General features: G+C 73.2%; 107 protein-coding genes, 1 rRNA gene, 2 pseudogenes and 1 riboswitch (1 of these 111 cut by a window edge). Of the genes and pseudogenes, 56 read left to right on the forward strand and 54 right to left on the reverse strand.

The genetic code is table 11. The features are described 5' to 3' along the window. Positions 1-159 precede the first annotated feature (159 nt). From rrf to ACFYU0_RS00055, 11 genes and pseudogenes are all read left to right on the forward strand, one after another. A 5S ribosomal RNA gene (gene rrf / locus ACFYU0_RS00005) occupies positions 160-276 on the forward strand. A 109-nt stretch (positions 277-385) separates the two neighbouring features. Continuing rightward, entirely contained in the window at positions 386-994 is a 609-nt protein-coding gene (locus ACFYU0_RS00010; protein WP_143629363.1) for a CDP-alcohol phosphatidyltransferase family protein, read from the forward strand. A 114-nt stretch (positions 995-1,108) separates the two neighbouring features. Continuing rightward, on the forward strand, positions 1,109-3,604 hold the full coding sequence (locus ACFYU0_RS00015) for a sugar phosphate nucleotidyltransferase (RefSeq protein WP_389296665.1): 2,496 nt from the start codon (positions 1,109-1,111) through the stop codon (positions 3,602-3,604). A 120-nt stretch (positions 3,605-3,724) separates the two neighbouring features. Continuing rightward, positions 3,725-4,645 (forward strand): DUF881 domain-containing protein, encoded by a 921-nt coding sequence (locus tag ACFYU0_RS00020; protein ID WP_351668860.1) that lies wholly within the window; start codon positions 3,725-3,727, stop codon positions 4,643-4,645. Further along, positions 4,642-4,974 carry a small basic family protein gene (locus ACFYU0_RS00025; protein ID WP_006134295.1) on the forward strand — a complete coding sequence of 111 codons (333 nt, stop codon included), beginning with the start codon at positions 4,642-4,644 and terminating at the stop codon, positions 4,972-4,974. Before ACFYU0_RS00020 ends, ACFYU0_RS00025 begins: the two co-directional genes overlap by 4 nt. Positions 4,975-4,979: 5 nt before the next feature. Further along, positions 4,980-5,885, forward strand: coding sequence for a DUF881 domain-containing protein (locus tag ACFYU0_RS00030; RefSeq protein WP_351668857.1), 906 nt, complete (start codon positions 4,980-4,982; stop codon positions 5,883-5,885). Between the two features lie 190 nt (positions 5,886-6,075). Further along, positions 6,076-6,906 carry an FHA domain-containing protein gene (locus ACFYU0_RS00035; protein WP_351668855.1) on the forward strand — a complete coding sequence of 277 codons (831 nt, stop codon included), beginning with the start codon at positions 6,076-6,078 and terminating at the stop codon, positions 6,904-6,906. Between the two features lie 38 nt (positions 6,907-6,944). After that, positions 6,945-7,679, forward strand: coding sequence for a MerR family transcriptional regulator (locus ACFYU0_RS00040; protein ID WP_389296668.1), 735 nt, complete (start codon positions 6,945-6,947; stop codon positions 7,677-7,679). Positions 7,680-7,765: 86 nt separating this feature from the next. Beyond that, entirely contained in the window at positions 7,766-8,239 is a 474-nt protein-coding gene (locus ACFYU0_RS00045; RefSeq protein ID WP_026253112.1) for a bifunctional nuclease family protein, read from the forward strand. Positions 8,240-8,507: 268 nt separating this feature from the next. Then, entirely contained in the window at positions 8,508-9,191 is a 684-nt protein-coding gene (locus ACFYU0_RS00050) for a MerR family transcriptional regulator (RefSeq protein ID WP_351668851.1), read from the forward strand. 77 nt (positions 9,192-9,268) lie between these two features. After that, positions 9,269-10,644: pseudogene (locus ACFYU0_RS00055) on the forward strand (DNA polymerase IV); the annotation flags it as partial. 110 nt (positions 10,645-10,754) lie between these two features. Here ACFYU0_RS00055 and ACFYU0_RS00060 read toward each other — a convergent pair. Beyond that, positions 10,755-11,126, reverse strand: coding sequence for a PRC-barrel domain-containing protein (locus tag ACFYU0_RS00060; protein ID WP_389296670.1), 372 nt, complete (start codon positions 11,124-11,126; stop codon positions 10,755-10,757). Positions 11,127-11,245: 119 nt separating this feature from the next. Beyond that, positions 11,246-11,340, forward strand: a riboswitch (glycine riboswitch). A 174-nt stretch (positions 11,341-11,514) separates the two neighbouring features. Here ACFYU0_RS00060 and gcvP point away from each other — a divergent pair. Further along, entirely contained in the window at positions 11,515-14,400 is a 2,886-nt protein-coding gene (gene gcvP / locus ACFYU0_RS00065) for an aminomethyl-transferring glycine dehydrogenase (RefSeq protein ID WP_389296672.1), read from the forward strand. A gap of 62 nt (positions 14,401-14,462) precedes the next feature. Here gcvP and ACFYU0_RS00070 read toward each other — a convergent pair whose 3' ends face one another. Genes ACFYU0_RS00070 through modA form a run of 4 tightly spaced genes read right to left on the reverse strand, consistent with a single transcriptional unit; the run spans position 14,463 to position 17,760 of the window. After that, positions 14,463-14,882 (reverse strand): TOBE domain-containing protein, encoded by a 420-nt coding sequence (locus ACFYU0_RS00070; protein WP_351668843.1) that lies wholly within the window; start codon positions 14,880-14,882, stop codon positions 14,463-14,465. 28 nt (positions 14,883-14,910) lie between these two features. Beyond that, complete coding sequence (locus ACFYU0_RS00075; protein WP_389297931.1) at positions 14,911-16,056, reverse strand: ABC transporter ATP-binding protein; 1,146 nt, start codon at positions 16,054-16,056, stop codon at positions 14,911-14,913. Positions 16,057-16,099: 43 nt separating this feature from the next. Further along, entirely contained in the window at positions 16,100-16,945 is an 846-nt protein-coding gene (locus ACFYU0_RS00080; protein ID WP_389296674.1) for an ABC transporter permease, read from the reverse strand. Beyond that, positions 16,942-17,760 carry a molybdate ABC transporter substrate-binding protein gene (gene modA, locus ACFYU0_RS00085; RefSeq protein ID WP_389296676.1) on the reverse strand — a complete coding sequence of 273 codons (819 nt, stop codon included), beginning with the start codon at positions 17,758-17,760 and terminating at the stop codon, positions 16,942-16,944. The genes ACFYU0_RS00080 and modA overlap by 4 nt, the downstream gene beginning before the upstream one ends. Before the next feature lie 147 nt (positions 17,761-17,907). Between modA and ACFYU0_RS00090 the strand changes: the two genes are divergently transcribed. Next, positions 17,908-18,447 (forward strand): molybdopterin-dependent oxidoreductase, encoded by a 540-nt coding sequence (locus tag ACFYU0_RS00090; RefSeq protein ID WP_389296678.1) that lies wholly within the window; start codon positions 17,908-17,910, stop codon positions 18,445-18,447. A 32-nt stretch (positions 18,448-18,479) separates the two neighbouring features. Here ACFYU0_RS00090 and ACFYU0_RS00095 read toward each other — a convergent pair whose 3' ends face one another. From ACFYU0_RS00095 to ACFYU0_RS00105, 3 genes are all read right to left on the reverse strand, one after another. Beyond that, positions 18,480-18,875: a helix-turn-helix transcriptional regulator gene (locus ACFYU0_RS00095; protein ID WP_351668833.1), complete on the reverse strand. Its 396-nt coding sequence runs from the start codon at positions 18,873-18,875 to the stop codon at positions 18,480-18,482. 110 nt (positions 18,876-18,985) lie between these two features. Continuing rightward, positions 18,986-20,941, reverse strand: coding sequence for an amino acid transporter (locus ACFYU0_RS00100; RefSeq protein ID WP_389296680.1), 1,956 nt, complete (start codon positions 20,939-20,941; stop codon positions 18,986-18,988). Positions 20,942-21,280: 339 nt separating this feature from the next. Further along, complete coding sequence (locus ACFYU0_RS00105; protein ID WP_351668829.1) at positions 21,281-21,808, reverse strand: universal stress protein; 528 nt, start codon at positions 21,806-21,808, stop codon at positions 21,281-21,283. Between the two features lie 213 nt (positions 21,809-22,021). Between ACFYU0_RS00105 and ACFYU0_RS00110 the strand changes: the two genes are divergently transcribed. From ACFYU0_RS00110 to ACFYU0_RS00130, 5 genes are all read left to right on the forward strand, one after another. After that, positions 22,022-23,497 (forward strand): glycoside hydrolase family 43 protein, encoded by a 1,476-nt coding sequence (locus ACFYU0_RS00110; protein WP_389296682.1) that lies wholly within the window; start codon positions 22,022-22,024, stop codon positions 23,495-23,497. 182 nt (positions 23,498-23,679) lie between these two features. Continuing rightward, positions 23,680-24,975 (forward strand): extracellular solute-binding protein, encoded by a 1,296-nt coding sequence (locus ACFYU0_RS00115; protein ID WP_351668825.1) that lies wholly within the window; start codon positions 23,680-23,682, stop codon positions 24,973-24,975. 6 nt (positions 24,976-24,981) lie between these two features. Continuing rightward, positions 24,982-25,980: a sugar ABC transporter permease gene (locus ACFYU0_RS00120; protein ID WP_351668823.1), complete on the forward strand. Its 999-nt coding sequence runs from the start codon at positions 24,982-24,984 to the stop codon at positions 25,978-25,980. 56 nt (positions 25,981-26,036) lie between these two features. Continuing rightward, entirely contained in the window at positions 26,037-26,804 is a 768-nt protein-coding gene (locus ACFYU0_RS00125; protein WP_351668869.1) for a carbohydrate ABC transporter permease, read from the forward strand. Between the two features lie 32 nt (positions 26,805-26,836). Continuing rightward, positions 26,837-27,895: an endo-1,4-beta-xylanase gene (locus ACFYU0_RS00130; RefSeq protein WP_389296685.1), complete on the forward strand. Its 1,059-nt coding sequence runs from the start codon at positions 26,837-26,839 to the stop codon at positions 27,893-27,895. 105 nt (positions 27,896-28,000) lie between these two features. On the opposite strand, the gene ACFYU0_RS00135 is transcribed toward ACFYU0_RS00130, so the two are convergent. Beyond that, positions 28,001-28,207, reverse strand: a complete 207-nt coding sequence (locus ACFYU0_RS00135) for a DUF5999 family protein (protein WP_094214367.1) — start codon at positions 28,205-28,207, stop codon at positions 28,001-28,003. Positions 28,208-28,536: 329 nt separating this feature from the next. Next, the gene (locus tag ACFYU0_RS00140) at positions 28,537-29,124 is read right to left on the reverse strand and encodes a hypothetical protein (protein WP_351668819.1); all 588 of its coding nucleotides are present in this window, start codon (positions 29,122-29,124) and stop codon (positions 28,537-28,539) included. Positions 29,125-29,684: 560 nt separating this feature from the next. Here ACFYU0_RS00140 and ACFYU0_RS00145 point away from each other — a divergent pair. Further along, positions 29,685-31,202: a glutamate--cysteine ligase gene (locus ACFYU0_RS00145; RefSeq protein ID WP_351668817.1), complete on the forward strand. Its 1,518-nt coding sequence runs from the start codon at positions 29,685-29,687 to the stop codon at positions 31,200-31,202. A 103-nt stretch (positions 31,203-31,305) separates the two neighbouring features. Beyond that, on the forward strand, positions 31,306-32,106 hold the full coding sequence (locus ACFYU0_RS00150) for a CPBP family intramembrane glutamic endopeptidase (RefSeq protein ID WP_389296687.1): 801 nt from the start codon (positions 31,306-31,308) through the stop codon (positions 32,104-32,106). Positions 32,107-32,127: 21 nt separating this feature from the next. Here ACFYU0_RS00150 and ACFYU0_RS00155 read toward each other — a convergent pair whose 3' ends face one another. Then, positions 32,128-32,940 carry a PhzF family phenazine biosynthesis protein gene (locus ACFYU0_RS00155; RefSeq protein WP_389296689.1) on the reverse strand — a complete coding sequence of 271 codons (813 nt, stop codon included), beginning with the start codon at positions 32,938-32,940 and terminating at the stop codon, positions 32,128-32,130. Between the two features lie 253 nt (positions 32,941-33,193). Between ACFYU0_RS00155 and ACFYU0_RS00160 the strand changes: the two genes are divergently transcribed. The 4 genes from ACFYU0_RS00160 (at position 33,194) to ACFYU0_RS00175 (ending at position 36,794) form a co-directional block, all read left to right on the forward strand. Then, positions 33,194-33,829, forward strand: coding sequence for a PadR family transcriptional regulator (locus ACFYU0_RS00160; RefSeq protein ID WP_389296691.1), 636 nt, complete (start codon positions 33,194-33,196; stop codon positions 33,827-33,829). 170 nt (positions 33,830-33,999) lie between these two features. After that, positions 34,000-34,581, forward strand: a complete 582-nt coding sequence (locus tag ACFYU0_RS00165) for a Clp protease N-terminal domain-containing protein (protein WP_389296693.1) — start codon at positions 34,000-34,002, stop codon at positions 34,579-34,581. Between the two features lie 63 nt (positions 34,582-34,644). Continuing rightward, positions 34,645-35,652: an EamA family transporter gene (locus tag ACFYU0_RS00170; RefSeq protein ID WP_351668808.1), complete on the forward strand. Its 1,008-nt coding sequence runs from the start codon at positions 34,645-34,647 to the stop codon at positions 35,650-35,652. A gap of 191 nt (positions 35,653-35,843) precedes the next feature. Beyond that, complete coding sequence (locus ACFYU0_RS00175; protein WP_389296695.1) at positions 35,844-36,794, forward strand: DMT family transporter; 951 nt, start codon at positions 35,844-35,846, stop codon at positions 36,792-36,794. A gap of 1 nt (position 36,795) precedes the next feature. On the opposite strand, the gene ACFYU0_RS00180 is transcribed toward ACFYU0_RS00175, so the two are convergent. Further along, entirely contained in the window at positions 36,796-37,476 is a 681-nt protein-coding gene (locus tag ACFYU0_RS00180) for a pyridoxamine 5'-phosphate oxidase family protein (protein ID WP_389297934.1), read from the reverse strand. A 35-nt stretch (positions 37,477-37,511) separates the two neighbouring features. Here ACFYU0_RS00180 and ACFYU0_RS00185 point away from each other — a divergent pair, with 35 nt between their 5' ends. After that, positions 37,512-38,843, forward strand: a complete 1,332-nt coding sequence (locus tag ACFYU0_RS00185; protein ID WP_389296697.1) for an aminotransferase class I/II-fold pyridoxal phosphate-dependent enzyme — start codon at positions 37,512-37,514, stop codon at positions 38,841-38,843. A 27-nt stretch (positions 38,844-38,870) separates the two neighbouring features. Here ACFYU0_RS00185 and ACFYU0_RS00190 read toward each other — a convergent pair whose 3' ends face one another. Beyond that, entirely contained in the window at positions 38,871-39,800 is a 930-nt protein-coding gene (locus ACFYU0_RS00190) for a DMT family transporter (protein ID WP_351668800.1), read from the reverse strand. Between the two features lie 74 nt (positions 39,801-39,874). Here ACFYU0_RS00190 and ACFYU0_RS00195 point away from each other — a divergent pair, with 74 nt between their 5' ends. Then, positions 39,875-40,783 carry a LysR family transcriptional regulator gene (locus tag ACFYU0_RS00195; RefSeq protein WP_351668798.1) on the forward strand — a complete coding sequence of 303 codons (909 nt, stop codon included), beginning with the start codon at positions 39,875-39,877 and terminating at the stop codon, positions 40,781-40,783. Between the two features lie 60 nt (positions 40,784-40,843). Here the strand turns inward: ACFYU0_RS00195 and ACFYU0_RS00200 are convergent, their stop codons facing one another. Then, complete coding sequence (locus ACFYU0_RS00200) at positions 40,844-41,317, reverse strand: pyridoxamine 5'-phosphate oxidase family protein (RefSeq protein ID WP_351668796.1); 474 nt, start codon at positions 41,315-41,317, stop codon at positions 40,844-40,846. 113 nt (positions 41,318-41,430) lie between these two features. Beyond that, a complete protein-coding gene (locus ACFYU0_RS00205; RefSeq protein WP_351668794.1) occupies positions 41,431-41,934 on the reverse strand; it encodes a Rieske (2Fe-2S) protein in 504 nt (167 codons plus the stop codon). Positions 41,935-42,138: 204 nt separating this feature from the next. On the opposite strand from ACFYU0_RS00205, the gene ACFYU0_RS00210 reads away from it, so the two are divergent. The 7 genes and pseudogenes from ACFYU0_RS00210 (at position 42,139) to ACFYU0_RS00240 (ending at position 48,221) form a co-directional block, all read left to right on the forward strand. Beyond that, entirely contained in the window at positions 42,139-42,903 is a 765-nt protein-coding gene (locus ACFYU0_RS00210) for a HipA family kinase (protein ID WP_389296701.1), read from the forward strand. Continuing rightward, positions 42,900-43,349: a DUF3037 domain-containing protein gene (locus ACFYU0_RS00215; protein ID WP_351668790.1), complete on the forward strand. Its 450-nt coding sequence runs from the start codon at positions 42,900-42,902 to the stop codon at positions 43,347-43,349. The genes ACFYU0_RS00210 and ACFYU0_RS00215 overlap by 4 nt, the downstream gene beginning before the upstream one ends. A gap of 147 nt (positions 43,350-43,496) precedes the next feature. Continuing rightward, a complete protein-coding gene (fabG, locus tag ACFYU0_RS00220; protein WP_351668788.1) occupies positions 43,497-44,258 on the forward strand; it encodes a 3-oxoacyl-ACP reductase FabG in 762 nt (253 codons plus the stop codon). Positions 44,259-44,279: 21 nt separating this feature from the next. Next, a complete protein-coding gene (locus ACFYU0_RS00225) occupies positions 44,280-45,041 on the forward strand; it encodes an SDR family oxidoreductase (protein ID WP_351668786.1) in 762 nt (253 codons plus the stop codon). A 259-nt stretch (positions 45,042-45,300) separates the two neighbouring features. Continuing rightward, positions 45,301-46,503, forward strand: a pseudogene (locus ACFYU0_RS00230) (ABC transporter substrate-binding protein); the annotation flags it as partial. A 397-nt stretch (positions 46,504-46,900) separates the two neighbouring features. After that, positions 46,901-47,584, forward strand: a complete 684-nt coding sequence (ung, locus tag ACFYU0_RS00235) for a uracil-DNA glycosylase (protein ID WP_351668782.1) — start codon at positions 46,901-46,903, stop codon at positions 47,582-47,584. A gap of 118 nt (positions 47,585-47,702) precedes the next feature. Then, positions 47,703-48,221: a hypothetical protein gene (locus ACFYU0_RS00240; RefSeq protein WP_351668780.1), complete on the forward strand. Its 519-nt coding sequence runs from the start codon at positions 47,703-47,705 to the stop codon at positions 48,219-48,221. A gap of 20 nt (positions 48,222-48,241) precedes the next feature. Here the strand turns inward: ACFYU0_RS00240 and ACFYU0_RS00245 are convergent, their stop codons facing one another. Continuing rightward, positions 48,242-48,706 (reverse strand): hypothetical protein, encoded by a 465-nt coding sequence (locus tag ACFYU0_RS00245; RefSeq protein WP_389296705.1) that lies wholly within the window; start codon positions 48,704-48,706, stop codon positions 48,242-48,244. 114 nt (positions 48,707-48,820) lie between these two features. Further along, the gene (locus ACFYU0_RS00250; RefSeq protein WP_351668776.1) at positions 48,821-49,333 is read right to left on the reverse strand and encodes a DinB family protein; all 513 of its coding nucleotides are present in this window, start codon (positions 49,331-49,333) and stop codon (positions 48,821-48,823) included. Positions 49,334-49,465: 132 nt separating this feature from the next. On the opposite strand from ACFYU0_RS00250, the gene ACFYU0_RS00255 reads away from it, so the two are divergent. Continuing rightward, on the forward strand, positions 49,466-50,377 hold the full coding sequence (locus ACFYU0_RS00255; protein ID WP_351668774.1) for a Gfo/Idh/MocA family oxidoreductase: 912 nt from the start codon (positions 49,466-49,468) through the stop codon (positions 50,375-50,377). Here the strand turns inward: ACFYU0_RS00255 and lnt are convergent. From lnt to ACFYU0_RS00285, 6 genes are all read right to left on the reverse strand, one after another. Further along, the gene (gene lnt, locus ACFYU0_RS00260) at positions 50,295-51,869 is read right to left on the reverse strand and encodes an apolipoprotein N-acyltransferase (protein WP_389296707.1); all 1,575 of its coding nucleotides are present in this window, start codon (positions 51,867-51,869) and stop codon (positions 50,295-50,297) included. The two genes, ACFYU0_RS00255 and lnt, sit on opposite strands and share 83 nt — an antisense overlap. Positions 51,870-51,951: 82 nt before the next feature. Continuing rightward, complete coding sequence (locus ACFYU0_RS00265) at positions 51,952-52,434, reverse strand: nuclear transport factor 2 family protein (RefSeq protein ID WP_351668770.1); 483 nt, start codon at positions 52,432-52,434, stop codon at positions 51,952-51,954. Positions 52,435-52,542: 108 nt separating this feature from the next. Next, a complete protein-coding gene (locus tag ACFYU0_RS00270; protein ID WP_389296708.1) occupies positions 52,543-53,529 on the reverse strand; it encodes a phosphotransferase in 987 nt (328 codons plus the stop codon). Positions 53,530-53,583: 54 nt separating this feature from the next. After that, complete coding sequence (locus ACFYU0_RS00275) at positions 53,584-53,763, reverse strand: hypothetical protein (protein ID WP_351668765.1); 180 nt, start codon at positions 53,761-53,763, stop codon at positions 53,584-53,586. A gap of 83 nt (positions 53,764-53,846) precedes the next feature. Next, on the reverse strand, positions 53,847-54,722 hold the full coding sequence (locus ACFYU0_RS00280; protein WP_351668763.1) for an undecaprenyl-diphosphate phosphatase: 876 nt from the start codon (positions 54,720-54,722) through the stop codon (positions 53,847-53,849). 125 nt (positions 54,723-54,847) lie between these two features. Next, complete coding sequence (locus tag ACFYU0_RS00285) at positions 54,848-55,312, reverse strand: helix-turn-helix domain-containing protein (protein WP_351668761.1); 465 nt, start codon at positions 55,310-55,312, stop codon at positions 54,848-54,850. A 118-nt stretch (positions 55,313-55,430) separates the two neighbouring features. On the opposite strand from ACFYU0_RS00285, the gene ACFYU0_RS00290 reads away from it, so the two are divergent. After that, complete coding sequence (locus ACFYU0_RS00290) at positions 55,431-56,600, forward strand: thiolase family protein (protein WP_389296711.1); 1,170 nt, start codon at positions 55,431-55,433, stop codon at positions 56,598-56,600. Positions 56,601-56,621: 21 nt separating this feature from the next. Here ACFYU0_RS00290 and ACFYU0_RS00295 read toward each other — a convergent pair whose 3' ends face one another. After that, positions 56,622-57,407 carry a TVP38/TMEM64 family protein gene (locus ACFYU0_RS00295; protein ID WP_389296713.1) on the reverse strand — a complete coding sequence of 262 codons (786 nt, stop codon included), beginning with the start codon at positions 57,405-57,407 and terminating at the stop codon, positions 56,622-56,624. Positions 57,408-57,569: 162 nt separating this feature from the next. Between ACFYU0_RS00295 and ACFYU0_RS00300 the strand changes: the two genes are divergently transcribed. From ACFYU0_RS00300 to ACFYU0_RS00310, 3 genes are all read left to right on the forward strand, one after another. Then, complete coding sequence (locus ACFYU0_RS00300; RefSeq protein WP_389296715.1) at positions 57,570-58,292, forward strand: DNA alkylation repair protein; 723 nt, start codon at positions 57,570-57,572, stop codon at positions 58,290-58,292. 358 nt (positions 58,293-58,650) lie between these two features. Further along, the gene (tuf, locus tag ACFYU0_RS00305) at positions 58,651-59,823 is read left to right on the forward strand and encodes an elongation factor Tu (protein WP_351668750.1); all 1,173 of its coding nucleotides are present in this window, start codon (positions 58,651-58,653) and stop codon (positions 59,821-59,823) included. A gap of 98 nt (positions 59,824-59,921) precedes the next feature. After that, complete coding sequence (locus ACFYU0_RS00310) at positions 59,922-60,767, forward strand: spermidine synthase (protein WP_389296717.1); 846 nt, start codon at positions 59,922-59,924, stop codon at positions 60,765-60,767. Here ACFYU0_RS00310 and ACFYU0_RS00315 read toward each other — a convergent pair. The 3 genes from ACFYU0_RS00315 to ACFYU0_RS00325 all read right to left on the reverse strand — a co-directional run bounded on the left by ACFYU0_RS00315 (position 60,729) and on the right by ACFYU0_RS00325 (position 64,181). Then, positions 60,729-62,027 carry an MFS transporter gene (locus ACFYU0_RS00315; protein ID WP_389296719.1) on the reverse strand — a complete coding sequence of 433 codons (1,299 nt, stop codon included), beginning with the start codon at positions 62,025-62,027 and terminating at the stop codon, positions 60,729-60,731. The two genes, ACFYU0_RS00310 and ACFYU0_RS00315, sit on opposite strands and share 39 nt — an antisense overlap. A gap of 111 nt (positions 62,028-62,138) precedes the next feature. Next, positions 62,139-63,146, reverse strand: a complete 1,008-nt coding sequence (locus ACFYU0_RS00320) for a hypothetical protein (RefSeq protein ID WP_389296721.1) — start codon at positions 63,144-63,146, stop codon at positions 62,139-62,141. A gap of 78 nt (positions 63,147-63,224) precedes the next feature. Further along, on the reverse strand, positions 63,225-64,181 hold the full coding sequence (locus tag ACFYU0_RS00325; protein ID WP_389296723.1) for a hypothetical protein: 957 nt from the start codon (positions 64,179-64,181) through the stop codon (positions 63,225-63,227). A gap of 85 nt (positions 64,182-64,266) precedes the next feature. On the opposite strand from ACFYU0_RS00325, the gene ACFYU0_RS00330 reads away from it, so the two are divergent. Continuing rightward, positions 64,267-64,710 (forward strand): DUF4442 domain-containing protein, encoded by a 444-nt coding sequence (locus ACFYU0_RS00330; protein ID WP_351668867.1) that lies wholly within the window; start codon positions 64,267-64,269, stop codon positions 64,708-64,710. A 100-nt stretch (positions 64,711-64,810) separates the two neighbouring features. Here ACFYU0_RS00330 and ACFYU0_RS00335 read toward each other — a convergent pair whose 3' ends face one another. Further along, positions 64,811-65,140 carry a hypothetical protein gene (locus tag ACFYU0_RS00335; protein ID WP_389296725.1) on the reverse strand — a complete coding sequence of 110 codons (330 nt, stop codon included), beginning with the start codon at positions 65,138-65,140 and terminating at the stop codon, positions 64,811-64,813. A gap of 494 nt (positions 65,141-65,634) precedes the next feature. Here ACFYU0_RS00335 and ACFYU0_RS00340 point away from each other — a divergent pair, with 494 nt between their 5' ends. Then, positions 65,635-67,014, forward strand: coding sequence for a hydrolase (locus ACFYU0_RS00340; RefSeq protein WP_389296726.1), 1,380 nt, complete (start codon positions 65,635-65,637; stop codon positions 67,012-67,014). Here the strand turns inward: ACFYU0_RS00340 and ACFYU0_RS00345 are convergent. After that, positions 66,933-67,958: a YbhN family protein gene (locus ACFYU0_RS00345; protein ID WP_389296728.1), complete on the reverse strand. Its 1,026-nt coding sequence runs from the start codon at positions 67,956-67,958 to the stop codon at positions 66,933-66,935. The genes ACFYU0_RS00340 and ACFYU0_RS00345 overlap by 82 nt on opposite strands. 242 nt (positions 67,959-68,200) lie before the next feature. Here ACFYU0_RS00345 and ACFYU0_RS00350 point away from each other — a divergent pair, with 242 nt between their 5' ends. Next, complete coding sequence (locus ACFYU0_RS00350; RefSeq protein WP_389296730.1) at positions 68,201-68,845, forward strand: DedA family protein; 645 nt, start codon at positions 68,201-68,203, stop codon at positions 68,843-68,845. A 12-nt stretch (positions 68,846-68,857) separates the two neighbouring features. Here ACFYU0_RS00350 and ACFYU0_RS00355 read toward each other — a convergent pair whose 3' ends face one another. Then, positions 68,858-69,385 carry a gamma carbonic anhydrase family protein gene (locus tag ACFYU0_RS00355; protein WP_351668734.1) on the reverse strand — a complete coding sequence of 176 codons (528 nt, stop codon included), beginning with the start codon at positions 69,383-69,385 and terminating at the stop codon, positions 68,858-68,860. Positions 69,386-69,493: 108 nt separating this feature from the next. Here ACFYU0_RS00355 and ACFYU0_RS00360 point away from each other — a divergent pair, with 108 nt between their 5' ends. The 3 genes from ACFYU0_RS00360 (at position 69,494) to ACFYU0_RS00370 (ending at position 71,496) form a co-directional block, all read left to right on the forward strand. Next, positions 69,494-70,258: an acyltransferase gene (locus ACFYU0_RS00360; RefSeq protein ID WP_389296732.1), complete on the forward strand. Its 765-nt coding sequence runs from the start codon at positions 69,494-69,496 to the stop codon at positions 70,256-70,258. A 64-nt stretch (positions 70,259-70,322) separates the two neighbouring features. Next, positions 70,323-70,895, forward strand: coding sequence for an XRE family transcriptional regulator (locus tag ACFYU0_RS00365; RefSeq protein ID WP_351668730.1), 573 nt, complete (start codon positions 70,323-70,325; stop codon positions 70,893-70,895). Positions 70,896-70,938: 43 nt separating this feature from the next. Further along, a complete protein-coding gene (locus tag ACFYU0_RS00370) occupies positions 70,939-71,496 on the forward strand; it encodes a YbaK/EbsC family protein (protein WP_389296733.1) in 558 nt (185 codons plus the stop codon). Positions 71,497-71,551: 55 nt separating this feature from the next. Here ACFYU0_RS00370 and ACFYU0_RS00375 read toward each other — a convergent pair whose 3' ends face one another. The 3 genes from ACFYU0_RS00375 to ACFYU0_RS00385 all read right to left on the reverse strand — a co-directional run bounded on the left by ACFYU0_RS00375 (position 71,552) and on the right by ACFYU0_RS00385 (position 75,110). Beyond that, positions 71,552-72,787 (reverse strand): 4-hydroxybenzoate 3-monooxygenase, encoded by a 1,236-nt coding sequence (locus tag ACFYU0_RS00375; protein ID WP_389296735.1) that lies wholly within the window; start codon positions 72,785-72,787, stop codon positions 71,552-71,554. Positions 72,788-72,863: 76 nt separating this feature from the next. Next, on the reverse strand, positions 72,864-74,501 hold the full coding sequence (locus ACFYU0_RS00380) for an APC family permease (protein WP_351668724.1): 1,638 nt from the start codon (positions 74,499-74,501) through the stop codon (positions 72,864-72,866). A gap of 201 nt (positions 74,502-74,702) precedes the next feature. Beyond that, entirely contained in the window at positions 74,703-75,110 is a 408-nt protein-coding gene (locus ACFYU0_RS00385) for a CoA-binding protein (protein ID WP_351668722.1), read from the reverse strand. Positions 75,111-75,253: 143 nt separating this feature from the next. Here ACFYU0_RS00385 and ACFYU0_RS00390 point away from each other — a divergent pair, with 143 nt between their 5' ends. From ACFYU0_RS00390 to ACFYU0_RS00410, 5 genes are all read left to right on the forward strand, one after another. Beyond that, positions 75,254-76,045 (forward strand): hypothetical protein, encoded by a 792-nt coding sequence (locus ACFYU0_RS00390; RefSeq protein WP_389296737.1) that lies wholly within the window; start codon positions 75,254-75,256, stop codon positions 76,043-76,045. Continuing rightward, entirely contained in the window at positions 76,042-76,593 is a 552-nt protein-coding gene (locus ACFYU0_RS00395) for a histidine phosphatase family protein (RefSeq protein ID WP_351668718.1), read from the forward strand. The genes ACFYU0_RS00390 and ACFYU0_RS00395 overlap by 4 nt, the downstream gene beginning before the upstream one ends. 52 nt (positions 76,594-76,645) lie before the next feature. After that, entirely contained in the window at positions 76,646-77,272 is a 627-nt protein-coding gene (locus ACFYU0_RS00400) for a YigZ family protein (protein WP_351668716.1), read from the forward strand. A 129-nt stretch (positions 77,273-77,401) separates the two neighbouring features. Continuing rightward, positions 77,402-78,565 (forward strand): exonuclease SbcCD subunit D, encoded by a 1,164-nt coding sequence (locus ACFYU0_RS00405; protein ID WP_389296739.1) that lies wholly within the window; start codon positions 77,402-77,404, stop codon positions 78,563-78,565. Beyond that, positions 78,562-81,552 (forward strand): SMC family ATPase, encoded by a 2,991-nt coding sequence (locus ACFYU0_RS00410; RefSeq protein WP_351668712.1) that lies wholly within the window; start codon positions 78,562-78,564, stop codon positions 81,550-81,552. Before ACFYU0_RS00405 ends, ACFYU0_RS00410 begins: the two co-directional genes overlap by 4 nt. Before the next feature lie 4 nt (positions 81,553-81,556). On the opposite strand, the gene ACFYU0_RS00415 is transcribed toward ACFYU0_RS00410, so the two are convergent. Then, a complete protein-coding gene (locus ACFYU0_RS00415) occupies positions 81,557-82,003 on the reverse strand; it encodes an Lrp/AsnC family transcriptional regulator (RefSeq protein WP_351668710.1) in 447 nt (148 codons plus the stop codon). A 94-nt stretch (positions 82,004-82,097) separates the two neighbouring features. On the opposite strand from ACFYU0_RS00415, the gene ACFYU0_RS00420 reads away from it, so the two are divergent. After that, positions 82,098-82,571: a rhodanese-like domain-containing protein gene (locus ACFYU0_RS00420; RefSeq protein WP_389296740.1), complete on the forward strand. Its 474-nt coding sequence runs from the start codon at positions 82,098-82,100 to the stop codon at positions 82,569-82,571. Positions 82,572-82,608: 37 nt separating this feature from the next. Further along, positions 82,609-83,124 (forward strand): immunity 21 family protein, encoded by a 516-nt coding sequence (locus ACFYU0_RS00425; protein WP_351668706.1) that lies wholly within the window; start codon positions 82,609-82,611, stop codon positions 83,122-83,124. Between the two features lie 17 nt (positions 83,125-83,141). Here ACFYU0_RS00425 and ACFYU0_RS00430 read toward each other — a convergent pair whose 3' ends face one another. The 6 genes from ACFYU0_RS00430 to ACFYU0_RS00455 form a co-directional block, all read right to left on the reverse strand. Next, the gene (locus ACFYU0_RS00430; protein WP_351668704.1) at positions 83,142-84,374 is read right to left on the reverse strand and encodes a cytochrome P450; all 1,233 of its coding nucleotides are present in this window, start codon (positions 84,372-84,374) and stop codon (positions 83,142-83,144) included. Positions 84,375-84,409: 35 nt separating this feature from the next. Beyond that, positions 84,410-85,798, reverse strand: a complete 1,389-nt coding sequence (locus ACFYU0_RS00435) for an FAD/NAD(P)-binding oxidoreductase (protein WP_351668702.1) — start codon at positions 85,796-85,798, stop codon at positions 84,410-84,412. Further along, on the reverse strand, positions 85,788-86,033 hold the full coding sequence (locus tag ACFYU0_RS00440; RefSeq protein WP_389296743.1) for a ferredoxin: 246 nt from the start codon (positions 86,031-86,033) through the stop codon (positions 85,788-85,790). The genes ACFYU0_RS00435 and ACFYU0_RS00440 overlap by 11 nt, the downstream gene beginning before the upstream one ends. Before the next feature lie 167 nt (positions 86,034-86,200). Further along, entirely contained in the window at positions 86,201-86,872 is a 672-nt protein-coding gene (locus ACFYU0_RS00445) for a hypothetical protein (protein WP_351668698.1), read from the reverse strand. A gap of 552 nt (positions 86,873-87,424) precedes the next feature. Continuing rightward, complete coding sequence (locus tag ACFYU0_RS00450) at positions 87,425-89,116, reverse strand: DUF885 domain-containing protein (protein ID WP_389296746.1); 1,692 nt, start codon at positions 89,114-89,116, stop codon at positions 87,425-87,427. Positions 89,117-89,149: 33 nt separating this feature from the next. Continuing rightward, positions 89,150-89,641 carry an Lrp/AsnC family transcriptional regulator gene (locus ACFYU0_RS00455; RefSeq protein ID WP_389296748.1) on the reverse strand — a complete coding sequence of 164 codons (492 nt, stop codon included), beginning with the start codon at positions 89,639-89,641 and terminating at the stop codon, positions 89,150-89,152. 60 nt (positions 89,642-89,701) lie between these two features. Here ACFYU0_RS00455 and ACFYU0_RS00460 point away from each other — a divergent pair, with 60 nt between their 5' ends. Then, entirely contained in the window at positions 89,702-90,919 is a 1,218-nt protein-coding gene (locus ACFYU0_RS00460; protein ID WP_389296750.1) for a trans-sulfuration enzyme family protein, read from the forward strand. Between the two features lie 63 nt (positions 90,920-90,982). Here ACFYU0_RS00460 and ACFYU0_RS00465 read toward each other — a convergent pair whose 3' ends face one another. The 3 genes from ACFYU0_RS00465 to ACFYU0_RS00475 form a co-directional block, all read right to left on the reverse strand. After that, a complete protein-coding gene (locus ACFYU0_RS00465) occupies positions 90,983-92,419 on the reverse strand; it encodes a GNAT family N-acetyltransferase (RefSeq protein ID WP_389296752.1) in 1,437 nt (478 codons plus the stop codon). A 273-nt stretch (positions 92,420-92,692) separates the two neighbouring features. After that, entirely contained in the window at positions 92,693-94,279 is a 1,587-nt protein-coding gene (locus tag ACFYU0_RS00470) for an alkaline phosphatase D family protein (RefSeq protein WP_389296753.1), read from the reverse strand. 116 nt (positions 94,280-94,395) lie between these two features. After that, a complete protein-coding gene (locus tag ACFYU0_RS00475; RefSeq protein ID WP_351668684.1) occupies positions 94,396-95,226 on the reverse strand; it encodes an alpha/beta fold hydrolase in 831 nt (276 codons plus the stop codon). Positions 95,227-95,559: 333 nt separating this feature from the next. On the opposite strand from ACFYU0_RS00475, the gene ACFYU0_RS00480 reads away from it, so the two are divergent. After that, a complete protein-coding gene (locus ACFYU0_RS00480; protein ID WP_351668682.1) occupies positions 95,560-96,321 on the forward strand; it encodes a GntR family transcriptional regulator in 762 nt (253 codons plus the stop codon). Between the two features lie 102 nt (positions 96,322-96,423). Here the strand turns inward: ACFYU0_RS00480 and ACFYU0_RS00485 are convergent, their stop codons facing one another. The 3 genes from ACFYU0_RS00485 to ACFYU0_RS00495 form a co-directional block, all read right to left on the reverse strand. Next, complete coding sequence (locus tag ACFYU0_RS00485) at positions 96,424-97,581, reverse strand: ROK family transcriptional regulator (RefSeq protein WP_351668680.1); 1,158 nt, start codon at positions 97,579-97,581, stop codon at positions 96,424-96,426. Positions 97,582-97,681: 100 nt separating this feature from the next. Continuing rightward, positions 97,682-98,335 carry a response regulator transcription factor gene (locus ACFYU0_RS00490; RefSeq protein ID WP_351668678.1) on the reverse strand — a complete coding sequence of 218 codons (654 nt, stop codon included), beginning with the start codon at positions 98,333-98,335 and terminating at the stop codon, positions 97,682-97,684. Positions 98,336-98,349: 14 nt separating this feature from the next. Then, entirely contained in the window at positions 98,350-99,504 is a 1,155-nt protein-coding gene (locus ACFYU0_RS00495) for a sensor histidine kinase (protein ID WP_389296756.1), read from the reverse strand. A 107-nt stretch (positions 99,505-99,611) separates the two neighbouring features. On the opposite strand from ACFYU0_RS00495, the gene ACFYU0_RS00500 reads away from it, so the two are divergent. From ACFYU0_RS00500 to ACFYU0_RS00510, 3 genes are read left to right on the forward strand one after another with little or no spacing between them, the layout of a single operon-like run. Further along, complete coding sequence (locus tag ACFYU0_RS00500) at positions 99,612-100,532, forward strand: ABC transporter ATP-binding protein (protein ID WP_389296758.1); 921 nt, start codon at positions 99,612-99,614, stop codon at positions 100,530-100,532. A 2-nt stretch (positions 100,533-100,534) separates the two neighbouring features. Beyond that, positions 100,535-101,245 (forward strand): ABC transporter permease, encoded by a 711-nt coding sequence (locus ACFYU0_RS00505; protein ID WP_389296760.1) that lies wholly within the window; start codon positions 100,535-100,537, stop codon positions 101,243-101,245. Positions 101,246-101,286: 41 nt separating this feature from the next. Further along, a complete protein-coding gene (locus tag ACFYU0_RS00510; protein ID WP_389296762.1) occupies positions 101,287-101,727 on the forward strand; it encodes a hypothetical protein in 441 nt (146 codons plus the stop codon). 4 nt (positions 101,728-101,731) lie between these two features. Here ACFYU0_RS00510 and mug read toward each other — a convergent pair whose 3' ends face one another. The 8 genes from mug to ACFYU0_RS00550 all read right to left on the reverse strand — a co-directional run. After that, positions 101,732-102,280, reverse strand: a complete 549-nt coding sequence (mug, locus tag ACFYU0_RS00515; RefSeq protein ID WP_389297936.1) for a G/U mismatch-specific DNA glycosylase — start codon at positions 102,278-102,280, stop codon at positions 101,732-101,734. After that, a complete protein-coding gene (purB, locus tag ACFYU0_RS00520) occupies positions 102,277-103,719 on the reverse strand; it encodes an adenylosuccinate lyase (RefSeq protein ID WP_351668670.1) in 1,443 nt (480 codons plus the stop codon). Before purB ends, mug begins: the two co-directional genes overlap by 4 nt. 130 nt (positions 103,720-103,849) lie before the next feature. Beyond that, positions 103,850-104,638, reverse strand: coding sequence for an SGNH/GDSL hydrolase family protein (locus ACFYU0_RS00525; RefSeq protein ID WP_351668668.1), 789 nt, complete (start codon positions 104,636-104,638; stop codon positions 103,850-103,852). A 92-nt stretch (positions 104,639-104,730) separates the two neighbouring features. After that, positions 104,731-105,744, reverse strand: a complete 1,014-nt coding sequence (locus tag ACFYU0_RS00530) for a hemolysin family protein (RefSeq protein WP_351668666.1) — start codon at positions 105,742-105,744, stop codon at positions 104,731-104,733. After that, positions 105,741-107,084: a hemolysin family protein gene (locus ACFYU0_RS00535; protein ID WP_351668664.1), complete on the reverse strand. Its 1,344-nt coding sequence runs from the start codon at positions 107,082-107,084 to the stop codon at positions 105,741-105,743. Before ACFYU0_RS00535 ends, ACFYU0_RS00530 begins: the two co-directional genes overlap by 4 nt. A gap of 289 nt (positions 107,085-107,373) precedes the next feature. Next, the gene (locus tag ACFYU0_RS00540) at positions 107,374-107,799 is read right to left on the reverse strand and encodes a GNAT family N-acetyltransferase (RefSeq protein ID WP_351668662.1); all 426 of its coding nucleotides are present in this window, start codon (positions 107,797-107,799) and stop codon (positions 107,374-107,376) included. A 44-nt stretch (positions 107,800-107,843) separates the two neighbouring features. Beyond that, complete coding sequence (locus ACFYU0_RS00545; RefSeq protein WP_389296765.1) at positions 107,844-108,731, reverse strand: LLM class F420-dependent oxidoreductase; 888 nt, start codon at positions 108,729-108,731, stop codon at positions 107,844-107,846. A 146-nt stretch (positions 108,732-108,877) separates the two neighbouring features. Then, positions 108,878-110,605 carry the 3' portion of an ABC transporter permease gene (locus ACFYU0_RS00550; RefSeq protein ID WP_389296767.1) on the reverse strand. 840 nt of this gene lie beyond the right edge of the window, so the window shows 1,728 of its 2,568 coding nt (coding positions 841-2,568); its start codon lies off the right edge, out of view — the gene reads right to left on this strand; the stop codon is at positions 108,878-108,880.

The raw sequence follows: 110,605 nt of genomic DNA on the forward strand, positions 1-110,605 counted from the left end.
GGTTGATAGGCCGGATCTGGAAGCCAGGTAACTGGTGGAGGTGACCGGTACTAATAGGCCGAGGGCTTGTCCTCAGTTGCTCGCGTCCACTGTGTTGGTTCTGAAACCACGAACAGCCCCACGTTGCCACACGTGGTTCGGTTGTCAGTTTCATAGTGTTTCGGTGGTCATAGCGTGAGGGAAACGCCCGGTTACATTCCGAACCCGGAAGCTAAGCCTCACAGCGCCGATGGTACTGCAGGGGGGACCCTGTGGGAGAGTAGGACGCCGCCGAACTCCTTTTACAGCTCCGGCTCTTGGGCACTGCCCAGGAGCCGGAGCTTTTTTGCGTTGGGGTAGGGTCGGGGAGCATCGTTTCGCTCCTTACAGCACAGGAGGCCCCCGGGTGGAGGTCCAGGAGACCCGTGTCCAGACGGACCGGGTGCTCACCATCCCCAACATCCTCAGCATGGCTCGGCTCGCCGGCGTACCGCTCTTCCTGTGGCTCATCCTCAGGCCCGAGTTCGGCGGCCCCAAGAGCGACGGCTGGGCCCTTCTTGTGCTGGCACTGAGCGGCATCAGCGACTACCTGGACGGAAAGCTCGCCAGGCGCTGGAACCAGATCAGCAACCTCGGCCGGCTGCTCGACCCCGCGGCCGACCGCCTGTACGTCCTCTCGACGCTTCTGGGCCTCACCTGGCGGGAGATCCTGCCGCTGTGGCTCACCGCCCTGCTGCTCGCACGAGAGCTCGTCCTGCTGGTGATGGTGGGCATCCTGCGGCGGCACGGCTATCCGCCGCCCCAGGTGAACTTCCTGGGGAAGGCCGCCACCTTCAACCTGATGTACGCGTTCCCGCTCCTGCTGCTCAGCGACGGAAACGGATGGATCGCGTCACTGGCCGCAGTTTTCGGATGGGCGTTCGCGGGTTGGGGTACAACCCTCTATTGGTGGGCAGGAGTGCTCTACGTGGTACAAGTCCGCCGCCTCGTCCGCGCGGACGCCACGGCCGATTGAGCCCCGTCTCTTGTCCGGACAAAGTGGTCCGATGGCCCGCCGCCCTGAAGTGCGGGACAATCTGGACGGGTGAAGTCGGCTAGACCGTCGTCTCTTTAGGAGGACGCTTCCGACATGAAGGCCGTCGTGATGGCCGGTGGCGAAGGCACTCGCCTTCGCCCTATGACCTCCAGCATGCCCAAGCCGCTCCTGCCTGTGGCCAACCGCCCGATCATGGAGCATGTGCTGAGGCTGCTCAAAAGGCATGGGCTCAACGAGACCGTTGTCACCGTGCAGTTCCTGGCGTCGCTCGTCAAGAACTACTTCGGCGACGGCGAAGAGCTCGGAATGGAGCTCACCTATGCCAACGAGGAGAAGCCGCTCGGTACCGCCGGAAGCGTCAAGAACGCGGAAGAGGCGTTGAAGGACGACGCCTTCCTCGTCATCTCCGGTGACGCCCTGACGGACTTCGACCTCACGGACCTGATCAATTTCCACAAGGAGAAGGGCGCACTGGTCACCGTTTGCCTGACCCGGGTGCCCAATCCACTGGAGTTCGGCATCACCATCGTCGACGAGGAAGGCAAGGTCGAGCGTTTCCTCGAGAAGCCGACCTGGGGCCAGGTCTTCTCCGACACGGTGAACACAGGCATCTACGTCATGGAGCCCGAGGTCTTCGACTACGTCGAGGCCGACGTCTCCGTCGACTGGTCCGGCGACGTCTTCCCGCAGCTCATGAAGGAAGGCAAGCCGATCTACGGCTATGTCGCCGAGGGCTACTGGGAGGACGTCGGCACCCACGAGAGCTACGTCAAGGCGCAGGCCGACGTCCTCGAGGGCAAGGTCAACGTCGACATCGACGGGTTCGAGATCTCCCCGGGCGTCTGGGTGGCCGAGGGCGCCGAGGTGCATCCCGACGCGGTGCTCCGCGGCCCGCTCTACATCGGCGACTACGCCAAGGTGGAGGCCGGCGCCGAGATCCGCGAGCACACGGTCGTCGGTTCCAACGTCGTCGTGAAGAGCGGCGCCTTCCTGCACCGGGCCGTCGTGCACGACAACGTGTACATCGGCCAGCACAGCAATCTGCGCGGTTGTGTCGTCGGCAAGAACACCGACATCATGCGAGCCGCCCGGATCGAGGACGGCGCGGTCATCGGCGACGAGTGCCTGATCGGTGAAGAATCGATCGTCCAGGGCAATGTGCGGGTCTACCCGTTCAAGACCGTCGAGGCCGGCGCCTTCGTCAACACCTCGGTGATCTGGGAGTCCAGGGGGCAGGCCAACCTGTTCGGGGCCCGCGGTGTCTCGGGCATTCTCAACGTCGAGATCACCCCCGAGCTGGCCGTACGGCTCGCCGGCGCCTACGCGACCACCCTGAAGAAGGGGGCCACGGTCACCACGGCCCGTGACCACTCCCGAGGCGCCCGCGCACTCAAGCGAGCGGTGATCTCCGCGCTCCAGGCCAGCGCCATCGACGTACGGGACCTGGAGAACGTCCCGCTGCCCGTGGCCCGGCAGCAGACCGCGCGCGGCAGCGCCGGCGGCATCATGATCCGGACCTCGCCGGGTGTGCCGGACTCCGTCGACATCATGTTCTTCGACGGACAGGGCGCGGACCTGTCGCAGGGCGGCCAGCGCAAGCTGGACCGCGTGTTCGCGAGGCAGGAGTACCGCCGGGCGTTCCCCGGCGAGATCGGCGACCTGTACTTCCCGGCCAGCGTCTTCGACTCGTACACCGGGTCGCTGCTGAGGAACGTCGACATCACCGGGATAGCGGAATCGGGCCTCAAGGTCGTCGTGGACGCGTCCAACGGCAGCGCCGGTCTCGTGCTGCCCAGCCTCCTCGGCAAGCTCGGCGTGGACTCGCTGACGATCAATCCCGGTCTCGACGAGTCCCGTCCGACGGAGACCGAGGAGATGCGGCGCAAGGGCCTGGTGCGTCTCGGTGAGATCGTGGCGTCCTCCGGGGCCGCGTTCGGTGTGCGGTTCGACCCCGTCGGCGAGCGGCTGTCGCTCGTGGACGAGAAGGGGCGGATCATCGAGGACGACCGGGCGCTGCTCGTCATGCTGGACCTGGTCGCCGCGGAACGCCGCAGCGGCCGGGTGGCGCTGCCGGTGACCACGACCAGGATCGCCGAGCAGGTGGCCGCCTACCACGGCACCCAGGTCGAGTGGACCACCACCTCTCCGGACGACCTCACGCGCGTGGGAGGCGAAGAGGGCACCATCTTCGGTGGTGACGGCAAGGGCGGGTTCATCGTCCCCGAGTTCAGCAGCGTCTACGACGGCACGGCCGCCTTCGTACGGCTGATCGGGCTGGTGGCCCGTACGCAGCTCACGCTGAGCCAGATCGACGCGCGGATCCCGCGGGCGCACGTCCTCAAGCGGGACCTGGCGACGCCGTGGGCCGTCAAGGGCCTCGTCATGCGGCGGGTCGTCGAGGCGGCCGGGGACCGGTCCGTCGACACGACCGACGGTGTGCGGGTCGTGGAGACCGACGGGCGCTGGGTGATGGTGCTGCCCGACCCGGCCGAGGCCGTCACCCACCTGTGGGCCGAGGGGCCGGACGACGCCTCGGCGCAGGCCCTGCTGGACGAGTGGGCGGCCGTGGTGGACAGCGCCGGGCGGTAGGACCGGCGGCTCCGGACGGCGAAAGCCACCGCACGCGCGCGTGCCGGACAGGTGTCCCCGAGGGGGCCTGTCCGGCACGCCGGTGGGGCCGTTCGGAGGTACTGCTCGCGACATGCGACGATGTGCGGCATGCCGCAGCAATCCCCCGTTCGGAGCAGCCCTCCGCGGCCGTCGCGCCCGGACGCGTCCATGTCGCTGATCACCAACGTCATGGACCACAGCCTCGACGACGGCTACGCGGAGGCGGCCGCCCGGCGGGAGGCGCAGGGTGAGGCCGGCGGGCTGCCGAAGACGCTCCGCGCGAAGCTGGGCCTGGCGGCGGGCCTGGTCCTCGCCGCGCTGGTGGTCACCGTCGGAGCGGCGCAGGCGAGGATCGCGGCCCCCGTGGTGGCCAAGGAGCGCCAGGAGCTCATCGACCGCATCGACAAGGAGACCGCGGACGCGGACCGGCTCGAGAGCGACGTCGACAAACTGCGCGACGACGTCGACACGCGCCGGCGGGCGGCATTGCGACGCAGCGGCGGGGGCTCCGAGGCCGATCTTATGGGTGTGCTGTCGGGCGCGACCGCGGTGCACGGCCCCGGCGTCAGGCTGGTGGTGAACGACGCCAAGGAGGCCAGCGCCGGCGGCGACGGCTCCAATCCGCGCGAGACCTCCGGCTTCTCCGACACCGGCCGGGTGCGCGACCGCGACATGCAGCGGGTGGTGAACGGGCTGTGGGCCTCCGGGGCCGAGGCCGTCTCCATCAACGGCCAGCGGCTGACGGCCCTGTCCGCGATCCGCGCCGCCGGTGACGCGATACTGGTCGACAACAGGCCGCTGGTGCCGCCGTACACGGTGCTGGCGGTGGGGGACGGGCAGAAGCTGAGCACCAGGTTCCAGGACAGCGCCGACGGGCTGTATCTGCACGCCCTGGAGGAGAACTTCGGCATCCGGGCCACCATCTCCACCGAGGGGGACGTCCGCCTGCCCGCCGCACCGAGTGTGACCGTACGCACAGCACAGCCGAACGCCGATAAGACTGAGAAGGGCACATCGTGATCGCCGTACTGGGCCTCATCGTGGGAGTCGTGGCCGGCCTGTTGGTCCGGCCGGAGGTTCCGGCGGTCGTCGAGCCTTATCTGCCGATCGCCGTCGTGGCCGCGCTCGACGCGGTGTTCGGCGGTCTGCGGGCCATGCTCGACGGCATCTTCGACGACAAGGTCTTCGTGGTGTCGTTCCTGTCCAACGTGGTGGTGGCCGCGCTGATCGTCTTCCTGGGCGACAAGCTGGGCGTCGGCGCGCAGTTGTCCACCGGTGTCGTGGTCGTCCTCGGCATCCGCATCTTCTCCAACGCCGCGGCGATCCGGCGACACGTCTTCCGGGCTTGAGAGCGATGAGCAACCAGGACGAGCAGCCGGAGAACAGGCTGCGCAAGGAACTGCCCGACGAGGTCCCTGCCCCGGCCGCCCGGCCGGAGCGCACGCCGACCGGTCCGGAGCGGGCCCCCGTGGGCCCGGAGCGGACGCCCGACGGGCCGAGGACGCCCGCCGAGGGAGCCGGGAGCGCCGAACCCCCGCTCACCGGCCGCCAGCGGCTGATCAAGGGGGTGTGGCCGCCGCGCCTCACCCGGGCCCAACTCATCGTCGCCGTGCTGCTGTTCGGCCTCGGCTTCGGTCTGGCCGTGCAGGTGGCGTCGAACAGCGACAGCGACAGCGCGCTGCGCGGGGCACGTCAGGAAGACCTCGTTCGCATCCTCGATGAACTGGACGACCGTACTCAGCGTCTTGAGGACGAGAAGCAGGGACTCGACAAGCAGCGTCAGGAGCTGCAGAGCAGTTCCGACCAGGCGGCCGAGGCGCGCCGGCAGACGGCCGAGAAGGAGAAGCAACTCGGCATTCTGGCGGGCACCGTGGCGGCGCAGGGTCCCGGCATCACCATGACGATCGAGGACCCGAAGGGGACGGTCAAGGCGGACATGCTGCTCGACGCGATCCAGGAGCTGCGCGCGGCCGGCGCGGAGGCGATCCAGGTGAACGGCGTGCGCGTGATCGCGAGCACCTACTTCACGGACTCCGGCAAGAGCGTGAGCGTCGATGGGAACAAGATCAACGCACCGTATCGTTTCCAGGTCATCGGCAAGTCGCAGGATCTCGAACCGGCTCTGAACATTCCGGGAGGCGTGGTGCAGACTCTGGAGAAGGAGCAGGCCACGGTGACCGTCGAGCGGTCGGACAAGATCGTCGTGGACGCCTTGCGACAGGTGAAGCAGCCTGACTACGCTCGGTCGTCCTCCCAGTGAACCGGTGGTGCATGGGGGGCGTCCGGCAGGGGCATGAGGTTGCGGGGGGTCGGCGCACCGAAGAAGTGGCGCGTGGTGGAAACTGTCTGGTGGATACGGACGTTGTGAGGATGTCCGGGTCGACCGGTGTAGGCAATCAGGGTTCGTCCTGCCCCACGGGCGGGTCTGTTTCGGTCAAGGGGAATCGCCCGTGAAGTTGTTTGCGAAGTTGTTCGGCAAGAGCGCGCGAGAGGGCGGCGACAACGCGACCGCTCGTCATCGTGCCCAGCCTGACGCAGAGGGCCAGCGCCCGCTGTTCCGCGACCAGGTCGCTGGTCCGGGCGGTGACATTTCCGGAGGCCAGGGCGCGGCGTCTGTTGACCCTGCCCAGTCCGGCGGCATAGGTTTCGGGCAACCGTCACCCTCAAGTGCGGGTGGAGGGTTTGCCTCCGACCCCTATGCGCCCAACGCCCCCGCGGGGCAACCGCGGCAGGAGGATCCGTCCATGTCCGTCCTGGTGTGTACGAGGTGCGGTAACCGCAACGCGGAGAACGCCCGCTTCTGCTCCAACTGCGGTGCGCCGCTGCGGCCCGGTGTGGCGCCGGAGCGTCCCTCGGAGACCACGTCCACGATCTCCATCTCCGGCATCGAGGCCTACGACGCCGAAGTGACCGGGCAGACGCAGGTGCCGATGCTCTCGCCCGAGGCGCAGGCCGCGGTCGACGCGCTGCCGCTGGGCTCGGCGCTGCTGGTGGTGCGCCGGGGGCCGAACTCGGGCAGCCGCTTCCTGCTGGACAGCGACCTGACCACGGCCGGCCGGCACCCGCAGAGCGACATCTTCCTGGACGACGTCACGGTCTCCCGCCGGCACGTGGAGTTCCGGCGCTCCCCGGACGGCTCGTTCACGGTCGCCGACGTGGGCAGCCTGAACGGCACGTACGTCAACCGTGAGCGGATCGACCAGGTGCCTCTGTCGAACGGCGACGAGGTGCAGATCGGCAAGTACCGGCTGGTCTTCTACGCGAGCCGGCAGGGCATCTGACCCCTGGACTTCCGTCCGGGGGAACCCAGGGAAGGTCCATGCTGCACACACCGAGCGGCGGTGCCCGAAGCGGTACCGCCGCCACGGACGGGCTGATGAGCATCGGCGCGGTGCTGAACGCGCTGCGTGGCGAGTTCCCCGACGTCACCATCTCCAAGATCCGCTTCCTGGAGGCCGAGGGGCTCGTCGAGCCGCGGCGGACGCCGTCGGGGTACCGCAAGTTCGGTCCCGGGGACGTCGAGCGCCTCGCGCACGTCCTGCGGATGCAGCGGGACCACTATCTGCCGCTCAGGGTGATCCGTGAGCACCTGGACGCCATGGAGCGCGGCGAGGCCGTGCAGCTGCCCGTGGTGGGGCGCCAGCGCACCGGGGACGACCCGCCGGAGCCGTCCGAGCGGCCCACGGTGGCCCGTGTCGGGCGGGCCGAGCTGCTCGCGGCGGCCGGCATCGGCGAGGACGACCTCGCGGAGTGGCAGTCCTACGGGCTGATCGCTCCACTGGAGGACGGGGTGTACGACGCGGCGGCCGTCACCGTGGCCTCGCTCGTGGCCGAGCTGGGGCGGTTCGGGATCGAGCCGCGCCATCTGCGGGTGATGAAGGCAGCGGCCGACCGGGAGGCGGGCCTGGTGGACCAGGTGGTGGCCCCGCTGAAACGCCACCGCAACCCGCAGACCAGGGCTCACGCCGAGGCCCGCGCGAAGGAGCTGGCGGCGCTCACGACACGGCTGCACGCGGCGCTGGTGCAGAGTGCTCTCGGAGTGCGGCTGCTTTGAACGGCGGGGCGTCCCGGGCGGCCGGATCGGGCACCTGTTCCCGGCCCGACTACCCAAAGGTCCCGAGCACGGCCTAGGGTTGCTGTGTGAACGAGCTCGATGTCGTAGGTGTCCGGGTCGAAATGCCCTCCAACCAACCGATCGTGCTCCTGCGCGAAGTGGGGGGCGACCGTTACCTCCCCATCTGGATCGGGCCGGGGGAGGCCACGGCGATCGCCTTCGCCCAGCAGGGCATGGCCCCCGCGCGGCCGCTGACCCACGACCTGTTCAAGGACGTGCTGGAGGCCGTCGGCCAGGAGCTGACCGAAGTGCGCATCACGGATCTGCGTGAGGGCGTCTTCTACGCGGAGCTGGTCTTCGCCAGCGGGGTCGAGGTGAGCGCCCGTCCCTCCGACGCCATAGCGCTGGCCCTGCGCACCGGGACGCCGATCTACGGCAGCGACACGGTGCTGGACGACGCCGGCATCGCGATCCCGGACGAGCAGGAGGACGAGGTGGAGAAGTTCCGCGAGTTCCTCGACCAGATCTCGCCCGAGGACTTCGGCACCAGCAGCCAGTGAGGCGCGAGCGGTTCCGGGCCCCGCTAGCGGCTCTGAGCCCCGGGGCGGTGGCCCGCGGGTGGGTCGTGCAGTGTCGTGGCAATTGCCACCGGCCATCCAGAGCGTCACGCGGTCTTCCGCGAGAGCATTCGGCTAGCCTTTCCCCGCGGTGGGGCACGAGAAACCACTCTTAGGGTGATTATCACCCGGCGTGGCGAGTGTGGCGATCGTTGACGCACCCCTGGTGACTGCCTACCGTCGAGAGGGCAGTTCAAGGACGGAGGTCGGCGTGAGAACGAGCGGCGACGGTACGGCTGGGGGTGCCCCCGGACGCGGTTTCGGGGAGAGCGGTCCGTACTCTCCCCCGAGTTCCCAGCCGCGTTCCAGTGGGCAGTACGCATATCCCGGCGGCGCGGTCGACCACGCCCCACAGCGGCCGACGGCGGTGCCGGACGGCGGAGGGGTGGCGTCCATGGCGTCCGAGGAGATCGGCTACCGGGGTCCCACGGCATGTGCGGCCGCCGGCATCACATACCGGCAACTGGACTACTGGGCCCGCACCGGACTGGTCGAGCCGAGCGTGCGGCCCGCGTACGGTTCGGGCACGCAGCGCCTCTACAGCTTCCGGGACGTGGTCGTCCTCAAGATCGTGAAGCGGTTCCTCGACACCGGGGTCTCGCTGCAGAACATCCGCACGGCCGTGCAGCACCTCCGGGAGCGCGGGTTCCAGGACCTGGAGCGCATGACCCTCATGAGCGACGGCGCCACCGTCTACGAGTGCACCTCGCCGGACGAGGTGCACGCCCTGCTCCAGGGCGGCCAGGGCGTGTTCGGGATCGCCGTCGGCGTGGTCTGGCGGGACGTGGAGAGCGCGCTCTCCCAGCTGCACGGTGAGCGTGTCGACACGGGGGAGACCCTGGTCGGTCACAACCCGGCCGACGAGCTGGCGCGGCGCCGCAACCGGGCCGTCTGACCGCGCCCCGCTGATCCGCGCCGCACCGCGCGGGCCGTGCGCCCGCGTTGTCAGTGGTGTGGTGCAGCATCGGAGGTGTGAGAAACGCGCCCACGATCCTGCATCTCGACATGGATGCCTTCTACGCCTCCGTGGAGCAGGCGTCCAAGCCGAGCCTGCGGGGCAAGGCCGTGGTCGTGGGCGGGCTGGGACCGCGCGGGGTGGTGGCCACCGCCTCGTACGAGGCGCGGGTGTTCGGGGTGCACTCGGCGATGCCGATGGCCCAGGCGCGCCGGCTGGCGCCGAACGCCGCGTACCTGGTGCCCCGCTTCAATCTGTACCGGTCCGTGAGCGAGCAGGTGATGGCGCTGCTGCGGGAGCTGTCGCCGCTGGTGGAGCCGCTGAGCCTGGACGAGGCGTTCGTCGACCTCGAGGCCCGGGAGGCGGCCTGGGACGCGGACTCGGCGCGCCGGGTGGGGACGAAGCTGCGCTGCGACATACGGGCGGTCACCGGGCTCACCGGTTCGGTGGGGCTGGCCGCCTCCAAGATGCTCGCGAAGATCGCCTCGGAGGAGGCCAAGCCCGACGGACTCGTCCTCGTCGAACCCGGCACCGAGCGGGCGCTGCTCGGGCCGATGTCGGTGCGGACCCTGCCCGGGGTGGGACCGGCGACGGGGGACCACCTGCGGCGGGCCGGGATCACCACGGTCGAGGAGCTGGCCGAGGCCGGCGAGGACGAACTCGTACGGCTCCTCGGCAAGGCGCACGGGCACGCGCTGTACGCGATGGCGCTGGCGCGCGACGACCGGCCCGTGGTCGCCGAGCGGGAGGCCAAGTCGGTGTCGGTCGAGGACACCTACGACGTGGACATCCACGACCGGATGAGGGTCGGTCTCGAGGTGCGGCGGCTCGCCGACCGGTGCGTGGGCCGGCTGCGCGGTGCCGGGCTGTCGGGGCGGACCATCGTGCTGAAGGTCCGCCGGTACGACTTCTCGACGCTGACCCGGTCGGAGACGCTCCGAGGGCCCACGGACGACCCCGCCGTGATCCGGGAGGCGGCCGAGCGGCTGCTGGACTCCGTGGACACCACGGGCGGCGTGCGGCTGCTGGGGGTCGGCGTCACCGGGCTCGCCGACTACACCCAGGAGGACCTGTTCGCCCAGGCGGCGCAGCCGTCCGGGGAGGCGCGGTCGCCGGAGGAGGCCGTGACCGAGCCCGTGCCGGAGCGGCCGGAGCCCGGCGAGCGGCAGTGGCGCGCCGGGCAGGACGTGCGGCACGCCGAGCTGGGCCACGGCTGGGTGCAGGGCAGTGGCCTCGGCCGGGTGACCGTGCGCTTCGAGACGCCCCAGTCGGGGCCGGGGCGGGTGCGGACGTTCGGCATCGGGGATCCCGCGCTGGAGCCGGCGGATCCGCTGCCGCTGGTGTCGGCCCCGGAGCCGTCGCCCGGGGTGCCGGACATGGGGCCGCCGAGCCTTTCGCGCGCTGTCGACGCCGATCCGTAGCGGGTTGCAGGGCCGACCGGGTGCCGGCGCCACCGTGGTGGGGTGCTCCGCCTTCCCCCGCGCGGTGGCCGACGGCGCGGGGTCAGGGCTCCTCCGTGCCCGCCAGCTTGCCGAAGTCGTGGTCCGCGAGCGGGGAGGGCGCAGCCACGTCCAGGCCGTAGTGGTGGTAGAGCTGGAGTTCCTGTTCGGGGGAGAGGTGGCGGCCCACGCCGAAGTCGGGTGCGTCCTTGATGAGCGCGCGGTCGAAGGGGACCCGCAGGGCGCCCTCGATGATCTCGCTGGGCTCCAGGGGGACGAAGGCGTCCCGGGAGAACAGACCGGTGCGTATGGCGGCCCACTCCGGCACGCCGGTGGCGTCGTCGAGGTACACCTCGTCGATGGTGCCGATCTTGGTGCCGGTGCGGTCGAACGCCTTGCGGCCGATCAGGTTGCGCGGATCGATGTCGGTCTGCACGGTCCCTCTCCCTCCACGTGGTCGCAACTCATCCGTAAGCACTACGAAAGAGCACAATCAGGGAGGCGGCCACTCGAAGGCCCGGGCGTTGACCTCGCTGGTAGGCTGACAGCGGCTGCTGACCCCGTGCGGGAGAGTCCTCCGACCACCTCGGAGGCGCCGAAGGAGCAAATCCTCCCCGGAATCTCTCAGGCCCACGTACCGCACGGACGAGGTCACTCTGGAAAGCAGGGCGGATGTCGACGGCGTCCGCCCTCACCGACGGTGAAAGCCGGCGCCTTCGGGCCGCCGGTGAAGCTCTCAGGTCGAGATGACAGAGGGGGAGGCCGTCGGGGTATCCGTACCGGGGTGCCCCTCGAAGGTCGTGTCAGACCAGGAGGCCTCCGCAATGACCGCCCATCGCACCCCGCTCTCCGAGCTCGAAGCGGGCATCCCCTTCGAGCAGCGCCACATCGGGCCCGACCAGGAGGCGCGGGCCAAGATGCTCGCGCACGTCGGCTACGGCTCGCTCGACGAGCTGACCGCCGCCGCGGTCCCGGACGTGATCAAGAACGCCGACGCCCTGGACCTGCCGGGCGCCCGCACCGAGGCCGAGGTCCTCGCCGAGCTGCGCTCGCTCGCCGACCGCAACCAGGTCCTCGGCTCGATGATCGGTCTCGGCTACTACGGCACCTTCACCCCGCCGGTCGTCCTGCGCAACGTCATGGAGAACCCCGCCTGGTACACGGCCTACACGCCGTACCAGCCGGAGATCTCCCAGGGCCGGCTCGAGGCTCTGCTGAACTTCCAGACCATGGTCGCCGAGCTCACCGGGCTGCCGACGTCCGGCGCGTCCCTGCTGGACGAGGGCACGGCCGCCGCCGAGGCCATGGCGCTCTCCCGGCGCATGGGCAGGAACAAGAAGGGCCTGTTCCTGATCGACGCGGACGTCCTGCCGCAGACCGTCGCCGTGATCGAGACGCGCGCCGAGCCGACCGGCGTCGAGGTCGTCGTCGCCGACCTCTCCGGCGGCATCCCGGCGGAGATCGCCGAGCGCGAGATCAACGGTGTGCTGCTCCAGTACCCGGGCGCCTCCGGCGCCGTCCGCGACATCAAGCCGGTCATCGACCAGGCGCACGGGCTGGGCGCCCTCGTCACCGTCGCGGCCGACCTGCTCGCGCTCACCCTGCTGACCTCGCCGGGCGAGCTGGGCGCCGACATCGCCATCGGCACCACCCAGCGCTTCGGCGTGCCGATGGGCTTCGGCGGGCCGCACGCCGGCTACATGGCGGTGCACGAGAAGTTCGCGCGCAGCCTGCCCGGCCGTCTCGTCGGCGTGTCCGTCGACGCCGACGGGCACAAGGCGTACCGCCTGGCGCTGCAGACCCGTGAGCAGCACATCCGCCGTGAGAAGGCCACCAGCAACATCTGCACCGCCCAGGTGCTGCTCGCCGTGATGGCCGGCATGTACGCCGTCTACCACGGCCCCGAGGGGCTGCGCACCATCGCCCGCCGCACCCACCGCTACGCCACGATCCTCGCCGAGGGCCTGAAGGCCGGCGGCGTCGAGATCGTGCACGGCGCCTACTTCGACACTCTCACCGCGCGCGTGCCCGGCAGGGCCGCCGAGGTCGTGGACGCGGCCCGGGCGGGCGGCGTCAACCTGCGTCTCGTCGACGCCGACCTGGTCTCCCTGGCCTGCGACGAGACCACCAACCGGGCCCAGGTGGAGGCCGTCTTCGCGGCCTTCGGCGTGGACGGAGACATCGAGGCGCTGGACGCGGCGGCCGGCGAGGCCCTGCCCGAGGCCCTGCTGCGCACCGACGACTACCTCACCCACCCGGTCTTCCACGAGCACCGCTCCGAGACCGCGATGCTGCGCTACCTGCGCCGGCTCGCCGACCGTGACTACGCGCTCGACCGCGGCATGATCCCGCTGGGCTCCTGCACCATGAAGCTCAACGCGACCACCGAGATGGAGCCGGTCACCTGGCCCGAGTTCGGGCAGCTGCACCCCTTCGCGCCCGCCGAGCAGGCCGAGGGCTACCTGACGCTCATCCGCGAGCTGGAGGACCGGCTCGCCGAGGTCACCGGCTACGACAAGGTCTCGCTGCAGCCGAACGCCGGATCGCAGGGCGAGCTGGCCGGTCTGCTGGCCGTGCGCGGCTACCACCGCGCCAACGGCGACGAGCAGCGCACCGTCTGCCTGATCCCCTCCTCCGCGCACGGCACCAACGCGGCCAGCGCCGTGATGGCCGGCATGAAGGTCGTCGTCGTCAAGACCGCCGAGGACGGCGAGATCGACGTCGCCGACCTGCGGGCGAAGATCGAGCAGCACCGCGACGAGCTGGCCGTGCTGATGATCACCTACCCGTCGACGCACGGTGTGTTCGAGGAGCACGTCGCCGACATCTGCGCCCAGGTCCACGACGCGGGCGGCCAGGTGTACGTCGACGGCGCCAACCTCAACGCGCTGGTCGGCCTCGCCAAGCCGGGGCACTTCGGCGGCGACGTCTCGCACCTGAACCTGCACAAGACGTTCTGCATCCCGCACGGCGGCGGCGGCCCCGGCGTCGGCCCGGTGGCGGTCCGCTCGCACCTGGCGCCGTACCTGCCGAACCACCCGCTGCAGCCGGCGGCCGGCCCCGAGACCGGTGTGGGCCCCGTCTCCGCCGCGCCGTGGGGCAGCGCGGGCATCCTGCCGATCTCGTGGGCGTACGTCCGCCTGATGGGCGGCGAGGGGCTCAAGCGCGCCACCCAGGTCGCCGTGCTCTCCGCCAACTACGTCGCCAAGCGCCTCGAGCCGCACTACCCGGTGCTCTACAACGGCCCTGGCGGCCTGGTCGCGCACGAGTGCATCATCGACCTGCGCCCGCTGACCAAGGCGACCGGCGTGAGCGTGGACGACGTCGCCAAGCGGCTCATCGACTACGGCTTCCACGCGCCGACCATGTCCTTCCCGGTGGCCGGCACGCTGATGATCGAGCCGACCGAGTCCGAGGACCTGGCGGAGCTGGACCGGTTCTGCGACGCGATGATCGCCATCCGCGCGGAGATCGAGAAGGTCGGCTCCGGAGCCTGGCCGGCGGAGGACAACCCGCTGCGCAACGCCCCGCACACCGCGCGGGCGCTCGGCGCGGACTGGGACCACGCCTACAGCCGCGAGGAGGCCGTCTTCCCGGGGGGTGTCTCGGTGGCGGACAAGTACTGGCCGCCGGTGCGCCGCATCGACCAGGCCTTCGGTGACCGCAACCTGGTGTGCTCCTGCCCGCCGCTGGACGCGTACGAGGACTGAGCGAGCCGTACGTGTGAGCCCCGCCCGTGGACCGGGCGGGGCTCCCGCGTTTCCACGCGCCCTCAGGCCGTGGCCAGCGACACCTCGGTCGCCTTGATCAGGGCGACCACGTCGGAGCCCACGAAGAGGCCGAGGTCCTCGGCCGCGTCCCTGGTGATCACCGCCGTCAGCTCGCCGCCCGCGACGGCGACCTTCGCGGAGGCCATGACCTCGCCCCTGGTGAGGCGGGTGAGCGCGCCGGGGAGCTGGTTGCGGATCGACAGGCCCTCGATCCTGCCGGTGGCCAGGGAGACCTCGGTCGACTTCACCAGGGCGCGGACGGCGGTGCCGGGGGCGAGGGCGAGTTGCTCGGCGGCGTCCCGGGTGATGGCGGCTGTCAGCTCCTGGCCGCCGTCGAGCCGCACCTTGACGATGGCCATGACCTCGCCAGGACGGACCTCGGTCACAGTGCCGGGGAGCTGGTTGCGGATGCTCAGAGTCATGAGCACCCACCGTAGAGCGCCCGCCCGGTCAGGCCGGGTATGCGTGGGTCTGCGTCGCCTTCACCGTCGCCCAGACCGACGCACCCGGGTGCAGGTCCAGCTCGGCGGCGGCGACGGTGGTGAGATCGGCGGCGAGGGGGAGCTCGCCGGTGAGGTCGGCGCGGATCTGGTCGCCGTGGGTCTCCAGGCCCGCGACCTCGCAGGCCCACAGGTTGCGGGCGCTGGCGCCCGAGGGCCGGTCCCTGAAGAGCGTGACGGCGGCCGGCGGGAAGGCCACGAAGACGGGGCCGGACAGGTCCTCCGTGGTGGTCACCGAGGGGCCCGCGTCCAGCCGTACCGCGTGCCCGCCGGCCTGCCCGCGGTAGAGGTTGAGGCCGACCAGCCGGGCGATGTAGTCGGTGCGCGGCCGGCGGGCGATCTCGCCGGGGGTGCCCTGCTGCACGACGTGTCCGTGCTCGACGACGACCAGCCGGTCCGCGAGCACCATGGCGTCCAGCGGGTCGTGCGTGACCAGCACGGCGACGGCCTCGAACTCGGCGAGGTGGCGACGGAGCTGGGCCCGGACGTCCAGGCGGGTGCGGGCGTCCAGCGCGGCGAGCGGTTCGTCCAGGAGCAGCAGCCTCGGCCGGGTGGCCAGGGCGCGGGCGAGCGCGACGCGCTGGGCCTGGCCGCCGGACAGGCGGCGGGGCTTGGCCCCGGCGTGCCCGGCGAGTCCCATGCGGTCCAGCCAGGCGGCCGCCTGCGCGCGTGCCTCGGCCTTGCCGACGCCCTGGCAGCGCGGCCCGAACGCCACGTTGTCCAGGGCGGACAGGTGCGGGAAGAGCAGGTAGTCCTGGAATACGACGCCGACCGGGCGGGACTCCGGCGGGGTGCGCTCCAGTGAGGTGCCGTCCAGCCGCAGGTGGCCGCCGGTGAGCGGGAGCAGTCCGGCGAGGGCGCGCAGGGCGGTGGTCTTGCCGGCGCCGTTCGGGCCGAGCAGGGCGATGACGTCGCCGGGGGCCGCGGTCAGCGCGACGTCGAGCCGGAAGCCCTCCCGGTCCACGACCAGCCGGGCGTCGAGCCCCTGCCCGCCGGGAGCCTCCGGGCCGGTTCCGGCAGCGGGCAGGGGGGCCCGCGCCCCGGTCGGCACCCGCGCGGGACCGGCTTCGGTCCACACCTCGCCGTCCGTGTCCATCTCGCCTTCCCTTCTCACCCTGGACTCCCTGCCCATCGTGCCCTCACGTCCCCGTCAGCCACCGGTCGCGCAGGCCCGCCAGCACCGCGATCGACACGGCCAGCAGGACCAGGCTCAGCGAGATCGCCGCCTCCGGGTCGTTCTCCAGGGCGAGGTAGACGGCCAGCGGCATGGTCTGCGTACGGCCGGGGAAGTTGCCGGCGAAGGTGATCGTCGCCCCGAACTCGCCGAGCGCGCGCGCCCACGCCAGCACCGCGCCCGCGGCGACACCGGGCGCGATCAGCGGCAGGGTGACCCGGCGGAAGGCGGTGAACCGCGAGGCGCCGAGCGTGGTCGCCGCCTCCTCGTAGCGCGGGTCGGCGGCGCGCAGGGTGCCCTCGACGCTGATGACCAGGAACGGCATCGCGACGAAGGCCTCCGCGATCACCACCCCGGCGGTGGTGAAGGGCAGGGTGATCCCGAACCACGCGTCCAGCCACTTGCCGACCACCCCGTTGCGGCCGAGGGCGAGCAGCAGGGCCACGCCGCCCACCACCGGGGGCAGGACCAGGGGCAGGGTGACCAGGGCCCGTACGAGACGGCGGCCGGGAAAGTCGGTGCGCGCCAGCAGCCAGGCCAGCGGCACCCCCAGCACGAGACTGACGCCGGTCGCCGCCGTGGCGGTGACCAGGGACAGCTGCAGGGCCTGCCACACTTCGGCGCTGGTCAGCTGATCGGGCAGGCTGCGCCAGGGGGCGCGGACGAGCAGCGCGAGAAGGGGCAGCAGCAGGAACGCCAGGGCCACGACACCGGGCACCAGCAGGGGAAGCGGCACGCCGCGCGCGCGTCGGCCCCGCGGCCCGCCCGTGCGGGGGCCGGCCGCGGTGCCGGGCTTTCCGGGTGACGTCACGGCTCGAGGAACCCGGCCTCGCCCAGGACCCGGCGGCCCTCGGCGGACCGCACCAGCGCGATGAACGCCTTGGCCGCCGGCGCGTTGCCCGCGTTCTTCAGCAGGGCGATCGGATAGTCGTTCACGGCCTTGGCCGACTCGGGGAACTCCACGCCCTCCACCTTGTCACCCGCCGCCTTCACATCGGTCTTGTAGACCACGGCGGCGTCGGCTTCCTTCAGCTCCACCTTGGTCAGGGCGCTCTTGACGTCCTGTTCGTAGGAGACGGGAGTGAGCTCGAGCCGGCTGGCGTCGAGGGCCTTCTGGGCGGCGGCGCCGCACGGCACCGTCTTGTCGCACAGCACGACCTTGAGGCCGGATTCGGTGAGGTCCTTCAGGGAGGACACCTTGCCGGGGTTACCGGGCAGTGTGGCGATCTCGAGCTGGTTGCGGACGAAGGTCGCGGGAGCGCCCACCGCGTCCTTCCTGTCCGTCACGATCGCCATGGTCTTGGGGCTGGCGGCGGCGAACACATCGGCCGGAGCTCCGCTGGTGATGCTCGCGGCGAGCGTGTCGCTGCCGCCGAAGTTGAAGCTGACCCTGGTGCCGGGGTGCTGCTTCTCGAACTGCTTGCCCAGGGTCGTGAAGCTCTCCTTCAGGGAGGCCGCGGCGAACACGGTGACCGAGCCGGACAGCTTCGGGGACGCGGAGCCCGAGGCGTCCGAAGCGCCGGCCGGTGAGTCGCCGGAGGAAGAGGAGCAGGCGCTGAGCGATATCAGGGCTCCCGCACCGGCCAGCTGCAGCATCCGCCGGGTCCGGCGCACGGAACGGGTCATCACGGATCTACTCCTCGAGTCCTCGGACGAGCTGTCGCGCCCTGCCACGACCGGGTGCCGGCCATGCGCCGATGATACTGCCGCATCTGCAAGGTGTAAGTCTGCTGTCTCATCGCATGAGCGAGACGGTTTCGCTGATGGGCTGGCATGTGCGTTTGTACGGGGGTGGCGGCCGGGTACGGTCCTGCCGGGAGGCGGTCGCAGGTGAAGCTCGCCGAACTCGCCCTGACCGGCGATCTGACGCGCCCCACCAGGCTGACCGTGCCGGATCTGCTCGGCCGGCCGCAGCACCGGGTGGCGGTCAGCTTCGAGTGCGCCACCAGCGGCGTCCAGCACCACAGGTTCAGCGGCCCGCGCCTCTACGACGTCCTGGCCGACGCCGGTCCGTCGTTCGACCCGGCCCGGCGCAAGGACCGGCTGCGCTTCCTGATCGCCGTCGCCGGCAAGGACGGGCACCACGCCGTGCTGTCCTGGGCGGAGATCGACCCCGACTTCGCGGGCGCCGCCGCGCTGCTGGCCGTCGCCGTCGACGGCGCACCGCTGGACGCGGCCGGCCCGCAGCTGGTGCTGCCGCAGGACCGCTGCGGGGCCCGGCACGTCAGCGGGATCACGGCGATCCGGGTCGACGGGGGATACGGCTTCGGCGTGCCGGGGCGGCCCCCGGCGGGTCGTGCGCACACCGGGTGAGGCGAGGGGCCGGTCTTTCGCGGGGGAACCGGTCAGACCCGGTCGATGTGCACGTTGGTGGACTTCACGCGCGCGGTGGCCTCCACGCCGACCTCCAGGCCCAGCTCTTCCACCGCCTCACGGGTCAGCAGCGACACCAGCCGGTGCGGGCCCGCCTGGATCTCCACCTGGGCGGCGACGTCGCCGAGCTTGATGGCGGTGACGATGCCGGGGAAGGCGTTGCGCACGGAGGTGTAGGGCGCGTCCTCCTCGCCGCCCTGGGACCCGGCCAGTTCGACCGAGAACGCGGCGAGGTCCTTGCCGTCGATGAGCCGCCGCCCGGCCTCGTCGCGATGGGTCGCCACCCGGCCGGCGTCCGCCCAGCGGCGGGCGGTGTCCGGGCTCACGCCGAGCAGCCGCGCCGCCTGGCCGATGGTGTAGGACTGCATGCCGGTCACGATAGGGCCATCGGCCGGGAACCCCGGACATCGGGTTGGTCGTTTCGCGGGTGAGGACTCCCCGGTGACGCCGCCGGGCGGACCGGCGTCGGACGGGCCGCTCAGCCGGTGTGCACGCGCGGGCGGCGGGTGCGGTCCGGTTCCGCCTCGCGCAGGACCTCACGGGTGACCGGGGCGACCTCGCCCTGTCCGAAGAGGAAGAACCGCAGGAAGTTCGCGAACGGGTTGCCCTCGGTCCACTCGAAGTAGATGTGCGGGGTGCAGCCGGTCACGTCGCGTATGTGCAGCAGGAGCGCGGCGAGGGCGTTGGGGATGGAGGAGGACTCCACGGTCAGCACGCGGTAGCGGTTGTGCAGGACCTCGCCGCGCACCGTCAGGCCCGCCTCGAACTCGGACGGGTCGGTGACGGTCACCTCGACGAAGACGAAGTCCTCCTGCTCCGGCATGTCGTTGTCGGCCCGGATCTGCTCGACCTTGTCCCGGTACTCGGCCTTGTCCCGCCCGTTGGGCTGGTTCGCGATGAACCGCATCTTGCGGCTGGCCATGTCCCGGACGAAGCGCTCCGCCATCGGGTCCATGACCACGCTGGTCACCCGCAGCTCGAAGGCGCGGGCCAGCCGGGACAGGAAGGACACGAGGATGATGCCGGCGATGAAGCAGGCGCCGATCTTCACGCCGTCCGGGCGCTCGATGACGTTCACGACGGTCGTGTAGAGGAACACCACCGAGATGACCGCGAAGGCGATGCTCCAGCGGTGCTGCCCGGCCCGGCGCGCGGCGATCGTCACCGCGATCGCCGCGGAGCTGATCAGCACCAGCACGCCCGTGGCGTAGGCGCCGCCCTGCTTGTCCACGTTGGCGTCGAAGATCCAGGTGACCAGGAAGGCGACCAGGGTGAAGACGATGACCATCGGGCGCACCGCCCTGGCCCAGTGCGGGGCCATGCCGTACCGGGGCAGGTAGCGCGGCATCAGGTTGAGCAGGCCGGCCATCGCCGACGCGCCCGCGAACCACAGGATCGCGATCGTCGAGATGTCGTAGATCGTGCCGAAGGCCCCGCCCAGGTACTCGTGCGCGAGGTAGGCCAGGGCGCGGCCGTTGGCCTGCCCGCCGGGCTTGAACTCGTTCTCCGGGATCAGCAGCGTGGTGATGAAGCTGGTGGCGATCAGGAAGCAGCTCATGATCAGGGCCGCGGTGGTCAGCAGCTTCTTGGTGTCCCGGATCCGGCCGGCCGGCCGTTTCTCGGTGTCGCCCGGCTCGCCCTGGACGTGCGGCATCACGGCCACACCGGTCTCGAAGCCGGACAGGCCGAGCGCGAGCTTGGGGAAGACGATCAGGGCGACGCCGATCATCACGAACACGTTGCCGTGCTCCGCGGTCAGGGCGCTGCTCCAGTCGGCCACCACGTGTTCGGCGGTGACGACGTGCCAGAGGCCGTCGAACACGACGACCAGGTTGAGCCCGAGGTAGATGCCGACCAGGGCGACCGCGACGCCGATGGCCTCCAGGAAGCCCTTCAGGAACACCGCGCCGAGCAGCGCGACCAGGAACAGCGTGATCACCATCTGGTGGCCCTGGAGCACGCTGTTCAGGTGCGGGTTCTCCACCAGGTGGGTGGAGGCGTCGGCCGCCGACAGGGTGATGGTGATCAGGAAGTCGGTGGCCGCGAAACCCAGCAGGGTCAGTACGAACAGCTTGCCCTTCCAGAACGACAGCAGCCGTTCCAGCATGGCGATGGAACCCTCGCCGTGCGGGCTCTCCTCGGCCACCCGGCGGTAGACCGGCAGGGCGCCGGCCAAGGTCACGATCACCAGGACGATCGTCGCGATCGGTGACAGCAGGCCGGCCGCGAGGGCGGCGATGCCCGGCTGGTAGCCGAGGGTGGAGAAGTAGTCGACACCGGTCAGGCACATCACCCGCCACCAGCGCTGGCCCCGGTGCGGAGCCTCCGGCACGGCGTGCGGCCCGGTATGGCCGCCGTGCTTGCCCATGTCGGACAGCCCCTCCAGCATCCAGGCGCGCAGGCGACCGGGAGGAGGGTGCTCGGTCGTGACCATCGGCGTGCTCCAGGTGTGTGGCTCAGTGGTTTCCGGCCATCACGCGGACGGCGGCACCAGCGTAAGCAGAGAGTGACGCCGTGGCCCCTGGATCGAGGGTCGGGGGGCGTCAATCTTGCGTTAAGACTGGCCCGGCAAAGGGGGCGAAGCATCAAGAAGCGGAGGCCGGAGGCCGATGGAGGGGCAGGAGGCGGTAGCGGGCGGGGCGGCCGCGCCCCTGAGGGGGCGGGCACCGAGCGTCATCTCGTACGACTCCTCCATGCTGCGCCCGCGCCACGGGATCCGCAGCCGCAGTGCGAGGCGGCCCGGGCCGGGCGGTCCGTGCGAGGTGACGCGCTCTCACAGGTCCCTGGTGTCCATGCGCCGGTGCCACGCGTTGCGCCGGTGGACGGCCACCAGGTCCGACTCGAGCGGCGACGGAGGCACGGCCAGCACCGGGCAGCAGGCGTGGGTGAGGCAGTACCGGCACACGTGCCCGGAGAAGGCCCGCTGCAGGCCCCGTCGGCCGGCGCCCACGACCAGCAGGTCGCTCTCGCGGTCGGCGGTCGCCACCAGTGCCCATCCCGGGGCGCCGCGCACGATGCCCGCGTGCATCACCACCCCCGGTCCCTCCTCGCCGTAGATCTCGCCGAGGACCGAGGCCAGCCGCTGCTTGGCCAGCCGCTGCCACTCCTCCACCAGTAGGGCCGCGGCGGGGGAGCGGCGCGCGGTGGCGTCGCCCCCGGGCGGTTCCCATGCGAGCACCGGCCATAGCTCGGCGCGGAGCCCGCGGGCCAGCGCGGTCGCCCGGCGCAGGGCCGTGACGCTGCCCAGGGAGCCGCTCACACCGACCACCACCCGGGCCGCCGAGGTGTCGTAACCGGACATGATTCCACCGCTCCTCACGGTTCGCCGCGGGCTCCGGCTTCCGGCCGTGTCCGCGTGCAGGGCCTACCTTCCATCCCACTCCCGAGTGCGAGACCGGACCAGCCGTACGGGCCCTGGGGAACGCGTCTCTCAGTAAGATTCGGCGGCGAGTTCGAAACTTTCGGCGTCGCTCACCCGGTGACGTCGGGCATCCCGTGACTCTGTGAGGCGGACATGCGGACGTACGGCAACCCGGTCATCCCCGGCTTCCACCCGGACCCGAGCGTCTGCCGGGTGGGAGACGACTACTACCTGGTGTGCTCGAGTTTCGAGTACTTCCCCGGGATACCGCTGTTCCACAGCCGGGATCTGGTGCACTGGCGTCAGATCGGCAACGTGCTCGACCGGCCCGGGCAGTTGGCGCTGCCCGACGACGTGCCCGCCTCCGGCGGCGTCTACGCGCCCACCGTCCGGCATCACGACGGGATCTTCCACGTCGTCACCACCGCCGTCGGCGCCGGGGGCACCTTCCTCGTCACCGCCGAGCGCCCGGAAGGGCCCTGGTCGGACCCCGTGTGGATCGATCTCCCCGGCATCGACCCCGACCTCGCGTGGGACGAGAACGGCGACTGCTGGTGCGCCATGGCCGGTGTGACGGCCGCGCGGATCGATCCCCGCACCGGAGAAGTGCTGGAGGGACCGCTGCCGACGTGGTCCGGCACCGGCCTGAGGGACCCGGAGGCGCCGCACCTGTACCGGGTCGGCGACTGGTGGTACCTGCTGATCGCCGAGGGCGGCACCGCGCTCGGCCACGGGATCTCGGCCGCCCGCGCCCGCTCCCCGCGCGGCCCCTGGGAGCCGGCCCCCGGCAATCCGCTGCTGTCCCATCGCGGCACCGGGCTGCCGGTCCAGTGCACCGGCCACGGAGACCTGGTCCGGGCGGCCGACGGCGGCTGGTGGATGGTGCTGCTGGGCACGCGGCCGCGCGGCTACTTCCCCGAGTTCCACGTGCTCGGCCGGGAGACCTTCCTCGTGCCCGTGGAGTGGGCGGACGGCTGGCCCCGGCTCGGACCGGTGCGGGAGCGGCACCCGGCGCCGGCCGCCTGGGCGCCCTTCCAACCGCCCCCGGCACGGGACGACTTCACCGGCACGGAGCTGGCGCCGCACTGGATCTCGCCGCGCCGCCGGCCGGCGGGCTGCTGGTCGCTGACCGAGCGGCCGGGGTGGCTGACGCTCGCGGCCACCGGTGACAGCACCGACCTGCCCGGGCACACGTTCGTCGGCCGCCGCCAGCAGCACCACGACTGCCGGGCCGCGGTCCGGCTGGACGCCGGGCCGTCGGCGCGGGCCGGGCTGTCCGTCCGGCTGGACGAGGCCCATCACTACGACCTCGAGGTGGCCGGGGGAGCGGCGTCCGTGATCGCGCGGATCGGCCCGGTGCGGCAGTGCGTCGCCTCGCACCCGGTGCCGGCGGGCCCGGTCACCCTGGCCGTCGACATCCGGGCGACCAGGAACCCGCCGCCCCTCAGCGGCCCCGACACCCTCGCCTTCTCCGTCGAAACTTCCGAAGGGGTCGTCCGGCCGGCCACGCTCGACGGCCGTTACCTGGCGACCGAAGTGGCCGGCGGGTTCACCGGCCGTGTCCTCGGGATGTACGTCACCGAGGGGCGGGCGGCCTTCGACTGGTTCTCGTACGAGTCCGTCGGCTGATGCGCAACACCTTGACGCTCTTCACGCGCCTTTCTAGAGTCGCGGATCGGAACGTTCGGGAATCTGATCGAATGTTTCGACCCGCCGGAGTGTGCCGAGCGTCATGAGCGCCTGCGGCGGGCCCTGCTTTTCGCGTCTGGAACCTCTCCGAAGCACTTCCGAAAGTTTCGAAGGAGCGCATGATGGGCGACCCCGCACTGTCCCGCCGCGGCTTCCTGGCGGCCTCCGTAGCCGCCGGCCTCGGGGTGACCGCACTCAGCGGCTGCGGCGGCGACTCGGACGGAGGGTCGTCCTCGGGGACGACCACGATCGAGTGGTGGAACATCTCGACCACCGAGCCGACCAAGACCGTCTGGGCCGGTCTCGCCAAGAAGTTCGAGGCCCAGAACCCGAAGGTCAAGGTGAAGATCGTCCAGCTCGAGAACGACGCCTACAAGTCGAAGATGACCGCGCTGACCGCCTCCGGGAAGCTGCCGGACATCTTCCACACCTGGGGCGGCGGTGTGCTGCGGCAGCAGGTCGACGCCGGGCTGGTCGAGGATCTCACCGACCGCACCAAGCCCTGGGCCGACGGGCTGCTTCCGGTCGCCAAGCAGCCGTACCTGCTGGACGACAAGGTGTACGGCGTCCCGTTCGACATCGGCATGATCGGGTTCTGGTACAACAAGGCGCTCTTCAAGAAGGCCGGGATCACCACGGCTCCCACCACCTGGAGCGGCTTCCTCGACGCGGTGCGGAGCCTGAAGTCCGCCGGCGTCACCCCGATCGCCCTCGCGGGCAAGGAGAAGTGGCCCGGGATGTACTACTGGGCCTACCTGTCGATGCGCACCGCCGGCGCCGGTGCGCTGCAGAAGGCGGGGGACGGCAAGGACTTCACCGGCGCCGACTTCGTCGACGCGGGACGGCACCTGAAGGAACTGGTGGCCCTGCAGCCGTTCCAGAAGGGTTTCCTCGGAGCCGCCTACTCCACCCCCACCGGCCAGGCGGCCACCGTCGGCAACGGCAAGGCCGCGATGGAACTCATGGGGCAGTGGGCCCCGGTCGTGGAGGCCGACGCGGGCAAGGGGCTCGGCGCCAATCTCGGATTCTTCCCGTTCCCCGAGGTCGAGGGCGGCAAGGGGAAGATCACCGAGGTGTTCGGCGGCGGCGGCGCGCACGCGCTGCGCAAGGGCGCCCCGCAGGCCGCCGTGGACTTCCTCAAGTTCTTCGCGAGCGAGACCACCGACCGCGAACTGGTCAAGAAGACCGGGGTGCTGCCGGTCGTCCCGGCCGCCGAGGACGTGCTCACCGACCCCAACCTCAAGGCCGTTCAGGCTCAGTTGAAGGCCGCCACCGGCTTCCAGCTCTACCTCGACCAGGCCTACGCGCCCGCCGTCGGGCAGGAGGTCAACGACAGCGTGGCCGCGCTCATAGCCGGGTCCAAGTCGCCCGAGCAGGTGGCCCAGTCCATCACCAAGACGGCCAAGGAAGAGCAGTAGCCGCCGATGACCTCCACCTACCTCCCCGACCGGCGCGGCGGCCCGGCCGTAGACCGCACGCCCCCGGCCGCGAGCGCGGTCCGCGGGCGGGCGCGGCGGCGCACGCTGAACTGGCTCACCGCGGTCGGCTTCCAGGTCCCCGCGCTGGTGCTGTTCATCGGACTGGTGCTGCTGCCGATGCTGTTCGCGCTCTACGCCGCGTTCTTCCGCTGGGGCGGCTTCGGCATGCCGTCCGACTACACCGGCGCGGACAACTTCAGCCGCCTCTTCCAGGACCCGGTCTTCCTCGGCGACCTGTGGCGCTGTCTGGTCCTCGTCGTGCTCTCGCTCGCCTTGCAACTGCCGTTCGCCCTCGCCATGGCGGTGCTGCTGAACCAGCGGCTGCGCGGCCGGGCGGTGTACCGCATGCTGTTCTTCGCGCCGTACGTCCTGTCCGAGGCCATCACCGGCGTGCTGTTCAGCATGATCTTCGCTCCCGACGACGGACTCGCCGACCACGTCCTCGGCGCCGTCGGCCTGGACGGTCTCGGCGGTGAGTGGTTCGCCGATCCGTCCTACGTCATGGCCACGCTGTTCCTCGTCATGACCTGGAAGTACTTCGGCTTCCACATGATGCTGTACCTCGCCGGACTCCAGTCGGTACCGGCCGAGTTGCACGAGGCGGCGCTGATCGACGGCGCCGGACCCTGGCAGCGCTTCCGCAACGTCACCCTGCCGCTGCTCGCGCCCACCCTGCGCATCAGCGTCTTCCTGTCCGTCATCGGGTCGATCCAGCTCTTCGACCTGGTGTGGGTCGTCACCCAGGGCGGCCCCGACCATCACTCCGAGACGATGGCCGTGACCATGTTCCAGTACGGCTTCAAGCGCTACCAGGTCGGCTACGCCAGCGCGATCAGCGTGGTCATGTTCGGCATCTGCCTCGTCTTCGCCCTCGCCTACCAGCGGTTCGTGCTCCGCCGCGACCTGCAGGGGGCCACCACGACGATGAGGGGGGCCGGCACGTGAGGCACCGGACCGTACGCTCGCTTCCGCTGCACGTCATCCTCGTCGCGGTCGGCGCGATGATGGTCGTACCCCTGCTGTACGCGATCCTCTCGGGCTTCAAGTCCACCGACGAGCTGTCCCGGAACCCGTTCGGCCTGCCCGACCGGTGGCTGACCGGCAACTACACCGGCATCCTGCGCTCCGGCGACTTCTGGCGGCTCCTCGGCAACAGCACGCTGATCGCCGTGGGAACGGCGGCGCTGGTGGTCGCGGTGTCCGCGCTCGCCGCCTTCTCCTTCGCCCGGTTCGCCTTCCGGGGAAGGGAGTTGCTGTTCACCCTCTTCACGATGGGGCTGATGTTCCCCTTCGCGGTCGCGGCCCTGCCGCTGTTCCTGCTGCTGCGCTCCCTCGGCCTGCTGGACAACCCGCTCGGCGTGATCCTCCCGCAGGCCGCCTTCGGGCTGCCGATGACGATCATCATCCTGCGCGGGTTCTTCCGGCAGATACCCGGCGAGCTGGAGGAGGCGGCCACGCTGGACGGCTGCAGCGCCTTCGGGTTCCTCTGGCGCGTGCTGCTGCCCATGGCCCGGCCCGCGCTCGGCACCGTCTCGGTCCTCGCCGTGGTCACGAGCTGGAACAACTTCCTCCTGCCGCTGCTGGTGTTCACCGACAGCACCTGGTGGACGCTGCCGGTCGGCGTCCAGCAGTTCCAGGGCCAGTACTCGGCGGAGTACGCCCGCGTCTTCGCGTACCTCGTGCTCGCCATGGTCCCCGCCCTCGCCTTCTACTCGGTCGCCGAACGCCAGCTCGTCGGCGGTCTGACCGCGGGCGCCACCAAGGGCTGAGCCGCATCCCCTCGACAGACAGGAGTCGCACCATGCGCAGGACGCGCCTCGGACTCGTCGGCGCCCTCGCCGCCGTCCTGGTGGCCGCCGGGCTCGCCGCCGGACCCGCCGCACAGGCCCACGAGCGGCAGCCCACCCTCGCCGGACTCGCGGAGCGGCACGGCCGCTACTTCGGGAGCGCCACCGACAACCCCGAACTCACCGACAGCGCCTACACGAAGATCCTCGGCAGCGAGTTCGACATGATCACCCCCGGCAACGGGATGAAGTGGTACGCCACGGAGCCGGAGCAGGGCGTCTTCGACTGGACCGCCGGTGACCAGATCGTGAACCTGGCGCGCCGGCACCACCAGCGGGTCCGGGCCCACACCCTCGTCTGGCACAGCCAGCTCCCCGACTGGCTGACTTCCAGGGAGTGGACGGCCGCCGAGCTGCGCGCCGTGCTGAAGAAGCACATCACCACGGAGGTGCGGCACTACCGGGGCAAGGTCTACTCCTGGGACGTCGTCAACGAGGCGTTCAACGAGGACGGCAGCTACCGCGAGACCATCTGGTACAAGACCCTCGGCCCCGGCTACATCGCCGACGCGCTGCGCTGGGCCCATGAGGCCGATCCGCACGCCCGGCTCTACCTCAACGACTACAACATCGAGGCCGTCGGCCCCAAGAGCGACGCCTATCACCGGCTGGCCGCCGACCTGAAGGCGCGGGGCGTGCCGCTCGACGGCATCGGCCTGCAGGCCCATCTCGCCCTGCAGTACGGCTATCCCGCCACGCTGGAGGACAACCTCCGCCGCTTCTCGCGGCTCGGGCTCGACACCGCGCTCACCGAGGTCGACGTACGCATGCAACTGCCCGTGACCGACGCGAAACTGGCCGAACAGGCGGCCTGGTACCGGGACCTCACCACGGCGTGCCTGGCCGTCCACCGCTGTGTGGGCGTGACGATCTGGGACTACACCGACAAGTACTCCTGGATCCCGGACTTCTTCCCCGGAGAGGGAGCGGCCCTGCCCTGGGACGAGCAGCTGGACCCCAAACCCGCCTACTCCGCGCTGCTGGACGCGCTGAGGCAGCGGGCGGTCACCTGAGGTAGCCGGCCCCGGACACGGGTCGGGGCCGGTGCGCACCGGGTGTGTGCGGCCGGCCCCTCGGATCGCCGGGCGGCGCGGCGGAGCCGCCCGGAACGCTCGCCCTCAGGCGGCGGTCATCACCTGGTCCGCGCCGAGCGGGCGGTGCGGGGCGATGACGCGGCCGTCGGGCAGGAGCTCACCGGTGTCCTCGAAGAGCAGGACGCCGTTGCACAGCAGACTCCACCCCTGCTCCGGGTGGTGCGCCACGAGGCGGGCGGACTCCCGGTCGGCGGACTCGGCTTGCGGACACGGTGGCTGGTGCTGGCACATGGATGGGATCTCTCGCTCTGTCGTGGTCATGTCCGTCCCCCGTGTGAATAAGTCGGTCGGAACCCAGTGTTGCCCCATGGGCGTCAATCCGCAGGGATTTCGCGGCACCGCTTCTCACAGGTTCATGACGCGTCACCCGTGCGGACGGTTCATTCCAACTGCACTGTCACTTCGGGTGGTTCTGGGGGGTCGTATAGGGCTAGTCCGGACGGCAGAGATCATTTTGCGGGGCTCGTAGGAGCGGTTAATTGCTCGTACGAGCGAGCGGCTGACCGGAAAGACAGGCGTACCCCGCTTCCCTTCCGGGGAGCGGGGTACGCGCGGATCGTTCAGGCGGGGATGGAACCGAGCAGCGGCAGAGGAGTCGCCCGATGGGTCAGCACCGGGAGCAACTCGGCGACGCGGTGCGGCCGGTGGGCCGGGATGCCGGGCGGCGCCGGGGCGAGGGGCACCAGCAGGTCGGTGGCGGCCGGATGCCCTTCGGAGGCGTCGGCCGTGACGTCGCCGTGCAGCCACAGGGTGAGCATGTACAGACCGGGCACGGACAGCAGGCGCGGCTGGTACGGCTGCGTCAGCGCCTCGGCCTGCTGCAGGGCGCGCTCGGTGGAGGCGATCCAGGGGCCCTCGAAGAAGTGCGAGAAGGCCCAGCCGTCCGGAGTCAGCATGGTGTCGGCGGCGGCCACCGCGCGATCGCCGCAGCGGATCACGAAGCGCCAGCCGGCCAGTCTCGTCGCGGACAGGCCCTGGGCGGTGATTCGGTCCAACACGTGCACCGGAAGCGGGAGTTCGGGCGTCGTGGGTCCCTGTGCGGCGCGCAGGGACGGAGTTCGGGCCTCACGGACCGCGGTGGGGGAACCGAGGGCCGTGAGGACGGAACGCAGTGCGGGCGCGGGTGCGGCGGGCGCGTGCAGGGGCATGGTGGGTCGCCTCTCGTTCGACAGGCGCGGCGGCGCGAGGAGGGTGGGGCGGACGGCGCTGTCAGCTCACGGGTGGCCTGAGAGGTGGGGCCCGGTTCGATGAACGAGGGTGCGGCTGTGGCCTGCCGCTGAATCTACGGCAGGAACACGACAGAAACCGGGACCGCGGGCACCAACCTTAGGCCTTGTTCGCGAAGTTTATACGACGGGTGTTCAGACGATGTTTCGTCTACCGCATTCCGGTCGACCCGGCAAGGCTTCATTCAGCCGCTGATTCGCACGCATACATCCCGCTTTTCGTGCCGGGAGGGCCCTGCTGACCTCGCCATACGCCGCCGCCGCGGTCGGCTGATTGTCGTCGGCGTTTTTCACGAGGCGATCGGGGCACACGAACGTGCGTACTGCGTCATGCCCCGTGAATGTGCCGCCGGGAACATTCCGACAGAGTAGCGGGCGCCGGGCCCGAGCGGGACGTTATCGATCGCTTCCGCTGGGCATCATCAAAACCCGGGACCCCGGCGGCCGGTCTGCGGCCCGCCCATCCGAGGAGGGAAACCCAGATGGGGGAGAAGGTCGTGGCAGGGCAGTTCGACCTGTCCGATCGCCAGCGCTACCGCGAAAAGCTCCAGAAGTGCCTGACGGGACTCGAGCGGCTGCTGGACGAGAAGCGGTTCGACCGCGCCAAGAACCTCATGGGCGTCGAGATCGAATTGAATCTCGCCGGCCGCGACGGTATGCCGAAAATGTTGAACGGGCAGGTACTGGAGCGCATCGCGAGCCGTGATTTCCAGACGGAACTCGCGATGTTCAACCTCGAGGTGAACATCGCCCCGCACCGGCTGGGCGGCCGGGTATTCGACCGGCTCGCGGAGGAACTGCGCACCTCACTGGCGTACGCCGACCGGAAGGCCGGCGAGGTGGACGCCGGCATCGTGATGATCGGCATCCTGCCCACGCTCGACCGGGACGACCTCGTCTCCTCCAACCTCTCCGAGGTGGACCGCTACACCCTGCTCAACGACCAGATCGTGGCGGCGCGCGGCGAGGACTTCCAGCTCGACATCGACGGTGTGGAGCACCTGCACTGCACCTCGAAGTCCATCGCCCCCGAGGCCGCCTGCACCTCCGTGCAGCTGCACCTCCAGGTCACCCCGGCCCGCTTCGCCGACGTGTGGAACGCCGCCCAGGTGGCGTCCGCGGCGCAGATCGCCGTGGGCGCCAACTCGCCGTTCCTGTTCGGACGCGAGCTGTGGCGCGAGTCCAGGCCGCCGCTGTTCCTGCAGGCCACCGACACCCGGCCGCCGGAGCTGCAGGCGCAGGGTGTCCGGCCGCGCACCTGGTTCGGCGAACGGTGGATCTCCTCCGCCCGTGAGCTGTTCGAGGAGAACCTGCGCTACTTCCCGGCGCTGCTGCCGATCTGCGACGACGAGGACCCGCTGGAGGTCCTCGACCAAGGGGGCATACCGAAGCTCGCCGAACTGGTGCTGCACAACGGCACCGTGTACCGCTGGAACCGGCCCGTCTACGACATCGCCGACGGCGTGCCGCACCTGCGGGTGGAGAACCGGGTGCTGCCGGCCGGGCCGACCATCACCGACGTGATCGCCAACGCGGCCTTCTACTACGGCCTGGTGCGGGCCCTTGCCGAGGAGTCGCGTCCGGTGTGGACCCGGCTGCCGTTCGAGGCGGCCGAGGCCAACTTCGACGCGGCCTGCAGGGACGGCATCGACGCCCGCTTCGTCTGGCCGCGCCGGGGCCGCTACGGCGGTACGGGCGAGGTTGACGCCGTCACCCTGGTCCGGGACGAACTGCTGCCGCTCGCCGCCGCCGGGCTCGACGCGTGGGGCGTGGAGGCCGCCGACCGCGACCTCTACCTCGGCGTCATCGAGGAGCGCTGCCGGCGCCGGATGAACGGCGCCGCCTGGCAGGCGGCCACCTTCCACCGGGCCCTGGAGCAGGGCCTCGGCCGCGCGGCCGCGCTGTCCGCGACGACACGCCGCTACGCCGAGCTGATGCACGTGGGCGAGCCGGTGCACACCTGGCCGGTCGGGCTGCCGGAGCCGGTGCCGCTCGGCTGAGCGGGACCCGGCGGTCCGCATCCACGGCGAACCCGGCCCGGGTAAGCGCTCCGGGAGGCGATCCGGCATGCTGTGAGCTCCCACGGCCGGAGCGACGACAGGAGTGCACGTGGAGGCGGACCCGGCGGCCGACGGCGCTTGGCGGGAGCGGTTCCCGCGGCGGATCTTCCGGGACGAGACGCTGCTGGTGCTGGCGCTCTCGCTCGGCGCGAGCGGGGTCTCCGCGCTGATCAGCTTCGTCGGGTCGGTGACGAAACCGGGCGGCCTCAAGGACCAGGCGGCCACCCTCAACGCGTCGGCCGCGCCCGGGCGCCCCTGGCTCGACCTGGCCTGGCAGCTCTTCGGCATCGCCTCCGCGCTGGTGCCCGTGGCGCTGGTCGCCCACCTGCTGATGCGCGAGGGCGAGAGCCTGCGCACCCTGGGCTTCGACCGCACCCGCCCCTGGCCCGACCTGGGCCGGGGCGCGGGCGTCGCGGCGGTGATCGGCAGCACCGGGATCGCCTTCTACCTGGCCGCCCGCGGCCTGGGCTTCAACCTCACCGTGGTGCCCGAGGCCCTGCCCGAGGTGTGGTGGAAGTACCCGGTGCTCATCCTGTCCGCGGTGCAGAACGCGGTCCTGGAGGAGGTGATCGTCGTCGGCTATCTGCTGCGCAGGCTGGGGCAGCTCGGCTGGACGGCGGGGGCCGCGCTGGTGGCCAGCGCGGTCCTGCGCGGCTCGTACCACCTCTACCAGGGGATCGGCGGTTTCATCGGCAACATGGTGATGGGCGTGGTCTTCGTCTGGCTCTACCGCCGCTGGGGCCGGGTCGGACCGCTGGTCGTCGCCCACTCCCTGCTCGACATCGGGGCGTTCGTCGGATACGCCCTGCTCGCCGGCAAGGTGGACTGGCTGCCGACGGCCTGAGGCCCGGCCGGCCCCGGCCGGTCAGGCGAGCAGTTCGCCGTCGATGACGGTGACCGCGCGGCCGGTCAGCAGCGTGCGGTCGCCCCGCAGACCGGTGCGGACCAGGCCGGAGCGACGGGACGCCTGCAGCCCCGTGAGATCGTCCCGGCCGAGGCGTGCCGACCAGTGCGGGGCCAGCGCGGTGTGGGCGCTGCCGGTGACCGGGTCCTCGTCGATGCCGACGTTCGGGAAGAAGCAGCGCGAGACGAAGTCGTGGCCGCGGGACGGGTCGTCGGCGCGCGCGGTGGCGATGACGCCCCGCGAGGAGTGCGCCATCAGGGCCTTGTGGTCCGGGGCGAGCCCGAGCACCGTCCGCTCGTCGGCCAGCTCCACCAGCAGGTCGCCGACGTCGGGTCCGGTGTCGTAGGCGGCGAGCGGGTCGGCGCCCAGCGCCTCCGCGACGCCGTCCGGGACCTCCACCGCGGTGAGCGGGGCGGTCGGGAAGTCCATGGTGATCCAGCCGTCCGGACCCGGCGTGGCGACCAGGACCCCGCTGCGGGTGGCGAACCGGACCGGTCCCTCGTGGGCGCCGGTGGTGTGCAGGACGTGCGCGGTGGCGAGGGTGGCGTGCCCGCACATCGCGACCTCGGCGACGGGCGTGAACCAGCGCAGCGCCCAGTCCGCCTCGCCGCCCGGCGGCAGCCGGTGCGCGAACGCCGTCTCGGCGTGGTTGACCTCCATGGCGACGTTCTGGAGCCGGTCGTCGTCCGGGAAGACGTCGTCCAGGAGCAGGACGCCGGCGGGGTTGCCGGCGAAGGGGCGGTCGGTGAAGGCGTCGACGATTCGGATGCGCATGACGCAGACGCTAGGGCCGCGACAGCCCGCTTACCAAGGCCAATCGACGAGTCCTGGACCGATTCGCGCACGACGTCGCGGCCCGCGGTTCGGCGAGGCCGGCCGCAGGCCGACTGTCAGGACGGGGGAGTACCGACTTCGAGGACGGGTGCGGCAGAGTCTTGTCGGACGATCGGTTCCGATATATCGTTGACGCATCGCGTAAGAACGCGATGCGGACGTGACAGGTCAACGATGGAATGGAGTGATCACGATGCGCAGCCACGGATTCGAGCGTGGACATCGTCAGGACGGCCCGGGCCGGCACGGCCGGGGCGGCTTCGGCGGCTTCGAGGGGCGACGGGCCGCCTTCGGGCCCTTCGGTCCGGGTGGTCCCGGCTGGGGACCCGGCGGGCCCGGCTTCGGACCGGGACCGTGGGGGCCGCGAGGGCGCGGCGGACCTAGGGGGAGGGCGCGGCGTGGTGATGTGCGCGCCTCGATCCTGGCCCTGCTCAAGGAGCGGCCCATGCACGGCTACGAGATGATCCAGGAGATCGCCGAGCGCAGCGGCGGCGCCTGGAAGCCCAGCCCCGGCTCGGTCTACCCCACCCTCCAGCTGCTGGAGGACGAGGGTCTGATCGTCAGCGAGAGCGAGGGCGGCAAGAAGCTCTTCGCCCTGACCGACAGCGGCCGCACGGCCGCGGAGGACGGCCCGGAGGCTCCTTGGGAGGAGGCCTCGCGCGGCGTCGACTGGGAGGCCCTCGGCGAGATCCGGCAGGCCGGCATGGGGCTGATGCAGGCCTTCGGGCAGGTCTGGAACACCGGGACCAAGGAACAGCGCGAGAAGGCGCTGGCCGTCGTCACCGAGGCCCGGAAGAAGCTGTACCTCATCCTCGCCGACGAGGACTGAGCCGTACGGCGCCCGGCGCCCCGCGGAATCTCCGCGGGGCGCCCTCGCGTCGAAGGCCTGATCTCCTCCCTGAGGATGAGATCCCGGCGGGCCATGTCCACTGCGTGCGGGACGTCAAGATGGTTCCCCTCGTGGATGACCGGGCCGCTCGGGACTGATGAGGTAGCGGTGTGCATCCCCGTACAGCCCGCTGGAGCGTCCCCGAGCAGGGACTCCCGCACACGGACGACGATGCCGCACTCGGTGCGGAGCTGGCGGCGGTGGTCGCCGGTGCCCGCCGCCGGGCGGTGCGTGACGGGGACCGCCAGACCGACACCGCCCATCTGCTCCACTCGCTCCTGGAGCAGGACGCAGAGGTCCGGGCCGCCGTCGGCGGCGCCCCGCGGCTCACCCGGCTGCTCGGCTATCTCGTGCAGCGCAGCATCGGCTACGGCCTGCGCTGGCAGCGCGCCGTGGAGGGCGCCGGCGTGCTCGCCGCCGTCCCGGCTCCCGCCCCGCAGGGCTCCGAGCGGGCGGCCGGCGGTGCGCACGGCGACACCGGCCACTGGTCGCCCGTGGCGGCCGCCGCCCTGGAGGAGGCCCGGCGGCGCGCCCGGCGGCGCGGCGCGGCCCGGGTCTGCGGAACCGACCTGCTCGCCGGACTGGTCCTGGACCCGCGGTCCCGGGCGGTCGAGGTCCTGGAGCGCGCCGGCATCCGGACCCGCGAGCTGAGCGCCCGGCTCGACGGCCGCGCGACGGACGTCCGGCCCTGACGCCGTCCACCCCATGAGACAGGTGTCAACGGGGGTGACGCTCATGTCAACGCCTGTCATCATGTGCCGGTGCCTATATCTGCAAGCAGCCGGGGCAGCCGGGGCAAGGGCGTCGGGCTCGGTCTCGCGCTCCTGTCCGCGCTCGCCTTCGGCGGGTCCGGAGTGGCGGCGAAGCCGCTGATCGAGGCGGGACTCGACCCGCTCCACGTGGTGTGGCTGCGGGTGGCGGGCGCCGCCGTGGTCATGCTGCCGCTCGCCGTGCGGCACCGCGCGCTGGTGCTCCGCCGCCCCGCGCTGCTCGCCGGGTTCGGGCTGCTGGCCGTGGCCGGCGTCCAGGCCTGCTACTTCGCAGCGCTCTCCCGCATCCCGGTCGGAGTGGCGCTGCTCGTCGAGTACCTGGCCCCCGCGCTCGTGCTCGGCTGGGTGCGGTTCGTGCAGCGACGGCCGGTGACCCGCGCCGCGGCGCTCGGCGTGATCCTCGCGGCCGGCGGCCTCGCCTGTGTGGTGGAGGTGTGGTCGGGGCTCAGCTTCGACGCGTTCGGGCTGCTGCTCGCGCTCGGCGCCGCCTGCTGCCAGGTCGGCTACTTCGTCCTGTCCGACCAGGGCAGCGACGCGGGCGAGCAGGCGCCCGACCCGCTCGGCGTCATCGCCTACGGCCTGCTCGTCGGCGCTCTGGTGCTGACCGCTGTGGCACGCCCGTGGAACATGGACTGGTCGGTGCTCACCGGATCCGCGCGGATGAACGGCGCCACCGTCCCGGCCCTCGCCCTGCTGGCCTGGATCGTCCTCGTCGCCACCGTCGTCGCGTACGTCACCGGTGTGCTCTCCGTGCGCCGGCTGTCCCCGCAGGTCGCCGGTGTCGTCGCCTGCCTCGAAGCGGTCATCGCGACCGTGCTGGCCTGGGTGCTGCTCGGCGAGCACCTGTCCGCGCCGCAGATCGTCGGCGGCGCCGTGGTCCTCCTCGGCGCGTACATCGCCCAGTCGTCGGCCCCCGCCAAGGGCGCGGGGGAACCGGTGGCCGCGGGCGGCGGCGCGGAGCGGGAGTTGTCGGCGCGCGGAACGGCTGCCTAGAGTGCTGGTCATGACGTCCTACGCGCTCGTCCTCTCGCCCCCCGCCGCCTGAGGCGGGCCTCCGCGACGAACGCCCGGCGCCCAGCGCCGGGCTGGACGGTGCTGCCCGCAGACGAAGTCCGCGCGCCCCGCTGAGCCGGGTCGCCTTCCGAACTTCCGCACTCCGGTGCGCTTCTGCGGAGAGAATCCTCGTGTCGAACGCTGTCTCAGGCCTGCCCGTCGGGCGCGGCCTGCTCTATCTGATCGTCACCGGTGCCACCTGGGGCACCGCGGGCGCCGTCGCCTCGCTGGTCTACCGGACCAGCGAGATGGGCGCCCTCACCCTCTCCTTCTGGCGCTGCGCCGTCGGACTGGTGCTGCTGCTCGCGGGCCGGCTGCTGCGTGGCCGCACCCGGGCGGCCGCGCCCGAACCGCTGCGCCGCAGGGCCGCGAAGGCCGCCGCCACCGGCGTCGGGCTGGCCGTGTTCCAGACCGCCTACTTCGCCGCCGTGGGGTCCACCGGGCTCGCCGTGGCCACCGTGGTCACGCTGGGCGCGGGACCCGTGCTGATCGCGCTCGGCGCCCGGCTCACCCTGGGGGAGCGGCTTGGAGCGGGCGGCGCCCTGGCGGTCGCCGGAGCCCTCACCGGCCTGGCCGTGCTCACCCTCGGCGGCTCGGCCGCGACCGTCCGGCCGCTCGGGGTGCTGTACGCGCTGGCGTCGGCGGCCGGCTACAGCGGCATGACGCTGCTGACCCGGCGCTGGGGGCGCGACGGCGCCGCCGACGCCTCCGGCACCACCATCGGCGCGTTCGCCGTCACCACCCTGTGCCTGCTGCCGTTCGCCCTGGTCGAGGGGCTGTTCCCGCACACCGGGCACCCGGTGCGGCTGCTGGTCCTGATCGCGTACATCGCGTCCGTGCCCACCGCCCTCGCCTACGCCCTGTACTTCGCGGGCGCCGCCGTCGTCCGGTCCGCCACCGTCTCCGTCATCATGCTGCTGGAGCCGGTGACCGCGGCCGTGCTCGCCGTGGCGCTGCTCGGCGAACGCCTCACGGCGGCCACCCTGGCCGGCACGCTGCTGATGCTCGGCGCCGTCGCGGGCCTGGCACTGGGCGAGGCCCGCGGCGCCGGACGCCGCGAGCCGGTTCCCGTGACCTCCTAGCTCACGGCGTCAGGTAGTCCGGGAGTCCGATGCCGGGCGCCAGGTCGGGGTTGGGGACGGGGGCCTCGTAGCCCTTGCGCAGCGGCACGACCCCGGCCCAGTGCGGCAGGGACAGGTCCTCGGGCTCGTCGTTGGCGCCGCCGGTGCGGATCTTCGCCGAGACCTCGTCGAGGTCGAGGCGGATGACCGCGGTGGCGGCCAGCTCCTTCTTGTTCGCGGGCCGGGAGTCGGCGGCCCGGCCCGGCACGACGTGGTCCACCAGCGCGTCAAGGGCCAGCCGCCGCTCCGCGGGGTCCGTGACCTCGTGGGCGGTGCCGTGCACCACCACCGAGCGGTAGTTCATCGAGTGGTGGAAGGCGGAACGGGCCAGCACCAGCCCGTCGACATGGGTGACCGTCAGGCACACCCGGAGGCCCGGGTCCGCCTCGCCGGTCATCCGCAGCGGGCGCGAACCGGTGGACCCGTGCACGTACAGCCGCTCGCCGACCCGCCCGTACAGCGTCGGCAGCACCACCGGCGCGCCGTCGCGGACGAAGCCGAGGTGGCAGACGTAGCCCTCGTCGAGTATCGCGTGCACCACGTCCCGGTCGTACGACGCCCGGTCCGCGGAACGCGTGGGCACGGTGCGGTCGGTCGGCGTGTACGCGGTGGACGGCGACGAGGCTTCCCGGGTCCCCTGCATGGCGGTCTCCATTGCACTAGTGCATAATAGTTTTTGTGCTAGGAGAGTATCTGATTCAGGGCCGGGGCGCAGCGGAGATCGCGGCCAGCGTCGAACGGGCGGTCGGCGCGGGGGAGTTGGAGCCCGGCCAGCACCTGCCGCCGATGCGGGATCTGGCGGCCCGGCTCGGGGTGAACCCGAACACGGTCGCCGCCGCCTACCGCACCCTGCGCGAACGCGGGGTGATCGAGACCGCCGGACGGCGCGGCAGCAGGGTCCGCCCCAAGCCGGCCACGACGGGACGCGAGGAGATCCGCGTCGAGGTGCCGGCCGGCGTGCGGGACGTGGCCGACGGCAATCCTGACCCCGCGCTGCTGCCCCGCCTCGCGGACGCCTTCGCCGCGGCCGCCGCGCACGCCGACCGGGAGCCGGTCCTCTACGGGCACGACCCCGTGGAGCCGGAGCTGGCCCGGCTGACCCGCGCCGCGCTGGACGCCGACGGGGTGCCCGACGGTCCCGTGGCCGTGGCCTCCGGCTCCCTTGACGTCATCGAACGGGTGCTCGCGGCCCACCTCAAGCCGGGCGACCGGGTGGCGGTGGAGGACCCCGGCTGGGGCAGCGTGCTGGACCTGGTCCCGGCGCTCGGCCTGCGCACGGTCCCCGTCGGCGTCGACGACGACGGCCCGCTGCCGGGCGATGTCCGCGACGCCCTGGAGTCCGGTGCGCGGGCGCTGATCGTGACCGACCGCGCGCAGAACCCGACCGGCGCCGCGCTGACCGCCACGCGCGCGCGTGCGTTGCGCTCGGTGCTGCGGGACCACCCCGGGACCCTGCTCATCGAGGACGACCACGGCCACGGCATCGTGGACGTCCCCTTGCGGCCGCTGGCCGGTGTGACCCGCCACTGGGCCTTCGTCCGCTCCGTCGCGAAGGCCTGGGGGCCGGACCTGCGCCTCGCGTTGTTCACCGGGGACGCCGTCACCGTCGACCGGGTGCGCGGGCGGCAGCGGCTGGGTCCCGGCTGGGTGAGCCGGCTCGTCCAGCGGGCCGTGGTGGAACTGTGGCGCGACGGTGCGGTGGACCCCCGCGCGGTCGCGGCCTCGTACGCCGACCGCCGGGAGGCCCTGGTCGAGGCGCTGGCCGCGCGCGGGGTGGCGGCGCACGGCCGCAGCGGCATGAACGTCTGGGTGCCGGTGCCCGACGAGACCGGCGTGGTGGCCCGCCTGCTGCACGCGGGCTGGGCGGTCGCCCCGGGCGCCCGGTTCCGGCTGGGCTCGCCGCCGGGCATCCGCGTCACGGTCTCGGCCCTCGCCCCGCGCGACGTCGCCCCCCTGGCGGACGCGGTCGCCGCGGCGGTACGACCCTCCCCGGCCCGGTCCTACGGCTGAGGACCGGGCCGGAGAGAGGGCGGCGGCTCAGGCCCTCGGCCTGACCTGGGTGAGCGCGGCCCCGGCGAGGACGATCACCGCGCCGACCGGAGTCGTCCAGCGCAGCGACTCCCCGAGGATCGCCACGCCCGCCGCCGTGGCGATGACCGGGATGAAGTACGTGACCATCTGCGCCGTGGTGGGGCCCACCTCGGCGACCAGGCCGTACTGGATGAGCACCGCAAGACCCGTGCCCAGGGCGCCCAGGGCGGCCACGGCCAGCAGCGGGACGACCGGGAAGTGGTCCGGGAACGGGGTGAACAGCGGGGTCACGACGGCCAGTTGCACCGTCGCCAGCAGGAGCTGCGCCCCCGTCATGGACAGGTGCGAGTTGCCGGTGCCGGCCAGGGTCCGGCGGACGTAGATCCAGCCGACCGGGTAGCTCAGCGAGGCGAGCAGCGCCATCGCCGTGCCCGTCGCGTCCAGCCCGTGGAAGCCCTGCCAGGCGCCCAGCACCGTCAGCACACCGAGGAAGCCGAGGCCGAGCCCCGCGACGCGGATCCGGGTGGGACGGTCCTCGGACAGTGCGACCATCGACAGCGCCATGCCCCACAGCGGCGAGGTGGCGTTGCAGATGCCGGCCAGCGTGGAGGGAATGGTCAGTTCCGAGTACGCGAAGAGGGAGAACGGCAGGGCGTTCAGGAAGAACGCGGCGACCGCCATATGCCCCCACAGCCGGGCCCCGCGGGGCAGCCGCTCCCGCTTCACGGCCATCGCCGCCGCCAGCACCGCCGTCCCGAAGACCAGCCGGCCGAGCGTGACCTGGAACGGCGCGTAGCCCTCCGTGCCCACCTTGATCAGCAGGAAGCTGAAGCCCCAGATCAGCGAGAGGGCGCCGAAGCGCAGCCGCCAGTCGAGACGGGCGCGGGGCGGGGCAGGCGCGGGGGCCTGGGTTCGGGGTGCGGTGACCGTGCTCATGGCGTCAACGATGCGGGACCGGACCTCGTAGCACAATCGAGAATTCTCACCGGGTACCTCTTAGAATCACTTACATGTTGAACCTGGAGCGCCTGCGCACCCTGGACGCCCTCGCCCGGCACGGCTCGGTCAGCGCCGCCGCCGACGCCCTGCACGTCACGACGTCCGCGGTCTCCCAGCAACTCGGCAAGCTGGAGCGCGAGGCGGGGCAGCGGCTGCTGGCGAAGAACGGCCGGGGCGTGCGGCTCACGGACGCCGGGCGGCTGCTGTCGGAGCACGCGGCCCGCATCCTGTCCCAGGTGGAGCTGGCCCAGGCCGATCTCGAGGCGCACCGCGGCCAGGTCGCAGGCGAGCTGCGCGTCTCGGCGTTCCCGACCGCGGCCCGCGGCCTGTTCCCCACCGCGCTCGGCGACCTGCGCGGCCGGCACCCGGCCCTCCGGGTGCGCTCCAGCGAACTGGAGCCCGAGCACGGTGTCGCCGCCGTCGTGCGCGGCGACCTCGACCTGGCCGTCGTCCTCGACTGGTACAACAAGCCGATGCCCGTGCCCGACGGCCTGGTCAAGGCGCCCCTGCTGGACGATCCGGCCGATGTCGCCCTGCCGGCCGGGCACCCGCTCGCCGACCGGGACGAGGTCGACCTCGCCGAGTTCGCCGAGGACGAGTGGATCACCTGGGGCGAGGGCGAGTTCTGCCACGAGTGGCTGATGTTCACCCTGCGCTCCCGGGGCATCGAGCCGATCGTCGGGCACCGGGCCGGCGAGACCCACACCCAGCTCGGGCTGGTCGCCGCCGGACTCGGCGTGTGCATCGCGCCGCTGCTGGGCCGGCACCCGGTGCCCCCCGGGATCGTCATGATCCCGCTCAGCCAGCGGGTCCGGCGGCACGTCTACGTCGTCTGGCGGGCGGACGCCGACCGACGCCCCTCGATCCGCGCCGCGGTCGAGGCGCTGCGCGCGGCGGCCGAGCGGGTGAGCCAGGCCTAGGCCGTGTCCGCGAAGTCACGCCTGCGACGCGACTTGGCGGACACGACCTGGGCCCGTGCCTCAGCGAGCCGCGCCGAGCTTGCGGAAGTCCCAGGACACGATCCTGTCCGGGGTCAGCCGGGCCCAGGCGTGCCGGCCGTCGTGCGGCATCTCGTCCAGCCCGAAGTACTTGCGCGCGAACACCGTCTCCGGCGTGTCGAGTTCGGCGCGCAGCTCCCCGGTCCGGGGCACCTCGCCGACGAACTCCACCCGCCCGGACAGCTCGGCCCCGCGCAGCTCGTCGTACTCCTCGCCCGAGTCGACCACGACCGCCACGCGGGGATCGCGGCTCAACTGCGCCCAGCGCCTGCTGCGCACCACGGAGTACAGCCACAGCGAGGTGCCGTCCCAGGCGAACCACAGCGCGCTGACGTGCGGTGTGCCGTCCGCCGAGACGGTCGCGACCCGGCAGGTGCGCCGGCTGGTCAGGAAGTCGTCCAGCTCCCCGGGCGTCATCATGATCTTCCGGCCCCGGCGCTGCTGCGTCACGGTCATACGGCCCCCTCTTCTCCCACGTCGAACCGGCGGCACCCGCCCCTGGCGTGATCCTCCGAGATCGCGCCGGGAAAGGGAACAGGACGTTTCCGCCCGCCTCGTCCGCCCCCGCCTCAGGCCAGCTTGATCTCGTCGCCCGAGACGGTGATCTTCTGGGCGGCCAGCGCCCTGGTCGCGGGCCCCTGCTTCACGCTGCCGTCCTCGACGGAGAAGTGGCTGTTGTGACACGGGCAGACGATCGCGCCGCCCGAGATGCTGGACACGGCGCAGCCCTGGTGGGTGCACTTGGCGGAGAACGCCTTGTAGGTGCCCGCCGTCGGCTGGGTGACCACCACACCCTGGTCCTTGAAGATCTTGCCGCCGCCCTCCGGGATGTCCGAGGTCCGGGCCAGGGCCGCGCCGCCGGCCGAGTCGCCGGACCCCGCGGAACCCCCGTCCTGCGACGAGCCGGTGGACCCGGTCGTGCCCGCGGTGCCCGCCCCGGTGTCGACGGTGTCCGAGGTGCCGTCGCCCGAACCGCAGGCGGTCAGCGCGGCGGCGAGCCCGGCCGCTCCGGCCGCCGCCACGACGGTACGGCGGGCCGGTCCCGATTCGGGCTTGAACGATGCGCTGGTCATGGCGTGGTTCCCTTCCGCGGAGCGTCTCGTGATCCGTCCAGGGGTACGGTCCCCGGCCGCCGCCCGTTCAGCGGCGCCCGGCACTCGCCCTCCGGAGGCCTGGCGGCATGGAAGCACGGCGGCCGGCCGGATGCCCGGACCGCGGCCGCGTGCCGGTGGCCCGCCCGTCGGCCGGACCCGGTTCCGCCCCAGTAGCCTGGGGCGATGCTCAGGGAAGTCACCGCCACCCGCTACATCACCCCTTTGCGTGAGGGCGGCTCGCTGCCGGGACTCGTCGAGGCCGACGACTTCGGCACCTACGTCATGAAGTTCACCGGCGCCGGACAGGGCCGCAAGACCCTGGTCGCCGAGGTGGTGTGCGGCGAACTCGCCCGCCGGCTCGGCTTCCGGATGCCCCGGCTGGTGACGGTCCGGCTGGACCCCGTGCTGGGCCTGGGCGAACCCGAGCAGCAGGTGCAGGACCTGCTCCGGTCCAGCGGCGGCGTCAACCTCGGCATGGACTTCCTCTCCGGCGCCCTCGGTTACGACCCGCTCGCCTTCCCGGTGAGCCCCGCCGAGGCCGGGCGGATCGTCTGGTTCGACGCGCTGATCAACAACGTCGACCGCTCCTGGCGCAACCCCAACCTCCTGATGCACCGCGGCGAACTGTGGCTCATCGACCACGGCGCCACGATGATCTGGCATCACAACTGGCCCGCCGCCGAGGCCTCGGCGGCCCGCCCCTACGACGCCGCCGACCACGCCCTCGCCCGCTTCGCGCCGGACGTCGCCGCCGCCGCGGCCGAGCTGGCGCCCAGGGTCACCGCGGACCTCCTCGCCGAGGTCACCGCCGAGATCCCGGACGCCTGGCTGGCCGACGAGCCGGGCTTCGGCGAGCCGGACGAACTCAGGGACGCCTACGCGCGGCCGCTGCTCGCCCGCGCGGCCGTCGTCGCCGAACGCATCACCGGCATCGAGGAGGGCAAGTGAGCGAGCGTCACATCCACATGGCCGGTCATGTGACCGAGCGCCACATCACCCGGGCGGGCCAGGGCGGTGACCGGGACGTGTTCGAGTACGCCCTGCTGCGGGTCGTGCCGCGGATCGAGCGCGGCGAGTGCGTCAACGCCGGTGTGGTGGTCTACTGCCGCGCCCGGTCCTATGTCGGCGCCCGCACCCATCTGGACGAGGCCCGGCTGCTCGCCCTGGACCCCGGGGCGGACGTGGCGGGAGTGCGGGCCGCGCTCGGCGCCGTCGAACGGGTCTGCGCCGGTGGCGAGGAGGCCGGGCAGGCCGCCCGTGACGACGCCGGACGGCGCTTCCGCTGGCTGATCGCGCCCCGGTCCACCGTCGTGCAGCCGGGGCCGGTGCACACCGGGCTCACCGCCGACCCGGCGGCCGAGACCGAGCGTCTGCTGGACCTCCTGGTGAGGTAATGGATCACACCGGCCCGGTGTCCCGTTGACACCGGGTGCCAGGGCTTCTAGCGTCGCCTGTGCTGAAGGTACTAAGCGGTCGCTCACCGCACTGACCGGCTCAGCCAGGAGCCGCACAGGTTCTCTCAAGGGCGAGGAGAAGCAGCAATGTCCACCACTGAACAGCGGGTCGCGGTAGTCACCGGCGCGGCACGCGGCATCGGCGCCGCCACCGCCGTACGGCTGGCCGCCGAGGGTCGCGCGGTCGCCGTGATCGACCTCGACGAGGCCGCCTGCAAGGACACCGTCGAGAAGATCACCGCGGCCGGCGGCCGGGCGATCGCGGTCGGCGCGGACGTCTCCGACGAGGCGCAGGTCGAGGCCGCCGTCGCCCGGATCGTCGAGGAGCTGGGCGCCCCGACCATCCTGGTCAACAACGCCGGCGTGCTGCGCGACAACCTGCTGTTCAAGATGAGCGTCTCCGACTGGGACACCGTCCTGAACGTGCACCTGCGCGGCTCGTTCCTGATGACCAAGGCGGTCCAGAAGCACATGGTCGACGCGGGCTTCGGCCGGGTCGTCAACCTGTCCTCGTCCTCCGCGCTCGGCAACCGCGGCCAGGCCAACTACTCGGCCGCCAAGGCGGGTCTGCAGGGCTTCACCAAGACCCTCGCCATCGAGCTGGGCAAGTTCGGCATCACCGCCAACGCCGTCGCCCCCGGCTTCATCGCCACCGAGATGACCAAGGCCACCGCCGACCGGGTAGGCATGGGCTTCGACGACTTCAAGAACGCCGCCGCCACCCAGATCCCGGTCCAGCGGGTGGGCGAGCCCGAGGACATCGCCAACGCCATCGCGTTCTTCACCGGCGAGGCGGCCGGCTTCGTCTCCGGCCAGGTGCTGTACGTCGCCGGCGGACCGCTCGACTAGGAAGTCTGGGGAATCACGGACATGACTGAACTCCCGGAGCTCTCCGGCAAGGCGGCCATCGTCACCGGCGCCAGCCGCGGCATCGGTTACGGCGTCGCCGAGGCGCTCGTCGCCCGCGGCGACCGCGTGTGCATCACCGGACGCAACGAGGACGCCCTCAAGGAGGCCGTCGAACGGCTCGGCGCCGACCGGGTCATCGGCGTCGCCGGCAAGGCCCACGACCTCGGCCACCAGGCCGAGGCCGTCGAGCGGACCATGGAGGCCTTCGGCCGCGTCGACTTCCTGGTCAACAACGCCGGCACCAACCCCGTCTTCGGGCCCATCGCCGACCTCGACCTGGACGTCGCCCGCAAGGTGTTCGAGACCAATGTGATCTCGGCGCTCGGCTTCGCCCAGAAGACGTGGCACGCCTGGCAGAAGGACAACGGCGGCGCGATCGTCAACATCGCCTCCGTCGCGGGCCTCGCGCCCTCGCCGTTCATCGGCGCCTACGGCGTCAGCAAGGCCGCGATGATCAACCTGACCCAGCAGCTGGCGCACGAGTTCGCGCCCCGCGTGCGGGTCAACGCGATCGCCCCGGCCGTGGTGAAGACACAGTTCGCCCAGGCGCTCTACGAGGGCCGCGAGGCCGAGGCGGCGGCGTCCTACCCGCTCGGCCGGCTGGGTGTGCCGTCCGACATCGGCGGGGCCGCCGCGTTCCTCACCTCCGAGCAGTCCGACTGGGTCACCGGCCAGACGCTCGTCGTCGACGGCGGCATCTTCCTCAACGCCGGCGTGGGCTGACCGGTAGCCGTCCGGCTGTCTTTTTCGGGCGCCGTTTCCCAGCGGAACGGCGCCCGAAACGCCGCACAAAACGCGCACAGCGGATTGACAACGTAGTCATCGCGCAATCGATCAAGAACGCCTGGTTCAGGGGAGGTTCACGGGGCCGGACGCTGCGGTATGGTCTGCCGACCCTTGGTATGGCAGATCGAGGAGCGTGCGCGTGTTCAACCGGAACCGATTCCTGCGGAGAGTCGCGGCGATCGCGTCCATATCCCTGGTGGCCGGCTGCGGTCTGTTCTCGGACGGGGATCCCGACAGCAAGGGCCCGATCGTCGTCGGAACCACCAGCGCGCCCAGCACCCTGGACCCGGCCGGCGCCTGGGACGGCTCCTGGGAGCTCTACCGGAACATCTACCAGACGCTCCTCGCCTACCCGAACGGCGCCACGACGCCGCAGCCGGACGCCGCGCAGAGCTGCTCCTTCACCGACACCGCCAGCCGCACCTACCGCTGCAAGCTGCGCCCGGGCATGAAGTTCGCCGACGGCGACCCGCTGAACGCGGAGGCCGTCCAGCACTCCATCAACCGCATCCGCACCATCGACGCCCCCGGCGGCCCCGCCGGTCTGCTCGGCAGTCTGGACCGGGTGGAGGCGGTCGGCGACAACGAGGTGGTCTTCCACCTCAACCAGTCCGACGCCACCTTCCCGTTCGTCCTCGCCACCCCCGCCATGTCCGTCGTCGACCCCGACGACTACCCGGTGAACTCGCTGCGCAAGGACAACAAGGTCTTCGGCTCCGGGCCCTACACGCTGCAGTCCTACGAGGAGGGCAAGCAGGCCGTCCTGGTGCGCAACGACCGCTACCAGGGCTTCGCCGACCGGCAGAACAGCGCGGTGACCATCCGGTACTTCCAGGACTCGGCCACCATGGTGAAGGCGCTGCGCGACAAGCAGATCGACGTCACCTACCGCGGTCTCGCCGCCGACGACATCCTCACCCTGCAGCGGGCCGGCACCACCGACCTGCAACTGGTGGACGGCACGGGCACGGACATCAGCTACCTGGTGTTCAACCCCAAGGACTCGTGGGCCAAGCAGCCCGCCGTGCGCAAGGCCGTCGCCCAGGTCGTCGACCGGGGCGCGATCGCGCACAAGGTCTACAAGGACACCGTCGTCCCGCTGTACTCGATGGTCCCGGCCGGCCTGACCGGGCACGCCACCAGCTACTTCGACGACTTCGGCGACCCGAGCGTGTCCAAGGCCCGCAAGATCCTCACCGACGCGGGCATCACCCAGCGCGTCCCGCTCACCCTCTGGTACACCACCGACCGCTACGGCTCCGAGACGGCCGTGATGTTCCAGGAGCTCAAGCGGCAGCTCGACGCCTCCGGGCTGTTCAGCGTCACCCTCAAGAGCCGCCCCTGGAAGACCTATGTGGTCGGCTACCAGAAGGGCGAGTACCCGGTGTTCGGCCGCGGCTGGTTCCCGGACTTCCCCGACGCGGACAACTTCATCGCCCCGTTCGTCGGCGAGCACAACGCGCTGGGGACGCCCTACCCGTCCAAGCAGATCACCAACGTGCTGCTGCCCCGCTCGCGCGCCGAGAGCGACCGCGGCAAGGTGGTCAAGGACCTGGAGGCCGCCCAGCAGCTCTTGGTGAACGACGCCCGGCTGATCCCGCTGTGGCAGGGCCGGCAGTACGTCGCGGCCAGCGACGACATCTCGGGCGGCGAGCGCGCCCTCGACCCGTCGACGATCATGATGATGTGGGAGCTGCACCGCAAGACGAGCTGGTGACGGTCCTCCCGCCCCGGTTGTCAGTGGTCGCCTGTAGGTTCGGGAACCTGAAGTGACCGCACACCGTGAGGACGTTGACGTGACCGACATCGCCATGCTGCCCGAGTCCTGGCGCGGGGTTCTGGGCGACGAACTGCAGCAGCCCTACTTCAAGGAGCTGACCGAGTTCGTCGAGGAGGAGCGGGCGAGGGGTCCCGTCTACCCGCCGCGCGAAGAGGTCTTCGCCGCGCTGGCCGCGACGCCGTACGACAAGGTCAAGGTGCTGATCCTCGGCCAGGACCCGTACCACGGCGAGGGCCAGGGCCACGGTCTGTGCTTCTCGGTGCGCCCGGGCGTGAAGACCCCGCCCTCCTTGCGGAACATCTACAAGGAGATGAAGGAGGAGCTGGGCCTGCCCGTCCCGGACAACGGCTATCTGATGCCGTGGGCCGAACAGGGCGTGCTGCTGCTCAACGCGGTGCTCACGGTCCGCGCCGGGGAGGCGAACTCGCACAAGGGCAAGGGCTGGGAGCGGTTCACGGACGCCGTGATCCGCGCCGTGGCCTCCCGCCCCGACCCGGCGGTCTTCGTGCTGTGGGGCAACTACGCGCAGAAGAAGCTCCCGCTGATCGACGAGACCCGGCACGTGGTGGTGAAGGGCGCGCACCCCTCGCCGCTGTCCGCCAAGAAGTTCTTCGGCTCCCGCCCCTTCACCCAGATCAACGAGGCCGTGGCCGGCCAGGGGCACGAGGCCGTCGACTGGCGTATCCCCGACCTCGGCTGACCCGTTCGGCCGCGCGCGGTCCCGTGTCGCACGGGGCCGCCTGCCCCGGATCGCCGGCGCCTGCGGCTAGCGTCGGGGCAGACGGTGACCCGACAGCCGACGACGGCCGGAGGACTCGGTGGCGGAGCGACAGGAGCAGGCGGCGCCGGACGCCGTGCTGACGCGGATCGGGCAGGTCGTGATGCTGCATCACGGCGGCGACCGGGAGGAGGCGCGCCGCCGCCTCCTGCTGCTGTGGGCGGAGATCGGCGAGGAAGGGGCCCCGCTGCACCGCTGCACCCTGGCCCACTATCTGGCCGACACCCAGGACGACCCGGCCGACGAACTCGCCTGGGACCTGCGGGCCCTGTCCGCGGCCGAGGAGCTGACCGACGGCCGCGGCGCCGGCGACCCGGTCGGCGTCCGCGCCTTCCTGCCCTCGCTCCACCTCAACCTGGCCGCCGACTACGCCAGGCTGGGCCGCGCCGAGGCCGCCCGCAGCCATCTGGGCCGGGCCCGCCGCACCGCCGGCTCGCTGTCCGACGACGGCTACGGCGACGGGGTGCGGGCGGCGATCAGCCGCCTGGAGTCCCGGCTCGGGGACGAGGGCGCCCCGGGTGACTCCTGGGGACCGCCGCGGCAGCGGCCCACCGGCTGACCCGGACCGCGCCACCGGGATCAGTGACCGTAGGTCTGCTCGCAGATCTCCGACTCGGGGCTGCCGCCGCGCCAGCCGCCGTACTGCCTGCCGAGGGCGCACACGTCCGGGGCCTGCGGCACCGGCTGCACCACGCCCGGCAGGCCCCCGCCCTGGTGCCGAGGGCGGTCCTGGCGCGGCGGAACGGGCGCGGGCGGGGCGGCCGGGCGGCGGCCGACCGGGGGCGCCGCGGGCGTCCGCCGCGGGGAGGCCGGCTCGCCGTGCCGCGGCCGCCGGGTCGGGCCGGCCATCTCCAGCGCCTCCCGCACCGGCGCCTGCACCACCCGGGGCACGGCACTGCCGTCCGGACGGGGCCCGGTGCCCTGCGAGGACACGGTGTCCGGCGGGGGACCGGGGGCCGCCGGGCGCTGTACGGTGACACAGCCGGAGAGGGCCGAGACGGCCACGGTGACCAGAAGCGCTGCGGTCGTCGTCGTTCGATGCACCCGTGCAACTCTGCTGGTTCGGCCACCTGGTGCACACCGTGTGCGGGGGGTTGATGCCCCGCACGGGTGATCTCGTGCCCCGTACGGAGGGCCCGGGCGCCCCCAGGGTGACGCTCAGTCGCCGGTGGCGCCGTCGATCCGCTCGCGGATCAGATCGGCGTGGCCGTTGTGCCGCGCGTACTCCTCGATCATGTGGGTGTAGATCCAGCGCAGGCTGTGACGCTCGCCGGTGTGCCGGTGCCTGCCCCGGGACAGGTCGTCCAGGGCGAAGCCGGCCGCGTGGCGCCGGGCCGCCTCGATCTCGGCCCGCCAGGTGGCGTGGGCCGCGGCCCAGGTGTCCGCCTCGGTGAGCCGGAACTCGCCGTCCGGGTCCGCGTCGCTGAAGTGGATGGGCTTGGCGTCCTCGTCCGCGAGGACCCTGCGGAACCAGGACCGCTCCACCTCCGCCATGTGCCGCACCAGCCCCATCAGGGACAGCGTGGAGGGTGGCACGGAGGCCGTCCGCAACTGGGCGTCGGTCAGGCCCTCGCACTTCCACGCCAGGGTCTGCCGGTGGTAGTCGAGCCAGCCCTCCAGCATGGTGCGTTCGTCGGCGTCGGTCGCGGGTTCCCGGCGTTCATCGGTCATCCCCGCATCCTCGCCCAGCGCGGCCGTTCCCACCAGGGATTTCCGGCCTCCGAACACGCGGGCGCCGGGGCCGCCGGCCGCCCCCGTATGCTTCCGGCAGGGCATCCGAAGGCAACCGGTAGGGGAGAGCACGTGAAGGTCGGCTGCATCGGACTCGGGGACATCGCGCAGAAGGCGTACCTGCCGGTGCTGGGCACGCGTCCGGGCGTCGAACTGCACCTGCAGACCCGGACGGCCGCCACCCTCACCCGGGTCGCCGACTCGCTCCACCTGCCGGACGCCCAGCGGCACACCACCCTGGACTCGCTGCTCGCGGCCGGCCTGGACGCGGCCTTCGTGCACGCGCCGACCGCCGTCCACCCGGACATCGTGACCCGGCTCCTCGAAGCGGGCGTGCCCACCTACGTGGACAAGCCGCTCGCCTACGAACTCGCCGACTCCGAGCGTCTGGTGGAGCTCGCCGAACGGCGGAACGTCTCGCTCGCCGTCGGCTTCAACCGCCGTCACGCCCCCGCTTACGCGCAGTGCCTGGACCATCCGCGCGAGCTGATCCTCATGCAGAAGAACCGGATCGGGCTGCCCGAGGAACCGCGCTCGCTGATCCTCGACGACTTCATCCACGTCGTCGACACCCTGCGCTTCCTGGTGCCGGGCGTGGTGGACGACGTGACCGTGCGCGCCCGGGTCGAGGACGGCCTGCTCCACCACGTGGTGCTCCAGCTCGCGGGCGACGGCTTCACCGCGCTCGGCGTGATGAACCGGCTCAGCGGCTCGGCCGAGGAGATCCTCGAGGTCTCCGGACAGGACACCAAGCGCCAGGTGCTGAACCTGGCCGAGGTGACCGACCACAAGGGGCAGCCGACGGTGCGCCGGCGCGGCGACTGGGTGCCGGTGGCCCGGCAGCGCGGCATAGAGCAGGCGGTGCTGGCCTTCCTCGACGCGGTGGGCGCCCGGAAGGTGCTCAGCGCCCGGGACGCACTGGCGACCCATGAGCTGTGCGAGCGCGTGGTACGAGCGGTTCGGGACCGGTCCGCCGCAGCCTGAGCGCCCGTACGCCCTCGCCCACGCACAGGGCCGCCAGCACCAGCAGCGCGCCGTGCACCGGCCAGTCTCCGTAGCGGACGTACGGGGTGACGCCGTGGGCCAGCGGCACCTCGTACACCTGGGCGGTGCTCGCACCGGTGCCGAGCCACGGGCCGAGGCGCTGCCCGGCCGGGCCGTAGACGGCGGAGACGCCGGTCAGGGTCGAGTGCACCATCGGGCGGCCGGTCTCGGCGGCCCGCAGCGCGGCCAGCGAGGCGTGCTGCTCCGGGGCCCAGCTGCCCTGGAAGGAGGAGGTGGAGGACTGGCCGAGGAGCACGTCCGCGCCGTCCGCCGCCAGTCGCCGGCTCATGTCGGGGAACGCCGTCTCGAAGCACACCAGCGGGCCCACCCGCAGCCCGTGCCCGACGTTCATCACGACCTGCTCGGTGCCGCGCCGCCGGTCCTCACCGGCCGCCCTGCCCACCGAGGTGGCCCAGCCCAGCACGGAGCGGGCCGGGATGTACTCGCCGAACGGGATGAGCCGCATCTTGTCGTAGCGCTCACCGGTGGGGCCGTGCGCGCCGACGAGGACCGAGCTCTTGTATAAGCCGGGCCGGTCGGAGCGGCGGGCGTCCACGTTGACCAGCAGGTCCGCGCCGGTCTGCCGGGACAGCGCGGCGATCCGCCGGGCCAGGTCGGGCCGCTGGTCCAGGTCGAAGCCGACGCTGCTCTCGCCCCACACGACCAGGTCGACGCCCTGACCGGCAAGCTGCCGGGTCAGTCGTTCCTCGCGGTCGAAGCGCCGGTCGGCGCTGTCCGTCCCGCCGACGACGCCCGGCTGGACGACGGCGATCCGCACCCCGCCGTCGACGTCCGGGCGGGGCGCCCACGCCCAGGCGGCCGAGGTCGCCGCGGCCGTGGCGACCAGCGAGGCCACCGCGGGCAGCCGCGACGCGCGCACCGACACCAGCACCGCCACCGCCACGTTGACGGCCACCACCAGGAAGCTGAGCAGCCACACGCCGCCGACCGAGGCCAGCCGCAGCGCCGGCCCCACCTGCCACTGGCTGGAGCCGAGCATTCCCCAGGGGCCGCCGAGGCCCTGCCAGGAGCGGACCAGCTCCACCGCCAGCCACGCCGAGGGCAGTACCAGCAGCGCGGCCGCGCCCCGCCCCGGCGACGCGCGGCCGCCGAGGAACCGGCGGACCAGCAGGCCCCAGGGCGCCCAGAGTGCGCCCAGCAGCCCGGCTATCAGGAAGATGAACACGTGCAGGCTCGGCAGCAGCCAGTGGTGCACGGCCACCATGAAGCCGAAGCCGCCGCACCAGCCGTCGTACGCCGCGCGCCGCGCTGTCGGCGCGGAGCGGGCCAGCAGGATCCAGGGCACCAGGGCGACGTACGCGAACCACCACAGCGCCGGCGCCGGGAACGCGAACACGGGCAGGGTGCCCGCCAGAGCGGCGACGCCGGAGCGCCGCCAGGGGGAGGTGAGCCAGTGGTCGATCGTCCTCATAAGGAGTCTCCCTACCCCGCACTGGCTCCAGTGTGCGCGCCGGAAGCGATCTCCGACAGGGCACGCCGGCGCGCGCCCCGGCTCAGCCCGGAACGGCCGCCGGACCGGGCTCGGGCGTCCGGCGCCACTTCTCGTGCACGACGACCCGGCTGAGCCGCCAGCCGTCCGGGGTGCGCAGCAGCGCGAACTCGTACCGTCCGCCGCACACCAGGTCGGGGCCGCCGGAGCCGCCGTCGCCGGCGAGGCGCATCGGGTTGACGTAGTCGGCCCGCACCCGGGCGGTGTCCCCGGTGTCGTGCTCGTGGATCCCGAACCGCAGCCGCCGGTTGACGATCAGGTGCTGGCGCACCCCGAACGACTCCAGGCTGCCGGCGAGCCACCCGGCCACCCGGCCGGCCTCGCCCTCGATGCCGCCGGCGGAGCGGTAGTCGGCCCGCCCGTCCGCCGTGAACAGCCCCCGGTAGGCGTTCCAGTCCCCGTCGTCCACCGCCACCGCGTACTCGGTGACCGTCTCGTCCACGGCCAGCCGGTCCATCACGGTCGCGAGCTCCACACGCTGCGTCATCGGCACAGTGTTGGCCATGGACGGCCGGGTGCCAAGTGCACGGGTGAGATCGGTGGTGCGCACATACGGCCGAGGCGCACCGGGCAGCGGCCCATGCGTCCGGCGCGGTCAGGGCAGGAGAGCCAGGGCCGCCTCGAGGTTGTGCTCGGCGATCCCCGCCATGGCGGCCCGGTCGGGGAAGTCGCCGTCGAGCAGCCGCAGCGGGCCGGCGACCAGGGAGAGGCGCATGGCGAGGGCGTAGAGGTCCATCCGGCGGGGGTCCAGACCGGGGCGGTCCAGCGCCCGGTAGCGCTCGCCGAAGCGGAGCCGGAGGAAGACGTGCTCCCACTCGACGTCGAAGTGCATGACGCCCTCGACGTCGATCAGCACCGCGCGGCCGTGGGCGTCGACCAGGACGTGGTCGGGGCCCAGCTCCCCGTGGACCAGCCCGTATTCGGCGCGCGGGGCCACCAGCGCCGCCAGGTGGTGGAGCCGGTCGCGCAGCCGGTCCGCCACCGCGGCGATCCGGCCGTCCCGGCCCGAGGCCTCCGCGAGGTCGGCCAGGGCGCGGTCGAGGACCAGCCGCTCGCAGGAGGCCCCGCTCGCGGTGCCGCCCTCCCGCAGCAGGTCCACCCGGCCGTACCGCGGGGCGTGGTGCCCGTGCATGGCGTCCGTCGCCGCGGCCAGGTCGTCCAGGGCGGCCGCCGCGCGGGCGGGGCCCGTCTCGAAGAGCGCTTCGAGGGTGTCCTCGCCGACGTCCTCGACCACGGCCACGTCCGCCGCGTACCGGCGCCGGCCGCCGTCCGCCAGCAGCACCCGCGGAACGCGTACGCCGAGGTCGTCCAGAGTGTCCCGGGCGGCCAGGAACGGGGCCAGACCCGAGGCCGGTGCGAGCGGGTCGCGCGCGTCGGCGCCGGGCTGTCCGGGCCAGAAGTTCTCCGATCCGGCCCAGTTGTAGACGATGACCCGCGTCACGGGGGCGCCGTCGACCCGGACCCGGTACACCCCCTTCTTGCTGCCGCCGCGCAACCGCTCCACCGCGACCACGCGGCAGCCCCGGCCCAGGGCCTCACGCACCAGGCCCGGCAGGTCCTCGGTCTCCGGCAGTCCTCGCATCCGCCGAACATACCCGGCCGCCGCCGGCACCCGGCCCGGTTCCGGACTCCCGCCTCAGGCGGCCTCGATGACGCGGCCGCGGACGGCCTGGGCCCACTCGACCACCAACAGCTCGTACTCCGCGCGTTCCTGGGGCGACAGGGTGCCGCCGGCGCGCAGCCAGAGCGCCCGGATCCGCTCGTTCAGCTCGGCGGCGGAGCGCACGGAACCACGGGACGTGACATCGGGGGACATGCGGGCCAGCCTAGGGGCAAACACTGACGCTGCGCTACCGAACGGCTACTCAGGTGGCCGAGGTTGGCCGGTGCCCGACGGGCTCAGCTCGCGGACTCGGCCGCGTGCGGGCTCAGTACCCCGGCCGTCACCAGCGCGATGATGACGACGCCGAGGGCGATCCGGTACCAGACGAACGGCATGAAGCTCTTGCTGGAAATCCACTTCATGAACCAGGCGATCACCGCGTACCCGGACGCGAAGGCGATCACCGTCGCGAACAGCGTGGGCCCCCAGGCGACTTCACCGCCGCCCACCGAGTCCTTCACCTCGAAGACGCCGGACGCCAGCACCGCCGGGATGGCCAGCAGGAAGGAGTAACGGGCCGCGGCCTCGCGCCGGTAGCCCATGAACAGGCCGCCGCTGATGGTGGCGCCGGAGCGGGAGACGCCGGGGATGAGGGCGCAGGCCTGGCAGAGGCCGAAGATCAGGCCGTCCTTGACGCCGAGGTTCTCCAGGGTCTTGCGCTGCTTGGGCGCCCGGTGCCGGCCGCCCTGCTCGTCACGGGCCGCCAGCCGGTCGGCTATGCCTATGACCACGCCGACGACGATGAGCATCGTCGCGGTGATCCGCAGGTCGCGGAACGGCCCCTCGATCTGGTCCTTCAGGGTCACGCCGAGCAGCCCGATCGGGATCGACCCGACGATCACCAGCCAGCCCATCTGGGCGTCGTGGTCGTGCCGCATCGCCTTGTCGCCCAGCGACCGGAACCAGGCGGAGACGATGCGGCCGATGTCCTTGCGGAAGTAGATCAGCACCGCCGCCTCCGTGCCGATCTGGGTGATCGCCGTGAAGGCCGCCCCCGGGTCCTCCCAGCCCGCGAAGGCCGCGGTCAGCCGCAGATGCGCGCTGGAGGAAACGGGGAGGAACTCGGTCAGTCCCTGGACGAGTCCGAGGACGAGGGATTCAAACCAAGACATGGAGGTGAGGCGTCCAAGCGCTGAGGGGGATACGTGCTGATCATGTGACGAGGGCAGCGTAGCGGGCCCCGGTGACGGGCAGGGCACAGGGGTTGCGGCGGCCGGCGCGGGCTCCGGCCCGGGGTTCACACCGGTCCGGCGACCGTCCAGCCGGGGGACTGCGGACGGGCGGTCAGGTCCTCGTGCCGGACCGGGTCGCCGCAGGCCCGGCACGTCACCTGGGGGACCAGTTCGCTGCCGCAGCGGTGCTCCACGACCATGGGCAGGTCCACGCCGCCGCGCAGATGGCGGTCGCCCCACTCCTTGAGGGTCATCAGGACCGGCTCCAGCTCCAGCCCCGCCTGCGTCGGCCGGTACTCGAAGCGCTGCGGGCGCTCGCTGTAGACGCGCTTGGCGAGGATCCCCGCGTCCACGAGCCGGCGCAGCCGGGCGGCCAGGATGTCGCGCGGCGCGCCGATGTTGCGCACCAGCTGGTCGAAGCGGCCGTTGCCCAGGCACACCTCGCGCAGGACGAGCAGCGAGTACTTCTCGCCGACGAGTGCGAGGGCGTCGGCGATGGAGCAGGGGCGCGGGTCCTTGGTGGCGGCCATGCGGCCCAGTCTAAGTGAGGGTTTGATTTTCCAACGCACAGGGCTATGGTGAGTTGGAAATTCCTACTCACCAGTAGTCGAGCGTGTGAACGCTCAGGCATCGCGGGAGGCCCGCACCATGCGCGACGCAGTCATCGTCGAAGCCGTACGCACCCCCATCGGCAGGGGCAGGCCGAACGGCTCCCTCGCCCACGTCCACCCGGTCCAGCTCCTCGCCCACACCCTGCGCACCCTGGTCGAGCGCTCCGGCGTCGACCCGGCCCTGATCGACGACGTCATCGGCGGCGCCGTCGACCAGGTCGGCGAGCAGGCCATGAACACCACGCGGTACGCCGCCCTCGCGGCCGGCCTGCCCGAGACGGTCCCGGCGACCACGGTGGACCGCCAGTGCGGCTCCTCCCAGCAGGCCGTGCACTTCGCCGCGCAGGGTGTCCTCGCGGGCGCCTACGACCTCGTCGTCGCCTGCGGTGTGGAGTCCATGAGCCGGGTGCCGATGTGGTCCAACGTGCCGGCCGGCAAGGACCCGTTCGGCCCGGGAGTCGCCGAGCGCTATCCGGAAGGCCTGGTCCCGCAGGGCATCAGCGCCGAACTCATCGCCGCCAAGTGGTCCCTCACGCGCGCCCAGATGGACGAGTTCGCGGTCTCCTCGCACCGGAAGGCCGCCGCCGCGTGGCAGGCCGGCCTGTTCGACGCCGAGGTGGCGCCCCTGGACGGCGTCGCCCGCGACGAGTGCGTACGGCCCGGCAGCACCCCGGAGATCCTCGCCGGCCTCAAGCCCGCCTACTACGACGAGGGCTTCGCCGAGCGCTTCCCGCAGATCGAGTGGAACGTCACCGCGGGCAATGCGAGCCCCGTCAACGACGGCGCCTCGGCCGTGCTGATCACCTCCGGCGAGACGGCCGCACGCCTCGGCCTGCGCCCGCTCGCCCGGCTGCACAGCTTCGCCGTCACCGGCTCCGACCCGCTGCTGATGCTCACCGGAGTCGTCCCGGCCACCGAGAAGGTGCTGCGCCGCGCGGGGCTCGGTCTGGACGACATCGACCTCTTCGAGGTCAACGAGGCGTTCTCCAGCGTGGTCCTGGCCTGGCAGCAGGAGACGGGCGCCGATCTCGCCAGGGTCAACGTGCACGGCGGCGCGATCGCCCTCGGCCACCCGCTCGGCGCGAGCGGCACCCGGCTCACCACCACGCTGGTCCACGCCATGCGCGAGCGAGGCGCCCGCTACGCCCTGCAGACCATGTGCGAGGCGGGCGGACTCGCCAACGCCATGATCCTCGAAGGCGTCTGACGGACCGGCGTCCGCAGCGGCTCAGCCGGCGCGCAACTGGTGACGCTTGCGCCAGGCCACCACCGTGCCCACCAGCGCCGGTATGGCGATGCAGGCCATCGCGATCAGGAAGGCCGGGGAGGTCGGCGCCGAGGCACGGGCGCCGGCCACCGCGTAGGCGGCGGTGTTCGGGATCGAACCGAGCGCCGTCGCCAGCAGGAAGGGCAGCCAGCCCATGCGGGACACGGCGGCGCAGTAGTTCGCCGCCCAGAACGGCACGCCCGGGAAGAGCCGGGCCGCCATCATGGACCGGAAGCCGTGCCGGCTGAGCTGTCCGTCGGCGGCCTTCAGCCAGCGGCCCCGCAGCAGCGGGCGCAGCGCCTCCTGCCCGAGCATCCGGCCGAGCCCGAAGGCCAGCCCGGCGCCGAGCACCGTGCCCGCCAGCGCCGTCCCCACGCCCAGTCCGGAGCCGAACAGCGCGCCCGCCGCCAGGTTCAGCAGCGGACGCGGCACGAACGCCACCGTGCACAGCCCGTACGCCGCCGCGAACACCACGGCCGCCGCGGCCCCGCCGAGCTGCGGCGGCCAGCCGTGCGTCAGCAGCCGCTGCGGCTCGAAGGCCAGCACCCCCGCCGCGGCGCCCGCGAGCAGCACGAGCAGCAGGGACAGACGGGCGTACGGCGACAGCGCCGCGCGAGTGCAGCGGACGGCGAACCCCGCGCGGGACAGGGACGGTCCGGCTGCGACCGCGGGGGCGGCGAGCTCCGTTGCGGCGGCCGGGGGAGAGACCGTGGCGGTGCCCCCAGAGCGGTTGGTGGCATCGAGCATCCGGCGACACTAACCGACGAACACATGTGATCGCCGTATGGTCCGTCTCACCGGCGGCGGGACCGCCGGGCGCCGCGCCCCGTCCGCGCGCGTCCGCCCGCGCCCCGCCGACCGTCTTCACCGCCCCGCCCCTGCCGCTTCGGCCGCCGTATCGTTCGGTGCATGACCGCCGCCGCGCCCGCCCCGCCGCACGTGCCGTCCAGCGCCCTGGCCGACGCCGTGCTGGAGCGGCTCACCGCCGCCTACGCCGCCTCGGCCGACCCCGGACGGGCGGCGGTGATGCGGGCGTACATGAAGGACGTGGCGCCCTTCCTCGGCATCCCCACCCCGGCCCGCCGCGCGCTGTCCCGCACCGTCCTGGCCGGCGCCCCCCGCCCCGAGGAGGCCGACTGCGCCGCGGTCGCCCTGCGCTGCTGGGCGCTGCCCGAGCGCGAGTACCACTACTTCGCGGTGGACTACCTGCGCCGGCACGCGGCCCGCTGCTCCTCCGCGTTCCTGCCCGTGGCCCGGCACCTGGTCACCACCGTCCCGTGGTGGGACACCGTCGACGCGCTCGCCGCGCACCTGGTAGGCGCCCTGGTCGCGGCCGACCCGGCGCTCACCGCCGACATGGACGCCTGGATCGCCGACGCCGACCTCTGGGTGGCGCGCACGGCCCTGCTGCACCAGCTCCGGTACAAGGAGCGCACCGACGCGGGCCGGCTCTTCGCCTACTGCCTGCTGCAGTCCGGGCACCCCGACTTCTTCGTCCGCAAGGCCATCGGCTGGGCGCTGCGCGAGTACGCCAAGACCGACCCCGGGGCGGTCCGCGACTTCCTGGCGCGGGAGCGGGGCCGCTTCGCCCCGCTGACGGTCCGTGAGGCGCTGAAGAACATCGGGCCCTGAGGCAGCCACCGGGCGCCGCGGCCGTCGCACCCTGAATCAGCCACCGGGCGCCGAGGAGCGCCGGCTCCGGAGGGGGCGGGACCCGGCCGCGCCGTGGCGCCGCGCACGGCGCGGAAAACCGTTGGACGCCGGACGGGCCCTCGGCGATGATCGTCGACATGTCCCGGTACGCCTTCCTCCTCGCAGCATCCGCAGTCGCGGATGCGCCGAAGGCTGCCGTCCCCTTCCTCGCGGCCGCTGCCGACGGCGCCCGAAGCTGACCCTCTCCGGATCGACCGGCGGACCCCGCAGGGGGAGGGTCGGCGAGCTCCTCGGGGTCCCGAACTCCCTTACGGCTGAGAGGCTTCGAGGTACCGCCATGTCCAAAACGGCATACGTGCGCACCAAGCCGCACCTGAACATCGGCACGATGGGCCACGTCGACCACGGCAAGACCACCCTGACCGCCGCCATCACCAAGGTCCTGGCCGAGCGTGGCACCGGGACGTTCGTCCCCTTCGACCGCATCGACCGCGCCCCGGAGGAGGCCGCCCGCGGCATCACCATCAACATCGCGCACGTCGAGTACGAGACCGACACCCGGCACTACGCCCACGTCGACATGCCGGGCCACGCCGACTACGTCAAGAACATGGTCACCGGCGCCGCGCAGCTCGACGGGGCGATCCTCGTCGTCTCCGCGCTCGACGGGATCATGCCGCAGACCGCCGAACACGTGCTGCTGGCCCGGCAGGTGGGCGTCGACCACATCGTCGTCGCCCTCAACAAGGCGGACGCCGGCGACGAGGAGCTCACCGACCTGGTCGAGCTGGAGGTCCGCGAGCTGCTCAGCGCGCAGGGGTACCCGGGTGACTCGGTACCCGTCGTACGGGTCTCCGGACTGCGGGCGCTGGAGGGCGACCCGCGCTGGACGGCGTCCGTCGAGGCGCTGCTCGACGCGGTGGACACCTATGTGCCGATGCCCGAGCGCTATCTCGACGCGCCGTTCCTGCTGCCGGTGGAGAACGTGCTCACCATCACCGGCCGGGGCACGGTCGTCACGGGAGCCGTGGAGCGCGGGACGGTCCGCCTGGGGGACCGGGTGGCGGTGCTCGGCGCGGACGTGGAGAGCGTGGTCACCGGCCTGGAGACGTTCGGCAAGCCGATGCAGGAGGCGCAGGCCGGGGACAACGTGGCGCTGCTGCTGCGCGGGGTGCCCCGGGACGCGGTGCGGCGGGGGCACGTCGTGGCGGCGCCGGGCAGCGTGGCGCCGGCGCGCACCTTCGTGGCGCGGGTGTACGTGCTGTCGGCCCGGGAGGGCGGCCGTACGACCGCGCTGTCGACGGGGTACCGGCCGCAGTTCTACATCCGCACCGCGGACGTGGTCGGGGACGTCGACCTCGGGGAGACGGCGGTCGCCCGGCCCGGCGAGACGGTCGAGATGACCGTGGAGCTGGGGCGGGAGGTGCCGCTCGAGCCCGGGCTCGGGTTCGCCGTCCGTGAGGGCGGCCGGACGGTGGGCGCCGGGACGGTCCTCTCCGTCGGACCGTAGGAGCCGGGGGCGCGGGGCCCGCGGGCCGGTCACACCGGTCGCGCGGGGCCCCGCCGCCCCGGGCGTCGGGGGCGCCGCGTACCGGTGACAATGGTGGCGTGAGTGAAGCCATACCCGTGACCCGGGCCGTCGATCACGGCACCGCCAAGCTGATGCCCGACGTCGACCGGGAGCGGGCCTGGCTGCTGACCGTCGACGGGGCGCCGCAGTCGTACGTCGACCTCGACGAGCCCGGTCACCTGGAGTTCGAGTACGCGCGGCGGCTCGGGTTCGCCCTCGACCTGGTGGACGGGCCCGGGCGGCCCCTGGACGTGGTGCACCTCGGCGGTGGCGCGCTCACGCTGCCGCGCTACCTGGCCGCCACCCGGCCCGGCTCCCGGCAGCAGGTCGTCGAGGCCGACCGGGCGCTGCTGGAGCTGGTCGTCGAGCGGTTGCCGCTGCCCGCGGGTTCGGGGGTCACGCTGCACGCCGCCGACGCACGGGCCTGGCTCGGGGCCGCGCCGGACGACTCGGCCGACGTGATCGTCGCCGACGTGTTCGGCGGCTCCCGGGTCCCGGCCCACCTCACCTCGCTCGGCTACGCGCGCGAGGCGGAGCGGGTGCTGCGGTCCGGCGGGGTCTATCTGGCCAATCTGGCCGACGGGGCGCCGTTCGGCTTCCTGCGGTCCCAACTGGCCACCTTCGCGGCTGTGTACGAGCACCTGGTGATGATCGCCGAGCCGGGCGTGCTGCGCGGGCGGCGGTTCGGCAACGCGGTCCTCGTGGCCTCGCACCGGCCCGTCGACACGGCCGGCCTGGCCCGGCGGGCAGCCGCCGACGCGTTCCCCGCCCGCGTCGAACACGGCGCGGCGCTGCGGGACTTCACCGGAGCCGCGCGGCCGGTCCAGGACGCCGAGGCCGTCGCCTCACCCGAGCCCCCCGACGGGGCTTTCGGCATCGGCTGAGGGCAGCAGCGGCCTGGTCGTCCGCGTGGTGCGCCGGGTCAGCGTGCGCACGTCGGGGACCAGCAGGACCAGCGCCGTGACCACGACCACCAGGCCCGAGCAGCCCCACAGCGAGGCCGTGCGGCCGAAGGCCGACTCCGCCGGGCCGGCCAGCGCGGTGGCCAGCGGCATCAGGGACACCGAGCCGAACCAGTCGTACGCCGAGACCCGGGACAGCTTGTCCTCGGGGATCTCCTGGTGCAGCGCGGTCATCCAGGAGACGCCGAACACCTCCACCGTCGCGCCGGCGACGAACATGACCGCGTACAGGACGCCCACCGGCACCGGAACGGCCAGCGCGGCCGAGGGCAGGGCCAGCGGGAACACGCACAGCGTGCCGGCCAGCAGCAGGCGGCGCGGTCGCCAGCGGGTCATCAGCAGGGCGCCGCCCACCGTGCCGGCGCCGAACGCGGCCAGCGCCAGACCCCAGGGGCCCGCACCGCCCAGGCTGTCGCGGGCGACCAGCGGGCCGTAGACGGCGTCGGCGGCGGCGACGACCGCGTTGGCGATCGAGAACTGCACGACGATGCCCCAGAGCCAGGGGCGCCCGATGAACTCCCGCCAGCCCTCCCGGAGATCGGCCAGCATGCCCCCGCCCGGCGCGCGCGGCGGGATGTGTCCGACGTCGAGGAAGGCGCGCAGCGCTCCGGCGAGGGCGAAGGCCGCCGCGTCGACGGCGAGGACCCAGCCGGGGCCGACGGCCGCGACCAGGGCGCCGCCGAGGGCCGCGCCGCCCAGCGCCGCACCCTGGGTGGCCATGCGGAACAGGGCGAAGGCGCGCCCGGCCTGCTCGCCCTCCACGGAGGACAGCAGCATGCCCTCGGCCGCCGGGCCGAAGAACGCCTGCCCGGTGCCGCCCAGCGCGGTGAGCAGCATCATCTGCCACAGCCGGGGCTCACCGGTCAGCACCAGCACGGCGAAGGCCGCCTGGGAAAGGCAGTTGAGCGCGTTGGCGGCGACCATCACGCGGTGCCGGGGCAGCCGGTCCGCGATCGCGCCGCCGATGAGCAGGAACACCACCAGCGGCAGGGTCCGGGACGCGGCCACCAGACCGACGTCGCCCCCGTCCCCGCCGGCGTCCAGCACCGCGAACGCGGCCGCGATGAGCGACCCGTTCGCGCCAAGGCCGGTCACGATGGCCGCTGAGGTGAGCAGCGAGTAGTTGCGGCCCGCCCAGGCGGGTCTGCGGGGGCGGGTGGAGTCGCCGGCGGTGGAGTTCACCGGGTGACTATCGCCGCTCGCCACCCGGCTTGCCAAACCGTTTCCCCGCGCCCGCGCCCGACCTGTCGAGCGAATGCCCCGCCCCGCGCCGAAGGCGGCCCGGGGTGCGGCTCAGTTCCCCGTCGGGTCGCCGTGCAGCCGCACCGTGCTGAGGATCTTCATGATCGTCTTGGTGTCGACCTCGCCGCTCACGCCCTTGGCGCCGTAGAAGTCGAACGAGACGATGTCGCCGGCCGAGTTCCGGAAGGCGAACGACAGCGCCTTGCCGTCGCTCGCGCACTTGCCCTTCTGCGGGGTGTTGCTGGAGCGGGCCCACGCGTAGGCGCCCTCGACGCCCGACGCGGTCTTGTACGCCGTGGCCTTCTTGTCGAAGGTGATGGTCTTCTTGTCCGGCTGGGTGTAGCCGCCGTAGACGTACCAGGGCACCCGGGTGGTCGCCGCCTGGGCCGGGCTCTTCGCGCCGCTCTCGCCGCGGGTGCCGGCGACCGCGAGCGCGGAGTCCTCGGTCTTGCCGTCCTTGTCGCTGTCGACCGTGCACCACTTCGACTTGTACGAGGCCGGGGCGGACACGGAGGTGATCAGCTTGTCGCCGTCGGCGTGGTCCTCCATGAAGAAGGAGACGTCCGTGGACTGGAGCTCCCACTCCGCGGGGACGTCGAACGCCGTGCCGAACTTTGGGTTGACGACGGCCTTCCACCCCGCGACCGTGGGCTTCTCGGTGGCGTCGCCGCGCGGGTTGTCCTCCGGCGCGGACGAGGACGCCGACGGTTCGGGGGTCGGCGACTGGCTGGTTTTCCGCCCGCCCTTGCCGGCCTCGTCGTCCTTCGAGCCCCCGAGGACCAGGTAGCCGGTCACGCCGGCCGCGACGACGACGGCGGCGGCCGCGACGATCGCGATCAGTTTGGTCCGGCCTCCGCCACCGCCCTTGGGGGGCTGCGACTGCGGGCCTCCGGCGGGTCCGGGCTGCCCCCACTGCGGCTGCTGCCCGTAGGGGTTCGCCTGCGGGTACTGCTGGTAGCCGGGCTGCTGGTACGGATTCGGCTGCTGGTAACCCGGCTGCTGATACGGGTTGTTCTGCGGGTTCTGCGCGCCCCCGGGCGGCTGCTCTCCTGGCCACATGGCCAGCAACCCTAGTGGGCCCGGGGAAACGATTCGGTCACCGGCCCTCGTCAGGGACGTACCGAAACCGCGGCGCCCCTACTCCTCGTAGAGCCGGACCGTCGCCATGATCTTGCGCACGGTCGCGTCCGGGACCTCCTCCGAGACGCCGGCGGCGCCGACGAAGGACCATGCGAGGAACGCGCCGTCCTTGTCCTTGAAGGCGAACGTGGTCGCCTTGCCGTCGTAGTCGCACTTGCCGTGCTTCGGCACGCCGGACGAGCGCGAGGTGGCGACGCTGCCCGTGACGCCGGACGCGGTGGTGTACGAGGTGACCGGTCCGGTCTTCACGGTCTTGCGGTCCGGCTGGGTGTACCAGCCGTACACCCAGTTCGAGGACTCCTCGCGGGCCATCTTCGCGGTGTCCGTGGCGTTCTTGTCGCCGCGCGTCCCGACGTTGGCCAGGGGGTCGTAGTCGGTCCGTCCGTCCTTGTCGTCGTCCGAACCGCACCACTTCTCCTTGAGCACGGCGGGGGCCTTCATGCCGGCCAGCACCTTCTCGTCGGGATCGGAGTCGTCGGTGACGTAGGTGACCCAGGTCTTGGCCCGCACCTGCCACTCTGAAGGAACGTCGAAGGCGACGCCCGTGTCCGGGTTCACCACGGTCTTCCAGCCGGCGACGGTCGGCTTCTCGGCGCTGCCGCCCGAGCGCGGGTCGGCCTCCCCGGACGGCGAGGCCGAGGCGGAGGCCGCGGGAGAGGCGGAGGACGCCGTCGGGCCGGGACGGGCCTCGTCGTCCTTCTTGCCGTCGAGCAGCAGGTAGCCGGTCACGCCGGCCGCGACGACGACGGCGGCGGCCGCGACGATCGCGATCAGTTTGGTCCGGCCTCCGCCAGCGCCCTTGGGGGGCTGCGGCTGCGGCGCTCCGGCGGGTCCGGGCTGCCCCCACTGCGGCTGCTGCCCGTAGGGGTTCGCCTGCGGATACTGCTGGTATCCCGGCTGGTGGTACGGGTTCTGCTGCTGGCCGCTACCTGGCGGCTGTTCCCCTGGCCACATGGGCCGCAACGATACAGCGGTGATCACCACGGCTCTGGCCAGGTCTGCTACTCGCGAGTAACATGCCCCCATGAGCGCAGACCAGATGTCGATCGGCGAGATGCTCGCCGCCACCGTGCCGATGGCCCGGACGCTGAACCTGGAGTTCCAGGAGACCTCTCCGGAGCGAGCCGTGGTGTCCCTGCCGGACCAGGGCGAGTACCACAATCACGTGGGCGGGCCGCACGCCGGCGCCATGTTCACGCTGGGGGAGTCGGCCAGCGGTGCCATCGTGCTGGCCGCGTTCGGCGACCAGCTCTCGCGCGCCGTGCCGCTCGCCGTCCGGGCCGAGATCGCCTACAAGAAGCTGGCGATGGGCGCCGTCACGGCGACCGCGACCCTGGGCCGCCCGGCCGGAGAGGTCGTGGCCGAACTGGACGCGGGCAAGCGGCCCGAGTTCCCGGTGACGGTCGAGATCCGGCGCGCGGACGGGGCCGTGACCGGCGAGATGCAGGTCGTGTGGACCCTGCGCCCGAACCGCCAGGACTGAGCCGGGATTCAGGGGACTCGGGAGGGCCTCCGGGTGGCGGCTGTTACGGCCGCGACGGCGACGGCCCGGGCGGTTACGGCCGCCCTCCTCCCGCGTCGCCTCAGGCGGCCCGGCGCCGCTCCCGGCCGCCCGTCCGGGCGGTGCCGGGGTCCGCGCCGGCCTCCAGCTCCGCCACCAACTTCCGCAGCCAGGAGCGGAACTCGGGACCGAGGTCGGGGCGGGCGCAGGCCAGGCGGACCACCGAGCGCAGATGGTCGGCCTTGTCGCCGGCGCCGCAGCGCGGACCCTCGGAGACGGCTCCGCGCACCGTGCCGGCTTCGGCCGGCTCCCGCAGGGCGCCGGTGGTGAGCCGGAGCTCGCCGTCCCGGCCGGGTCCGGTGTGCTCCAGGACGCCGAAGACGGCCGGGCCGAGGACGTGGCGGCCGACCACCGCCTACCGGCTCGGCGCCTCCTCGCGCGACGGCTTCTGCATCAGGCCGGTGACGCGCACGACACCGTCCTCGCCCGCCTCCTCGACCGCCGCGCAGCCGGAGAACCGGAGTGACTGCTGAGCCGGCTGCGGTTGATCGCCGCCGGGCCGCCGGTCCGCTGTGAAGTCGGGAAGCCGAGAAGCGGGATTCGGGGGCGTCACCGGGCCGCCAGTATGCGGAAGTTGAGCGCCGTTGCGCCCCAGGCTTCGCCCATGTCTGTGGATACCGCCGGTAACTATTCTTCATTTCCGCCGTGTTGCCGCGGAGCCCATTCGAACGCCTTGTTTCCTGTGATGCGATTGTGCCAAGGTGAGCCCTCCCGTGAGGGCGGAAGGCCGGTTCCGGATGTGCGGCCGGGCCCTCCCACCACGCACCGACGCGGTGCCGCTTTCCGCTTTCCGACAGGACGCCAATCCGTAGGCCGCCGTCCCGCGGCTGGAAAGGAATGGGTTCCGTGCCGTCCCCCCACCCCCCACACCCGCCCCTCCCGTCCCGCTCCGGCACCCCGTCCGGGGAGTCCGACCACACCCTCGCCGTCCGGCTGGGCGGCCCACCGGCCGGCCGTCACGACGCCGTCGCCCTGCTGCTGGAGCGGCACTGGCCGGCCGCCTTCGACTACGCCGTCGTCTGCCTGGCGGGCGCGGGCCCGTCGGCTCGGCTGGTGACCTCCGCCGCCTTCCAGCAGGTCCTCGGCCGGCCGGTGAGCGCGGCGGCCGGCGGCGCCCTGCGCCCGCGACTGCTGACGGCGGTCCGGGACACCGTCCGCGACTGGGCCGCCGACGAGGCGGCGTGCCTGGTCCTGCCGGAACTGCGCAAGCCCGCCGGCGGCCGCGGTCTGCGCGCGGCGGTGCTCCGCGCGTCCGGCGGACGGCGACTCGCCGAACGCGCTTTCCATGCCCTTCCCGTGGCTTCCCAATGCCTTCTGTGGCATACCGAGGTCGAGGCGGAATCCATAAACATACCCGCTGGTCTGCTGGGTGTGGACACGGCCGCCGCCGAGGTCGCCCTGCGGCGGGCGCGGGCGGAATTCCGGGCGGCTTTCCTGCGCTCGCACCGCGAACTCGCGCCCTCCGTGGAATGCCTTTTCCGTCTCTCTCCGCCGGACAATCGCGGGGGCGGGAGCGGTGCCCCGGTCCCGGACGAGCGACGGCATCTCGCCGCCTGCTCCCACTGCCGGCACGCCGCCGAGCAGCTCGGCCGGGTCGAGGCCGACGCCGGCGCCCTGATCGCCGAGAGCGTGCTCGGCTGGGGCGCCCGGCGCTACCTCGACTCCCGTCCCGGGCGGGCCGCCCGTGTGGAGCCCGGGGCGCCGGCGCGGCACGCGGCGGCGACCACGGGCCGGCCCGGCACCGTGCCGGACGGCGGACGCCGCACCACCCTCGCGGCCGTCGTCGGCCTCGCCTCGCTGGGGCTGCTCGCCACGGGCCTCATGGCCATGGACCGGCCCGGCGACAACGGTGTCCCGCATCCAGCGGTCACGCTGGGCGCCCCCGCCGGCCGCCCGGCGGACCCGGCCGCCCCCGGGGCCCGGCCCCGCCCCGCGCTCCCGAAGGCGCCACCGGGCGCCGCCCCGGCCGATGGCCGGCGCACCGCCCCGGCGGGCGGGCAGGGGGTCCGGATCGCCTACGGCAGACTGGGCGACCTCTCCAGCGGGTCGTGCCCCGAAGGGCGCTGGGCCACCGGAGTCCGGGCGGGCGCCGGCGTCGGGGAACCGTCCGGGACCGCCCTGCTGGCGACGTGCCGGTGCCAGGTTCACAGCGCCTTCGCGCGGATCAGCGCCGACAGCGTCAGGGCGCCCGGCAGGAGCGGCAGCCAGTCGTTCAGCACCCGGTGACCGATCACGGCCGCCGCGGCCACCGCCGGCACGGCGCCGAACGACACCAGCGTCCAGACCACGGCCGCGTCCACGGCCAGACCCCCCGGCGCCGGCACGGCCCCCACGGCGGTGCCCGCCGCGAGATGGGCGAGCGCCACCTGCTCCCAGGGCAGCCCCAGGCCCAGCGAGGTCGCGACGCAGACCAGCGTGCCCGCCTGGGCCAGCGGCATCGCCGCCGACCCGCCCCACAGGGCGAGCACCCGGCAGGGCCGGGCGTGCACCGCCCGCACATCGGCGAGGGCGGTGCGCACCAGGCCCGTCACCGGCCGGCGCACCGGCCGCACGACCGTCAGCAGCACCCCGGCGACGGCGAGCGCGCCGCCGGCGGCCGCGGCGGCGGGCACCGGCACCGGCCCGTCCGGTACCAGCTCGCCGAGCCGGCGGCGGGCCGGGCAGGCCGCCAGGAAGGCCAGCAGCACCAGCGTCCTCGCCACGGACCGGGCCAGTGAGTACAGGCCGATCGACGCGGTCGCCCGGTCCAGCGGCACGCCCCGGGCGCGTAGGAAGCGCAGGGTGACGGCATGCGCGCCGAGGCCGCCGGGCAGCACGTGGTTCGCCGCGCCGGCGGCGAACTGCGAGGCCAGCAGGAGCCCCGGCGGCAACCGGTCCGGCAGCGCGCCCTGCCGTACGCAGGCGGCCGCCACCCAGGTGAGACAGGTGAGACCGGCCCCGGCCAGCAGCCAGCCGGGGTCGGCCGCGGCCAGCCGGGCGGCGCCCTCGGCCGCCACCGGCCGGTTGGCCAGCGCCCAGTACCCGGCGAGCAGCACGGGGGACAGGCACAGGGCGAGCCGGGCGGCCGGCCGGGAGGCGCGCCGCCCCGGCGGGCGCGGCGGCGGACAGGTGGGCGGGGAGAGCGGCGGGAGCGGGGACGGTGAGGACACGGGGACGACGTCCTTCCGCATCGGGCCCGGCGGGGAGCGGCACGGGGCCAGGGGGGAGGCGGACCGGCGGAACCTGGGGGAGCCTTTCCCTCCCGCGTGACACCGGGGTGGCCGGGAAGCGACGGGGCGAGGGCGCGGTGGTGCCGTGCGGCCCGGGCGCGCGGGCCGCCGTTCACCGCCGACCAGGTAGCCTTCCCATGGGGCGCGCTGCGCAAGCCACGCTCCGTCTGTGGACAGGGACAGCGACTCGGGAGGAACCGGCGGTGCACGTCCAGGAATGGCTCGACACGGTGCCCGCGGCCGCCGTCTACGCCGTGGTGGCCCTCGTGATCGGCCTGGAGAGCCTGGGCATCCCGCTGCCGGGCGAGATCGTCCTGGTCTCGGCGGCGCTGATGTCCTCCCAGCACACCGGCGTCGACCCGGTGGTGCTCGGCGCCTGCGCGACGGCCGGCGCGGTCATCGGCGACTCCATCGGCTACGCGATCGGCCGCAAGGGCGGGCGCCCGCTGCTGGCCTGGCTGGGGCGGAAGTTCCCGCGGCACTTCGGCGAGGGGCATGTCGCCACCGCCGAGCGGTCCTTCGAGAAGTGGGGCATGTGGGCGGTGTTCTTCGGCCGCTTCGTCGCCCTGCTGCGCATCTTCGCCGGACCGCTCGCGGGCGTGCTCCACATGCCGTACTGGAAGTTCCTGATCGCCAACGTCCTCGGCGGCATCTGCTGGGCCGGCGGCACCACCGCCGTCATCTACTACGTCGGCGTCGTCGCCGAGGACTGGCTGAAGCGCTTCTCCTACCTGGGCCTGGCCGCGGCGGTCCTGATCGGACTGGCGTCGATGCTGGTCGTCAAGCGCCGCGCCAAGAAGGCCCAGGCGGAGGCACCGGAGCCGGAACCGGTGCCCGCCGGGGACTGAGCCGCCCGGGACCTACTCGTGGACCCCGCGATGGGTCTTCGCCAGCTCCGCGTACAGCGTGCCGTTGAGGGTGACCCCCTGCCGTTCCTCCTCGGACAGCTCCCGCCGCACCTTGGCGGGCACCCCCGCCACCAGCGACCCCGGCGGCACGACCATCCCCTGCGGGACCAGCGCCTGGGCCGCGACCAGCGAGCCCGCTCCGATCACCGCCCCGTTCAGCACCGTCGCCCCCATCCCGACCAGGCAGTCGTCCTCCACGGTCGCCCCGTGCACCACCGCGTTGTGCCCGATGGAGACCCGCTCCCCGACGGTCACCGGGAAGCCGGGGTCGGCGTGCAGCGTGACGTTGTCCTGCACGTTCGCGTCGGCGCCCACGGTGATCCGCTCGACGTCCCCGCGCACCACGGCGCCGTACCAGACACTGGCGCCGGCGCTCAGCGTGACGTCCCCGATCACCGAGGCCGTGGGCGCCACGAACGCCTCCGCGTCGACCTGCGGTTCCTTCCCTGCGATGCCCACGATCAGCGCCTTGTGCGTCATCACCGTCTCCTCGTCCGCCGTAGTACTGCGCACGGTACGTCAGGACTGGGGCAAAGATCACAGCGGCCCACGCCCTCGCCCGGGGGCCCCGCTGAGTAACGTGAGCCCGTGCCGAAGCGCAAGAACACGTTCTCATCCCGGCGGCGGGGCCTAGCCCAGCGCGCCGTCCACGCGGTCTGGGCGTGGGCGCAGCGCTCGGGGTCCGTCAGCGCGGAGCACCCCGGAAGGTTCCGCTTCGGCTCGCTCGGTCCGGTCACCAGACTGGCCTTTCCGCTCGGCACCGTCTTCGGCGAACCCTGGATCCACATCGGCTCGCACTGCATCATCGCCGAGCAGGTCACGCTGACCGCCGGCCTGATGCCGGACCTCGACCTCGGTCCCGACCCGATCCTGCGCATCGGCGACGGCGTCGTCCTCGGCCGCGGCAGCCACGTCATCGCCGACACGACGGTCACCATCGGCAGCGACTGCTACTTCGGGCCGTACGTGTACGTCACCTCCACCAACCACTCCTACGACGACCCGCACGAGCCCATCGGCAGGCAGTGGCCGCGCATGGAGCCGGTGGAGATCGGCCCGGGCTGCTGGATCGGCACCGGCGCGGTCATCCTGCCCGGCGCCCGGATCGGCCGGAACGTGGTGGTGGCCGCCGGCGCGGTGGTGCGCGGCACGGTGCCCGACCACGCCGTGGTGGCGGGCGCGCCCGCCCGGGTCGTACGGCGCTGGACGCCCGACGACGGCTGGCAGCCGCCGCTGCGCACCCCGGCGCCGGTGCCGCCCCCGCAGGGGATCACCCCGCAGCAGCTCAGCGCGCTCGCCGAGCTGGACGAGGAAGGGGTCGCGGAGCTGGCGCGGCTGGAGGCCGAGGGCTGACGGGGCGGGTCGCCGGGAGATACTGCTCAGTACAGTTTGCTGAACCCCGGACATTGGACGGATCGTGTCGGACCTCGAACTCCTGACCCAGTCCCTGGCGCGCAACGTGCGGCACTGGCGCGCCGTGCGCGGCTTCACGCTGGACGTCCTCGCCGCCCGGGCCGGAGTGAGCCGCGGCATGCTCATCCAGATCGAGCAGGCCCGCACCAACCCGAGCATCGGCACCGTGGTCAAGATCGGCGACGCGCTCGGGGTGAGCGTCACCACCCTCCTCGACTACGAGCGGGGCCCGAAGGTCCGCATCGTCCCCGCCGAGCGCGCCGTACGGCTGTGGCACACCGAGGCCGGCAGCTACAACCGGCTGCTCGCCGGGACCGAGGCGCCCGGGCCGCTGGAGATCTGGGACTGGCGGCTGATGCCGGGCGAGAACAGCCCCTCCGAGCCGCACCCCGCCGGAACCGTGGAACTGGTCCACGTCACCGCGGGCGAGCTCACGCTCACCGTGGACGGCGAGGAGTACCGCGTCCCGGCCGGCGCGAGCGCCTCCTTCGAGGCCAACGTGCCGCATCTGTACGGCAACCGGGGCGAGGTGCCGATGGAGATGATGATGGCCGTCTCGGTGCCGCCCGTTCACTGAGACGCCGGTACACCGGCCCGGGGCGTCTTGTTAGCGTGCGGCCATGCGCGCACCCATCGGAGACTTCGAGACCGCCGTTCCCGCCCCGGACTGTCTGGACCGGCTCACGGCGCCGGTCGCCGACGCCGTGCGCCACTGGCGGGGCAGCGTCCCCGCCGACCGGATCGTCTGGGTGGACACCGACCCGCGCTGGGCCGACACCGCCGTCTTCGTGGAGCACTACGGGCGCGACCTGCTGGAGCGGTCGGCGAACTGCGTGGTGGTCGCGGGCAAGCGGGGCGGTGAGACCACCCTCGCCGCGTGCCTGGTGCTCTCCACCACCCGGGTCGACGTCAACGGCGCGGTGCGCCGCCGGCTCGGCGCCCGCAAGGCCTCCTTCGCCTCGATGGACACCGCGACCGGCGAGACCGGCATGGAGTACGGCGGTATCACCCCGGTCGGGCTGCCCGCGGGCTGGCCGGTCCTGATCGACGCGGCCGTGGCCGACCTGCCGTACGTCCTCGTGGGCAGCGGGAGCCGGCGCGGCAAGCTGCTGCTGCCGGGCAAGGCGCTGGCCGAACTGCCCGGCGCGGAGGTCGTCGAAGGACTCGGCATCGCCTGACACCGGGAGGGCGGCGGGCCCGCGACGGACGCGGGCCCACGCCCCTCTCGCGCGCTCAGAACGCGGCGGCCGAGCCCAGGTACTGCTCGGCGAAGGCCGCCGCGGCGGCGGGTGAGCCGAACAGCCGGCGCAGCCGGGCCAGTGTGGTGCCGGCCCGGAACGGATCGCCGGACGCCACCCCGTGGTAGACGTCCGACAGCCACTGCGAGAACTCCTGGTAGTCCCACACCCTGCGCAGTGCCGCGGCCGAGTAACCCGCCAGGCCGCTGTCGTCGCCCCGGGTGACCTGTGCGGCGAGGGCGTCGCCGAGCAGGAACGCGTCGTGCAGGGCCAGGTTCATGCCCTTCGCCGCGATCGGGGCCGTGAGATGACCGGCGTCACCGGCCAGCAACAGCCGTCCGTGACGCAGGGGTTCGACGACGTAGTGGTGCATGTCCAGGACCCGCTTCTCGATCAGCCGCCCCTCGGTCAGCGGGGGCGCCCCGGCCGCGCCGAGCCGGGTCCGCAGCTCGGCCCAGACCCGGTCGTGCGGCCAGTTCTCCGGATCGTCGCCGGGCGGGCACTGCAGGTAGTAACGGGTGACCTCGGGACTGCGGGGCATGTGCCCGGCGAAACCGCGCTGATGGACGCCGAACACGACGCAGTCGGAGGAGGGCGGGGTCTCGGCGAGCAGCGCCAGCCAGCCGATACCGTCGTCCTGCCGGGCGATCCGGATCCGCTCCGGGGGTATCGCGTCCCGCGTCACCCCGCGCGCACCGTCGCAGCCGGCGACGAAGTCGCAGCGCAGCACCAGCCGCTCGCCCGTCCGCGGGCACCGGTACGAGACAGCGGGACGGTCCGAGTCCAGGTCGTGCAGCCGTACGTCGCGCACCCCGAAGCGGATGTCGCCGCCGCGCACGTCGGCGTACTCCCGCACCAGGTCCGTCACCAGCAGCGGCTGCGGGTACACGTAGTGGTGTCGGCCCGTCAGTTCGCCGTACGGGAAGCGGAACCGCTCGCCGTCGAAGCGGAACTCGCAGGCGTCGTGCGACTCGGCGCGCTCCAGCAGGCGTTCCGCGAGGCCTCGCCGCTGGAGTTCGCGGACCGCCCACTCCTCCAGGAAGCCGGCCCGGGGCCGGGTCTCGACGAACCGTCTGCTCTCGGTCTCCAGGACCACGCAGTCGACGGAGGCGGCCCGTAGCAGGGCGGCGACGGTGAGCCCGGCGGGCCCGGCGCCCACGACGACGACCGTACGTTCTTCCGTACGGCCGTCCTCAGGCGCGGAGTTGAGATGGGGGGAGGGGTCTGTCACCTCCGCATTATGACGGTGTCCCGTCAGCCACGGCGGGGGCGCCGCGGCCGGCGGGACACCGGCGTCGGGGAGCGGGTCAGTGCGCCGGGGCGTCCGTGACCACGACCTCCTCGATGCTGCGCTCGATCGCCTCGGGCTTCGACGCGGTGGCCTTGGCCCAGTAGTAGACGCCGAGCGAGAAGGCCGTGACGACCAGGATGTCCCACCACAGGCCGATGTAGCCGCGGCCGCCGAAGCCGCCCAGCCAGGAGATCACGCCCAGGCCCAGCAGGTAGCCGGGCAGCCACTGCGCGGCCTTGAAGTCCAGCCGGGGCGCGTCGGGCAGGTTCTTGCGGATGGCGTACCAGGCGTAGGAGCCGAGCAGCACGTAGCCGAGCAGGATCGCGAAGCCCAGCCGCCACAGGGTGTCCCAGCCGGCCCAGTAGATGATGAGGTTGGCGACCACGAACGACAGCGGCGAGATCACCTTGCCGAAGGGCAGCCGGTAGGGGCGCTCGTGGTGCGGGAGCCGGTCGGCGAAGACGCCGTAGGCCAGGGGTGCGCCCGCGTACATCAGCACGCTCGCCGAGGTGATGAAACCGACCAGCTCCTGCCAGCTCGGGAACGGCAGGAAGCAGACCACGCCGGTCACGAAGGACATGATGAGGCCGAACCACGGCACGCCGCGCGCGTCGGTCTTCGCGAACGCCTTCGGCGCGTAGCCGTTCTTGGCCAGGCCGTAGGAGACGCGCGAGGTGGCGGTCGTGTAGATCAGGCCGGTGCCGCCGGGGGAGATGATGGCGTCGACGTAGAGCACCCAGCCCAGCCAGCCCAGGCCCACCAGGGTCGCCAGACCCGCCCACGGGCCGCTGATGCCGGCGAAGTCCAGCTTGGCCCAGCCGTGCGCGAACGAGAAGTGCGGCAGCGCGCCGATGAACACGACCTGCAGCAGGATGTAGATGACGGCGCCGATCGCGACCGAGCCGAGGGTCGCCCGCGGCAGGTCGCGCTTGGGGTTGCGGCTCTCGCCCGCGAGCTGGATGGCCTGCTCGAAGCCGAGCAGCGCGAAGATGATGCCGCTGGAGCTGATCGCGCCGAGCACGCCCTTGGCGCCGAAGGGCGCGAAGCCCTCCGAGGTGAAGTTGCCGGGGTGGAAGTTGCCCACGGCGATGATGAAGATCGCGCCGAGCGGCACGGCGATCTTCCACCAGGTCGCGGCGCTGTTGGTGTGGGCCAGGGCCCGGACACCGAAGAAGTTGACGCCGACGAAGGCGGCCATGAGGACGACGGCGGTGACGAGACCGCCGGTCGTCAGCGTGCCGTCGGCGTGCTGCAGGCCCTGCGCCCAGCCCCAGTGACCGGCGTAACCGATCATGGCCTCGACCTCGATCGGGGCCACGGTCGCCGCCTGCAGCCAGGCGAACCAGCCGAACGACATGCCGGCCAGGCCGCCGAAGGCGTAGTGCGGGTAGCGGGCGGTGCCGCCGGCGACCGGGAACATGCCGCCGAGTTCGGCGTGCACGAGCGCCAGCAGGACGATGGCGACCGCGCCGATCACCCACGAGACGATCGCCGCGGGGCCGGCCACGACCACCGCCTTCTCGGCTCCGTACAGCCAGCCGGAGCCGATGATGGAGCCCACCGAGGCCCACATCAGTCCGATCAGCCCGACGTCCCGGCGCAGACCGCCGGACTCCGTCGTGGCCTGTGGCACGGCATGGTCGACTTTCACCATGTCTGGTGGCCTCTCAGATCGTGAACGTGGAAATACGAGCAAGGAGGCCACAGGCTAGGAACGAGCACCGCCATCGCAAAAGACTGTTTCCGAAAACTTGACCCGGGATCTTGACTGTCTTGGCGTCAGTCTTCACGCAGGTCAAGGCCCGGGTGGAATGTCAATATTCAGCGGTGAATTGTGAGAAGAAGGTGAGACAGCTCAATGCAGGCGGGGAATTTCGATCGCCGGGCAGCGGTCCATCACCATGTCCAGCCCCGCGGCCCGGACCCGCTCCAGGGCGTCCTCGTCGACGACGCCGAGCTGGAACCACACCGCCTTCGCGCCCTTCTTCACCGCCTCGTCGGCGACGGCGCCGGCCAGCTCGCTGTTGACGAACACGTCCACGACGTCGACCTCGAAGGGGATGTCCGCGAGGGAGGCGTAACCCGGCTCGCCGTGCACCGTCTCCGCCTTCGGGTGCACCGGCACGATCCGCTTGCCGAACCGCTGCAGCACCTGCGCCACCCCGTAGGCGGCCCGCCGCTGGTTCGCGGACAGGCCGACCACGGCCCAGGTGTCTCCCCGCTCGGTCAGGATCCTGCGGATCGTCGCTTCGTCGCCGTACACGGCCGCCTCCTCGGGCTGCGGGGAACTGTCGTCGGGGCAACAGCACCCGCCGGGTGCTGATTCCCTCCCCGGTTCCCCGCCACGGTGACCGGAATCGGCGCAAGGTGCCCGCGTACGGCCGCCGCCGCGCCTACGCTCGGGCCGTGCTGCGCATCCTCGACGCCCGAACCGGTGAGCCCGTCTCCGCCGCGCCCGCCCGCCGCGGCCTGACCCGGATCGAGGCCTACGCCTCCGGCCTGGACCTGACGGCCCTGCGGGTCCTGCTCACCGCCGATGTCCTCGTCCGCGCCCTGGAACTCGGCGGCACCCCCGTCTGGACCATCCTCACCGCGCCCCACCGGCTCGCCGAACTCCGCGCGGCCGCCACCGCGCTGTCCGTCCGCCCCTTCGAGGACGGCCGCGACCTCGCCTCGGGCCTGGGGGAGGCCCAGGTGCTCCATGTGACGGGGGAGCGGGACGCGGCGCCGGGCGCGGGCACGGTGGTGGCCGTCGCTCCGGCGACCTGGAACGGTGAGCCGCCCGGGCCGGCCGCTGCGGCGCCGCCCGGCGCCCCCGCCGCCGACGCCCCGCTGCGCGCCCTCCTCGCCGCCGACGCCGACCCCGGAGCACTCCGCCTGGCGTTCCTCTCCGTCCCGCGCGGCACCCCCGCGTCGCTGGACGCCGGACGGCTGGACGAGGCGGCGCGGACCCTCGCCCGGTGGCGGCGGGCCGTGGCCGGGTGGGCGCGGCAGCCCTCGCGGCCGGTGCCCGAGGAGGTGCGGACACGCCTGCGGGCCGCCTGGGAGGACGATCTCGACCTGCCCGGCGTGCTCGGCGTGCTGCGCGACGTGGAGGGCGCCCGGGACATCCCGGACGGGGCGCGTTTCGAGACCTACGCGTACGCCGACCGCCTGCTCGCCCTCGACCTGCCGCGCGACCTCGGGAGCCTCGGGTGATCGAGCGGGCGGGCGCGGGCCCGCTGCGGCGGCTGGTCGTGCTGCGGCACGCCAAGTCCGCCTGGCCGGAGGGGGTCGCGGACCACCGCCGTCCGCTGGCGCCGCGCGGGCTGCGGGACGCCCCGGCCGCCGGCCGTGCGCTCGCCGAGGCCGACTGCCTGCCCGACCTCGCCCTGTGCTCCACCGCCGTGCGCGCCCGCCGCACCTGGGAGCTGGCCTCCGCCCAGTGGGGCACCCCGCCCCCGGTCCGCTACGACCCGCGGCTGTACGGGGCCGCCGTGCCGGACCTGATGGAGGCCGTGCGCGAGACGCCGCGCGAGGTGGAGACCCTGCTGCTGGTCGGGCACAACCCGGGGCTGGAGGAACTGGTCCTGGACCTGGCCGGGGACGGCCTCGACGACGCCCTCGACCGGGTGCGCGCCAAGTTCCCGACCTCCGCGCTCGCCGTGCTGGCCTGGCGCGGCACCGGCTGGCCGGCCCTCGTCCCCGGCGCGGCCCTGCTGACGTCGTTCACCGTGCCGCGCGGGAAGAAGGAGCGGAGGCGGTAGCCCGGTGCCGACCGCGAACGGGGCCGGACCGGTGCTCGCATAGGCTGGCGGGATGCAGGACGAGTACCGCACAGTCGCCCGCGCGGGCGTGCACGAGACCGAGGTCAACCGCTCCCGCTTCCTGTGCGCCCTCGCCCCGGCGGCCACCGAGCGGGAGGCCCAGGAGTTCCTCGCGGCCGTCCGCAAGGAGCACGCCGACGCCACGCACAACTGCTGGGCGTACGTCATCGGCGCCGACGCGGCCGTCCAGAAGGCGAGCGACGACGGCGAACCCGGCGGCACGGCCGGCGTCCCGATGCTGCAGATGCTGCTGCGCCGCGACATGCGTTACGTGGTCGCCGTGGTCACCCGCTACTACGGCGGCGTCAAGCTGGGCGCCGGCGGTCTCATCCGGGCCTACGGCGGCTCCGTCGGCGAGGCCCTGGACGCCCTCGGCACGATCACCCGGCGCCGGTTCCGGCTCGCCACGGTCACCGTCGACCACCAGCGCGCCGGCAAGGTCCAGAACGACCTGCGCGCCACCGGACGCGAGGTCCGGGACGTCCGCTACGGCGAGGCCGTCACCATCGAGATCGGTCTGCCGGACGCCGACGTCGACGCGTTCCGCGGCTGGCTGGCCGACGCGACGGCGGGCACGGCCGTCCTCGAACTGGGTGGGGAGGCCTACGGGGACGCGTGACGTTCACCGCCCCCATAACGGAAGTTCGTCCACAATCGGACATAACGCCCGCATCTGGGGCGGGTCGTGACGGGCTGATACGGGAGTAACCGCCCGTGATGTCAGACCCGGCCGTTAGTCTCGGGGATCATGAGACTGCTGCACACGTCCGACTGGCACCTGGGCCGGGCCTTCCACCGGGTGAACATGCTCGGCGCCCAGGCCGGGTTCATCGGTCACCTCGTCGCCACCGTGCGTGAGCACGCGGTGGACGCGGTGGTCGTGTCCGGTGACGTGTACGACCGCGCGGTGCCCCCGCTCGCCGCGGTCGAGCTCTTCGACGACGCCCTGCACCGCCTCGCGGAGCTCGGGGTGCCCACGGTGATGATCTCCGGCAACCACGACTCGGCCCGCCGCCTCGGCGTCGGCGCCGGCCTGATCGACCGCGCGGGCATCCACCTGCGCACCGAGCCGTCCGCCGTCGGCACCCCGGTGGTGCTGCGGGACGCCCACGGCGACGTCGCCTTCTACGGTCTGCCCTACCTCGAACCCGCCCTGGTGAAGGAGGAGTTCGCGGTGCAGAAGGCGGGCCACGAGGCCGTGCTGGCCGCCGCCATGGAGCGGGTCCGCGCCGACCTCGCCGGCCGCGCCCGGGGCACCCGTTCCGTCGTCCTCGCCCACGCCTTCGTCACCGGCGGCCAGGCCAGCGACAGTGAACGGGACATCACCGTCGGCGGGGTGGCCGCCGTGCCGGCCGGGGTCTTCGACGGCGTGGACTACGTGGCGCTCGGGCACCTGCACGGCTGCCAGACCCTCACCGAGCGGGTGCGCTACTCGGGCTCCCCGCTCGCCTACTCCTTCTCCGAGGCCGGCCACCGCAAGAGCATGTGGCTCGTCGACCTGGCCGCCGACGGCTCCGTCACCGCCGAGCGCCTCGACTGCCCGGTCCCGCGCCCGCTGGCCCGCCTCCGGGGCACCCTGGAGGAGCTGCTCGCCGACCCCGCTCTCGCCCGCCACGAGGACGCCTGGATCGAGGCCACCCTCACCGACCCGGTCCGCCCGGCCGACCCCATGGCCCGCCTCGCCGAGCGCTTCCCGCACACCCTCAGCCTGGTCTTCGCCCCGGACCGGGAACCCGACGACCCGCGGGTCTCGTACGCCCGGCGGCTCGCCGGCCGCGGCGACCGGGAGATCGCCGAGGACTTCGTCGCCCATGTGCGCGGCGCCGGCCCCGACGAGCGGGAGGCGGCCGTGCTCCGCGACGCCTTCGACGCGGTGCGCGCCCACGACACCCTGCGGGAGGTGGCCCGGTGAGGCTGCACCGGCTCGACATCACCGCCTTCGGCCCCTTCGGCGGCTCCCAGAGCGTCGACTTCGACGCGCTCTCCACCGCCGGGCTCTTCCTGCTGCACGGCCCCACCGGCGCGGGCAAGACCTCCGTCCTGGACGCCGTCTGCTACGCCCTCTACGGCACCGTGCCCGGCGTCCGGCAGACCGGCCAGGGCATGAACCTGCGCAGCGACCACGCCGAACCGGGCACGCGCACGGAGATCCGGCTCGAACTCACCGTCGCCGGACGGCGGCTGGAGATCACCCGGCAGCCGCCGTGGGAGCGGCGCAAGCTGCGCGGCACCGGCACAACCGTCGACAAGGCGCAGACCTGGCTGCGCGAGTACGACGCCCCGGCCGGCGCCTGGAAGGACCTCAGCCGCTCCCACCAGGAGATCGGCGAGGAGGTCACCCAGCTCCTCGGCATGAGCCGCGAGCAGTTCTGCCAGGTGGTCCTGCTGCCCCAGGGCGACTTCGCACGCTTCCTGCGCGCCGACGCCGAGGCCCGGGGCCGGCTGCTCGGACGCCTCTTCGACACCCAGCGCTTCGCCGACGTGGAGAAACGGCTCGCGGAACGCCGGCGCGCGAGCGAGGCCCGGGTGCGCGAAGGCGACGCCGCGCTGCTCGCCGACGCCCACCGCATGCAGCAGGAGGCGGACGGCGCCATGGAGCTGCCCGAGCTGAGCCCCGGGGAGCCGGGTCTCGCCGAGGCCGTGCTCGGCGCCGCCGCCGTCGCCCGCAGCACCGCGCGCGAGCACCTCACCGTCGCCCGGTGCCGCCTCGCCACCGCCGAGTCCGCGCACGACGCGGCCCGGCAGGCCCTGGACGAGGCGCGTGAACTCGCCCGGCTGCAGAGCCGGTTCGCCGAGGCCCGCGAGCGGGCGGAGCGGCTGCAGCAGGGAGCGGACGCGTACCGCGAGGCGCAGGAGCGGATGGCGCGGGCCCGCAAGGCCGAGACGGTGGCGCCCGCGCTGGATCTGCGGGACGCGGCCGAGGACGAGCACCGCGAGGCCGCGAGGGCCGAGGCGCGCGCACGCGTCGACCTGCCCGGCGCCCACGCCGGCGACGGCCCCGCGGGCCTTGCGGCCGCCGCCCGCCGGGCCACCGGGGAACTCGGCGGCCTGGAGTCGGCCCGGCGCGCCGAACGCCGGCTCACCGAGGCCGCCGAGGAGCGGGCCGCGCTCGACCAGCAGGAGCGCGCCGACGAAGACGTGCTGCGCGAGGCCGACGCCTGGCTCGCCGACTGGGACGCCACCCGCGCGGCCCTGCGGTCCCGCATCGAGCACGCCCAGGAGGCGGCCACCCGCGCCGAACAGCTCGCCGTCCGGCGCGAACCCGCGCAGCGGCGCCTCGCCGCGGCCCGCAGACGGGACGAACTCGCCGCCGACCTGGAGCGGGCCCGGGACCGGGCGCTGGCCTCGGGGCAGCGGGCCGTGGAGGCCCGTGCCCGCTGGCTCGACCTCAAGGAGCAGCGGCTCAACGGCATCGCCGCCGAACTCGCGGCCCAGCTCGCCGACGGCGAGCCCTGCGCCGTCTGCGGAGCCACCGAGCACCCCGCGCCCGCCCGCAAGGTCGCCGGGCACGTCGACCGCGAGACGGAGGAGCGCGCCCTCACCGACTGCCGGCGGGCCGAGGAGCGGCAGGCCGAGGACGAGCGGAGCCTCGGCGCCGTCCGCGAGGCGCTGGCCGCCGCCACCGCCGAGGCCGGCGACACGCCCGTGGAGCGGCTCGCGGCCGAGGCCGACGTCCTGGAGCGGGAGCACGCGGAGGCCCGCCGGGACGCCTCCGGCCTGCACGCCGCCCACGAGGAGCTGCGCCGGGCGGAGCAGGAGCGCGAGCGGCGCCTGGACGAGCGCCAGCGCGCCGCCGTGCGCACCGCCGCACGCCTGACCCGGCGCGAGAACCTGGAGCGCGAACAGGCGGCCCTGGAGGAGGAGTTGACCCAGGCGCGCGGATCCGCGTCCAGCGTGGCCGCCCGGGCCGCCGAGCTGGAGCGGCAGGCGGCCCGGCTCACCGAGGCCGCCGACGCCGCCCGCGCCGCCGAGGACGCCGCCCAGCGGCTCAAGGACGCCGACGCCCGCCTCGCCGACGCCGCCTACCGCGCCGGTTTCGACACCCCGCGGGCCGCGGCCGCCGCCCTCCTCGACGACGCGGCCCACCGCGAGCTCCAGCACCGCCTCGACGCCTGGCAGCACGAGGAAGCCGCGGTACGCGCGGTGCTCGCGGAGTCCGGCACCGCTGCCGCAGCCCAGCAGCCCCCCGCCGACCCAGACGCCGCCGAGCGGACGGCGGCCGAGGCGGCACGGCGGCTGCGCGAGGCGGCCTCCGCACGGGACGCCGCGGCCCGCCGCAGCAGCGAACTGGACCGGCTCTCCGCCCGGGCCGCCGAGTCGGTGCGCCGGCTCGGGCCCCTGCGTGAGGAGTACGACCGGGTGGCGCGCCTGGCCGCCCTCACCGCCGGCACCTCCGCCGACAACGAGCGCCGGATGCGGCTGGAGTCGTACGTGCTCGCGGCCCGTCTCGAACAGGTCGCCGCCGCCGCGACCGTCCGCCTGCACCGCATGTCCTCGGGCCGCTACACGCTCGTCCACTCCGACGACCGCACGGGGCGCGGCCGCAGCGGCCTCGGCCTGCACGTCGTCGACGCGTGGACCGGCCGCGAGCGGGACACCGCGACCCTGTCCGGCGGTGAGACCTTCTTCGCCTCCCTCGCCCTGGCCCTCGGCCTCGCCGACGTCGTCACCGACGAGGCGGGCGGCGTCCGCCTGGACACCCTCTTCATCGACGAGGGCTTCGGCAGCCTGGACGACCAGACCCTCGACGAGGTCCTGGACGTCCTGGACACGCTGCGCGAGCGCGACCGCAGCGTCGGCATCGTCAGTCACGTCGCCGACCTGCGCCGCCGTGTCCACGCCCAGCTCGAGGTGGTGAAGGGCAGATCGGGGTCCTCGCTGCGGCAGCGCGGGGGCTGACCGGTCAGCGGCCGAGCGGACGCCGGGGGAGCGGCGAGGAGTACACCACGCTCGTGGTCACCGAGCCCAGCCCGCCGATCCTCCCGGAGATCTCCTCCAGGTGCGGCATCGAGCGCGCGGCGACCTTGATGACGAAGCAGTCGTCACCGGTCACGTGATGGGCCTCCAGGATCTCCGGCGTCGCCGCCACCAGGTCGTGGAACGGCTTGTAGTTGCCGTGCGGGTAGCGCAGCCGGACGAAGGCGAGGATCGGCAGTCCGAGCCGCTCGGGGTCGACGACCGCCGCGTACCCCCGGATCACGCCGGCCTCCTCCAGCCGGCGCACCCGCTCGGTGACGGCGCTCGGCGACATCGAGACGGCCCGCGCCAGCTCGGCGTAGCTGGCCCGGCCGTCGCGCTGCAGGACGTCCAGGATGCGCCAGTCGGTGGCGTCCGGGGAATACACGGTCATGCGGGATGGATAGCAGGGAAAACAGCGGCCGATCAAGCGCAGCCCAGGGGATCGCCCCTTCGCCGGGCGGGCCGGCGGCCATAGATTTCCCGTCATGATCGACGACACCGTGAACCCCGTCCTGCGCGTCGCCCCCGCCGACCCGGCCGTGGCCGCCGCCTACTTCCGGGCCTCGCTGGCCTTCCACGCCGACGTCTCCGACGTCGCCGCCGCACTCGCGGCCGGCGGCGACCCCGGCTTCGTCCTGGTCGACTCCCGCTCCACCGAGTCGTGGGACCAGGGGCACATCCCCGGCGCCGTCCACCTGCCCACCGCGCTCATCCCCGAGCAGGCCGAGCGGCTCCTGGACAAGGCCGTGCCCATGGTGACGTACTGCTGGGGCCCCGGCTGCAACGGCGCCACCCGCGCCGCCCTCGCGCTCGCCGAACTCGGTTATCGCGTCAAGGAGTTGCTCGGCGGCTTCGAGTACTGGGCGCGGGAGGGCCTCGCCTACGGGACCTGGCGGGGCGAAGCCCGGCGCGATCCCGACCCGCTGACCGCACCGGTCGCAGGCGAATGCGGCTGCTGACCCCGCCGGGTGATCGCCGTGCGTGTAGGTTCTGCCCATGTCTCGATACGCGGATCCGGGCGCACTGCAGTGGGTGGAGTCGGGCGGAGGGCCCCTGATAGCCGTGCCGGAGACGGTCCTGCCGTTCTGGGCGGGCGCCGACAGCGAGGAGTTCGCCACCGACTACGACCGCGCGTGCGAGGTGGACGGATACGCCGGCCTGCTCCCGGTGGGCGACAGCGCGGCCCTCGTCCTCGGCGACGAACCGGCGGCCACCGCCTACCTGCCCGACGAGGGCGTCTTCGTGCGCTGGTCCGCAGCGCACTCCGAGCGCGAACTGCTCGCCCACGTTCCCGCCGCGCTCGGCACTGCCGCGTGGGGGCCCGAGGTCCGCTGGCAGGTGCCGGGCCCGGTGGTGCTCTTCGACGCCGCCCGGCCGGGCGGGACGGCGGACCGCGCCGGACACCTGCGTGTCCCGCTGGCGCCGGGCCCGTACGCGGTCGCCGCCGCCTACGCCCAGCCGGGACCCGAGACCTGGCTGGGTCTGGTCCGGGTCCGGCGGCTCGCCCGCTGACCTGCGCGGCCCGCGGGTCAGCGCCGGTCGTCGAAGGCGATCCGCAGATGGCGCGGGCCGCGCAGCACCGCGTTCTGCCGGTAGGGCGGCGGGTCCTCGACCAGACGGGGCCCGTCCAGCCGCCGGGCCAGTTCGGACAGCGCGATCTGCGCCTCCAGACGGGCCAGCGGAGCGCCGAAGCAGCTGTGGATGCCGCTGCCGAAACCGAGATGCTGGATGTCGCCGCGGTCCGGGTCGAACCGCTCGGGGTCCTTGAACCGCTCCGGGTCCCGGTTGCCGGCGGCGAGCATCAGCCAGATCCGCGAACCCTTGGGGATGGTCACGCCGCGCACCTCGATGTCGGCGATACAGGTGCGCTGGGGCACGATCTGCACCGGCGGCTCGTACCGCAGCAGCTCCTCCACGACCCGGGGTGCGAGGCCCGGGTCCTCCCGCAGCCGCCGCAGCACGTCCGGGTGGCGCAGCAGGGTGAGCATGCCGTTGGTGATGAGGTTGACCGTCGTCTCGTGACCGGCGATCAGCAGCAGCACCGCGGTGCTCATCACCTCCATCATCGTCATGGCGCCTTCCGGGCCGCGGCTGTCCGCGAGGTCCGACAGCATGTCGTCCTGCGGGTCCTTGGTGCGCTGCTCGACCAGCCCGGCCAGATACATGCCGAGCTGCATCCGCGCCTCCTGCGCCTTCTTCACGAACTCCTCGTCCGCGCTCTCGCGCGTCTCCGGGTCCAGGCTGGCCACCAGCGGGTCGACCCAGGAGCGGAAGCGCGGCTCGTCCTCGCGGGGCACGCCCAGCAGCCGGCAGATGACCGTGACCGGGAACGGGTAGGCGAACTGGTCCACCAGGTCGATCTCGCGTGCCTCGCCGAAGCCGTCGATCAGCGAGCCGACGATGTCGTGCAGCTCGCCGCGCATGGAGTCGATCCGGTGCGGCTTGTGGGGCGGCCCGAAGGCGCTGTTGGCGATCCGCCGCAGCCGGTCGTGCTCCGGCGGGTCGAGCCTGAGGAAGGACGGGGGGAGCCCGGTGCTCTGCGCCTCGGCCAGTTCGTCCCCGGCGGCGGCCAGGTTGGCGGCGTCGGAGCTGATCCGCGGATCGTGCAGCAGGCTCTCGATGTCCCAGTACGAACTGATGACGTAAGGGCCGTCCTCCTCCTCGTGCAGCACCGGAGTCCGGCGGAGCTCCTCGTACAGCGGATAGGGGTCGGCGCGGTTGGCGAAGTCAGTGATGCGGCGGAACAGTGAGGCCTGCGTCATGACGAGTCCTTGGGGCGTCGGGGCCACGGCGGCGTTCAGTGGTGGGCCGGGGTGAACACCAGCTGCTGGTCGGCCGGTGAGTAGCCGCTCAGGGTCACGGTGGGGCCGTGGGTCGGCAGGGACGGGTCGGGGAAGTCGGCGTCGAGGGGCTGGCGGCCCTCGGGGCGCCGGTCCACCGTCGGGTACTCCACCGGGAACGGCGCGCCCCGCTCGATCTGCCGCTGGTAGAACTCCAGCCAGCGGGTGTTGTCGAAGCTGACGGCGGCGACCACCCGGCCCTTGTGGCCGTAGACGCCGACGAACCGGCGCTCGGCCAGCGACCCCTGCGTGATCATGATCTGGTCGCCCATGGGCGGCACGCCGACGGACTTGATGTTCACCCTGAACTGCGAGGACCAGAAGGCCGGCATCCACAGGTGCGGGCGCCGGTCGGCGCCCCGGCAGATCATGTTGTGCGCGGCGGTCTCCGCCTGGGCGACGGCGTTGCCCCAGTGCTCCAGCGAGAGGAACTGGTAGCCGAACAGCGCGTGCGGCGAGCGTGCGACGTCACCCGCGACGAACACGTCGTCGGTGACGATGCCCCGGAAGTCGAAGGCCCGGCAGCCGGCGTCGCAGGCGATGCCCCGCGGTCCCGCGCCGAGTCCCGACCCGGTCAGCCACTCGGTGTTGCGCAGCGAACCGAGCGAGACCACCACGACGTCCGACTCGACCTGGCTCCCGTCGGACAGGTGGACGGCGCGCACCCGGCCGGCCGGGTCGCCCTCCAGCGCGGTGACCGTGACACCGGTGCGCAGGTCCACGCCGTTCTCGGTCTGCAGCTCGGCGGCGACGGCGCCGATCACCCCGCCGAGCGCGCCCACCAGCGGGGCTCCGGCCCGCTCCGCCAGCGTGACGGCGAGCCCCATCTCCCGGCACGCCGAGGCGACTTCGCACCCGGCGAACCCGGCGCCGATGATGAACACCCGGCGCGCCGACCGCAGCCGCTGCAACAGCCGGGCCGCGTCGTCGCGGGTGCGCAGCAGGAAGACGCCGTCCAGGCGGCCCTCCTCCTCCTTGAACCAGGGCCGGGCCCGCACCCCGGTCGCGATCAGCAGCCGGTCGTACTCCACCTCGTCCCCGTCGGCGAGCCGCACCCGCTTGGCGGACAGGTCGAGGCCCGTCGCCGCCACGCCGAGCCGCCACTTGGCGTCGACCTCCCGGCGGTGGGGCAGCTCGGTGCGGTGCGGGGACGCCTTGCCCAGCAGCACGGCCTTGGACAGCGGCGGCCGGTCGTAGGGCTCGTACGGCTCGTCACCGATCATCGTGAGTGAACCGGTGAACCCCTCGGCGCGCAGCGTCTCGGCTGCCCGGAGCCCGGCCAGCGAGGCGCCGACGATCACGATCCGGCCCTCGCGCCGGAGCCAGTCCACGTGGTCAGCGGCCATCGGAGGCCTCCCCGGCGGATCCGGGCGCACCGGCGGCCGGGCCGTCCAGTCCGTCGGCAGTGATCGCCTGGACCGGGCACGCGGCCACCGCCCGGGCCAGCCGTTCGCGCTGGTCCTCGTCCGCCCGGGGGTCGTAGACCAGCGACTCCTCGCCGTGCATGGTGAAGACGTCGGGTGCGAGGAACGCGCACTGCGCGTATCCCTGGCACTTGTTGAGATCGACGACGAGCCGCATCGACGCTCCGCCCTTCCGGTGGCTAGGTCCGGTGCTCACCACCCGCCCAGGGCGGGCATCCCCGGACGGCGGTCATGTCCCGCTGGCCAGCATGAGAGCCGCGCGGGCGCCCCGCGCGCCGGGCGGGCCGTTCGGGTGAGCGGCCCCGCGCGGCGGGACGCCCCGTCTCACGTGGCCGGGCGGGTCCGGGACCCGCCGCGCCGGCCGGCGACGATGTAGAGGCTCAGCACCAGCGACCAGACCGGGAAGGCCAGTTCCGCCCAGGGGACGTTCGACGAGACGAAGAGCAGCGTCAGGGCGGTGAGGACGCCGAGGACCATGAGCCAGCGCGGCAGGGCGCCGAGCCGGTGCCCGATCACCGACAGGGAGGACACGAAGACGGCCGCCATCCGCATCGCGTACCCGGTCAGCAGCGAGTACGCGAGGTCGCGGCCGAAGTCCCAGGCGGCCTGGCCGGTGGCGCCCCCGGAGGACCGGCCGATCTGCAGCACGGCGGCGGCGGCCGCGGCGCCGCCGAACATCGTGGCGGTGAAGACCAGCCCGCTGCCGAGCAGGACCGTGGCGAGGAACCTGTCCTCCACCTCGCCCACATGGGCCCGTACGGCGCCGAGGAACCACAGGAAGAAGATCCCGGCGAACGGGACCAGGTCGAGCGCCCACTGCACCGCGTCCCGCTTCCCGGGGGTGGTCGCCCGCGCGGTGGCCGCCTCAGCGCCTTCGGGCATGGCCAGCCTGACCAGCACGATCGCCGCCGCCAGCAGCACGGCGAACACCACTCCAGCCAGCCCGGCGGCCCGCGGCGTCTCCATCGCCCGCTGTCCCGGTCCCATGTCCCGCATGCCGGCCCGCCTCCCGTCGCACAGCCCGGGCACCAGCAAGCGGCCTCGCCCCGCCCCGCGCCACCGGGGACGTCCGTACGGCGGAGCCGCCGCACGGACGTCCCCGCCGCCCGCCGTGCCTCAGGGCTGGTCGGTCACCCGGAACCCGGCGCCGTGGACGCCCGGATGCGCGGCGTCGCTTGCGCGCAGGTCGGCGAGGATGTCGGCGGAACTGGCGTACGCGTACGGCGGGACGCCCAGGATGACGGCCTTCGTGATGCCGGCCCACGGTCCCGACGCCTCGAAGCCGTTCGCGTCCGACGGTTACTGGCTGCCCGGCACGTGCCAGACCGCGGGGGCGCCCGAGTCGCCGCTCCGGTGCGAGGCCCGGCGCGGCGTCCTGCGGCAGACCGGCGCCGTCTACCGGTTCCGCCGCGTACGGCTGCAGCACCACCTCGCGCGTACCTACCGCGAGCGGCAGGCGCGCCCCCCCGCCCGCTCCCGGGCGTGGCGACCCTCGGGGGCCGGTCCGTCCGGTCGACGTCCGGCCGGACCCTCGAGGGGCCGGTGCGGTCAGAGCCGGGACAGCTCGTCCAGCAGGTCGTCCAGGCCCAGCGAGCCCTGGGAGAGGGCGGCCATGTGCCAGGCCTTCAGGTCGAAGGAGTCGCCGTGCCGCGCGCGGGCGTTCTCGCGGCCCCGCAGCCAGGCGCGCTCGCCGAGCTTGTAGCCGATCGCCTGGCCGGGAATCGTCAGGTACCGGGTCAGCTCGCTCTCCACGAAGTCCGCCGGGCGGCTGCTGTGCGAGCCGAAGAACTCCTGCGCCAGCTCCGGCGTCCAGCGCTCACCGGGGTGGAACGGCGAGTCCGCCGGGATCTCCAGTTCCAGGTGCATGCCGATGTCGACGATGACCCGCGCCGCGCGCATCATCTGCGCGTCCAGGTAGCCGAGCCGCTCCTCCGGGTCCGTCAGATAGCCGAGTTCGTCCATCAGCCGCTCCGCGTACAGCGCCCAGCCCTCGGCGTTGGCGCTGACCCCGCCGACGGTGGCCTGGTAGCGGGAGAGGTCCTTCGCCACGTGCGCCCACTGCGCGAGCTGCAGATGGTGCCCGGGCACGCCCTCGTGGTACCACGTCGACACCAGGTCGTACACCGGGAACCGGGTCAGGCCCATGGTCGGCAGCCAGGTCCGGCCCGGACGGGAGAAGTCCTCCGACGGAGCGGTGTAGTACGGGGCGGCGGCGCCGCCGGGCGGGGCGATGTGCGACTCCACCTTCCGCACCCGCTCGGCGAGTTCGAAGTGCGTGCCGTCCAGGTCCGCGATGGCCCGGTCCATCAGGCCCTGCAGCCACTCGCGGACCTCGTCGACGCCCTCGATGTGCCGGCCGTGCTCGTCCAGGTGCGCCAGCGCCACCCACGGCGTCCCGGCGCCGGGCAGGATCTTCTCCGCCTCCTGCTTCATCTCGCCGAGGATGCGGTGGAACTCCGACCAGCCGTACGCGTACGCCTCGTCCAGGTCCAGGTCGGTGCCGTTGAAGTAGCGGGCCCAGCGGGCGTACCGCTCGCGGCCCACCGTGTTCGGCGCGCCCTCGACGGCCGGTGCGTACACGTCCCGCATCCAGTCCCGCAGCTCCACCAGCGAGGCGGTCGCCGTCCGCGCCGCCTCGTCCAGTTCCGCGCGCAGCGCGTCCGGACCGGCCGCGGCGAAGTCCTCGTACCAGCCGCGGCCCTTGCCGTCGGTGTCGGTCCACTCGGAGAGCTGCTCGACGTACGTGGCGGTCGGCCGGGGCGCCGCGTACAGCTTGCGCTCCAGGCCCAGCTCCAGCGACTCCCGGTAGCCCGCGACCGCGGCCGGCACCGCACGCAGCCGCTGGGCGATCGCCGCCCAGTCCTCCTCGGTCTGCGCCGGCATCACGGTGAACACCTCCCGCACCGAGTGGCCCGGCGTGCTCATGTTGCCGACCGCGCGCAGATGCTCGTCGGCCTCGTGCACGGCCAGTTCGGCGGTCAGCCGCTCCCGCAGCAGCCGGCCGCAGCGACGCTCCGCGTCACTGTCCGCTCCGGGTCGCCGCTCGGCCTCGTCGAGCCGCGCGAGCGTCGTCCGCGCCAGTTCCGCCAGGGCCTCCTGGCCGGCCGGGGAGTAGTCGGGCAGCCTGGTCGAACTCTCCTTCACACCGAGGTAGGTACCGGTGACCGGGTCGAGGGCGATGAGGTCGTCCACGTACGCGTCGGCGACCTGTCGGGGCAGCGGGCTCTGGATGTCGGACATGGCGCCCATCCTCATACGCGGACGGCGCCCGCGTCACCCGTGCGTCCCGGATTCAGCCGGGGGCAGAAGCGGCCCGCAGTCCCACTGCTGGAAGATCAGCCGGGTCTCCACCCGGGCCACCTCCCGCCGCGCGGTGAACCCGTCCAGCACCAGCCGCTGCAGATCGGCCATGTCCGCCACGGCCACGTGCACCAGGTAGTCGTCGGGACCGGTCAGATGGAACACCGACCGCGACTCCGGCAGCGCGCGGATCCGCTCCACGAACGGCCCCACCAGTTCCCGGCGGTGCGGCCGCACCTGCACCAGCAGCAGCGCCTCCAGACCGCGCCCCAGCCTGGCCGGGTCGAGCCGCAGTTGGTGGCCGAGGATCACGCCCGCGCGGCGCAGCCGCGTCACCCGGTCCAGGCACGTCGACGGCGCCACGCCCACCTGGGCGGCGAGATCGCGGTAGGTGGTCCGGGCGTCGTTCTGCAGCAGCCGCAGCAGATGGAGATCCACCGGATCCAGTGCGACAGATTCGGCCATGTGCCGAACGTAGCACGGTGTCCCGCCCCCGCATCCCGTCCGGTGTTCACCCTTCCGCCCATGGACACAGCGAGCACGGGTGCCTACGACGCCGTACGCCCCGCATCGAGAGCACTGGCCACCGAGGCCGTGCACGCCGGCCGCGACGATCTCGCCCGCCAGGGACTGCACGCCCCGCCGATCGACCTGTCCACCACCTACCCCTCCTTCGACAGCCGGGGCGAGGCCGCCCGCATCGACGCGTTCGCCACCGACGGCGCCGACCCCGACGGCCCGCCGATCTACGGCCGTCTCGGCAACCCGACCGTGGCCCGCTTCGAGACCGCCCTCGCCCGCCTGGAGGGCACCGAGTCCGCCGTCGCCTTCGCCAGCGGCATGGCCGCGCTCAGCGCGGTCCTCCTCGCGCGGTCCGCGACGGGGCTGCGCCATGTGGTCGCGGTGCGCCCGCTGTACGGCTGCAGCGACCACCTGCTGACCGCCGGGCTCCTCGGCACCGAGGTGACCTGGACCGATCCGGCCGGGATCACCGACGCGCTGCGCCCCGACACCGGCCTGGTGATGGTCGAGTCACCGGCCAACCCGACCCTCGCCGAGGTCGACCTGCGGGCCGTCGCCCACGCCTGCGGTTCGGTCCCGCTGCTCGCCGACAACACTTTCGCCACCCCCGTCCTCCAGCGTCCCGCCGAACACGGCGCGCGGCTGGTGCTGCACAGCGCCACGAAGTACCTCGGCGGCCACGGCGACGTCCTCGCCGGTGTGGTGGCCTGTGACGAGGAGTTCGCCGGACGGCTCCGGCAGATACGTTTCGCCACCGGCGGTGTCCTGCATCCCCTGGCCGGCTACCTGCTGCTGCGGGGCCTGTCCACGCTGCCGGTGCGGGTCCGGGCCGCCTCCGCGAGCGCCGCCGAGCTCGCCGGCCGGCTCGCCGCCGACCCGCGGGTGGCCCGCGTGCACTACCCGAAGCTGGGCGGCGCGATGGTCGCCTTCGAGACGCACGGCGACCCGCACGAGGTGATCGCCCGGGTCGGTCTGATCACCCCGGCGGTCAGCCTGGGCAGCGTCGACACCCTGATCCAGCACCCCGCCTCGATCAGCCACCGCATCGTCGACGCCGACGACCGGCGCGGCGCCGGGGTGAGCGACCGGCTGCTGCGGATGTCGGTGGGTCTCGAGGACGTCGACGACCTGTGGGCGGACCTGGACCGGGCGCTGGGGGAGCGGGCCCTGACGCCGGTCCCGCTGCGGGACGCGGCCCCCCTTCAGGAGACCGTGGGCTGACGGCCCCGTACGGACGACGGCGGCCCGGTGCGGGGGGCCGGGCCGCCGTTCCCGCCGCGGTCTTCAGTCGCGGCGGGTCGCATCGCCGAGCCGCTCCGCCCGGCCCCCGTGCGTCGCCCGGGTGCCGACGGCAGCGGTGTCCAGGCGTGCCGTGACGACCAGGGTGCCCTCCTCGATCTGGTAGTCCAGGGGCAGCCCGAGGCCGCGCATCGCCGCGACCATCCCGGTGTTGGAGGCCTGCGTCACGGCGTACACGCTCTCGCAGCCGGCCTCCACGGCCATCGCCACCAGGCGGCCGAGCAGTTCGGCGCCGATGCCGCGCCGCTGCCACGCGTCCTCCACGAGCAGCGCGACCTCGGTCTCGTCGCCGTCCCACAGCAGATGACCGAGGCCGACGATGCGCCCGGAGGCGGTCTGCGCGGCCAGCGTCCGGCCGAACCGGGGGCTGAGCAGGTGGTTCAGATAGCGGTCGGTGTCGCCGACCGGCCCGTGGTAGCGCAGGCCGAGGGTGCGCCGCGAGCACCGCTCGTGCATGGCCCTGGCCGCGTCGAGGTCACCGGTGTCCACCCGGCGCACGGTGATGTCGGCGCCCTCGGGCAGCGTCAGCACGTCGTGGCCGCCCGGGATCCGCGGACCGAGCCGGCTGTCCAGCTCCACCAGCGCCCTGACCCGCGCGAACTCCGCCGGGGTGAACGGCAGATACGGCCGCTCCACGGTGAGTACGCCGCCCCCGGGCGCCCGCAGCCGCATGACGGTGTCCTCAAGCACCCCGTCCGCGGGCACCGGCTCCGGTCCGCGGCCCCCGCCGAAGGGCGTGGCGGGCAGCGAGCGGATCGTGCACCGGCCCAGCAACTGCCTGAGGGCCAGCGGCAGTTCCGCCGTGTCCAGCGCGGTGCGCGCGGCGAGGGCCAGGACCCGGGTCGGGGCGTCCACCAGGTCGTGCGCGTCGGCCCGCTCGATCCAGGTGGACGTGCCACCGGCCAGCGACACCGTCCGGGTGAGCTCGGTCGCCGCGAGCGCCTCGGGCGCCCGCAGCAGGAACTCGTCCACGGTGCCCTCCGCCAGCGGGTGCGTCTGCAGGCTCAGGATGTCGACCCGCCGTCCGGCCAGCGCCGTGCACAGCGCGGCCAGCGAGCCGGGTTCGTCCCGCACCGTGGTCCGCATCCGCCACAGCGTGCTCGCCCCGGCCGTGTCCGGCGCCGGCGCGTCCGGGTCGTGCGCGGGCCCGGCCGGCCGCACCTCGGCGGCCGACCGGGCACCGGTATGCCCGGTCGGCGGCGCGTGCCCGTGGCGGCGTGCCCACCAGGTGTGGAAGCCCGCCGTCGCGGCCAGCAGGACCGCCGAGACCACCAGCAGCGCGGGACCGTCTGGGCCGTGTCCGACCAGGTTGGCCACGCCGTCCGCCACCGCCACCGCCGTGAACAGGGCCGCGAGCTCGACGAGGTCCCGCCGCCAGTGGTGCACGGGCCGGCCGTGCTTCGTCCGGGTCACTCGAGACATGTCTGAAGTCATGCAGCCACTGTGAAGGAACGGTGTTGCGTGATCACGAACGGTTTGTGACCGATGGGTAAAGCATGCTCCGTCCGTTTTGTTGGACTTTCCAGTACTGCGGACCCCGGCAGGTCACGAGACTCCCGGCCGCCGCCGACGATCTTTCAGTACCCCCGAAACGCGTCGGCGGGAACGAAGTTGACCCGTGCCGCGCCCCGGGGGATGACGCCGGCGCGCGGCACTGCGTCGAGGGTACGGGACCCGGTGGTCCCGGCGGGGGTCCTACTGGCCGACCCGGCCCGGCTGCAGGGTCCGCGTGAACAGCACCGTGCCGTCCTGCTCGCGCAGCCGTACCGTCAGCTCGCCGCTGCCGCCGTCGATGTCGACCTCGCCGAAGAACTGGTACCCGCCCGCGGGCGAGACGTTCGACGCGGTCGGCGCCTTCACGAACACCCGCTCCGGGCCGAAGGTCGCGTCCAGCTCGCTGGCCGGGAAGGCGCCGGCGTTCAGTGGGCCCGAGACGAACTCCCAGAACGGCTCGAAGTCGGTGAACGCCGCCCGGGACGGCTGGTAGTGCTGCGCCGAGGTGTGGTGGACGTCCGCCGTCAGCCACACCGTGCCGGTGATCCGGCGGTGCTTGACGAAGCGCAGCAGCTCGGCGATCTGCAGCTCCCGGCCCAGCGGGGCGCCGGGGTCGCCCTGCGCCACCGCCTCGAAGTTCGGCCGGCCCTCCGTGGTGTCGGGCACCACGAGACCGATCGGCATGTCCGCGGCGATCACCTTCCACACCGCCCGCGACCGCGCCAGCTCCCGCTTCAGCCAGTCGAGCTGCTCACGGCCGAGGATGCCCTGCGGGTCCGTGGTCTGGTCGCCGGGCGAGTTGGCGTCGCGGTAGGTGCGCATGTCCAGCACGAACACGTCCAGCAGCGGGCCCTGGCGCAGCACGCGCTGCACCCGGCCCTCCTTCGCGCCCGGCCGCAGCGTGGAGACCGGGAAGTACTCGCTGAACGCCCGCCGCGCGCGTGCCGCCAGCACGTCGACGCTCTTCTCGGCGTACCGGGTGTCCGAGGCGGCGATCATCTCGCCCGGGTACCAGTTGTTGCGCACCTCGTGGTCGTCCCACTGCACGATGGACGGCACCTGGGCGTTGAACCGCCTGAGGTTGTCGTCCAGCAGGTTGTAGCGGAAGTTGCCCCGGTACTCGGCGAGGGTCTCGGCGACCTTCGCCTTCTCCTCGGTGGTGACGTTCCGCCAGGTGCCGCCGCCGGGCAGGGCCTGGGTGGCCGCGATGGGGCCGTCGGCGTAGACGTTGTCGCCGCTGCACAGGAAGAAGTCCGGGTCCAGCTTCGCCATCGCGTCGTAGATCCGGTAGCCGCCCAGGTCGGGGTTGATGCCCCAGCCCTGCCCGGCCAGGTCGCCCGACCACAGGAACCGCACGCCGTCCCGGCGGTGCCGGGAGACGGTGCGGAAGGTGCCGGTCACCGGCTCGCCGGTACGGCGCGGGTCGTCGGGGTCGGCGAGCAGCACCCGGTAGTGGATCTGCTCGCCGGAGGGCAGGCCGTGCAGTCGGGTGGTGCCGGTGAAGTCCGTGCCGGCGCCCAGCAGCGGACCGTGCCACCGGCGCGGGGTCCGGAACGACTCGGTCGCCGAGGTCTCCACGGTCATCCGGGCCGGCCGGTCCGAACGCACCCAGACCAGGCCGGAGTCGGTGGTCACGTCTCCCGTCTGCACGCCCCAGTCCGCCGAGGGGCGCCCGGAACGCGCGAAGGCGGGGGCCGCGCCGAGGCCCACGGGCAGGGTCAGGGCCGCCGACGCGGCGAGCGAGCCGCGCAGCACGCCGCGGCGGCCGGGGAACGGGCGGTGGGACATGGCTGTGCCTCCAAGGACGGGATCCGGCCGGTGTGCAGAGCCACACCTACTGGTGCGCCGCGGCGCGCGCGCGAACCGCAGGTGAACAATGGGCCGTCCCGGGGGCGTTCAGCCGGTCAGCGGCTGCCGTCGAGGATGACGCGGGCGACCAGCGCCGGGTCGTCGTTCATCGGGACGTGCCCGCAGCCGGGCAGCCGCACCAGCCGGGCGTGCGGGATGATCGTCTTGGCGCGGACGCCCTGGCGGCGCACCAGGAGCCGGTCCTGGGTCCCCCACGCGACGGTGACCGGCAGCCCCGGCAGGCCGTCGGTGAACTGGACGGTGACACCCGCCCGCAGGGTGGCGTCGAAGCCGGTGGCGCCGGCCAGCGCGAGCGTCTCGGCGACCACGGCGTCGGGCGAACGGCGGCCGGGCCGGCGGTAGATGGTGCTGGTCAGCGCGGTGCGTCCGGCCGCGGAGCGCGACATCCGCTCCACCAGGGGCAGTGGCAGGCGCTGGGCGACACCCCGCATGGTCTGCAGCATCGCGAACGCGTAGCGGCGTTCGGCCTGCGTCCAGAACCCGGCGGGGGAGAGGGCGGTGACGGACCGTACGAGCTTCTCGCGGCCCAGCTCCAGGGCCAGCAGGCCGCCCAGCGAGTTGCCGGCCACGTGCGGGCGGTCCAGCTCCAGCGCCTCGAAGAGGGCGGCGAGCACGGCGTTGGTCGTGGGCAGGTCGTACGGCAGGCCGTCCGGCAAACCGGGGGACGCGCCGAAGCCCGGCAGGTCCACCGCGATCACCTCGCGCTCGGTGGCGAGGATGTCCACCACCGGGTCCCAGGCCTGCCGGTGGTGGCCGATGCCGTGCAGCAGGACCAGGGGCGCACCGCGTCCCACGCGCGCGTAGGAGACGGTCACGTCCCGCGGGCCGTGCGGAGTGGGGACCGGGAAGGTGGCGGTGGCGGACATGGAGTGCTCCTCGGCTGGGCTGCTGACGGACGCCGTAGACAGCTTGTCAGCAATAACTACCGACGGGTAGCCCCTTGCTCGCCTCCCCGAGTCCGCGCGTCCGCCGGCCCCCCCAGGGGCGCTGCGCCGGACTCCTCCTGGATGCCCGCATGCGTCCACCCGTGCGAACGCCGTGTGAACGCTGCACGGCTCCTCACCCGTGTGTCGCCCCAGGGATCGAGGATTGGTCTTGACCAAGGGTGTGGGCCGTCCTATGGTCGCAGATAAGTGCAACAACCTTTAATAAACAAGGGCGCTAAAAACCGCCGGATCACGGCACTTGCGGAGGACAGGGTGGGGACCACGCAGCTGGAATCGGTGCCGGAACCGAAGTACTGGCATCTCAAGACCGTGCTCAGTGAGGCACTCGACTCGGAGTTCTCGGTCGGCGAGATCCTGCCCAACGAGCGCGACCTGGCCGCCCGCTTCGGCGTCGCCCGCGCCACGCTCCGCCAGGCCCTCGAACAGCTCGAGCTGGAAGGCCGGCTGCAGCGCCGGCGCGGCGTCGGCACGACCGTCGCGCCCCCGCGCGTGGGCGTGGCCGTGGGCAGCCGGCAGCACACCTGGCCGGGAGCCGCCGACGACGCCTGGCAGCCCGTGGACAGCGTGCGCTCCGCGCCGCCCGCCGCGGTCGCCGCCGCCCTGGAGACCGGCTCCGGTGAGCCGGTGCACATCGTGCGCCGGTCGCGGATGTCGGGCGGCCAGCGCGTCGCCACCGAACTGCTCCACGTCCCCGACGCCTCGGTGCCCGACCTGACCGCCATCGACGCGCCGTCCGGCGCGGCACGCGCGCGTGCGGTGCTGCGCGAACTGCAGCGCCTGGAGCTCGAGGGCCAGGACCGCGCCGTCGAACTGGGCTCCGCCCGCGCGGACGACGCCAAGGACCTCGACCGGCTGCCCGGCGCGCCCGTGCTCGTCGTCACCACGCGTTTCTTCGCCGAGGGCCGCACCGCCGCCATCTCCGTGGCGACCTACCGCGCCGACACCTGCCGGCTGACCTTCGGGGACTCGCCCGACGTGGAGATACACCACGACCCCGAGCGGCGGGCCTCCTGAGCGACGCGTCCTCGGCCGCGCCCCGGACCTCCAGCCGGGCGCGGCCGGACGTCTCCCTCGCCGGCCGTCGTCGCCGCAGCCCCGGCGCTCACATGTCCGGTGTCAACGCCGCGCGGTGACCGTTCCCTCCACCGCGAACAGCTCCGCCTCCACGTGGTCGAGGGCGAGACGCAGCGCACCCGTGGCCACCGCCGCCCCGCCGAGCGCGGACAGCGCCACCCCGGGCGGGCGCAGGCAGTAGCGCGCGAGCTCGCGGCGCAGCGGATCGAGCACACCGTCGAGGCCCGCCGCCCAGCCGCCGATCACCACCAGCTCGGGGTCGAGGGCCAGCACCAGCGCGGCCACGTCGTGGACGAGCCGCTGGATGAACCGCTCCACCGCCGCCCCCGCCCGCTGGTCGCCGTCCCGGGCGAGCGCGAACACCTCGGCGACCGCCTGCTCGTCCAGCGGGTGCAGCGGCTCGTCGGTGGTGGACAGCAGGGTCTCCGGGGTCACCTCCCGGCCCAGCAGGTGCAGCGCGCCGATCTCCCCGGCCGCCCCGCCGTACCCCCGGTGCAGCCGGCCGCCGATCAGCGCGCCCGCGCCCGGGCTGAGCCCGGCCAGGACGAACACCAGGTCGTCGGTCTCCGTCGCCGCGCCCTTCCAGTGCTCGGCGACGGCAGCCGCGTTGGCGTCGTTCTCCACCAGCACCGGGCACTTGAAGGAGCGGCCGAGCCGCTCGCCGAGCCGCAGACCCGTCCAGCCCGGCAGCGCCGTGCACAGCCGGACCGTCCCGTCCGCCTCCACGATCCCCGGCGAGGCCACGCCCACCGCGCGCAGCGAGCCGCGTGCCACCCCGGCCCGGCGCAGCAGTTCGGCGACCGCGCCGCGCAGCCGGTCCAGCCGCTCGTCCGCCGGCGCCGTCTCGGCCACCTCCTTGGCCTGCGAGCCCAGCACCCGCCCGTCCAGGTCGGACAGGAGCGCGGCGACCCGGTGCGGCCCGATCTCCAGGCCCAGCAGATGACCGGCCTCGGCCCGGAACCGGAACCTCCGGGCAGGCCGCCCCTGCCGGCGCGCGGTGCCCTCGTCGGCGGCCTTCTCGACCACCAGCCCCGCCTCGATGAGCCCCTCGACGACGCCCTCGACGGTCGGCCGGGACAGACCGGTGACCCGGGTGACCTCGGTGAGCGTCGCGCAGTCCGTGGTCCGCAACGCGTGCAGCACCACCGCGGAGTTGATCCTTCGCAGCAGCGAGGGATCGCCGCCGGTAAGCTGCCCCACCGTCCGTCCTCCCAGCTCGCGGGCGTGTTGGGCGGATCGTACTCGGCCCGGCCCACCCCTGCGAGTGCCGGGCCCCGCAGGCCCCGCGGCACCCGCCCGGTCAGCCCGGCGCGACGAACCCCGACTCGTAGGCGGCGATCACCGCCTGGGTGCGGTCCCGCGCCCCCAGCTTGGCCAGCACGGCGCTCACGTGCGACTTCACCGTCTCCGTCCCGACCACCAGCCGGGCGGCGATCTCCGCGTTCGACAGCCCCCGTGCCATCAGCCGCAGCACCTCCGCCTCCCGCTCCGTCAGCCCGGCCCCGGTCAGCGGGGCGCCGGCCGCGCGCCGCTCCCCGAACCGGGCGGCCAGGCGCCGTACGGATGCCGGGAACAGCAGCGACTCGCCGTCGGCCACCAGCCGTACCGCGTGCACGATCTCGGCCGGCCGCGACCGCTTCAGCAGGAACCCGTCGGCGCCGGCCCGCAGCGCCTCGTACACGAACTCGTCGTCCTCGAAGGTGGTCACCACGATGATCTTGGGCGGTGCGTCCACCGTGCGCAGCACCGCACGCGTGGCCTCGATCCCGTCCATCAGCGGCATCCGCACGTCCATCGCCACCACGTCCGGCCGCAGCCGGCGCACCAGCGGGATGACCGCCGCCCCGTCGGCGGCCTCACCGACCACCCGGATGTCGGGCTGCGCCTCCAGCACGGCGCGCAGACCCGCGCGCACCAGGGGCTCGTCGTCGACCAGGAGTACGGAGACCGGCATCCGGCCAGCGTAGATCAACCGAGCGGAAGCTCCGCCCGCACCTGCCAGTCGCCCTCGTCGGGGCCGGTGCGGGCGCTGCCCCCGAGCAGCGCGGCCCGCTCCCGGATACCGCGCAGCCCGCTGCCCCGTCCGGCCCCCGGCGGCCCGGCCGGCAGCGGGTTGCGGACCTCCAGGGTGAGCGCGTCCCCGCGCACGGACACCCGGACCCGCACCGGGACGGCCCCGGCGTGCCGCAGCACGTTGGTGAGCGCCTCCTGCAGGATCCGGTACCCCTCGCGCGAGACCGGCCCCGGCACGGCGTCCACCGGGCCGGTCACCTCGGCCTCGACCTTGGCTCCGGAGGCGCGTGCCGACTCCAGCAGGCGATCGGCGTCGGCGAGGGTGGGCCGGGCGCTCGCCGGCCGCTCCGACTCCCGCAGCACCCCGAGCACCCGCTCCAGATCGTCGAGTGCGGCCCGGCCGGTCTCCTCGATGGCCTCCAGGGCGCGGTCGGTGAACTCCGGATCACCCGCCGCCCGCGCCGCGCCGGCCTGCACCACCGCCACCGTCAGGGCGTGCCCGATGGAGTCGTGCAACTCCCGCGCGATCCGGGTGCGTTCCAGCAGCCGCTCGGTCCGCTCCTCCAGCGCGGCCAGCCGCTCGGCGGCGGACGGCCCGAGGAACCGGCGGGCCCACGCGGTGACCAGCCGGCCGAGTCCGACGACGGCCCCGTACAGGGCGAGCAGCGGCAGCGGCGCCAGCAGGGCCCAGGCCCGGTCCGGCGGCAGCAGGTCCAGCACGGGCACCCCCGAAGGAGCGCGCTCCCAGGCGAACTTCGCCAGCTCGTACGCCGCGATCGGCATCCACACCGAGAAGAACGACGTCACCCAGCCGAGGAGCATCCGCAGCTCCAGCCACAGCACCGTGCGGCCACGGTCCCGCCAACTCGCCGACGGCGTGGCGGAGATGCCGGGGTCCTCCACGCCGGGCGTCAGCAGCAGCCGGCCCTGCACGCCCTCGCCCACGCGCACGGCGGGCACCAGGCCGACCGGGACGAGCACGAGCGCGGGCACCCAGGGCTTCGACTCGTCGATCAGCATCCACACGCTCTGCAGCAGCATGGGGACCCACAGATGCAGCAGCCGGGTGTACGTCGTCCCGCGCGACAGCGGGCGCAGGAAACGGACCATGGGCCCATCCTCGCAGGGGCCCGGGCGGGCGGACCTCCCCCGCGCGGGGGAGACGCTCCCCGCCGGCGGGGGAGGATCCGACGCCCGTTCCCCGCGAGGCTGTTGCCATGACCAGCATCGACGTGCGAGACCTCACCAAGGAGTACGGCGGCCGGCGCGCCGTGGACCGGCTGACCTTCGGCGTCCGTCCCGGCCGGGTCACCGGATTCCTCGGCCCCAACGGCGCGGGGAAGTCCACCACCATGCGGCTCGTCCTCGGCCTCGACCGGCCGACCTCCGGGACGGCCCGGATCGGCGGCCGCGCCTACGCCGAACTCCAGGACCCCCTGCGCCGGGTGGGCGCCCTGCTGGACGCCGGGGCCGCGCACGGCTCCCGCACCGCGCGCGACCATCTGCGGGCTCTCGCGGTGAGCAACCGCATCCCGGCCCACCGGGTGGACACCGTCCTGGAGCGGACCGGGCTCGCCGACGTGGCCCGCCGCCGGGTGCGGACGTACTCCCTGGGCATGCGCCAGCGGCTCGGGATCGCCGCCGCGCTCCTCGGCGACCCGGAGGTGATCCTGCTGGACGAGCCCGCCAACGGCCTCGACCCGGAGGGCATCATCTGGATCCGCACCCTGCTGCGCGGGCTCGCCGACGAGGGCCGTACGGTCCTCGTCTCCAGCCATCTGATGCACGAGACCGCGGCCTTCGCCGACCACCTGGTGATCCTCGGCCGGGGCAGACTCCTCGCCGACACCCCGGTCCAGGAGTTCATCCACGCGCGCGTGCGGCCCCGGGTCAGGATCCGCACCACGGACGCCGCCGCGCTCGGCGCCCTGCTCGCCCGCCACGGCCACGACGCCTCCCAGGACGAGGACGGCGCCTGGACGGTGCGGCACGCGCGCGTGGACGACATCGGCCGCCTGGTCTCGGAGGCGGGCGTGCCCGTGCTGGAACTCACCGCCCAGGAGGCCACCCTCGAAGAGGCCTACCTCGATCTGACGGCCACCGAGGCCGAGTTCACCGCCCAGCCCCAGGAGGCCTGACCATGCCGTTCGCCCCGGTTCTGCACGCGGAGTGGATCAAGATCCGCACCCTGCGCTCGCTCGTCGGCAGCCTCGTCGCCGTCCTCCTCGCCACCGTCGCGTTCTCCGCGCTCGCCTCCGCCGACGCCGACGACGCGGACCCGCTGTTCTCGGTGTTCTTCGGCGTCAACTTCGGCCAGATCGCCGCGATCGCCTTCGGTACGACGGCCGTCGCCTCCGAGTTCCGGGGTGGCGCGCTGCGGCTGACGCTGTCGGCCGTACCCGACCGGCGGCGGTGGTTCGCCGCGAAGTCGACGGCCATCGCCCTGCCGGTGCTGGCGACGGGGCTGCTCACCGGCCTGGTGACACTGCTGGTGGGCAAGTCCGTACTCGGCGACTCCGGGCCCACCTGGACCGAGGGGCTGCGCGGCGCCGTCGGCTGCGGTCTCCAGCTCACGCTGATGGCGCTGTTCGCCGCGGGACTCACGGCCGTGCTGCGCAGCGGCGTCGCGACGCTCTCCGTGCTGATCCCGTTCCTGCTGATCGTGTCCTTCGTCATCGGCGACATGTCCTCGGGCGTGGCCGACCTGCTGCCCGACCGGGCCGGCCAAGTCGCCCTGCACAGCGGCCACGACGGAGCCCTCGGTCCCTGGACCGGGCTCGCGGTGGCCGCGCTCTGGGCGGCGGCGGCCCTGTCCGCGGGAGCGTGGAGCGTGCGGCGCAGGGACGCCTGACGGCGTGCCAATTGTCAGTGCCGCCCGTTTTACTGGATCACATGGACATCGCGAACTGTCTTGCTCTGATAGAGCGGCTGTGCGCACGGGAGTTCCCGGCGCAGCACGGCAGGACGGACGTCGGCACGGGCGGGCCGGGTTACCTGATGGCCGCCCTGCGGACCAGCGGCGACCTCCAGGGGGACGACGGCGCCGAGCGGGAGACGGTGGAGGCGCAGTACGAGGCCGACCGGGACGCGCTCGCCGAGCGGCTCACCGAACGGTGGGGGCCGGCGGACGTGTTCGGCCTGGCCGGCGTGCTCCTGCGGAGCGCGGAGGGGGAGGCGGCGGCGGAACCGTGGGGCACGCTGGCCGCTCACGTGCCGGACGTGCATCTGTGGCGGGCCGGGCCGGACCGCTGGGTCGCCCTGGGCGTGTCCCGGCGGGACGGTGAACTCCCCTGCCGATTGATGGCGGTGGTCACGGACACGGACCCGCCCTGACCCGTCAGACTCCCTCCGCGGCCTTCCGCAGCCGCGCGAACTCCTCCGCCATCGTCGCCGTGGTCCAGTGCGCGTTCAGCCCGCTGGGGTTGGGCAGCACCCACACCCGCGTGCCGCCGACGGCCCCCTCCTGCGGCCCCACCCCGGCCTTGCGGTCGCCGAAGGCGGCCCGGTACGCGGTCACGCCGACCACGGCCAGCCACGCCGGCCTCAGCCGCGTCACCTTGTCCGCCAGCGCCCGCCCGCCTGCCACGTACTCCTCGGCGGTCAGCTCGTCGGCGCGAGCGGTCGCCCGCGCCACGACGTTGGTGATGCCCAGCCCGTACGTCAGCAGTTCCCGCTGCTCGGCGGGCTTCAGCAGCCTCGGCGTGAAGCCGGACAGATGCAGCACCGGCCAGAACCGGTTGCCCGGGCGGGCGAAGTGGTGTCCGGTCGCCGCCGACATCAGTCCGGGGTTGATGCCGCAGAAGAGGACCCGGAGGCCGTCCGCGACCACGTCCGGGAGGAGACGGTCGCGGGCGGCCTCCAGTTCCGCCGGGGTGAAGCGGGTCAGAGGATCGCTCCGGGGGTGTAGCCGGCGGCCTCGGGGTGCTGCTTGACGATCTCCTCGATCCGGCCCACGACCACGCCGACCTGGGCGGCGGCCGCACCGGTGAAGGACAGCTTGTCGGCCATCAGCGCGGCCAGCTCCTCGCGGCCGAGCGGCAGCCGCTCGTCGGCGGCGAGCTTGTCGAGCAGGTCGTTGCGCTCGGCGCCCTGCTCACGCATCGCGAGCGCGGTGGCCACGGCGTTCTCCTTGATGGCCTCGTGCCCGACCTCGCGGCCGACGCCCGCCCGCACGGCGCCCATGAGCACCTTGGTGGTGGCGAGGAACGGCAGGTACCGGTCCAGCTCGCGGGCGACGACGGCCGGGAAGGCCCCGAACTCGTCGAGCACGGTCAGGAAGGTCTCCAGCAGGCCGTCCAGCGCGAAGAACGCGTCGGGGAGGGCCACCCGGCGCACCACCGAGCAGGAGACGTCGCCCTCGTTCCACTGGTCGCCCGCCAGCTCGCCGGTCATCGAGGCGTAGCCGCGCAGGATCACCATCAGGCCGTTGACGCGCTCGCAGGAGCGGGTGTTCATCTTGTGCGGCATCGCCGAGGAGCCCACCTGGCCCGGCTTGAAGCCCTCGGTGACCAGCTCGTGCCCGGCCATCAGCCGGATCGTCTTCGCCAGCGAGGACGGCGCGGCGGCGAGCTGCACCAGCGCGGTCACGACCTCGTAGTCCAGCGAGCGCGGGTACACCTGGCCGACCGAGGTGAACGCCTGCGAGAAGCCCAGGTGCCGCGCGATGCGGTCCTCCAGCTCGGCCAGCTTCGCCGCGTCGCCGCCGAGCAGGTCCAGCATGTCCTGGGCGGTGCCGACCGGGCCCTTGATGCCGCGCAGCGGGTAGCGGCCCAGCAGCTCCTCGACCCGGCCGTGCGCGACCAGCAGCTCGTCGGCGGCGGTCGCGAACCGCTTGCCGAGGGTGGTGGCCTGGGCGGCCACGTTGTGCGAGCGGCCGGCCATGACCAGCTCCGCGTACTCGCCCGCCAGCTTGCCGAGCCGCGCCAGGACGGCGACGGTGCGGTCGCGCACCAGCTCCAGGGAGAGCCGGATCTGGAGCTGCTCGACGTTCTCGGTGAGGTCGCGCGAGGTCATGCCTTTGTGCACGTGCTCGTGCCCGGCGAGGTCGTTGAACTCCTCGATCCGCGCCTTGACGTCGTGCCGGGTGACCTTCTCGCGCTCGGCGATCGAGGCCAGGTCGACGGTGTCGAGGACGCGCTCGTAGTCGGCGATCGCCTCGTCCGGCACCTCGATGCCGAGGTCCTTCTGGGCCCGCAGCACGGCGAGCCAGAGCTGCCGCTCCAGCCTCACCTTCTGCTCGGGCGACCAGAGCGTGGCGAGCTCGGCGGAGGCGTAGCGTCCGGCGAGGACGTTCGGGATGCGGGGCTTGGCGGGAGCGGAAGTCACGTGTCCAGATTCTACTGGCGGTTCGTGCAGGCCAGCGCCACGGTCCTGTTCGGCGGAAGCTACGAGAGCCACGTCACTCCGAGCGGCCCGCCGGCCCCTCGGCGGTCGCGGCCCGGCTCCGCGCGGAGCGCTACGCCCGTTCCTCGTACGGCAGCAGGTCGGGGCGCTTCGCCGGGCGGCCGTCGCCGGAGGAGCGGCCGGTCAGCCGGCGGCCTATCCAGGGCAGCAGGTGCTGCCGGGCGAACCGCGCGTCGGCGACGCGCCGGTGCACCCAGCCGGGCGGCAGCGTGGCCGGCGCCGGGACGTGCCACTCGGGGTCCTCGGGCTCGTGGCCGAGCGCCTGCCACACCGCCTCGGCGACCCTGCGGTGCCCCTCGCCCGTCAGGTGCAGCCGGTCCACGTCCCACAGCCGCGGGTCCGCGAGCGACGGCGCCCCGTACAGGTCGACCACCAGCGCGCCGTGCTTGGCGGCCAGCTCGTCGACGCAGGCGAACAGCTCCTCCATGCGCGGCCGGAACCGCTCCAGCACCGGGCCCTGCCGGCCGGGGCTGCGCATCAGCACGAGCTGCCGGCAGCTCGGCGCGAGCCGTTCCACGGCCTCCGTCAGGAGATCCCGCACCCGCCCCATGTCGCACTTGGGCCGCAGCGTGTCGTTGAGTCCGCCGACGAGGGTGATCACATCGGCGCCCATCGCGGCCGCCACGTCGACCTGCTCGTCGACGATCTGCTTGATCAGCTTCCCGCGCACCGCGAGGTTGGCGTACCGGAAACCGGGCGTGCGAGCGGCCATCCGCGTGGCGAGCAGATCGGCCCAGCCCCGGTAGGAGCCGTCGGGCAGCAGGTCCGACATGCCCTCGGTGAAGGAGTCGCCGAGCGCGACCAGGCTGGTGTACGCGGGAGATATGGAATTCGTGTGCATGGCGTCAGCGATGGTAACCCGGTTCCATACCCGTCGGTCGGTCGCCCTCCGGCCCGCTCCGGGCGGGCCGGAGGGCGACCGGCGGCAGGGACTCAGGCGGGCTGCCCGAACAGCTCCCGCAGGACGTCCTCCATGGTCACGAGGCCCGCCAGCCGGCCGTCGTCGCCGAGCACGCCCGCCACGTGGGTACGGCTGCCGCGCATCGCGGTGAGCACGTCGTCCAGCGGTGTGCTCTCCCGGACGCGCGCGATGGGCCGCATGTCCCGCAGCCGGAACGGCAGGTCCCGGGGCAGGGCGTCCAGCGCGTCCTTGACGTGCAGGTAGCCGACGATCCGGCGACCCTCGTCGACCACGGGGAACCGGGAGAAGCCGGACTCGGCCGACAGCCGCTCCAACTGCTCGGGGGTGACGCCCACGCGCGCGTAGACCACCCGCCGGAGCGGGACGACGACGTCCTTCACCGGGCGGCGGCCCAGCTCCAGGGCGTCGTGCAGCCGCTCCTGCGCCCGGCCGTCGATGAGGCCCGCCTCACTGGCGTCCTTGACGATCTCGGCGAGTTCGGTGTCCGTGAAGGTCGCCGACACCTCGTCCTTCGCCTCCACCCTGAGCAGCCTCAGCAGCCCGTTCGCGAAGGCGTTGATCGCGAAGATCACCGGGCGCAGCGCCCGGGAGAGCGCGACCAGCGGCGGGCCGAGTAGCAGCGCGCTGCGCACGGGTTCGGCGAGCGAGATGTTCTTGGGCACCATCTCGCCCAGCAGCATGTGCAGATAGGTGGCCAGACTCAGCGCGATCACGAAGGACACCGCGTGGCCCACGCCCGCGGACACGCCGACCGCGTGGAACACCGGCTCCAGCAGGTGCGCGATCGCCGGCTCGGCGACCACACCGAGGACCAGCGTGCACAGCGTGATGCCGAGCTGGGCGGCGGCCAGCAGCGCGGACACGTGCTCCAGGCCCCACAGCACGCTCTTCGCGCGCCGGTCGCCCTCCTGGGCGAGCGGCTCGATCTGCGAGCGGCGCACCGAGATCAGCGCGAACTCGGCGCCCACGAAGAAGGCGTTGACGACCAGGGTCGCCAGACCGATCAGCAGTTGTACGGCGGTCATCGCGCCCCCTCCGTCCGGCGGTCGTGCTCCTCGTCGTCCAGCGGTGCGTGCAGCAGCACCCGGGCGGCGCGGCGCCCCGAGGCGTCCACCACGTCCAGCCGCCACCCGGCCACCTCGACGGTGTCCCCGACGCTGGGTATGCGGCCCAGCTCGGCGGCGACGAGGCCGGCCAGCGTCTCGTACGGCCCCTCGGGCGCCCGCAGGCCCACCCGCGCGAGCTGGTCGGTGCGGGCGGCGCCGTCCGCCGAGTACAGGGCCCGGCCCTCGGCGTCGGCCCCCGCGGGGGCGAGGTCGGGCGTCTCGTGCGGGTCGTGCTCGTCCCGCACCTCGCCGACGACCTCCTCGACGATGTCCTCCAGCGTGGCCACGCCGGCCGTGCCGCCGTACTCGTCGATGACGACGGCCATGGTGCGCTTGCCGGACAGCCGGTCCAGCAGCCGGTCCACGGTGAGCGACTCGGGCACCATCAGCGGCTCGCGCATCACCTGGCCGACGGAGCGGCGGGTGCGCTGGTCGGCGGGCATGGCCAGGACGTCCTTGATGTGGGCGACGCCCACGACCGAGTCGAGGCTGCCCCGGTAGACCGGGAAGCGGGACAGGCCCGTCGCCCGGGTCGCGTTCGCGACGTCCTCGCAGGTCGCCTGGGCGTCGAGGGCGACGACCTGGACGCGCGGGGTCATCACGTTCTCCGCGGTCAGGTCGGCCAGGTTCAGCGTCCGGACGAACAGCTCGGCGGTGTCCGCCTCCAGCGCGCCCGCCTTCGCTGAGTGCCGGGCGAGGGCCGCGAGCTCCTGCGGTCCGCGCGCGGAGGCCAGCTCCTCGGCGGGCTCGACGCCGATCCGGCGCACCACCCGGTTGGCCATGTTGTTCAGGTGCGTGATGAAGGGGCGGAAGGCGGCGCTGAACCAGCGCTGCGCGTTGCCCACCCGTTTGGCCACGGCCAGCGGCGAGGAGATCGCCCAGTTCTTCGGCACCAGCTCGCCGACCACCATCAGGAACACCGTGGACAGGGCCGTGCCCACCACCAGCGCGACCGAACTCGCCGTGGTGGCGGACAGGCCGAGCGCCTCGAAGGGGCCGGCGAGGAGCTTGGCGATGGACGGCTCGGCGAGCATGCCGACCACCAGGTTGGTGACGGTGATGCCGAGCTGTGCGCCGGAGAGCTGGAAGGTCAGGTTCCGTACGGCCTTCAGGGCGCCGGCGGCGCCCCGCTCGCCGCGTTCGGCGGCCCGTTCCAGCTCGCCGCGCTCGACGGTGGTCAGCGAGAACTCGGCCGCGACGAAGGCGCCGCACGCCACGGCGAGCAGGATCGCCAGCAGGAGGAGCAGCACTTCGGTCATCGGGTCACCCCCGTCCCATGATCGGGCAGGGCGCGGCGGAACGCGCGGTGTCGCGGACTGGGAGGATCGCCCATGGGCGGACTCTCACAACCTTTCATGGAGGGCCGAGTGCTCCCTCAAGAGTAAAGGATGGGCAAAGAGTCCTGGGAGTGCGGTCAGTGAACGGCGGGACGCGGGGCCGAACAGGGGCGGAACCCGGTCCGGAAGCCGCTGGAGACCGGTCGGCGAGCCGCCGTGGACCGCGGCCGGCGAGCCGCCGTGGACCGGCCGGCGAGCGGCCGGGAGTCGGTCAGCCCGCGAGCGGCTTCACCCAGCGCCGCCACCGCTCCTCGGGCCCGTACCCGGCGGCCCGCCACGCGTGGTGCGCGCTCTCGTTGCGGACCAGCACCATCGCGTCCGCGCGCCGCCCGCCGAGCGCCGCGAACCGCTCCTCGGCGGCGGCCAGCAGCGCCGAGCCGACGCCCTGCCGCCGCCGCCCGGGACACACCGCGAGCCGGTACAGATGGCAGCGCCAGCCGTCGAACCCGGCGATCACCGTGCCGACCAGCTCGCCCTCCGACTCGGCGAGGATCAGCGCCCCGGGATCGCGGGCCACCAGCCGCTCCACCCCGTCGCGGTCGTCACTGATGCTGGTGCCCTCGGCGGCCGTTCGCCAGAACGCGAGAACGGCGTCCAGGTCGGCGGGCAGGGCGGGGCGCAGGCGGAGTCCGGTCATGCGAGGACCCCATCACACGACGGCACTTCCGCCCCGGAATTCCATCATGCGGACTCCTCGCGCAACCGGGCCAGCACCGGGGCGAACGCCTCCATCGACGGCTCCAGGACCGTCAGGTACGAGAATCCGAAGCGCTCGCGCTGCGCCCGCACCCGCTCCACGAGCTGATCGAGCGGGCCGACCAGCACGATGGGCAGGGCCAGCGCATCCTCCAGGCTGAGCTGCGGCTGGCGCTCGAGAAGGGGCTTGAGGACCGGTTCCGGGTCGTCGGTGACGGCGACGAGCTGGATGAGCAGGTTCAGCTCGGCCTCCTCGGCCCGGCCCGCCGCGTGCTCCCGGTAGCGGGCCACCCGCTCGTCCAGTTCGCCGGCCGTCAGCGGCTCCAGCGTCCCCGCGGTGCGTCCCGGCCGGGCTCCGGTGAACGCCGCGATGTCCGCGCGCTCGGCGGTCAGCCGCAGCATGCGGTCCCCGTTGGCGCCGATCAGCAGGGGCACCCGGCGCTGCTCGGGCTCCGGCCGGTGCTCCGGCGAGCCGAGCAGCCGGTCCAGCTCCAGGACCGTGCGCCGCAGGTGGTCCACCCGTTCGCGCGGGGAGCCGTACGGCAGTCCGGCCGCCTCGTGCTCGGCCTCGACGTAGCCGGTGCCGAGGCCGAGTTCGAGCCGTCCGCCGGTGAGCGCGTCGGTGGTCGCGACCTCGCGTGCCAGCAGCGCGGGGTTCCAGAAGCCCGCGTTGAGCACGAACGTGCCGAGCCGTGGCCGCTCGGTGGCCTCGGCGGCCGCCACCAGCGCGGGGAACGGCGCGACCATGCCGAGGTGGTCGGGGACCAGGATCACGTCGTATCCCAGCTCCTCGGCGCGACGGCACGTGGCCCGCCACTCGGCGGCGGGCGAGGGAGCGAGCAGATTGACCCCGAAACGGAACGGGCGCGGCATGAACTCTCCTCGACGGCGGGTGACTTGAACCTGGCGACTAGATTCCACCACGCCTTCCGCCGCCTCACTGAGAAGCCCGCGCCGCCCGCGGGGGGATGCCCGTCTCACACGACGAGCGAGCATCCAGCCGCCCCGCGAGGGCCGCCTCACTCGTGGGCGATCGCCGTGAGTACGTTCATGCGGGACGCCCGCAGTGCCGGCAGCAGGGCCGCCACGATGCCGACCACCGCCGCGCCGATCACGACCGCGACGACGGTGCCCCACGGGATGGCGAGCGCGGTCATGCCCTGCAGGGCCAGCACCCGCTGCATGCAGACGCCCCACACCAGTCCGAGCCCCAGTCCGAGGACCGCCCCGAACACCGCGATCACCACCGACTCCAGCCGGATCATCCGGCGCAGCTGCCGACGGCTCAGCCCGATGGCGCGCAGCAGCCCGATCTCCCGGGTGCGCTCCACCACGGACAGGGCGAGGGTGTTGACCACGCCCAGCACGGCGATGACGATCGCCAGTCCGAGGAGCGCGTACACGAGGTACAGCAGCACCGCGACCTGGTCGTGCACGAGCTTCTTGTAGTCGGCCTGGTCGCGCACCTGGACCTGCGGGAACGGCTTGAGCGAGCGTTCGAGGCCCGCGCGCAGCTCCCGGGTACCGGTGCCGGGAGCCGCGTTGACGTAGAGCGCGGAGTCCTGCCCGTCCGGCACGTACTCGCCGAGCGTCGCGAGGCCGAGGAGGACACCGCCCTGCGACCCGAAGGCCTGCGAGCCCTCCTGGTCGGTCAGGGCCCCCACGGTCAGCGGGGCACGGCGGCCGCCCTGGAACTCGACCGGGAGCACGGTGCCGATCCGCACCCGGTGGTCCCGGGCGAAGCCGGCGTCCATGGCGAGCCGCCCGGGCGCCAGCGCCGCGGCCGAGCCGCCCCGGGCGTAGGTGAGGTGGGCGACGTCGTCGAGCCGGGGGTCGTACCCGGTGACGGTGGTCTCGACGCGCCTGCCGTCGGGCAGCCGCAGGGCGATCGGGGCGATCCGCTGCCGCACCACGAGCCCGGCGCCCGGGGTGCCGGCCACGGCGTCCGTGACGTCCTTGGTGAACGCCCTGAACTCGGTGCCCTGCACGATGAAGTCGGCACCGAGCGTCCGGTCGATCTGCCGGTCGAACGACGCCGACATCGACGCGCTCGCCACGGACATGCCGCCGACCAGGGCCAGGCCCACCATCAGCGCGGCGGCGGTGGCGCCGGTGCGGCGCGGATTGCGGAGCGCGTTGCGCTGGCTCATCCGGCCGACGGGCCCGAACAGGGCGGGGAAGGCGCCGCCGAGGACCCGGATCACCGGCCGCACCAGCAGCGGCCCCGCGATCACGGTGGCGATCAGCGTCAGCACCACGCCGAGGCCCAGCAGCGAGGCCGCCGGGGCGGTCCGGGTGGCCGCCGCGCAGCCGGCCAGCGCGGCCGCCCCGGCCACCCCCACCACGGACCCGGTGACCGCCCGGATCCGCAACGGCCTGCCCGCACCGGCCACCTCGGCATCCGCCAGTGCCGCCATCGGGGAGACGGCCTCGGCCCGGCGCGCGGGCAGATACGCGGCGACGAAGGTGACGCCGACGCCGACCGCGTACGCGGCGACCGGGGTGCCCCAGCCGATGACCATCTCGGTGGCCTTCAGGTTCATCCCGAACGCGGCCATCAGCCGGATCAGACCGAACGCCAGGCCGATCCCGGCGGCCAGACCGAGCGTGGAGCCGGCGACGCCGAGCAGCACCGCCTCCGTCAGCACCGACCGCCGCACCTGCCGCCGGTCCGCGCCCAGCGCCCGCAGCAGGCCCAGTTCGCGGGTGCGCTGGGCGATCAGCATGGAGAACGTGTTGACGATTAG

Origin of the sequence: Streptomyces sp. NPDC003720, from assembly GCF_042875075.1 — a bacterium.
Lineage (GTDB): Bacteria > Actinomycetota > Actinomycetes > Streptomycetales > Streptomycetaceae > Streptomyces.

What these genes read in the sequence shown, in the direction of transcription:
- ACFYU0_RS00355 (WP_351668734.1), bottom strand. Translation starts at nt 69,385, where the DNA reads ATGACGCACAAGGCGCTGATCGTGGGCATCGCAGGGAAGGAACCGCAG.
- ACFYU0_RS00115 (WP_351668825.1), top strand. Translation starts at nt 23,680, where the DNA reads ATGGGCGACCCCGCACTGTCCCGCCGCGGCTTCCTGGCGGCCTCCGTA.
- ACFYU0_RS00195 (WP_351668798.1), top strand. Translation starts at nt 39,875, where the DNA reads ATGTTGAACCTGGAGCGCCTGCGCACCCTGGACGCCCTCGCCCGGCAC.
- ACFYU0_RS00250 (WP_351668776.1), bottom strand. Translation starts at nt 49,333, where the DNA reads ATGACCGATGAACGCCGGGAACCCGCGACCGACGCCGACGAACGCACC.
- ACFYU0_RS00325 (WP_389296723.1), bottom strand. Translation starts at nt 64,181, where the DNA reads ATGTGGCCAGGGGAACAGCCGCCAGGTAGCGGCCAGCAGCAGAACCCG.
- ACFYU0_RS00090 (WP_389296678.1), top strand. Translation starts at nt 17,908, where the DNA reads ATGTGCGTTTGTACGGGGGTGGCGGCCGGGTACGGTCCTGCCGGGAGG.
- ACFYU0_RS00125 (WP_351668869.1), top strand. Translation starts at nt 26,037, where the DNA reads ATGATGGTCGTACCCCTGCTGTACGCGATCCTCTCGGGCTTCAAGTCC.
- gcvP (WP_389296672.1), top strand. Translation starts at nt 11,515, where the DNA reads ATGACCGCCCATCGCACCCCGCTCTCCGAGCTCGAAGCGGGCATCCCC.
- ACFYU0_RS00300 (WP_389296715.1), top strand. Translation starts at nt 57,570, where the DNA reads ATGACCGCCGCCGCGCCCGCCCCGCCGCACGTGCCGTCCAGCGCCCTG.
- ACFYU0_RS00145 (WP_351668817.1), top strand. Translation starts at nt 29,685, where the DNA reads ATGGGGGAGAAGGTCGTGGCAGGGCAGTTCGACCTGTCCGATCGCCAG.
- ACFYU0_RS00425 (WP_351668706.1), top strand. Translation starts at nt 82,609, where the DNA reads ATGTCTCGATACGCGGATCCGGGCGCACTGCAGTGGGTGGAGTCGGGC.
- ACFYU0_RS00200 (WP_351668796.1), bottom strand. Translation starts at nt 41,317, where the DNA reads ATGACCGTGACGCAGCAGCGCCGGGGCCGGAAGATCATGATGACGCCC.
- ACFYU0_RS00100 (WP_389296680.1), bottom strand. Translation starts at nt 20,941, where the DNA reads ATGGTCACGACCGAGCACCCTCCTCCCGGTCGCCTGCGCGCCTGGATG.
- ACFYU0_RS00500 (WP_389296758.1), top strand. Translation starts at nt 99,612, where the DNA reads ATGACCAGCATCGACGTGCGAGACCTCACCAAGGAGTACGGCGGCCGG.
- ACFYU0_RS00155 (WP_389296689.1), bottom strand. Translation starts at nt 32,940, where the DNA reads ATGCGCATCCGAATCGTCGACGCCTTCACCGACCGCCCCTTCGCCGGC.
- ACFYU0_RS00370 (WP_389296733.1), top strand. Translation starts at nt 70,939, where the DNA reads ATGCGCGCACCCATCGGAGACTTCGAGACCGCCGTTCCCGCCCCGGAC.
- ACFYU0_RS00405 (WP_389296739.1), top strand. Translation starts at nt 77,402, where the DNA reads ATGAGACTGCTGCACACGTCCGACTGGCACCTGGGCCGGGCCTTCCAC.
- ACFYU0_RS00135 (WP_094214367.1), bottom strand. Translation starts at nt 28,207, where the DNA reads ATGTGCCAGCACCAGCCACCGTGTCCGCAAGCCGAGTCCGCCGACCGG.
- ACFYU0_RS00190 (WP_351668800.1), bottom strand. Translation starts at nt 39,800, where the DNA reads ATGAGCACGGTCACCGCACCCCGAACCCAGGCCCCCGCGCCTGCCCCG.
- tuf (WP_351668750.1), top strand. Translation starts at nt 58,651, where the DNA reads ATGTCCAAAACGGCATACGTGCGCACCAAGCCGCACCTGAACATCGGC.
- ACFYU0_RS00120 (WP_351668823.1), top strand. Translation starts at nt 24,982, where the DNA reads ATGACCTCCACCTACCTCCCCGACCGGCGCGGCGGCCCGGCCGTAGAC.
- ACFYU0_RS00505 (WP_389296760.1), top strand. Translation starts at nt 100,535, where the DNA reads ATGCCGTTCGCCCCGGTTCTGCACGCGGAGTGGATCAAGATCCGCACC.
- ACFYU0_RS00270 (WP_389296708.1), bottom strand. Translation starts at nt 53,529, where the DNA reads ATGCGAGGACTGCCGGAGACCGAGGACCTGCCGGGCCTGGTGCGTGAG.
- ACFYU0_RS00160 (WP_389296691.1), top strand. Translation starts at nt 33,194, where the DNA reads ATGCGCAGCCACGGATTCGAGCGTGGACATCGTCAGGACGGCCCGGGC.
- ACFYU0_RS00535 (WP_351668664.1), bottom strand. Translation starts at nt 107,084, where the DNA reads ATGACCGAAGTGCTGCTCCTCCTGCTGGCGATCCTGCTCGCCGTGGCG.
- ACFYU0_RS00040 (WP_389296668.1), top strand. Translation starts at nt 6,945, where the DNA reads ATGCTGCACACACCGAGCGGCGGTGCCCGAAGCGGTACCGCCGCCACG.
- ACFYU0_RS00525 (WP_351668668.1), bottom strand. Translation starts at nt 104,638, where the DNA reads ATGCACACGAATTCCATATCTCCCGCGTACACCAGCCTGGTCGCGCTC.
- ACFYU0_RS00105 (WP_351668829.1), bottom strand. Translation starts at nt 21,808, where the DNA reads ATGTCCGGTTACGACACCTCGGCGGCCCGGGTGGTGGTCGGTGTGAGC.
- ACFYU0_RS00435 (WP_351668702.1), bottom strand. Translation starts at nt 85,798, where the DNA reads ATGGCCGCTGACCACGTGGACTGGCTCCGGCGCGAGGGCCGGATCGTG.
- ACFYU0_RS00210 (WP_389296701.1), top strand. Translation starts at nt 42,139, where the DNA reads ATGCTCAGGGAAGTCACCGCCACCCGCTACATCACCCCTTTGCGTGAG.
- ACFYU0_RS00345 (WP_389296728.1), bottom strand. Translation starts at nt 67,958, where the DNA reads ATGCGGAAGGACGTCGTCCCCGTGTCCTCACCGTCCCCGCTCCCGCCG.
- ACFYU0_RS00075 (WP_389297931.1), bottom strand. Translation starts at nt 16,056, where the DNA reads ATGGACACGGACGGCGAGGTGTGGACCGAAGCCGGTCCCGCGCGGGTG.
- ACFYU0_RS00095 (WP_351668833.1), bottom strand. Translation starts at nt 18,875, where the DNA reads ATGCAGTCCTACACCATCGGCCAGGCGGCGCGGCTGCTCGGCGTGAGC.
- modA (WP_389296676.1), bottom strand. Translation starts at nt 17,760, where the DNA reads ATGACCCGTTCCGTGCGCCGGACCCGGCGGATGCTGCAGCTGGCCGGT.
- ACFYU0_RS00415 (WP_351668710.1), bottom strand. Translation starts at nt 82,003, where the DNA reads ATGACCGTGTATTCCCCGGACGCCACCGACTGGCGCATCCTGGACGTC.
- ACFYU0_RS00440 (WP_389296743.1), bottom strand. Translation starts at nt 86,033, where the DNA reads ATGCGGCTCGTCGTCGATCTCAACAAGTGCCAGGGATACGCGCAGTGC.
- ACFYU0_RS00280 (WP_351668763.1), bottom strand. Translation starts at nt 54,722, where the DNA reads ATGTCTTGGTTTGAATCCCTCGTCCTCGGACTCGTCCAGGGACTGACC.
- ACFYU0_RS00320 (WP_389296721.1), bottom strand. Translation starts at nt 63,146, where the DNA reads ATGTGGCCAGGAGAGCAGCCGCCCGGGGGCGCGCAGAACCCGCAGAAC.
- ACFYU0_RS00460 (WP_389296750.1), top strand. Translation starts at nt 89,702, where the DNA reads ATGGACACAGCGAGCACGGGTGCCTACGACGCCGTACGCCCCGCATCG.
- ACFYU0_RS00465 (WP_389296752.1), bottom strand. Translation starts at nt 92,419, where the DNA reads ATGTCTCGAGTGACCCGGACGAAGCACGGCCGGCCCGTGCACCACTGG.
- ACFYU0_RS00510 (WP_389296762.1), top strand. Translation starts at nt 101,287, where the DNA reads ATGGACATCGCGAACTGTCTTGCTCTGATAGAGCGGCTGTGCGCACGG.
- ACFYU0_RS00205 (WP_351668794.1), bottom strand. Translation starts at nt 41,934, where the DNA reads ATGACCAGCGCATCGTTCAAGCCCGAATCGGGACCGGCCCGCCGTACC.
- ACFYU0_RS00225 (WP_351668786.1), top strand. Translation starts at nt 44,280, where the DNA reads ATGACTGAACTCCCGGAGCTCTCCGGCAAGGCGGCCATCGTCACCGGC.
- ACFYU0_RS00285 (WP_351668761.1), bottom strand. Translation starts at nt 55,312, where the DNA reads ATGGCCGCCACCAAGGACCCGCGCCCCTGCTCCATCGCCGACGCCCTC.
- ACFYU0_RS00475 (WP_351668684.1), bottom strand. Translation starts at nt 95,226, where the DNA reads ATGTCCGCCACCGCCACCTTCCCGGTCCCCACTCCGCACGGCCCGCGG.
- ACFYU0_RS00070 (WP_351668843.1), bottom strand. Translation starts at nt 14,882, where the DNA reads ATGACTCTGAGCATCCGCAACCAGCTCCCCGGCACTGTGACCGAGGTC.
- ACFYU0_RS00450 (WP_389296746.1), bottom strand. Translation starts at nt 89,116, where the DNA reads ATGTCCGACATCCAGAGCCCGCTGCCCCGACAGGTCGCCGACGCGTAC.
- ACFYU0_RS00490 (WP_351668678.1), bottom strand. Translation starts at nt 98,335, where the DNA reads ATGCCGGTCTCCGTACTCCTGGTCGACGACGAGCCCCTGGTGCGCGCG.
- ACFYU0_RS00545 (WP_389296765.1), bottom strand. Translation starts at nt 108,731, where the DNA reads ATGCCGCGCCCGTTCCGTTTCGGGGTCAATCTGCTCGCTCCCTCGCCC.
- ACFYU0_RS00180 (WP_389297934.1), bottom strand. Translation starts at nt 37,476, where the DNA reads ATGCAGGGGACCCGGGAAGCCTCGTCGCCGTCCACCGCGTACACGCCG.
- ACFYU0_RS00330 (WP_351668867.1), top strand. Translation starts at nt 64,267, where the DNA reads ATGTCGATCGGCGAGATGCTCGCCGCCACCGTGCCGATGGCCCGGACG.
- ACFYU0_RS00290 (WP_389296711.1), top strand. Translation starts at nt 55,431, where the DNA reads ATGCGCGACGCAGTCATCGTCGAAGCCGTACGCACCCCCATCGGCAGG.
- ACFYU0_RS00495 (WP_389296756.1), bottom strand. Translation starts at nt 99,504, where the DNA reads ATGGTCCGTTTCCTGCGCCCGCTGTCGCGCGGGACGACGTACACCCGG.
- ACFYU0_RS00015 (WP_389296665.1), top strand. Translation starts at nt 1,109, where the DNA reads ATGAAGGCCGTCGTGATGGCCGGTGGCGAAGGCACTCGCCTTCGCCCT.
- ACFYU0_RS00020 (WP_351668860.1), top strand. Translation starts at nt 3,725, where the DNA reads ATGTGCGGCATGCCGCAGCAATCCCCCGTTCGGAGCAGCCCTCCGCGG.
- ACFYU0_RS00430 (WP_351668704.1), bottom strand. Translation starts at nt 84,374, where the DNA reads ATGACGCAGGCCTCACTGTTCCGCCGCATCACTGACTTCGCCAACCGC.
- ACFYU0_RS00455 (WP_389296748.1), bottom strand. Translation starts at nt 89,641, where the DNA reads ATGGCCGAATCTGTCGCACTGGATCCGGTGGATCTCCATCTGCTGCGG.
- lnt (WP_389296707.1), bottom strand. Translation starts at nt 51,869, where the DNA reads ATGAGGACGATCGACCACTGGCTCACCTCCCCCTGGCGGCGCTCCGGC.
- ACFYU0_RS00380 (WP_351668724.1), bottom strand. Translation starts at nt 74,501, where the DNA reads ATGGTGAAAGTCGACCATGCCGTGCCACAGGCCACGACGGAGTCCGGC.
- ACFYU0_RS00420 (WP_389296740.1), top strand. Translation starts at nt 82,098, where the DNA reads ATGATCGACGACACCGTGAACCCCGTCCTGCGCGTCGCCCCCGCCGAC.
- ACFYU0_RS00295 (WP_389296713.1), bottom strand. Translation starts at nt 57,407, where the DNA reads ATGCTCGATGCCACCAACCGCTCTGGGGGCACCGCCACGGTCTCTCCC.
- fabG (WP_351668788.1), top strand. Translation starts at nt 43,497, where the DNA reads ATGTCCACCACTGAACAGCGGGTCGCGGTAGTCACCGGCGCGGCACGC.
- ACFYU0_RS00470 (WP_389296753.1), bottom strand. Translation starts at nt 94,279, where the DNA reads ATGTCCCACCGCCCGTTCCCCGGCCGCCGCGGCGTGCTGCGCGGCTCG.
- ACFYU0_RS00275 (WP_351668765.1), bottom strand. Translation starts at nt 53,763, where the DNA reads ATGTCCCCCGATGTCACGTCCCGTGGTTCCGTGCGCTCCGCCGCCGAG.
- ACFYU0_RS00030 (WP_351668857.1), top strand. Translation starts at nt 4,980, where the DNA reads ATGAGCAACCAGGACGAGCAGCCGGAGAACAGGCTGCGCAAGGAACTG.
- ACFYU0_RS00530 (WP_351668666.1), bottom strand. Translation starts at nt 105,744, where the DNA reads ATGACCGCCGTACAACTGCTGATCGGTCTGGCGACCCTGGTCGTCAAC.
- ACFYU0_RS00265 (WP_351668770.1), bottom strand. Translation starts at nt 52,434, where the DNA reads ATGACGCAGCGTGTGGAGCTCGCGACCGTGATGGACCGGCTGGCCGTG.
- ACFYU0_RS00540 (WP_351668662.1), bottom strand. Translation starts at nt 107,799, where the DNA reads ATGACCGGACTCCGCCTGCGCCCCGCCCTGCCCGCCGACCTGGACGCC.
- ACFYU0_RS00445 (WP_351668698.1), bottom strand. Translation starts at nt 86,872, where the DNA reads ATGCGGGACATGGGACCGGGACAGCGGGCGATGGAGACGCCGCGGGCC.
- ACFYU0_RS00400 (WP_351668716.1), top strand. Translation starts at nt 76,646, where the DNA reads ATGCAGGACGAGTACCGCACAGTCGCCCGCGCGGGCGTGCACGAGACC.
- ACFYU0_RS00110 (WP_389296682.1), top strand. Translation starts at nt 22,022, where the DNA reads ATGCGGACGTACGGCAACCCGGTCATCCCCGGCTTCCACCCGGACCCG.
- ACFYU0_RS00140 (WP_351668819.1), bottom strand. Translation starts at nt 29,124, where the DNA reads ATGCCCCTGCACGCGCCCGCCGCACCCGCGCCCGCACTGCGTTCCGTC.
- ACFYU0_RS00130 (WP_389296685.1), top strand. Translation starts at nt 26,837, where the DNA reads ATGCGCAGGACGCGCCTCGGACTCGTCGGCGCCCTCGCCGCCGTCCTG.